The sequence below is a fragment of the Thaumasiovibrio clandestinus genome, from assembly GCF_047250365.1.
In the GTDB taxonomy this organism is placed as follows: domain Bacteria; phylum Pseudomonadota; class Gammaproteobacteria; order Enterobacterales; family Vibrionaceae; genus Thaumasiovibrio.
In genome coordinates, this window is the sequence record NZ_JBLBVL010000013.1 from 1 (window position 1) to 94,148 (window position 94,148).

Below are 94,148 nucleotides of genomic sequence, written 5' to 3' on the forward strand. Positions count from 1 at the left end.
GTCGTTATTTTTATTCGCCCGTTTCCTGCTTATGCAGCATGCTCTCTTTTGTGTCGACATCGACAGCTCTTCTATGTGAGGTTTAATTCCCTTGCTGTGCTGATAAATTGTCCATATACTGCATTTATCAACTTGTCGGAGTGCCAAATGGCTGAGACTGCGAAAGCAGGATCCGTTGAACCTGATCAGGCTAATACCTGCGAAGGGAACAAGAGCATGCTGTTTTCGTCGCACACTGTGTCGACGTACGCTCTAAAGCACCTATCCGATAAGCACTTTCCCATTAAGGATAAAAAGGAAATTGCTATGTCGACTCGTAAACAAGCCCGCTTAACTGCAAAAAATTATATTGATTCGCTAACGGCACAGGCCTATCCCAGCTCTAAAAAAGTCTATGTGACTGGCAGCCGTAATGACATACGTGTTCCGATGCGTGAGATTAGTGTTAGTGATAGCTTGGTTGGGGGGGCAACAAATAACCCTACCTATGAAGCTAACGATGCAATACGTGTCTATGACACCTCCGGATCTTATACCGATCCTGCAAAACAGATTGATATTTATTCAGGGTTACCAGCTATACGTGATGGTTGGATAGAGGAGCGTGAAGATACAATACTTCTTACAAAGCAGAGTTCTTCCTATAGCAAAACACGTTTAGAGGACGACTCTTTAGATGATTTGCGTTTCCAGCATCGCGCACGTATTCGACGCGCAAAGCCAGGTTGTTGTGTTACTCAATTGCATTATGCCCGTCAGGGAATTATCACCCCAGAAATGGAATTTATTGCAATTCGAGAGAACATGGGGCGGGTGCGATACAATGATAGTGTTTTAAATCAGCAACACGCTGGTGTCGGTTTTGGAGCTTGCTTGCCAAAAGAAATAACGCCAGAGTTCGTCAGACAAGAGGTTGCAGAAGGTCGTGCAATTATCCCTTCGAATATTAACCATCCAGAGTCTGAACCAATGATTATTGGGCGAAATTTTTTGGTTAAGGTGAATGCAAATATTGGTAACTCGGCTGTCAGCTCATCGATTGAGGAAGAGGTTGAAAAACTGGTCTGGTCTACTCGTTGGGGGGCCGATACCGTCATGGACTTATCAACAGGTCGTAATATCCATGAGACTCGCGAATGGATATTACGTAATAGCCCAGTTCCAATCGGCACTGTTCCTATGTATCAAGCGTTGGAAAAAGTTAATGGGATTGCTGAGAACCTCACTTGGGCGCTTTTTCGAGATACGTTGCTTGAGCAAGCAGAGCAAGGTGTCGACTATTTTACTCTCCATGCTGGGGTATTATTGCGTTATATCCCAATGACAGCGAATCGCGTGACCGGTATCGTATCTCGAGGCGGCTCAATCATGGCAAAATGGTGCTTAGCGCACCATCAAGAGAACTTTTTATATACCCATTTCGAAGAAATTTGTCAGATCTGCGCTCAGTATGACATTGCTTTGTCGTTAGGTGATGGGCTGCGTCCCGGCTCCGTCGCTGATGCGAATGATGACGCCCAGTTTAGTGAGTTGCGTACACTGGGTGAGCTGACAAAAATAGCATGGAAGTATGACGTACAAGTTATGGTGGAAGGCCCGGGACATGTGCCAATGCATATGATTCAAGAGAACATGACTGAGCAGTTGAAGCACTGCCATGAGGCTCCCTTCTATACCCTTGGTCCACTGACAACGGATATTGCTCCGGGGTATGATCATATTACGTCAGGCATAGGTGCCGCAATGATCGGCTGGTATGGTTGTGCCATGTTATGTTATGTCACGCCAAAAGAACATTTAGGGCTACCTAATAAGCAAGATGTAAAGACTGGCCTAATAACCTACAAGCTATGTGCCCATGCTGCAGATCTTGCTAAGGGACACCCAGGGGCACAAGTTCGAGATAACGCATTGTCTAAAGCACGTTTTGAATTTAGGTGGGAAGATCAGTTTAATTTGAGTCTTGACCCAGAGACAGCACGCCGATATCACGATGAGACGTTGCCACAACAGTCTGGCAAAGTGGCACATTTTTGTTCAATGTGTGGGCCGAAATTTTGTTCAATGAAAATATCACAAGAAGTGCGTGACTATGCCGCTGCGAAAGTTGAAGTACTCGACAACTCAACGCAAGGCATGCAAACGAAAGCACAGGAATTTCGTGATAGAGGAAGCGACCTCTATCACCAAGTGGAGAAATTATGATTGCATTTCCAACCATTGAGGGTGGCATAGGGCCACTCTACCCCGTAGTCGATCATGTTGATTGGATCGCTCGCCTTTTACCGTTAGGGGTGAAAACGGTACAACTGCGAATTAAAGACCCCCAGCAGTCAGATTTAGAAGATCAGATTATTGAGGCGATACGCCTTGGGCGTGAATATAACGCTCAAGTCTACATCAATGACTATTGGTCATTGGCGTTAAAGCATAAAGCCTACGGTGTTCACCTTGGGCAAGAAGATTTGGATAGCGCAGACCTTAATGCTCTTGCCGAGGCTGGATTACATCTCGGCGTATCAACACGAACCGCGCAAGAGCTGGAAAGAGGATTGAGCATAGTACCTAGCTATGTGGCGATAGGGCATATTTTTCCAACCCCAACCAAGCAGATGCCGACACCGCCGCAAGGTGTTGCTCAATTAGCAGAGCATTTAGCGACGGTTAAAAACGCTTATCCGACCGTTGCGATTGGTGGTATTGATTTAAGTAATGTGGAGCAAGTCTGGCAAACTGGTGTTAATGCCATTGCTGTTGTTCGGGCAATTACGCATGCTGATGCTCTCGAAGAGCAAGTCAACGCATTTAATCAGCTACTCGTACGTTAACAAGGAAATCAATCATGCTAACTGATGAGGCTTTTTTGCGCTATAACCGTCAAATTCGTTTGCCTGAGGTTGGTGAAAACGGTCAGGCAGCGCTAAAGAATGCACGTGTCCTTCTGGTTGGTGCCGGTGGTCTTGGATCTCCCGCTGCGCTTTATTTAGCAGCGGCAGGTGTTGGTTCGTTAGTGATCGCGGATGGTGATGTCGTTGACACCTCAAACCTGCAACGACAGGTGATATATCGAACTGAACATCAGGGCGAGAGTAAAGCGATGACTGCCGTAGCACAAATTCGCGCACTGAATCCTTTGGTTCATGCGAGAGCGGTGACCGCAGCATTGCATGGTGATAGGCTTGCTATCGAGGTGAGCATGGCAGACATTGTATTAGATTGCAGCGATAATTTTGTCACTCGTCATGCAATAAATAAGGTCTGTTTCGAACAGAAAAAAGTACTCATATCGGCAGCAGCTATTCGCTGGCAAGGGCAGTTGATGCCCTTTGATTTTCGTCACGAAAGTGGCCCTTGCTATCATTGCTTATTCCCTGCTGGTGTCGCCGAAGAGCCACAAAACTGCAGTGAGTCTGGTATTGCAGGCCCTGTTGTTGGTGTGCTTGGAACCATGCAGGCACTAGAAGCGCTTAAGGTAATTACCGCAGCGGGAGAGCCCGCTTTTGGCTATCTAAAACAGTTTGATGGGCTAAGTCTGGAGTGGCAGAGCTTTAAGTTGCCAGCTAATCCACAATGCCCAATTTGTAATAAGGAAAAGGTATGACTCAGTGCATGATTAAGGTAAATGATAAGCCTGTTTTAGTGACTGAACAGTCGACAATTGCCAATTTATTGGTGCAGTTACAGATGCCGAAAGGGGCGTCTGCCGTTGCCGTGAATCAAGAAATTATTGCCCGCGAACAGTGGGCCACGCATTTGCTCAATGATGGCGATGAGATTGCGTTGTTTCAAGCGATCGCCGGAGGCTAACATGTTAACAATTGCTGATAAAACATTTAGTTCGCGTCTATTTACCGGCACAGGTAAGTACGCTAACCGTGAAAGTATGGCGGAGTCTATCATCACCTCGGGATCAGAGTTGGTCACGATGGCACTTAAACGAGTCGATCTTGATAATCGTGATGATGATATTTTGGCCCCGCTACGTGCCGCAGGTGTCAACCTGTTGCCAAATACCTCTGGAGCAAAAAATGCCAAAGAAGCGGTTTTTGCCGCTCAACTCGCGCGAGAAGCCCTAGGTACAAACTGGCTAAAACTCGAAATACACCCTGATCCTAAGTACTTAATGCCTGATCCGATCGAAACGCTGGCAGCGGCAGAGTCGTTGGTTAAACTGGGTTTCATCGTGCTACCTTATTGTCATGCCGATCCCGTGTTGTGCAAACGCCTCGAAGAGGTGGGGTGCGCAGCTGTAATGCCATTAGGAGCGCCAATTGGTAGCAATAAGGGGCTTGCTTCAAGAGATTTCTTAGAAATCATTATTGATCAGGCTAATGTACCTGTGATCGTTGATGCGGGAATCGGTGCGCCATCACACGCAGCCGAGGCAATGGAGATGGGGGCTGATGCGGTGCTGGTTAACACAGCGATTGCTGCTGCGGCTGATCCTGTCGCGATGGGTAAGGCATTCAAACTGGCTGTTGAAGCCGGACGCATTGCGTATGAAGCCGGATTGGCTGGGACAGTGAATCATGCGGTCGCATCGAGTCCATTAACCGCATTTCTGGATTAAGCCATGAAGACGTTTTCTGATATTTTTAGCCAGATGAGTTGGGATGATATTCGGCTGTCAATATATAGTAAGACAGCTGAAGATGTTGAACGTGCATTGCATAAACCCAAGCGAGATTTGGAGGACTTTAAAGCACTGATCTCGCCAGCGGCAGAGCCGTACCTAGAGCAGATGGCCCAGCTGTCCTCAGCATTAACGCGAAAGCGTTTCGGCAATACGGTTGGTTTCTATGTTCCTCTTTATTTATCCAACTTATGTGCGAATGCTTGTACTTATTGCGGCTTTTCAATGGAAAATAGGCTTAAGCGCCGAATACTCGATGCGAACGAAGTTGAGCGTGAGTGCACTGCGATTAAAGCACTACAATTTGATAATATCTTGTTAGTGACTGGTGAACATGAGCGTAAAGTGGGCATGGCGTATTTTCGCGAGATTCTACCCATTGTGAAGTCACAATTCAGCTACCTCGCAATGGAGGTTCAGCCGCTAGAGCGTGAAGAGTATGCTGAGCTGAAAACATTAGGCTTAGATGCAGTGATGGTCTATCAGGAAACGTATAACTCATATACCTATGCTGAGCACCACTTACGTGGCAAGAAAAGAGATTTTCATTATCGTCTGCAAACCCCAGATCGCTTGGCGCAAGCTGGTATCGATAAGATTGGTATCGGAGCCTTAATTGGTCTGGATGAATGGCGTACAGATTGTTTCTATGTTGCCGCGCACTTAGATTATTTAGAGCGTACTTATTGGCAGACGCGTTATTCGATATCGTTTCCTCGTTTGCGCCCTTGTGAAGGCGGTGTGCAGCCCAAATCAGTGATGAACGATCGACAGCTCGTTCAGTTAATGTGTGCATATCGACTATTAAATCCTGAGGTCGAGTTATCGCTATCAACCCGCGAATCTGCATCGTTTAGAGATAATGTTTTACCGCTTGGTGTTACTACGATGTCTGCAGAATCGAAGACACAGCCGGGTGGGTATGCAGATAATGTTGCCGAGGAGCTGGAGCAGTTTGCGATAAGTGATGAACGTACGGCAGCTCAAGTCGCGTCTGCTGTTCAGCAGCGTGGCTTTCAAGTGGTATGGAAAGATTGGCACCACGCGTATTCTGGTTAAGCAGACCCTACAACGAAAGGGCTTATAAATAAAAAGCGGCGTAAAGCCGCTTTTTTGCTACTTACTGTCATCGAAGATGGAGATGCTGGCTACATTTGTTTAGCTTTGATGGCCAAGTCTCGAGCGAAGTCAGCGATATCTTGTTCTATGATAGACATCTTTGCATCGATATCCGCCATGTTTGCCGTTTGCAGCTCACGCGCTTTGACGATGACCCGACCATTCACAATGGTTGCATCGACATTAGAGGGGTTTGCCTGAAAGACAAGAGTTGCATAAGGGTCATAGTTCGGTTTCATATTGGTTGATTGCGTCTCAACAATAATGAGATCGGCTTTTTTACCCACCTCAAGCGAGCCAATTTCATCTTCCATATGCAGTGCTCGAGCACCTCCCATGGTGGCCATTTCAATCACCGTTTCTGGAACCATAATGGTACGGTCTTGATACTTGAGACGTTGCATACTGCTGGCGTAGCTTAACGTGCGCCATAGGTCGACTTGATTAGAACTCATCGGCCCATCCGTCCCCAAGCCGACACGCAGGTCGTGTTGTAGCATTTGCCATACTGGTGCAATACCTGTTGCGCCTTTCGCGTTGGCCATTGGGTTATACGCCACACTGGCATCAGCGGCTTGAATTAACGCCATATCTTGTTCTGAAATATGAATAGCGTGCGCTAATACCATGCGTTCATCCAGTACACCGATCTCGTTGAGCCATGCCACGGGGGAGAGATGCTCATCATTACCTTCAATACGTTCTGCTTCATTATCAAACTCATCGACATGGATTAGGACTGGTACGTCGTAATGCTTTGCTGAAGCAGAAATTTTCTGAAGCATGTCTTCGCTAACGGTATAGACCGCGTGGGGAGCAAAGGCGGGGGTAATTAGCTCATCGTCATGGTATTGTTCAATAAAATCAATCGCGTAGTGATAACCTGCAAGTGCGTCTGGGGCATCGACAACGGGAAATTTAATGACCGTTTGTCCGAGTACGCCACGGATGCCGACTTCTTTTGTTGCTCGAGCCATCTCATCCATGTGGTAGTACATGTCGGCGTAAGTGGTAACACCGCTTAAGGCTAAATCCGTCGCACCTAGTCGAGTGGCGTTATAAATCAATTCGCGACTCAGTTTCTCTCCTTCAAGTGGAAAGAAGTAAGCGAAGAGGCGGTTTTCGATTCCCTCTTCACCTAGGCCACGAAAGGCAATCATTGGTAAATGGTTATGAGTATTGATCATGCCTGGCATAACGATGCCTTGCTGGGCATCGATCATTTCTGGAGCACGGTATTGATTCAGTAGCTCTGATTGGCCGACTGCCACAATGCGATCGTCTTTAATCACCACAACTCCGTCATCGAATCGCGTATGTGCGGCATCAACGGTTAACACTTGACCATTGTGGATGATTAATGAGGCATTGTAGTCATGGTTGGCACAACCCGCGAGCATTAACAGTAGTGCAGTAAAGGCAAATTGTTTCATGGATCTCCCTATTAAATAGTGAATAAAGCGAAGTTCTGGCGCAGTTTAAGTGTGTTGCACTGCTTAAGCAATCGTTTGCCAGATTAAGCTACCACCTGTTGCGGTAAAAAGTACTCCACAAGACCCATCAATATACGGAACAAGACGTGTTAGCGCCTGCTGTATCTGCTTGCCTGTTAAAACCCAAGCTAAAAAGGCGAACCAAGTAAAGGAGAGCGCCCATAGGATGCAAATCGCTGCAATTTTAGTGGTCGTATTTAGATCTGTTGGAACTAAAGTAGAAAGTAAGCTAACAAAGAAAACCAAAGCCTTGGGGTTTAGCATGTTGGTGGAAAAACCTTTGAGGAAAGCGTGTTGACGACTGTGAATACGCTCGGTTTTATTCATGCTTGGCAGCGTTTGGCGTGGGCGACGCAAACCGTTTATTGCACCAATACCGAGCCACAGAAGATAGCAACCTCCTGCAGTTTGTAAAGCACGAAATAACACTTGGTGATTCGAGATCAGTAGACTGACGCCAGAAAGGGTCAGAGTGGCATGCGTTAAAATGCCGCACGACAACCCTAGTGCAACCATTAACCCCGTATTGCGTCCATAGCGGGTCGTATTTTGTACCACTAACGCAAAGTCAGGCCCTGGGCTCATAAGGGCAACAAAGTGAATCGTGAAGAGGGGAAATAGGGCAAATAAGTCAGCCATAATGATTTCCTTTCGTGGTGCTAGAGGTGTTGGATGAATGCAAAGAAAGCGTCTTCACTTAACGTTGCAACTGGCTCGGCGTAATGCCAAACGTCTGTTTGAATGCTTTTACAAAGTGGGCTTGATCATAAAAGCCTATCTTATGTGCGACATCCGTGCTTCTTTCCCCATGACGGATGAGTTGCATGGCGCGCTCAAGGCGTAAACGGGCTAGATAAGCATAAGGCGTCATCTGGGTCGTTTTTTTGAATTGTCGTAGTAGCTGGGTATGACTGAGTTGGCATAGATCCGCCAGCTGTTCGAGGGTGATTTTTTCGCTTAAATGCGCTTCGAGATATTCTCTAATTTGAGTTAGCCTTTTGTGTCCAAGCTGAAAGTCTTCACGAGGTCGTGCTTTGGCATAGCGGTGTAATAGTAACGCGAACGCCTCGCCGCTTAAGCAATCTTTACCAAGGGTAGAAAACTGCTGATTGTGCAGCGATTCATGTAGTGTATTCAATTGATGAAACAACATGGGATCATTGACATTGTGCGCTTGAAAAGCCAATTGATTACTTTGCACCTCTGCAAGCTGATGTAGCCAGTCGGGTTCAATATCAAAAATCTTAACCTGATAGCCTTGCTGGCAAGCTGCTTGCCCGTCATGGATCTCGTCAGGGGGAAGTAACACGATTGTTCCCGGTCCCGCATAATGTCGTTCACCGCGATAAAAATAGTGTTGCTGCCCACGCGTCACCAACCCAATATGGTAATCGAGGTGATAATGACGCTTGAATGCAAAATCAGAAAAATTTGCATCAATAAGGCTAATCGCACTCACTTCCGTGAGGTGATGGCTGATAGTATCCATGTTTATTGCACTACCTGAAGGCTCAACGTGTTTTTTGGCGTGTTAGCCGCTGACGACGCGTAAACCTCACGGCATCAACAGTAAAGATAACTAAGGCGCACCAAATAAAGGCGAAAGTGGAGATATCATCTAGTGCCAGTGTTTCGCCATACACACTAATCGCTAAGATGAACATTAGACTCGGCCCGATATACTGGAAAAAACCCAGTGTGGATAAGTTTAATTTGGTCGCTGCGCCTGTAAAGCAGAGTAATGGCAGGGTGGTGACAATGCCCGCCGCCATCAGTAAAACATTCAGAGACACGGTATTATTAAACAGATTAGAAGTCTCAGAAGGAGACAGCCATAAATAGGCTAGCGCTAATGGAACGATGACAGCTGTTTCAATGAAAAGCCCTTCCTCAGCACCGACATTGATCTTCTTGCGCAGTAAACCATAGCAACCAAAACTGCCTGCTAATACTAGCGAAACCCAAGGGACAGACCCAAAATTAATGACCTGAATGACCACCCCTGTTGCGGATAACGCAACGGCGATCCACTGCATTGGGCGCAATCGCTCTTTTAGGAATAGCATACCAAGAGTCACATTGAATATAGGGTTAATAAAGTACCCTAAACTGGCTTCTAGCATGCGATTATTGCCGATAGCCCAGATAAAAGTGAGCCAGTTGCCTCCCACTAATAATGCGGTGAGTAGTAGCAGTTTGCGTTGGGTAGGGCGACGCAATACCTGCTGAACACGCGGCCAACCGTTGGTAAAAGAGAGTAGTCCACCGAGAAGAAAGAATGACCAGATAATCCGATGGCTAAGGATCTCCATTGGGTTGACTTGAGAGACCGATTTAAAATAGATCGGTGCAACCCCCCACATGGTATAGGCGGCCAATGCCAGAATGACCCCACGTTGGGCTTGTGATTGTTGGTTCATACTTGTGTCTCTTAGGGCGAAATGATAGGGCTATCGGTAAACTCGTGCGCAGTATAAAGCCATGTTGGCTTTTACGACAATCATTTCCCCTTGGAATGTGTGAAGGGGTGGTTGCAATGCCAGCTTGCGGTTAGAATGACCAGCTATGCCAATCAGAGAGTGCCTACATGAGTGATGCTGCTTTAGCCATACCCCCGCCGAAAACGCCACAACAAATACTGGAAACTGTTTTTGGTTATGACGCGTTTCGTGAAGGGCAAGAGCGTGTTATTTCTGCGGTAATCAATAGACAAGATTGCTTGGTAATTATGCCAACCGGGGGAGGCAAGTCGTTATGTTACCAAGTGCCAGCTTTGATCTTACCGGGCTTAACATTGGTCATATCTCCCCTTATTTCGCTGATGAAAGATCAGGTCGATCAGCTTAGAGCGAATGGGGTCGCGGCGGCATGCATCAACTCAACGATGTCGCGTGATGAATTGGTAGGCACCTTCAATGCCATGTATAACGGAGAACTTAAGCTCGTTTATGTGTCACCAGAGCGCGTACTGATGCGCGACTTTATCGAGCACTTATCACGACTCCCTGTGTCGTTGATTGCTGTCGATGAGGCACATTGTATTTCTCAATGGGGGCATGATTTTCGCCCTGAATATGCGGCATTAGGTCAGCTAAGGCAGCATTTCACCACAGTACCGGTCATGGCGTTAACTGCCACAGCCGATGATGCAACAAGGCAAGATATTCAGACTCGACTGGCGATGCAGGCACCATGCGTGCACTTGGGCAGTTTCGATCGGCCCAATATCCGCTATAACCTGATTGAAAAGCACAAACCGTTAGCGCAGTTGGTACGTTATGTTACGACACAGCGCGGTCAGTGCGGCATCATCTATTGCAATTCTCGTAAGCGAGTTGAGCAGTTGGCAGAAAAATTGTGTGACAACCATATTCGGGCTGCAGCTTATCATGCGGGACTAGAGATGACGGAACGCCAACGTGTGCAAGATGCGTTTCAGCGAGATGATATACAAGTTGTGGTGGCAACTGTGGCTTTTGGCATGGGCATCAACAAGTCAAACGTTCGCTACGTTGTCCATTATGACATTCCACGTAACATCGAGTCTTATTATCAAGAGACAGGTCGGGCAGGACGAGATGGTGTGCCAGCCGAAGCAATGATGCTCTACGATCCTTCAGATATGGCATGGCTACGGCGTATTTTGGATGAAAAGGATGATGGGCCGCAAAAGCAAATTGAAGCCCACAAGTTGCATGCGATGGGAGCGTTTGCAGAAGCACAAACTTGTCGTCGGCAAGTGTTGCTGAATTATTTTGGTGAGTTTCGCGAAGAGCCGTGTGGCAACTGCGATATTTGCCTCGACCCACCGAAAAAGTTTAGTGGAGTCGAAGTTGCCCAAAAAGCCTTGTCTTGCGTTTATCGAGTTAAGCAAAGCTTTGGTATTGGTTATGTGGTTGACGTGCTGAGAGGCTTACATAACCAGCGTATACGCGATCATGGTCACGACAAGCTGTCGACATATGGTATTGGTCGAGAGCATAGCCATGAATACTGGGTTAGTATTTTGCGACAGTTAATCCACCGTGGTTTTTTGGTGCAGAATATTACGCGTAGCTCTACCCTGCAGTTAACGGAAGAGGCACGGCCAGTATTACGTGGTGAGTTGCCACTCGAATTAGCGGTACCGCGCCTAGATTTAACCTCACGCAGCAGCAAGCAGGACAAGCAGAGTACGCGTCTTTACGACAAAAAGCTGTTTGCTAAATTACGCCAGCTACGTAAAGCGATTGCTGATGAAGAGGATATTCCACCCTATGTGGTCTTTACTGATGCCAGTCTGATGGAGATGGCCGAAATGCTGCCCACATCTGCAGGGGAGTTTTTGGCGGTCAGTGGCGTCGGGCAGCGGAAGCTAGAGAAGTTTGGCGACCAATTTCTTGATGTCATAGAAGCGCACTTGCTCAGTCAGCGCCATTAGCCGCAAAAAAAACCGGACATAGTGTCCGGCAGTAATTCACACAAAGGGTGCGAACAAATAGCTTGCGTATGGGTAACTATTTACCCTGTGCCATTGATATGCCAATCAATAGTGGTGGCGATCACATCATGTTCGAGCACGTTTGAATAGGCATTGGACACCCATTGATACTCATAGCAACATAGCGTTACAAACTAGGGTGATTGATATGGTCGAGATTGACAGAATGTGTCTTATAACAGGTGTACTTAGTTTCCAGTTGCCCTTTTTTGATAGTGATTCGTTCCCTATATTTGCTTTGCAGCTTATCGCTCAACTTGAACTGACATTGATCGAGCAACAGCAGGATAGTGATTTGCACATTTGGCTGGTGGACTTTGAAGGTAGCCGTTTGTGGTTGAAAGGGGAGGATTACAGCCAATCGTGTTGGCTTGAAGTTCAGCGCCCTGAAGACAGCGAAGTCCTTGCATTTCTGGCGTCCATTCATGGCATGAAGTAAGAAAACGTTTGCGCTGAAAATAGCAACAAAATTGCTAGGTTTTTATTCTTAAGTCAGTATAATTCCGCCTCTTGGCATTAAGTGCCAAGGACAATCGGGATTTTTGGGTTCCCTCGCCCCCAATTAACAAAAAGGTCAATTATGACGCAGACGTTTACGCCCGCGCAGTTGCGCAAGGCTCTTATCTATTTGGTCAGCTTTCATTTGCTGATCATCGCATCAAGTAACTATTTAGTTCAGTTACCATTCACCGTTTTTGGTTTTCATACCACCTGGGGTGCCTTTACCTTTCCGTTTATCTTTTTAGCTACTGATCTTACGGTGCGCATTTTTGGTGCAGGTTTAGCACGTCGTATTATTGCGGTCGTGATGTTACCCGCATTACTGATTTCGTATGCATTATCGGTGATTTTCTTTCAAGGTGAATTTCAAGGCTTTGCACAGTTAGGGGCCTTTAATTTGTTTGTGGCGCGTATAGCAGCAGCAAGCTTCATGGCCTATTTACTGGGGCAAATTTTGGACGTGCAAATCTTTAACCGTTTGCGCACCACCAAGCAATGGTGGGTTGCACCAACTTGCTCTACCTTGCTAGGCAATGCCCTTGATACCATCGCGTTCTTTGCGATTGCTTTTTACAATAGCCCTGATGCATTTATGGCTGAACATTGGGTAGAGATTGCAATGGTAGATTACGTATTTAAAGTGATGATTAGTTTAGGGCTCTTTGTTCCCTTGTATGGCGTGGTGTTAAATTATCTGGTCAAGAAGCTGACCAGCGTTAACGCCTCTCCATCGACATCAGCTCAACATGCTTAAATGCTAACGTAATATGCCAAAGAAGCCGACATTTGATGTCGGCTTTTTTGTATCAATAGAAATGGGAGGGACTGGATTAAGCCAACTCGATCAGTTTTCCAACCAAGCGCTGGATCCCCCGTTGCGCTTCGCTAATTGATTCTGCCAGCATATAAGCTGGGGTTGTTAACAAACGTCGATTTTGATCCAGTACGTAATCGTCAACTGGGCAGGCCACATGTTCGCCACCAAGTGCAGAAAAGGCAGTGACGGCATCATCATCATTACGACCGAGTGTCGCTTTGACACCGGGGCCATAAATTAGTGGCGTGAGTGCTGGTGCAATACAAAGGTAGCCTGCGGGCTTTTCATTGGTGGCAAAGTCTTTCGCGGCCTTTTTAAAATCAGGGTCTAGCTCACAGGCACTGCCTTTGAAAGCAAAATCAGACAAATTCTTAGCAACGCCAAATCCACCTGGGACGAGAAGCGCATCATAGTCATCAGCGAGCAATTGACTCAACGGAAGGATATCCCCGCGCACGATGCGTCCCGCTTCGCGCAAAACGTTACGCTGCTCTTGTTGTTCATTGCCGCTATGGTGCTCAATGACATGAAACTGAGGCTTATCGGGTGCGAATGCTTGCCATGTTGCCCCTTGTTGCTCGATTGCGAGTAAGCTGAGAATTACCTCGTTGACTTCAGCACCGTCAAAGACCCCACATCCAGATAAAATAACTGCAATTTTCTTCATGATCGACTCCTTGTCCAATTCAATGACTTTAGTGCAAATTGCACACAATGTATTGAGTTGTTAACTTTTTCCACATCAATTGATCATATTCGGATCCTTGATTGCTTTCTATTGATTTGTGTAAGTTTATGATTGATATGTGCTTTAGTGGCGTTTGAGCTATGGGTGACCAAAAGGATCATCGAGGCAAAAATAAATACACACATACTTATCCACAAGAGCATTAAGGTGAGTGCGTTGTATTTCAGTGATCGATCGCTTAACACGCTTAGCAACTCGTGGCATTCTATTGCCCATTCAAATTTAGCAAGGACCTTGCCTTATCATGGCTTCTATTCCATCCAATCCACTTATCTTGATCGATGGTTCATCATATCTCTATCGTGCTTATCATGCTGCACCTAACTTTACCAATGCAGACGGCGAGCCAACGGGCGCAGTGTATGGTGTTGTTAATATGATCAAAAGCCTACTTAAGCAAGTAGACACTGATCGTATTGCCGTGATTTTTGATGCCAAAGGAAAGACATTTCGTGATGATATCTATCCTGAGTACAAAGCGCATCGTCCACCGATGCCTGATGATCTGCGTAGTCAGATCGAACCGCTTCATCAACTTATTCGCGCAATGGGCTTGCCGCTAATTGCGATCGAAGGGGTTGAGGCTGACGACGTGATCGGCACATTGGCGACACAGGCGTCGGAAAAGGGCATGCCTGTTTTGATCTCCACAGGTGATAAAGATATGGCGCAGCTGGTGGATGAGAATATCACCTTGATCAATACCATGACCGGTGTCGTGATGGATCCACAAGGTGTTGTTGATAAATTTGAAATTGGACCTGAGTTGATCATCGACTACTTGGCGCTAATGGGCGACAAGGTGGATAACATTCCTGGCGTGCCTGGGGTGGGAGAAAAAACCGCCAAAGCGTTATTGCAGGGAATTGGCGGTTTAGATCAGATCTTTGCCAACTTAGAGGCTATTCCCGCGCTGGGCTTCCGTGGTTCGAAAACCATGCCTAAAAAGCTGGCAGAGAATAAAGAAAACGCATATCTATCTTATCAACTGGCCACCATCAAGTTAGATGTAGAACTTGAGCTGTCTCCTGAGCAACTGGTTAAAGGGGAGATGGATACTGATCTCCTAATGAACTTATTTACTAAGTTGGCCTTTAAGCGATGGATTGACGAATTAAAGCGTGGCCAAGACAACGTTGCAGAGGTGGCAGAGCCTGCAGAAGCCGCAGCGGTCGAGATCGATCGTAGCGGTTACGAAACGGTACAGACTGAAGCTGACTTTTCTCGCTGGCTGCAAGCGCTAGAGTCTGCGCCTGTGATTGCATTTGATACCGAAACGGACGGCCTAGACTACATGACAGCGAACTTAGTTGGCCTTTCATTTGCGGTTGAAGAGGGTAAAGCCGCTTATGTTCCTGTCGCGCATGACTACCTTGATGCGCCAGCACAACTGGATCGTGATTGGGTTTTAGCCCAGTTAAAGCCTCTGCTTGAAGATCCACAACAGCCAAAGGTGGGGCAAAATCTTAAGTTTGATGCCAGCATTTTGGCGCGTTACGGCATTCAGATGCAAGGCATTCGCTTTGATACCATGCTAGCGTCGTATGTCTATAACAGTGTTGGCGGGCGTCATGATATGGATAGCCTTGCACAGCGTTACCTTAGTCATTCAACAATCAGCTTTGAAGAGATTGCAGGTAAGGGTAAAAAGCAGCTGACGTTTAATCAGATTGAGTTAGATAAAGCGAGCCCTTATGCCGCGGAAGACGCTGACATCACGTTGCGCTTACACAACGTACTTAACAGCAAGTTGGATAGTGAACCGGAACTACGCCGTGTTTATGATGAGCTAGAAGTGCCTCTAGTACCCGTTTTATCGCAAATGGAGCGTACCGGGGTACTTATTGATAGCCAGTTATTACATATTCAATCCGCAGAGCTCGATGTTCGATTAAAAGCCTTGGAAAAAGAGGCGTTTGAGCTTGCAGGAGAAGAATTTAACTTAAGTTCACCTAAGCAACTGCAAGCCATTTTGTTTGAAAAGATGGGTATGCCGATTGTGAAGAAAACGCCGTCTGGTGCTCCTTCAACCAATGAAGAAGTATTACAAGAATTAGCGTTAGATTACCCGTTGCCGAAGTGCATTCTTGAGTATCGTGGTTTAGCAAAGCTGAAATCGACCTATACCGATAAGCTGCCTAAGATGGTTAATCCTGCCACTGGCCGAGTGCATACCTCTTATCATCAAGCGGTAACCGCAACAGGGCGCTTGTCGTCAACCGATCCAAACCTGCAAAATATCCCGATCCGTAATGATGAAGGGCGCCGCATTCGTCAGGCATTTATTGCACCGAAGGGATATAAAGTGCTCGCGGTCGATTACTCTCAAATTGAACTGCGGATCATGGCGCACCTTTCTGGCGATAAAGCCTTATTAGATGCGTTTACCCACGGTCGAGATATTCATGCAGCGACAGCGGCAGAAGTGATGGGTGTATCGATTGAAGATGTGACTAGCGAACAGCGTCGCCGCGCGAAGGCCATCAACTTCGGCTTAATTTATGGTATGAGCGCATTTGGCTTGGCCAAACAACTGGGAATTTCGCGTGGTGAAGCTCAAGATTATATGAATATCTATTTTGAGCGTTATCCTGGCGTAAAAGCCTATATGGATAGTACGCGCGAGTTAGCGACCGAGAAAGGCTATGTTGAAACCCTGTTTGGTCGCCGCTTATATTTGCCAGAAATTAAATCTCGCAATGGCATGCGCCGTAAGGCGGCAGAACGTGCTGCGATCAATGCACCAATGCAAGGAACCGCTGCGGATATCATCAAGAAAGCCATGGTCTTGGTGGCTGACTGGGTGGCAACGCAAGGTGATAATGTGCGTTTGCTAATGCAGGTACACGATGAATTGGTACTGGAAGTTCGAGAAGATGTGCTGGCAGATACTGAACGGCAAGTGAGTTCGCTGATGGAGGCCGCGGCCACCTTAGATGTCCCGCTGATTGCTGAGGCCGGTAGTGGAAATAATTGGGATGAGGCCCATTAATTGATAAAAAAGCCGCGTTAAGCGGCTTTTTTTCGCTCTGAGCGTAATGAAGGTAAGTATTTATTTTAAGGCTGGAAATATTTATACCTTGTGATGTGAATGTTGAAATTGGCACGATTATGGGAGTGGAATGAAAAAAAACTACATAAACACCTTTCAATTTCTGAGCAGTTGTTATACATTATTTGGCGTAGGGTACAGAGGTAAGATGTTCTATCTTTCAGACCTTTTGTTTCACGTTATTGGATTTGGCTGATTTAGCCGCCCCAGCTCTTTGAGCTGGGGCGTTTTTTATTGCAGCAAAGAAAATTCTAATCAAATCACACTTTATTGATAATCCTCTTTAAAAAAGCGACAGCCATCACTTTTCTGAATGGCGCAATTAGAGTAAATACTTTAATTTTGTGTGCAAATGCGTATACTTGTCTTTGCTTCTTGTTCATACCGAGCTGTAATTATCTAAGTTGCTCGTGTGATCTTGAATTGTGGACATTTATTTTGCCGGGTGGTGTTAGCCATCCGGTTTTTTTTGTTTTTAAGTACTGAAATGTAATTTTATTCCACTTTTATGACGTGCTGGACTAGCAATAGTGGGAAAAGAAGGAAAAGAGCAGGACGCCATCTCACGATGTCGTTGGGCAAATTATTTGCCTTAGCCTAATAAATTGTTGATTACTTAACAATAAGACACATGCAATGTCTCTCCCATTACCCCACTGGTTAGTGGGGTTTTTATTGGAGCGAAGGGGCCGTTATTCCACTCGGGAATTAACTCTCTTCGTTGTCTTCCAATGCATCTTCATCAACAAACTCAACATGGGTAAAGAACCACTCGTTAAGCTGGCGATGAACGGTATCGACACCGACCCCTTTTAATGAAGAGAACGCTTCGACTCGAATTTGTCCCTCTTTTTCAGCGAGTGCTTTGCGTACTTTAAGGACCGTCGACTGTCGAACGCCTTGTTTTAACTTATCCGCTTTGGTCAGTAGCACCAATACAGGCAGCCCACTATCCAGTGCCCAGTCGATCATTTGTAGGTCGAGATCTTTTAGCGGATGGCGAATATCCATCAACACCACGAGCCCAATGAGGTTTTCTCGCTTTTGCAGGTACTCGCCCAGTGCGCGTTGCCACTTTTTCTTCATCTCTAGTGGCACCTGTGCATAGCCATAGCCAGGTAAATCGATCAGGTTACAGCCTTCTTCTACCTCAAACATATTAATAAGCTGGGTACGGCCAGGGGTTTTACTGGTGCGTGCTAGCCCCTTTTGATCCGTCAGGCGGTTTAGAGCACTTGATTTACCGGCGTTGGAGCGGCCCGCAAATGCAATCTCAACCCCTGAATCAACTGGCAGGTGACGGATATCCGGAGCACTGATAATAAATTTGGTCTTTCTGTAGTTGAGAGTTTGATTCACTGTTAACTCCGTCATGTCTTTGTGTGGTGAAGTGGTTACTTTTATGTAAAACTGTGTAAAATAAATGTGCTCAGCAATGGATCTGCCATTATAGCATGTTGCGGGGCAATGGATGCGGTACTGGAAGCAATGATAATTATAAACGGAATATCATGAATAAATTAGTGCTGATAATGACCCTTGTTATATCACTTCCGTTAGCTGCGGAAGGAGATATCGAAGCAGGCAAAGTGCTTGCGACCGAAAAAACATGCGTGGCATGCCATGGAGCTAATGGCGTAAGTCTCATCCCAGAGAACCCTAATCTAGCCGGGCAACATCAAAACTACCTTGCCAAGCAGCTTCGCGAATTTAAGTTAGCGATGGGCAGCGGTGGTGAGGAAGGTCGTGTTAACCCTGTCATGGGTGGAATGGCGATGGGCCTTAGCGAGCGAGAAATAACCGATTTGGCCGCATTTTATGCCAGCTTAACCCCGCCAGATGGAACATCCCCTGAGTTCTCTCTGGCTGTGGGCAAGCAATTGTATTTTGCAGGTGATGCTGAGCGAGGCTTAACCGCATGCACGGCATGCCATGGTCCGCGAGGGAATGGTACCCCTTCTTCTGGCTTTCCACGTATCTCCGGGCAACACGCCGACTATATCAAGACACAACTGATGCAGTTCAGAGCTGGAACGCGAGCCAATGATGCAAATGAGATGATGCGTGCGGTCGCAATGAAGCTAACAGATGCCGAAATAGAAACACTGGCAGCCTATTTGGGTGGACTGCACTAATCTTTCCCCCTTTAGTGTTTAAGAAGCGGTGGCTGTTTTCGGCAGCACCGCTTTTTTATTGTGCAGATATCTGTTACATTCCCGCCACTGCACCAGATGAGGTATTACGATGCGATTATGCCCCCTATGTGAGGCGTCACACATTGAACACTTCCATCAGGATAAGCGTCGAGACTATTTTCAATGCCAGCGTTGTCAGCTTATTTATGCTGACCCCGACTGCCTACTGGATCCCGAGCAAGAGAAAGGGGTCTATGATCAACATCAGAATGACAGCGATGACCTAGGTTATCGCCGCTTTCTTTCCCGCGTTGCTGAGCCACTTTTAGCGCGACTGCCTAATGGGCGGTGGCAGGGGCTTGATTTTGGCAGCGGCCCGGGGCCGACCTTATCTGTGATGCTGGAAGAAGCTGGGCATCAGATGGCGATCTATGATCCCTACTTTGCACCAGAGCGTTCAGTATTGGCCCGACAATATGACTTTATTACTTGTACAGAAGCGATAGAGCACTTTTATACCCCAGGGAAAGAGTGGCAGCAGTTATTGTCTATGCTAAAGCCAGGAGGCTGGCTTGGCCTGATGACAAAGCTAGCTCTAGATATTGAAGCGTTTGCCCGGTGGCACTATAAAAACGACCCAACACACGTGAGCTTTTTTAGCCAGGCGACATTTCGCTATTTAGCGAAGCGCGATGGACTGGAAGTAGAGTTTGTTGGTAATGATGTAATTTTGCTGAGGAAACCCAGCCATGACTCGTAAAAAGAAAGGCCGTAAAGTCGGCTCTGAAGGTCCTGCAGTATATCAGGACAAATCGGTCTCAAAACTAGACCAAGAAGCATTAGCGCGTAAAAAAGCCCGTAAACGTAAAGGGCTGAAGTCGGGTAGCCGACATTCTGATGAGGGCAATAAAAAAGGCCAGCATCAGGCTCAGCAGCGTGACCCGCGACTCGGTAGCAAGAAGCCGATCCCGTTGATTATTGAGGCGAAGCCACATCCAAAATCGGCAGCAGGCAAGAAAGCGCGTAAATTGAGTGCAGAGCAAGAACTGGCACAATTAGAAAATGACGCGCAATTAAATGTCATGCTTGATCGTTTAGAGAATGGTGAAAAACTGGGTGCAGGCATGCAGCAATATGTCGACCAAAAACTCGATCGTATTGAAGCATTGATGGCTCAGCTTGGTCTTATGGACGAAGAGCAGGATGTGGCAGAGGCTCAACCACAAAGTGATGAAGAGCGTTTAGCACTCTTTGACGAATTCGAGCAATTTGATTCATTTGATAGTAGCGACTTCGAGCAGGAGTAACGTAGATGCCGGTTTGGTTGTTAGTGCTTGGTGGTAGTGTTGTCACTGTGTTAGCGGTCTATGCAGGCATGTTACTCACACAGCTTTGGCAGCAAAAACAACGTCAGCAACAAGCAATGGTGACAGCCATTGCTAAACGAAATCATCGTATCTTTGACAGTATTTTTGTGATTGCCCATGCTGGTCAAGAGGGCCAATGCGACTTGTCTGAAGCTGCGATTCGTCTTGGGGTCTTATTTGATTTGATCCAAGGCGAGTTGCGAGTAGACTTTGCGCAGCGCTATCCCAACCTTGATCGTCTTTATCACGCAGTAAAAGCGTTGCCGCGTGGCGATGAGCGTAAAGCACTGAATAAGCAAGTGCGTATGCGTCAAGATGTGGAGAGAATGAAGCTAGAAGCAGAGCTGCAAGAAGCGATAATGACGGAGTTTGCGCAGCTACTATCGCAACGTGAAACGACCATGAGTCAACTGCGTCCCTTTGCGTGATCGATAAGGTCTACAGCGTAGCCAGATTATGGCACACTGTAGGCCTTATTCATTGGAGCAAAGTCGCGTATGGAAATGACCACCATTGAGTGGGACCAGGCCCTCATTGAAAAATATAACTATTCAGGCCCCCGCTATACCTCATACCCCACTGCATTAGAGTTTTCTGAGCAGTATTCACATTCACAGTTTATTGCTGACTGTCAGCACTATCCCGAACGTCCCCTATCGCTCTATATCCATATCCCGTTTTGTCACCAGCTCTGCTACTACTGTGGCTGTAATAAAGTGGTGACACGACATCAGGAGAAGGCGGATGAATACTTAGATGTTCTTAGCCGTGAGATTGCCACCCGAGCCGTGTTGCTTGGGTCGCGAACAGTGACTCAACTTCACTTGGGTGGTGGAACTCCTACCTTCCTCAATCAGGCGCAGTTATCTCGCCTAATGGGGCTATTGCATCAAGCGTTTAACGTGGCTGACTCAGCCGAAATCAGCATTGAAGTAGACCCTAGACAGCTTGAGTTGACCTTGTTAGATCATCTGTATGACTTGGGATTCAATCGCATAAGCATCGGGGTACAAGACTTTAATAAGCAGGTACAGCAGCGTGTTAATCGCGAACAAGATGAAGCGTTTATTGCCTCTTTGGTGCAACGGGCAAAGCAGCTTGGTTTCCGTTCCACTAACCTTGATCTTATCTATGGCTTACCAACACAAACGGCAGCCAGTTTTGCCCAGACGCTGCAGCAAGTGCTAAGACTGGAGCCAGGACGTTTATCGATTTTTAACTATGCACACATGCCAAAAATGTTTGCAGCGCAACGCAAAATCAATGAACAGGAGCTGCCTACAGCGGCTGAGAAGTTACGGATATTGCAAGAGACGATTCGGACGCTTACTCAGGCTGGGTATCAATTTATTGGTATGGATCACTTCGCTCGACCAGACGATGAATTGGCGATAGCACAGCGAAAAGGCACGCTACATCGTAATTTCCAAGGTTATACCACACAGGGTGAGTGCGACTTGCTTGGTCTTGGGGTATCGGCCATCTCTATGATCGGTGATGGTTATGCTCAGAATAAGAAAGTACTAAAAGACTATTATGCCGCCGTTAATGAGTTAGGTCAGGCGACGTGGCGAGGAGTTGGTCTTGATCAGGATGATCGCTTACGCCGTGATGTGATTAAGGCGTTAATTTGTAATTTTGTACTGGATATTCCAGCAATTGAAGCGCAGTACGATATCGTATTTAGCGACTACTTTGCGGAAGACCTTATACTACTGCAAGGATTCATTGACGATGGTATGGTGACCGTGTCGACAGACAAAGTTACGGTCTTGCCTAAGGGGCGATTACTGATTCGTAATATCTGCATGTCTTTTGATAAGTACTTACGGCAACGCGCGAGACAGCAACAGTTTTCTCGGGTGATATAATGGAAAGAAAAAACGCCGAGTAATCCGGCGTTTTTTCTTTCTTAGCTTACCAGCTTGTCATACCAATGGCGGCAACCATGGCAATGGCACCCGCCATTAATTGGTTTGGGCTATTTAAGGCCGCTTCAGACGCGATAGGAACGACAGCAGTAAGAGAAAAAAGGGTGTTAATCATGAGAGCTCTCCGGTTAGACGCACTTATTGTGCCACAATGTTTGCGTCTAACCCTGCGCCCGGTCAATTTTTCAACAAAAGAGTTAATAATCATACCGCTTTGGTATGACTAATACGCGTTGCCGATGGAAATCCGTTAGCGTTGCGCGGCACGTTGACGTAATTGCTGCTTCTCACTGTTAGATAAAAAGGCCATTTTTAGTCCATTTTCAAGGCATTGTTCAATGTCTGCCGGACTCAATCCCGCTTTTGGCGCCATGATAGAGAGTTCATGGCCAAGCTCAATTCCCTCGACAGCGGGATCGTCAGTATTCAAGCTAACACAAATGCCGTGCGCTAAAAATTGGCGGATTGGATGCGAAGCGAGATCGGTGACGGTGCTGGTTTGTAGATTCGAGGTAAGGCATGACTCGATACCAATCTGCTGATCTGCTAAATAGTCCATAAGTGCAGCATCCTGAATCGCTTTCACACCATGACCGATACGTTCAGCCCCTAGCTCTTTAATGGCTTGCCACATGCTTTCTGGCCCAGCGGCTTCGCCTGCATGGACAGTAACGTGCAGCCCTGCATCGCGTACTTGTTTAAAATGAGAAACAAATTGATGGCCGGGTTGACCAAGCTCATCACCGGCTAAATCGATGGCCACCAAATGTTGCTTTTGCGTTAGCAGCGCATTGAGCTCTTGCTGGCAAGCATCAACGCCAAATGTACGGCTCATAATACCAATGAGATTGGCATCAACACCAAAATCGCGACAACCGGACTGAACCCCATCAACGACCGCTTCAACGACGCCAGCAACGGGAAGTTGGTGCTTCATTGCCATGTAGTAAGGAGAAAAGCGTAATTCAGCGTAGTCGATGCCTGCGCGTAATATATCTTCTACATTTTCGTAGGCAACACGTCGACAAGCCTCTAAATCCCCGAGTACAGCGACACCCCAATCGAGTTTGCTAAGAAATGCGACCAGACTTGGCGCGGTTTCTACCACTTGTACGTGTGGAACCAGATCGGTGAGATTATCGGCAGGTAAGGCCATGCCAAACTGTTGTCCCAGATCCAAAATCGTCTGGCTGCGAATATTGCCATCAAGATGGCGGTGAAGATCAGTAACAGGCAGAGTGTAAGGATTCATCGAGAGGCTCCAATTGATAGTACTTTGGGGCAGAGTATAGATAAAAAGTGGTGATAAATCTGGTGTATATCGCCGAGGAATGGGGGAATTTTGCATTGTATCGCTCAGTGTTTACCTGAACTGTTGTTATTGTCGCCTTGCGACGTTGGCGACAATAACCTTGTTTAACATCGTATTGGGGACTAATCGATAGCAAGATCTTTGAGTTTTCTGGTTAGGGTGTTGCGCCCCCAGCCTAACAACTTGGCAGCTTCTTGTTTATGTCCGTGAGTATGTTCGAGCGCCGTTTCTAGTAGAATCTTTTCGAATTCAGGTAAGGCATCGTCGAGCAGATTGGTTTGACCTTGTGCCAAAGCGTGCTTGGCCCACTGTGCGAGTTGTTGTTGCCAACCTTGTGTTGAATGGTCGCTTTCATGCGCGGTGGGTTGGACTAACTCTGGCGGAAGGTCACCTGGCAATATTTCATTGCCGCTCGCCATCACCGTCAGCCAACGGCACGTATTTTCAAGCTGACGAACATTGCCCGGCCAGTTTAACTGACACAGTTGTTCTACAGTATCAGGGTGTAGGCTTTTTACTTCGACACCAAGCTCAGCCGATGCGCACTTCAAAAAGTGTCGAGTCAATTGTGGGATATCTTGGCGACGATCTTTTAGTGCAGGAAGGTGAACCCGAATGACATTAAGGCGGTGGAAAAGGTCTTCACGAAAATCTCCTTTGGCGACGAGGTTTTCGAGGTTTTGGTGGGTCGCAGCAATAATGCGCACATCGACGTCTCTTGCGGCATGCCCGCCAACACGATAGAACTGCCCGTCGGCCAAAACACGCAGTAGGCGGGTTTGAATATCGAGTGGCATATCACCGATTTCATCGAGAAACAGGGTACCGCCATTGGCCTGCTCAAAGCGTCCTTGACGCACCGTATTGGCCCCCGTAAAGGCCCCCTTTTCGTGGCCAAATAGCTCTGACTCAATCAAATCCTTGGGAATTGCCGCCATATTGAGGGCGATAAAGGCATTCTTAGCCCGTGGACTGTGGCGGTGCAAGGCGTGAGCGACCAGCTCTTTACCGGTACCGGACTCACCATTAATCAGCACGGAGATGGATGAACGAGAAAGACGGCCAATGGCACGAAAGACCTCTTGCATCGCTGGTGCTTCGCCAATAATTTCAGGAACGGGCTTTTCGTTGTGCTGTGGCTGCTGATGGCGCTTCTGCTCTTGACTGTGAGTGAGCGCTCGCTCGACGAGGGCTTGCGCTTCATCAATATCAAACGGTTTGGGTAGATACTCAAAGGCGCCACGCTGATAGGCGTTAACCGCTGCATCGAGATCTGAGTGAGCGGTCATAATAATCACGGGCAGTGTTGGGTAGTCGGCTTGAAGTGCTTTTAATAGCGTTAGCCCATCTGTTCCAGGCATGCGAATATCTGAAACCAGCACATCTGGCACACTGCGCTCTAGTGCCAATAATACACTGTCGGCATCTGCAAATGTTTCACAGTGCATACCGGCGGCTAAGAGGGTTTTCTCTAGTACCCAACGGATGGAGTTGTCGTCATCAACGACCCAGATCATGCCTTTACTCATCGCCTTTCCTCTTTAAGTGAAGATGTTCGTAATAATTATTTTATGGGTAGAAACAGGGTGAAGCGGGTCTGGCCAGGCCAGCTTTCGACCTCTATTTTTCCTTTGTGTTGATCAATGAGGGTTTGAGCAATAGAGAGCCCTAAGCCCGTCCCGCCTTGGCGTCCGGTTACCATGGGGTAGAACAACGTATCTTGGATATCTGCAGGAACGCCTGGGCCGTTATCAATGATCTCAATTTTGGCAGCGATGCGATAACGTATTCCGTGAATCGTCGTTTGGTGATCGGTGCGGGTTTTTAAGGTGATGGTGCCACCTTGTTCAGCGAGAGCCAATGCCGCGTTGCTCACTATATTTAATAAGGCTTGCTCAATTTGATCACTGTCCATTTCAAAATCAGGCAAACTCGGGTCATAGTCGCGCTCAAACTGGATGCTCTGGCCAGCTTCAAGCGCGACCAGTTGGCGCACTTTCTCAAGTACTTGATGGATATTGTGGTGTGAACGAACGCCTGGGCGCTGGGGGCCGAGCAGGCGGTCGACCAATGAACGCAGTCGGTCGGCCTGTTCAACAATAATTTGGGTGTATTCTTTTAACTCAGGCTCGGGCAGCATTTTTTCCAGTAACTGCGCGGCCCCACGGAGGCCGCCAAGAGGATTTTTTATTTCATGTGCTAGTCCGCGAACCAGCTCTTTGGCAGCTTGTTGTTGAGCTTGTTGGGTTAACTCTTGGCTCAGCTTGCGTTGTTTAATTACGGGTCTCAGCTCCAGCAATATCATGAGTTTCTTTTGCCATGAAATAGGGGATGCGTGCAGCTCTGCCGTGGTGTGCACCCCCTCAATAACAAAGGTGACATCGCTATCAGAGAGGCTTTTACCCGATGAGAGCGTCTCTTCTATAAGGCTGATATCCAGCGACGAGTGTTGTAGTAGGTGGCGAAAATTATGCCCTTGCATGCGACGCTGACTCAACGAAAACAGTTGTTCACATGCCGCGTTTACAAAGTAGATATCAAGCTTATCATCCAGCAATATGATTGCCGTGGCTTGATTATTCAAAATAGTCTGTGTCAGTTCCATTGTCACCCAGTCGCTCCTCTAACAATGCACCAATATGGTGCATTTAGTGTAGCGTGGATGTGACCGACAGGGGAGCGTTATTTCAGCTGTTTGGCTGGTGGGTCGCCTAGTTTAGGGACTGCTGGCGTTTGTAGCTTCGCTGTGCGGTGCAGATACACGGTTACAGAAGGAGAGGATGCAATTATCTTGCCGTCTTTCAGTAGTTTGACATGCGCTTGGTATGCGCCGCGATCTATGTTGGTCACGAGCCATTGCAGTTGGTTCGATGGCGCACCAAATGGGCGATCATCAAGGTACAATTGTAGCTGGTAAGGTGGCACCAATGGAGCGTCCGTGGCTGCATTGATCATGATATCACCGAGGGCATTGCGCACCGTTTGCTCGTTGACGGGATTAATCAGTAAAACAGACGATGGTGGTGGCTGCTTTAGGACGGGCTCGGATTTTATTGTATCGACAATATCGTGGTCCTTGCTGACCTGCAGTGATGCTGGTGGTGTTTCGCTAATACGAGGAGCGATATAGTTGCGTTGCTTAAATTCACCGTTTTCCGGGGGGGTGTCTGAAAAGACAATCTGCCCATTACTATCAAGCCAGCTATACACCGTTGTGGCTGATACAAGCGCGCTATAAGTGGTGAAAACCAAGCACAGAACAGTGAACATCGAGCGTAACGTCAACCGCATATTCATAACCAATAGAGCGAAAAATGGACAATAAACGGTCATAGTACTGATTGAAAAATGAAATGGAAAAAAAAACGGCTCACCTGCGAGGTGAGCCGTAAACAATTTTTTCTGTTTCAGGCTGTTACTTAAACTGAGTAGTACAGTTCAAATTCCAGAGGGTGCGTCGTTGAATTCACTTTCGCGACATCTTCAGACTTAAGCTCGATGTAAGAGTTGATGAAGTCGTCAGAGAATACGCCGCCAGTGGTTAGGAACTCACGATCTTCGTCTAGCGCTTGTAGTGCACCTTGTAGAGACTCTGCAACGGTTGGGATCTCTGCTGCTTCTTCTGCAGGCAGGTCATATAGGTCTTTGTCCATCGCTTCGCCTGGGTGGATCTTGTTCTTAATTCCGTCAAGACCAGCCATTAGCATGGCAGCGAATGCCAAGTATGGGTTCGCGGCTGGATCGCCGAAACGTACTTCGATGCGACGTGCTTTCGGGCTAGGAACAACCGGAATACGGATAGACGCTGAGCGGTTACGTGCCGAGTAAGCCAACATAACTGGTGCTTCAAAACCAGGAACCAAACGCTTGTATGAGTTAGTTGCTGGGTTAGCAAAGGCATTAATGGCGCGTGCGTGCTTGATGATACCACCAATGTAGTACAGCGCCATTTCAGACAGGCCACCATACTTGTCACCGGCAAAGAGGTTTTGACCATCTTTAGCCAGTGACATGTGAACGTGCATACCACTACCATTATCACCAACCAGTGGCTTAGGCATAAAGGTGGCTGTTTTACCAAAGGCATGAGCAACGTTGTGAACAACGTACTTATAAATTTGGATTTCATCCGCTTTGGTGGTTAGCGTGTTAAAGCGCGTAGCGATTTCGTTCTGACCCGCTGTTGCTACTTCATGGTGGTGCGCTTCAACCACTAAGCCCATCTCTTCCATGATTAAACACATTGCAGAACGGATGTCTTGTGATGAATCAACTGGTGCGACTGGGAAATAACCGCCTTTCACACCAGGACGGTGGCCTTTGTTACCGCCTTCGAAATCACTGCCAGTATTCCATGCTGCTTCAACGTCATCAATTTTGAAGAATGAACCCGACATGTCGGTCGCAAACTTTACGTCATCAAAGAGGAAGAACTCAGGCTCAGGACCGACAAGAACAGTATCAGCCAGGCCGCTGGCACGCATGTAGTCTTCTGCGCGGTGAGCAATCGAGCGAGGATCGCGGTCGTAGCCTTGCATGGTTGCAGGCTCAAGAATGTCACAACGTATATTTAGTGTTGATTCTTCTGTGAATGGGTCAAGTACGGCAGACGATGCATCTGGCATCATGACCATGTCAGATTCATTGATGCCTTTCCAACCAGCTACCGAAGAGCCGTCAAACATTTTGCCATCTTCAAAGAAGTCAGCATCAATTTGGTGCGCAGGAATTGAGATGTGTTGCTCTTTACCCTTAGTATCGGTAAAGCGTAGGTCAACGAACTTAACTTCGTTTTCCTGAATCATAGCGAGTACGTTTTCGACTGACATGGTGAATAACCTCCGGTGTTAGTTTGGCAAACAAGGCGCAAAACAAAGCGTAATTTTACTTACTAGCTACAATGCTATTATCGTGCCAAGTTTATCTTCCTTGAAATATACCGAATTAGTGCATTAAGTGGTCATTAATTGTCGTTCGCAGCACCAATGTGGTGCAACAGTGGATCTTAATGGTGCAGATGCCTTATTCGGGTGCGTCTATATTCAGGACCCTAAGCGTGGATTTGTCAATTAGTGATAGCGAAAAAGTGCCTAAATAATTGGTTTATAGTGCTCGGATACCTTCAATACAGCCCTAATTCGTAAAAAAAGTGCATTTGCGGTGACATAAATCACATCTTTGATTGGTTTTGGCGTAAAATCTGTTAGATTATGAGCCGTTTTTTTAACCACAGTAGTTGTGTTGCCGACATCGGTGGCCGCTGCATGTTCTGAGTGAATGTGAAATCCATGTCTAATCAACAGATCGATAAATTAAGAAATATCGCAATTATTGCGCACGTTGACCACGGTAAAACCACCCTGGTCGATAAACTGCTTCAGCAGTCTGGCACGTTAGAATCTCGCGGCGAGACCGAAGAGCGCGTGATGGACTCGAATGATATCGAGAAAGAGCGTGGTATTACCATTCTTGCGAAGAACACAGCGATTAATTGGAATGATTACCGTATCAATATCGTAGATACCCCAGGACACGCCGATTTTGGTGGTGAAGTTGAGCGTATCATGTCGATGGTTGATTCTGTATTGCTAATCGTTGATGCCGTTGATGGCCCAATGCCACAAACGCGCTTCGTTACGCAAAAAGCGTTTGCCTATGGCCTTAAGCCGATTGTTGTTATCAACAAAATTGACCGTCCAGGCGCGCGTCCTGAGTGGGTAATGGATCAAGTCTTTGACCTATTCGACAACTTAGGTGCCACGGATGAGCAGCTAGACTTCACCGTCGTTTACGCATCAGCGCTAAACGGCTGGGCGACAATGGAAGAAGGCGAAGTTGGCGAGAACATGGAACCATTGTTCCAAGCGGTTGTAGATACTGTTGACGCGCCTGACGTTGATGTTGACGGTGCCTTGCAGATGCAAGTCTCTCAACTTGACTACAGCTCTTACGTTGGCGTTATCGGCGTTGCACGTATTACGCGTGGTACGGTTAAGCCAAACCAACAAGTGACTATCGTTGGTGCTGACGGTAAGAAGCGTAACGGTAAAGTGGGTACGGTTCTTGGCTACCTAGGTCTTGAGCGTCATGAAGTCGAAGAAGCGAAAGCGGGCGACATCATTGCTATCACTGGTCTTGGCGAGCTTAAAATCTCTGACACTATCTGTGATGTTAACGAAGTTGAAGTGATGCCAGCCCTATCTGTTGATGAACCAACAGTCACCATGACGTTCCAAGTAAACACCTCTCCGTTTGCAGGTAAAGAAGGTAAATTCGTTACTTCACGTAACATCCTTGAGCGTCTACAAAAAGAGCTAGTACATAACGTTGCACTGCGCGTAGAAGAGACGGATAACCCAGATCGTTTCCGTGTTTCAGGTCGTGGTGAACTTCACCTTTCTATCCTGATTGAAAACATGCGTCGTGAAGGTTTCGAGCTAGCAGTATCGCGCCCAGAAGTTATCATCAAAGAAGAAGATGGTCAGCTAATGGAACCGTACGAAACGGTTACCATCGATGTGCTAGAAGAGCACCAAGGTGGCATCATGGAGAACATCGGCCTCCGTAAAGGTGAGCTGACAGATATGTCTCCAGATGGTAAAGGCCGCGTACGTATGGACTTTATGATGCCTTCTCGTGGTCTCATCGGTTTCCAAACTGAATTCCTAACATTGACGTCTGGTTCTGGTCTTATGTACCACACGTTTGATCACTACGGTCCACACAAAGGTGGCGTAATTGGTCAACGTAACAACGGCGTTCTTATTTCAAATGCTACCGGTAAAGCACTGACATACGCACTGTTCAACTTACAAGAGCGTGGTCGCCTGTTTGCTGAGCACGCAGATGAAGTTTATGAAGGTCAAATCATCGGTATTCATAACCGTGCCAATGACCTAACAGTTAACTGTCTGAAAGGTAAGCAGCTAACTAACGTTCGTGCATCGGGTACCGATGAAGCACAGGTACTGTCGCCACCAATTAAGCACACGCTTGAGCAAGCGCTAGAATTTATCGATGAAGATGAACTAGTTGAAGTAACGCCAGAGAGCATCCGTATTCGTAAGAAACTTCTTACTGAAACGGATCGTAAGCGTGCAGGTCGTGCAGCGAAGTAATTCAGTCGCATGCTATTAGCGATGATGAATAAAAAACCGCCATTTGGCGGTTTTTTTATGCTACTTCAAACCATCAATAAAGGCATTCGATTCATCTATTGCTGTGCGCATCTTCATAATGGCTAACTCGATATCGCGTTCTAGCGCAGAAAACTCACTTTCGAGCGCCCCAACAGCTTGCGCATTGAGGTTATGTTTTAAATAGAGTGTGTTATCTAACAATGTGACTAAAATTGGGCTCATACTCTGCTCTGCTTGTCGCATGGCATTAAGCATCTTCGTGTAGTTGCGCTCGGTCTGTTTAAGCTTGTGCTCGCTCTCTTGGCGTAGCGTGCTGTTACTGTAGAGTGACAGCTCTTCACTCCACTCATTGAAGAGTGCGTCAGCCACATCTTCAATCGCATCGATACGCTTACTGACCTCATCCGCAGCCTCAACGCTTTCCTCATACTGGTTATTGATGCGCTTATACATCGTTTCAAGATCTCCACCATCAGAGTCAGTAAACGCCTGCAGGGCTTCGAGTGCACTGTTAAACTGCTGCTGTGCATCCGTTTGGGCCTCGTTTGCGGCTTCGACGCGGTCGACCATAATTTCGCGTTTATGGATACCGACTTGCTCCATGGCGGAGTAATACGTTGACTCACAACCAGTGAGTAAAATAAGTGGTAAGAGAATCCCTGTCAGTAATCGCATATCGACATCCTGTTTGTTAACATAATGGTGACAATATAGTTGGAAGGAATGGGTTCCGCAATATGGCTATTTATCTGTTTATGAAACAGTTGTGTGCTTCATTTATGCAATTTGTACGTTATTTGCTTACTCGAATAGTGCATGATCGCTTAACCGTCACCGCAGGATCGTTAGCTTATGTCACGTTATTGTCCCTGGTACCTTGCTTAACGGTCATACTCACGGTCTTTTCTTCATTTCCAGCTTTTTCTGATTTCTCTATTTTGATTCAAGATTTTGTTATTGAACATTTCGTGCCAGCTGCTGGCCAAGTTGTTAAAGAGTATCTTAATCAGTTTACCGCCAATGCAGGCCGAATGACGGCGGTGGGGCTGTTAGCCTTACTGGTGGTCGCTATGCTCTTGATCTCGGCCATTGATCGGGCGTTGAATTACATTTTTCGTGTCGAGAGTAAACGGCGCCGTGCGATCTCCTTTTCTATCTACTGGATGATTTTGACGCTGGGGCCTATTTTGGTGGGGAGTAGCTTAACTATTAGCACTTACCTCGGCTCTCTCACGCTTATCGGCAGTGAACTGGCGACAGGTGCATTGCAGCGTACATTACGCTTACTGCCAGCTTTGATGTCGATGGCGGCTTTTGTCGGGCTATACTTGTTGGTACCGAATCGCAAAGTGATATTTATGCATGCCTTGAGCGGTGGTGTGGTAGCAACACTGCTGTTTGAGATTAGCAAAAAGGGCTTTGCGCTTTATCTGAGTTACTTTCCTACTTATCAGGTCATTTATGGGGCATTGGCGGCAGTGCCTATTTTGTTTGTCTGGGTTTACCTTAGCTGGTGTGTGGTACTGCTCGGAGCCGAGTTAACGGCGGCGCTGGGTGAGCCGTGGCGAGGATTGCAAGACGAGAAACAACCTGCGATGATCACCACTGATGAAGTAAAGGAAAAACAAAATGATAGCGTTGATTCAGCGGGTAAGTGAAGCCAGTGTAACAGTGGACGGGCAAGTGATTGGTGAAATTGGTTATGGCCTGTTAGTTCTGCTTGGCGTTGAACAAGGGGATGATGACGCCAAAGCGAAACGCTTGCGTGATCGGGTATTGGGTTACCGCATTTTTGAAGATGATGCCGGGAAGATGAACTTGAATGTGCAGCAAGCCGGAGGTGAGGTGTTAGTTGTCTCTCAATTTACGTTGGCGGCAGACACCAAAAAAGGGATGCGACCGGGCTTTTCTTATGGTGCCGATCCAATGGAGGCACAACGCCTGTATGACGTGTTTAGTCAGTATTGCCGCGATAGCGGTATCGGCGTGGCAACGGGACAATTTGCCGCAGATATGAAAGTGGGTCTTGTTAATGATGGCCCCGTGACATTTTGGCTACAAGTGTAAGGCTCCAACCTTGCCACACTTAGCTGACATGGAATAATGATTTGCATTGAGGGATACGATGTTTCGATTAGTGGCGCCAGAATCAGAACAGCAGTTAGCGAGCTATTACGCGTTTCGCTGGAAAATGTTGCGTGAGCCATGGAATATGCCGCAAGGATCTGAGCGCGATGCTTACGACCTCGGCAGCTACCATCGGATGATTATCGATGGCGACAATAATGTCGTCGCCATTGGGCGTCTCTATCTCACGCCGGATAATGATGGGCAGATCCGCTATATGGCGGTGCATCCCGATTACCGCCAGAAGGGGATGGGAACCTTGGTATTAATGGCATTGGAGTCGCTTGCTTGCCAAGAGGGAGCCAAGCGCTTGGTGTGTAATGCCCGAGAGGATGCCATCCCGTTCTATGTACGCAATGGCTTTGCCAATCAGGGAGAGCTGAGTGATGAGCGCGGGCCAGTGCGCCATCAACAGATGCTCAAAGCACTGCAAGAGCACCATGAAGTTGCTAGGCATCCAGAGTGGTGTGCCGAATTGCAGCAGCACTGGAATCAACAGATTCCGATCAGTGAGAAGATGGGCTTGAAGATCAACCAGTATACCGGGTACCGTTTTGAAGTCGGTGCGCTGCTGAATGCCAATTTGAATCCGCAGGGCATGATGTTCGCAGGGAGCATCTTCAGTATGGCAACACTAGCGGGTTGGGGCTTTATGTGGATGCTGATGAAAGAACGAGGCCTGAGTGGCGAGATCATGCTGGTGGATAGCCATATTCGTTATCATCAATCTGTCTCTGAGCGTCCTCGTGCAGTGGTTAGTCTCGATAATATGAGTGGCGATCTTGATCGTTTAGAGCGCGGACGCAAAGTAAGGGTTAACCTCAACGTGACTGTTTTTAGTGCCGATGAGATTGTTACCCGTTTTAGCGGTGATTATTTGATTGTGCCAAATACAGCCGAGGTTGATCGCTAATCAGATAGGGCCTTTTCCAAGGTGTCTTGTTTGAATGCTGCCTGTAAAGTGAGCGTACTGTTTTGTGGTTTGGGAATATCCCACTTACCTTGCATCTGGGCGCTAAACTGCTCACTGCTAATTCGCCATGGTGAAACGGTAAAAATACCACGCTGGCCGACGATGTTTAGATCGTTTGCATTGGCGGGATACCATGTTTGCTGACTAACTGCCGCTGTTTCAGGCTGTGCTAAAAGAGCAAACTGTTGGGCTGGGTCGAGTCTGAGTTGTCGAAAGTGAGCATTGAGCTCACCAGTGAGAGAATACTGCGCCAATGTTGCCTCTTTAGCTAGTCCAGACAGTTGCAAGGTAAAGTCACTGGCGCCTTCTATCGTGATAGGCAGAGCCAGCCAGCGCGATAATATAGTGGTTGGTACGCTGTCTGCGTTTAGATGCCCTTGCCAAGGGCGTGTTGGTAAAGAGAGGTTTACTTCTCCCCCCCCTTCGAGTAAGCCATGCTCAAACGGCAGGAGCAGCTCACTAATTTGCCACTGCCCACCAATGCTGTGCATTTTTACTGAGGGCTGAACGGTGAGCACATGGTTCAAATTTGCCCGAGCTGCTGTCAAAGTTAGCGAGCCCTGCCACAAGCCACTTACCCCTTGATGTCGCAGAACCAAGTCTTGTCCTTTGATGTTCAGGCCAAGGATCTGCACAGGCCAGTCAGGCGTGAGCTGGGTGAGCTGGGTTTGCCCAATCTGCAATTCAGCAACCGTAAAGTATTTTTTTTGCTCTAACCATGGAATAAACGGTCCTACAGAGAATGCTGTTTGCTGCCATTCGACGCCAGACAGACGTAATTGGTCGAGCAGGACGCTGTCTGGTGTCATTGCACCTTTTACAAGCGCGCGGCCCTCTAACAGCTGCATTGAAGCGATGGGTAGCCTGATTTGTTGTGGTGTAAAGTGCAGCTCTAACAGTGGCTCTTCAATGAGCAGTGCTTTGTGTTGGATAGTATCGGCAGTGACAGATAGATAAGCATCGTCTTGCTCATATTGATTGTTTGGCCATTGCCACCGCTGCAGCGACATATTGAAGTTTTGTACTTGCCAGTGTGGTAATGCCAGATGACTATTATTGATATCGAATTGTTGTACATCAATAGACGGGATATCAAGTTGTTGTGGCAAAGTGATGAGTTGCTGGAATGCTGCGGCATCAAACACTTTCATATTATTAAGATGTAGCAATTCGATATAAGCGCCAGTTCCTGACTGCAGATCGCCTTGCAGTGTCAGTTGACCGTCGAATAAGTGAGTGGTTAATGCGTGCACTCGCCATAGCGAAGCGTGATAGGTACTGTCGATATAGAGGTCATCGCCTTGCCATTGCTCGAATTGCCACTGCTTGGCACTTAATTTCACTTCACCATCAATATGATGTTGCTCTGTATCGAAAGACCAATTTTCTACTTCAATGGCGACACGGTTTAATGTGACACCTTTTATGTTGAGGGTTGGGGCCTCAATAGCCAATTTCCTCACCTTAAGTGGCGTGAATGAGGAAGGGGCGGCTGAAACGACCGGATTGTCAATTTTTAATCCATCGAGAATCAGCTGTTTTTTCCATAATGACGCCGGTGCAACCCAAAGCTCCAGTTGATCGGCGCTAAACTGCGCAGTAGAGACTGAAGTGAGTAATAGTTGCCACGGAGAGGTAATTGAGTATTCGATCTGGCCGATTTCGATATCACCTTGGCCTGCCCATAATGCCAGTCTATTGACGCCACGAGCAGCGTAAGGCGTATGAAGGCCGATAACCATGAGCGTGAACAGGGCAGCAACGATGATGCCAATTGTGGTAAATCCTTTTAATAACCAACGCATTACGTTGCCTCCTTGTTATGGGGACCTAGCATCACCGAGTGTGTTCGTCGTTATTCTAGTTATACCTTAATAAAGAGGTGGTATAAATAAAAACGGCGCCGAACTGGGCGCCGTTTTTTATATTAATTGCAATCGTTTAGTCGAGTTGAGGCCCTGCTGCAACAAGCGCGGCACCCTCAGCGTTATCCGTGTACTTCTCAAAGTTATTAACGAAGCGCTCGGCCAGATCTTTCGCCTTGCTTTCCCACTGCAATGGGTCAACGTAGGTCTCACGTGGGTCCAGTATCTCAGGGTCAACACCTGGCAGTGCATTAGGCACTTCTAAGTTGAAGATTGGGATCTGTTTGGTCTCGGCAGTATCAATAGAACCATCTAGAATCGCGTCAATAATGCCACGCGTATCTTGAATTGAGATACGTTTACCAGTGCCATTCCAGCCCGTGTTTACTAGATAGGCTTCAGCGCCTGCTGCTTCCATACGCTTCACTAACACTTCTGCATATTTTGTTGGGTGCAATGTCAAGAAGGCATTACCAAAACATGCTGAGAAGGTTGGTGTTGGCTCAGTGATACCACGTTCAGTACCGGCTAGTTTGGCGGTAAAGCCAGAGAGGAAGTGGTACTTGGTTTGCTCAGGTGTTAGTTTTGAAACCGGTGGTAGTACACCAAAGGCGTCAGCCGAAAGGAAGATCACTTTATTTGCGTGACCACCTTTAGAGACGGGCTTAACGATGTTATCAATGTGATTAATTGGGTAAGAAACACGGGTATTTTCTGTTTTCGAACCATCATCAAAATCGATCGAACCGTCGTTACGTACAGTGACATTTTCCAACAGCGCATCGCGGCGGATGGCATTGTAAATGTCTGGCTCTGCTTCTTTAGACAGGTTGATAGTTTTCGCATAACAACCGCCTTCATAGTTAAATACGCCATCATCATCCCAGCCGTGCTCATCATCACCAATCAAGGCGCGTTTAGGGTCGGTAGACAGTGTTGTTTTGCCAGTGCCTGAGAGGCCAAAGAATACCGCGACATCACCGTCACTACCCATGTTAGCAGAACAGTGCATGGATGCGATATCTCGAAGAGGAAGGAAATAGTTCATCATGGCGAACATGCCTTTCTTCATTTCACCACCGTACCAAGTACCACCAATTAGCTGCATTTTCTCGGTTAAATTAAAGACGGTGAAGTTCTCTGAGTTCATGCCATGCTCTTCCCATTTCTGGTTTGTACACTTGGCACCATTCATGACCACAAAGTCAGGCTCAAAGGTTTTGAGTTCTTCTTCTGTTGGGCGGATAAACATATTTTTCACGAAGTGAGCTTGCCATGCGACCTCTGTGATAATACGAATGCAGAGACGCGTATCTGGGTTAGTACCGCAGAAGCCATCAATAACAAAGAGACGTTTATTGGAGAGTTGCTTGGTTACTAAAGCTTTTAGATCATTCCAGGCTGCCGTTGTTAATGGTTTGTTGTCGTTCGCGCCTTGGTCTGACCACCACATAGTGTTTTCGGTCGTTTCATCTCGAACAATAAATTTGTCTTTAGGCGAACGACCAGTAAAGATCCCTGTATCCACGGCGACGGCACCAAGTTCGGTGATAACACCGCGCTCATAGCCTTCTAAGTCACTACGGGTCTCTTCTTCAAACAACATGTCATAAGAAGGGTTTCTTACAATTTCTGTTGTTTTTTCAATGCCATAGCAACTAAGGTCGATTGTGTTTGCTACCTTGTTGTCAACATTTACTGTAGTCATAGGTGCTCCTTAGGGTAAATTGGGTAAGATGTTGTAATTTCAAAATCTGTTAACCATGCTAGCAACCAAAATGAGTAATTTCAGAGATGGCAGTCAAAAAATAACCAGAAATTTGTTAACGGGAAGTAATATTTGATGGTGTTTTTTGTGTATTTTGTCTTGAGCGGTAATAAGGTAGGTATTATTGTTGCTTGTTCACGCTTTGTACAATCTTGGGTTTAAAAATAAGCAGTTGTTGCGAAGGGGGGCGTGTTACAAGGTGAAAGCAGACGCACAAAACGAGTTAGAACAATGTTAAAAGGCGACTTAATAACGTACTTAAAAAAAAGCTGGCACATTTGCCAGCTTTATTAACATACTACTCTTTTTGGGGGTTAGTGCACTTGATTGTCATCACCAGAGGCGGTTGAGCCATCAAACAATCCTGCTACATCAATGCTATCAAATTGGTAGCTAGAGCCGCAGTAGTCACAATGTAGTGCGATATTTCCTTGCTCGGCAACGATTTGCTCTACTTCGCTGCGCTCGATTGAGCAGATAGCTGCGGCACTGCGTTCACGGCTGCATGTGCAAGAAAAAGTCACAGGCTGTGGGTCGAAAAGCTGCACTTGCTCTTGGTGGTATAAGCGATAAAGCACATCTTCAGCCGCCAATCCAAACAGCTCTTCATTTTTTACCGTACTGGTTAACTGGTGTAGATGATCGAAGTCATCGGTATTTTCTTTATCATCAGGCAGGGCCTGTAATAGCATACCTGCAGCATGAGCTTGGCCTTCATGCTCGCCTGTTCGTAAGAACAATTTGGTTTTTAACTGCTCAGAGTTTGCAAAATAACTCTCTAAACACTCTGCAAGTGTTTCGCCCTCGAGGCCGACGACGCCTTGATAGCGTTCACCTTTGGTGGGTGTAATGGTAATCACCAGGTGGCCATTGCCGATCAGTTCGCGAATATTACCAGGCTTAACCTCGCCATCAAATCGCGCAACACCACGTAGATGTTGATTATGATCGCCATTGATAACAGCTAGGCGCACAGGACCATCACCTTGTAGTTGCACGGTGATTGAACCTTCAAATTTTAAGGTCGCTGTTAGTAAGCTGGTTGCCACTAAGAGTTCGCCCAGCAACGATTTGATCGGTTGTGGGTAGTCGTTCGTCGCCAGAATCTCTTGGTAAGGCTTATCAAGCTGAACCAGCTCGCCACGAACAGAAATATCGTTAAATAAGTAACGATGCAGGCTGTTATTTGTCATGAATATCTCTCCAGCTTACTTGCTGCTTTTAAAGCGAATAATGTCTCGTCGCTGCTTTTTGTCTGGGCGCTTGTCAGGACTTGGACTTCCCAGCGCGTGCATTTTGCGTAATTGTGACTCTTTCTCACGACGCGCGATGCTGGCAGCGGTTTCGGTGTACAGAGTTTGTGCTTCCGGTGCACCGCGACGGACGTCAGAGAGTTTCTCGACAACCACCGTTTTCTCTTCGTTACCTTGACGAAGTTTAACCTCAGCGCCCACATCCACCATTTTACTGGGTTTGCTGCGCTGATTGTTGTACTGCACTTTTCCACCATCAATCATGGTGCGGGCAATGGAGCGTGTTTTGTAAAAACGCGCCGCCCATAGCCATTTGTCTAACCTGACGTTGAGCGGGTTATTGTCAGTCATAGCGGCCTCTTGAGTCACGCACGCTGATCGTTGAAACAGGATAAGCTGTGCGTTCGGTCACAAAAATACCATATTTTAACGCAAAATACTGCGTCTGCTTGAAGCATTGAAATAGTGTTGAATGCAGTGCTTTTCAATGCATGAGAAAAAAAACAATTTATTTTTTTGCTAAAGCATTGAAGTGAAATCAAACTTTAATTGTTTGAGAATGTAAAATACTTCGTATTATTGCGTTCGATTGTCACAATTGTCATTAAATCCAGCTAGTCTGCTTGTTATGTCGTGTAAACTTAAGCATTTACGTAAATTTAGTTGTCTTAGTTTAGTGAATCGGACTTAGCCGTTAATTTTGAGAGCATTATGCAGGTAGCACAGTGGCGCAATGCGCTGAAAAATCCGTCATTAATCCCTTGGTCACTCTTGGCTCGCGTTGTGACTTGGTTGTTAGTGATGTCACTGGCATGGCTTTTAGGGCGCATGTTCTGGTCTGTTGTTCAGCCAGTGGCGCCGATTACACCATGGGCAGCAAGTTCTGTCAGTTCCTCCTCTTCTTCTGCATCGCAAGGACCTAACTATAATTTGAGGCAGTTGCAGCAAATGCAACTGTTTGGTCGCTATTCGGCAGACGCGCCTTCAGCACCTGTCGAGCGAACGGTGATTCAGGATGCGCCAGAGACCAAATTAAACTTAAGCTTGGTGGGGGTCGTGGCCAGCAATAGCCCACAAACCAGCCTTGCTGTGATTGCCAATCGAAATCAGCAAAGTACCTACGGTATTGATGAACTCATTGAAGGTACGCGAGCGACCCTAGTCGCTGTTTATGTTGATAGAGTGATTATTCGCAATGCGGGGCGCGATGAAACGCTGATGCTAGATGGGACTAAATTTGCTGCTAAGACCGCGGCAAACAATAGTACTCGCAGCCTAGCGCAAGCGGCGCCGGCCCTTTCAGAGCCTAACGAAGAGCTTAGCGAGCAACTGTCTGTGATCAAACAAGAGGTCATGGAGAACCCACAAAATATTTTTAATTACATTCGTCTCTCTCAAGTAAAAGAGGATGGAGAGTTAAAAGGGTATCGAGTGAATCCGGGTAAAGATCGAACGTTATTTGATGCTGTCGGTCTGAAAGCGAACGATTTAGCGTTGACGTTGAATGGCAATGATTTAACCGATCCAAGCGTGATGGCAACGCTATTTCAAGAATTGCAGCAAACAACGAGCTTGTCCCTTAGCGTAGATCGTGATGGACAGCTTCATGATATTTATATCGACTTACAGTAAGTGCGCCATATTAGAGGCGTAAGCAGGAGAAACAAGTGAAGAATTGGAAGAGCACCGCAGCACTATTACTAATAGGACTGACGGCGATTCCGGGATGGGCTCAGGAACAGTTTAGCGCCAGTTTTAAAGGGACTGATATTCAAGAGTTCATCACCATCGTGGGTCGAAACTTAGAAAAGACCATTATCGTTGATCCCGCGGTACGTGGTCGAGTGGATGTGCGCAGCTATGATGTGCTTAATGAGGCCCAGTATTATGATTTTTTCCTCAATGTTTTAGAGGTTTACGGGTTTGCTGTTGTTGAAATGAATAACGGCGTATTGAAAGTCATCCGTGATAAAGATGCCAAGACATCGGCAATCCCGGTGTTGGGTGAGGGTGAGACGGCATCAGGTGATGCGGTGATCACTCGGGTCATTCCGGTTCGTAATGTCTCTGTTCGTGAGCTATCGCCGCTATTACGCCAGCTTAACGATAATGCGGGTGCTGGTAATGTGGTGCACTATGAGCCTTCTAACGTCATCATGATCACGGGAAGAACCCAAGTCGTTGAGCGTTTGGCTGATATCATTGAGCGTGTAGATAAAGCGGGAGACCACGAAGTTGAGCTGGTCGAGTTGAGCAATGCCTCTGCTGCAGAAATGGTGCGTATTGTCGAAGCCCTTTCAAAAACAAATAATGCCAATGAGCCGAGCTTTTTGCAGCCGAAGTTGGTCGCAGACGAACGCACTAACAGTATTTTATTGTCTGGCGAGCCGAGTGTCCGTCAGCGTCTTCGCCAGCTAATTTTGCAACTAGACAAAGAGATGCAAACCACGGGCAATAACCGGGTTATTTACTTGAAGTATGCCAAAGCTGATGAACTCGTTAGCGTACTCCAAGGGGTCTCTGATAATTTACAAGCTGAGAAGAGTGCCGGTAATTCATCGCCACAAAGCTCGAATGGGCAGGTGTTGATTGCCGCACATACCGAAACCAATGCGCTTATCGTGACTGCGCCGCCTGATATTATGCGTTCACTTGAGTCGATCATTGGCCAGTTAGACATTCGTCGTGCCCAAGTATTGATTGAAGCGATGATTGTTGAGTTGGCAGAGGGGGATGGTGTTAACTTTGGTGTGCAGTTGGGTTCTACGAATGGCGGTGGAATCATGCAGTTTGGTAACTCGGGCGTGCCTATTTCTCAATATATGATTGGTCTTGAAGAGGCGCAGGATACGACGCGGACAGAGACGCGGTTTGACTCTAATGGTAATCCTTATACGGTAGAAATCTCTGAAAGCGGTGATTTTTCTACGTTAGCGTCAGCGTTAAGTGGTGCTAACGGGGCGTTCTTAGGTTTAGTGTCTGGTGATTGGACAGTATTGGTTAACGCGGTACAGACAGACAGCAATTCGAACATTCTATCTTCGCCGAGCATTACTGTGCTCGATAACGGTGAAGCGTCGTTCATTGTCGGTGAAGAGGTACCAGTTGTTACTGGTTCAACCGCTTCCTCCAGTAACTCTAATCCGTTCCAGACGGTGGAGCGAAAAGAGGTCGGGGTTAAGCTTAACGTTGTGCCACAAATCAACGAAGGTAATTCGGTACAACTGAAGATAGAGCAAGAAGTCTCTAGTGTACTCGGGGCCAGCGGGGCGGTAGATGTACGTTTTGCCAAGCGTCAGTTAACGACGAATGTGCTGATAGAAGATGGCCAAATGCTTGCGCTAGGCGGCTTGATTCAAGAATCTACACGTGAAAGTGAATCTAAAATCCCATTGCTGGGGGATATCCCTATTTTGGGCCACCTGTTTAAATCGACCAATACCACAGCAGAAAAGACCAATCTGATGGTGTTTATTAAGCCAACGATTATCCGTGATGGTTTGGCCGCAGACGGATTGACACAGCGAAAGTATAACTACATGCGAGCTGAACAGTTGTATAAGCGTGATGAAGGACTGCGTTTATTGCCAAATGTAGAAACACCAGTGCTGCCTAAATATGGCCATGACATTGCGTTGCCTGCTGAAGTGCAAGCCTTTATGGACCAACTCAAGGAGCAGTAATGAGTACCACTTCGGTGTTTGTTGACCAGCGTATTGTGCGCTTACCGTTTACATTTGCTAAGCGGCATAAAGTGGTGCTTGAGAGAGGAGACAATGGCTGGGTGCTGTTATGCCAAGGTAGCCCATCTGCTGCTGTACTGAGTGAAGTGCGACGCTTTTTGGGTGAGAGTTTCTTGCCCCAGTCATTAGATGACGAGCAATTTGATGCCCGGTTGACGGAGGCGTATCAGCGTGACTCCTCAGAAGCGCGTCAGTTAATGGAAGATATCGGTTCAGACAGCGACGATTTTTTTGCGTTAGCGGAAGAGCTACCAGAAAATGAAGATCTGTTAGAGTCGGAAGATGATGCACCAATTATTAAGCTGATCAATGCCATGCTGGCAGAAGCGATCAAAGAAGGCGCCTCGGATATTCATATTGAAACCTTTGAAAAAGTGCTATCTATCCGTTTCCGTATTGATGGCGTCTTGCGTGAGGTGTTAACGCCAAGCCGCAAACTTGCCCCTTTGCTGGTGTCGCGAATCAAAGTCATGGCTCGTCTCGATATTGCTGAGAAGCGCGTGCCGCAAGATGGACGCATTTCGTTGCGTATTGGTGGTCGAGCGGTGGATGTGCGGGTTTCAACCATGCCATCATCGCACGGTGAGCGTGTGGTTTTACGTCTATTGGATAAAAACGCGACCCGTTTGGATCTGCTTAGCCTTGGTATGACGCCACGTATTCATAATGACTTTCAGCGTATTATTCAGCGTCCGCATGGCATCATTTTGGTGACTGGCCCAACGGGTTCGGGTAAATCGACCACGTTATATGCCGGCCTGCAAGAGCTAAATAGTGCCGAGCGCAATATTCTGACAGTGGAAGACCCGATTGAGTTTGATATTGACGGGATCGGTCAGACCCAGGTTAACAGTAAAGTAGAGATGACCTTTGCACGCGGCTTACGCGCGATTTTGCGTCAGGATCCTGATGTCGTCATGGTCGGCGAAATTCGAGATCTAGAGACCGCTCAAATCGCCGTGCAGGCTTCGTTGACGGGGCACTTGGTGATGTCGACATTGCACACCAATACCGCTGTCGGTGCAGTCACTCGTCTGCGTGATATGGGGATTGAACCCTTTATGGTTTCCTCTTCACTGCTCGGTGTCTTAGCACAACGTTTAATTCGGACGTTATGCCCAACGTGCCGCCAACCTTACGAAGCGGATAATACTCAGAAATCACTGTTTGATCTGGGTGAGGATGAGTCCTTAACGCTCTATCATGCGGTGGGCTGTGAAGCGTGCAACATGAAAGGTTACCGCGGTCGTACGGGAATTCATGAGTTACTGCTGGTGGATGACTCGGTACAAGAGTTAATTCATAACGATGCCGGTGAACTTGAAATTGAGCGTCGAATTCGAGCGACAACGCCGAGCATTCGTGACGATGGGCTTAAGAAAGTGCGTCAAGGTATCACTACATTGGAAGAAGTGATGCGTGTGACTAAGGAAAGTTAATGGCAGCGTTTGAATATAAGGCGCTGGACGCTCGAGGAAAAAATAAAAAAGGCATTATTGAAGCGGACAATGCTAGGCAAGCCAGACAACATTTGCGTGAAAAAGGGTTAGTGCCGATTGATATTGTTGAAGGGCGAGAAAAGGCAGTTCAGCAAGGGCGCACCTCCTCGCGCTCGGGTCATCGACGCAGCATTAGCACCGCCGATTTATCACTATTGACGCGTCAACTGGCCACGCTTGTTCAAGCGGGAATGCCGCTGGAAGAAAGTTTGCGTGCAGTCGCTGAGCAGAGTGAAAAGGCCCGTACCAGAAACATGGTATTGAGTATTCGTGCACGCGTGGTCGAAGGGTATACCTTGGCTGATAGTATGCGTGATTATCCGGTGGCATTTGATGAACTCTATTGCGCCATGGTGGCGGCCGGTGAAAAGTCGGGCCACCTTGATGCCATCTTAGAGCGTTTGGCAGACTATGTTGAAAACCGCCAAAAGAATCGCAGTAAAGTCATTCAGGCGATGGTCTACCCTGTTGTGCTGATTGTGGTGGCGATAGCGATTGTGTCAGCGTTGTTAGCATTTGTCGTGCCGCCAATTATTGAGCAGTTTTTACAGTCTGGTCAGTCGCTGCCGTTCATTACTCAGCTGTTGTTGTCGTTGAGTGAATTTGTTCAACACTGGGGCTTGATTGTACTGTTGCTGCTAGTGTCGAGTTATACCTTGTTTCGCCTCTGGTTGCGTACGCCATCCAATCGATTGCGTTGGGATCGCGCTATCTTATCGACCCCAGTGCTCGGAAAGGTGACTCGCGGACTAAATACGTCACGGTTTTCGCGTACATTAGCGATTTGTGCCTCGAGTGCGATTCCATTGCTGGATGGGATGAAAGTTGCGTGCGATGTGATGACCAATCGTTATGTCAAAAAGTGTATTGAAGAAGCGGCCGAGAAGGTGCGAGAAGGGTCAAGTTTACGCTTGGCTTTGGATCAATCTAAATTGTTCCCACCAATGATGCTACATATGATTGCCAGCGGTGAGCGCAGTGGTGAATTAGAGTCGATGCTGGTGCGTGCAGCGGACAATCAGGATCAGCAGTTTGATGCCACGGTAAATATGGCGATCAGTATTTTAACGCCAGCAATGATTTTAATTATGGCTGGCATGGTGTCTTTTATAGTATTTGCGACCTTAGCGCCCATTATTGAAATGAGCAACATGGTCGGTTTTTAGAAGTTATTGTGGAGAAAAACATGCAACGTCGTAAACAACGCGGCTTTACCCTGCTTGAAGTGATGGTCGTTATCGTGATTCTAGGTGTTTTGGCCAGCATGGTCGTGCCTAACTTGTTGGGTAACAAAGAAAAAGCAGATCAGCAAAAAGTGGTCACTGATATCAGTGCGCTAGAAAGTGCGTTGGACATGTACCGTTTGGATAACAGTGTTTACCCAACGACGGATCAAGGATTAGAAGCGTTGGTGTCTAAGCCTGCATCAAGCCCTGAGCCACGTAATTACCGTGATGGTGGCTATGTGCGTCGTCTACCGAACGATCCGTGGGGTAACCCATATCAGTACATTTCACCGGGTGAGCACGGCGCTGTTGACATCTTTAGCCTCGGCGCTGACGGCCAAGAAGGTGGTGAAGGCGTCAATACGGACATCGGTAACTGGAATATGCTGGACTTCTAATGCGTCGTTCTGTCGCTGGGTTCACCCTGATTGAGGTGATGTTGGTCATTATATTAATGGCCAGCTTAGCCATGATGGCAGTGGTGATGATTCCGTCCAGCAGTAAAGATAATGCAGAGCAAGAGGCGCAGCGACTATACCAGTTAACGCGCTTGCTTAGTGAGCAAGCGGTGTTAACCGGTGTTGATTATGGTATTTGGGTGGGAAGAGAGAGTTATGCGTTTCGTCAATTAGGCCGTGATGGTTGGGAAGAGATGAGTGATAGCCGCCATTTTTCTGACGTTGAATTTAAAGATGGTCAATTGACCTTGAAACTCGATCTTGTCGGCTTTTCTTGGGAAAACCGAGGTCGTTTATTCAAACCGGGCTCACTGTTTAATGACGATCTATTTCGTGATGAGGAAGAGAGCCGTAAAAATGATCCGCAAATTGTCGTGATGGCCAGTGGCGAACTGACCCCGTTCGCCATTGAGTTAGAGTGGTCATCCGTCGATCCACCTTGGCAAGTGCTCGGTAATGAAATTGGTGTGCTGACACTACTTGCACCGGGAGAAGAGTTAGATGATGCACGCTAATCGAGGCATGACATTACTAGAAGTGATGCTGGCGCTAGTGATATTTGCCACGGCGGCGCTAGGGATACAGTTTGCGGTGAGCCAGCACATGCGCAGCTTAAGCCAATTGGAAGACAAACTGTTTGCAACGCTGGTTGCGGATAATCAATTGGCACTGCTGACTCTTGCTCAGGCCGCCCCTTCATCGACCGTGCGTGGTAAAGCTGAGATGGCAGACCGTGAGTGGTATTACACCATTGAGAGTGTTCGTACAGCAGAAGGCCTATTGCGGGCGGTGGATGTGACCATCTATACCGACTCCGAGCGTCGCCAACGTATTCACTCTGTGCGTACATATTTAGGGGCCTAGCCATGGCACAGAGCGTGTATTTATCTCGCCATCGTCGCATGACTGGATTTACCTTAGTCGAAGTATTGGTGGCGGTAGCAATCATGGCGATGCTGAGTGTCTTGGTATTTCAGGCGCTTGATGGTGTTCAGCGCAGTAATCAGGTCTCACAAACCCACAGTGCACGCTTGGAAGCCTTGCAGCGTACATTAGTGATGATGGATGCTGATTTTCGCCAGATCATGGCCCGAAAAGTCCGCCTCTCAGGCGAAGACGCGCCGAGTGAACTGTTGTTGATCGCGGGAGAATATATGCTTGACTCTGCGTCTCAAGGGATCATGTTTACTCGTGCCGGATGGCAGAACCCCCAGCAAATGTTTCCTCGTGGTGAAAATGTTCGCGTGGGTTATCGGGTTATCGAAGAGGAGCTACAGCGTGTCTATTTTCGTTACCCCGATGTAGCCATTGGCGAAGAGTGGATTGTGACCCCCTTGCTGGATGGTGTCGAAGCATTAGAGTTTGAGTTTTATGTTGACGAGAGCTGGAGCCCAAGCTGGGCCGGCGAAGGTGATTTGCCCGCCGCCATTCGTCTCACACTGACATTAAAGGATTACCGTGAGATAGAGCGTGTATACGTGTTACCAGATGTGGTGGTGCAGCAGGAGGTCACGCAATGAGGCAGCAGCGTGGTGTTGCTCTTATCTTGGTGTTGGGCGTTCTTGCTTTGATGACTACATTGGCTTTGGCGATGAACCAACGCTTGCAGTTGGTGCTTTACCGTGCAGAGAATCAGGTCTTTAGTCAGCAAAGCTATTGGTATGCGTTGAGTGTTGAAGCGTTAGCCCAGGTTGCATTACGACAAAGTATTGATGATGACGATGTCGTGAGCCTTAATCAGGCGTGGGCGACGCCGGACCAGCGTTATCCTCTCGATGATGGCATGGCGGTTGGGCAGATATACGATTATCAAGCCTGTTTTAATTTAAATGGGCTGGCTGCCATACCACCACCCAATGATGGTAGTCAGCGTCCCTATTTAGTCACGGCATTGCAAGTATTGTTAGAAGAGAGTGATGTCGATAGTTATGAATCAGAAGTTATTGCAGACTCTGTTTGGGAGTATGTAAACCCGTCCACGGCGACCCAGTCAGCCTATGGGGCTGGCGATAGTACTTATGAAGGTTTGCAGCCACCTTATGTTATGCCTAATGGCTGGATGGGTGATAAAACAGAATTGCGTGCGGTGGCTGGTGTGAGTGCTGAAATATATAAAAAAGTATCAACCTTGGTGTGCGCGGTGCCGAGTGATGACATGGTGATCAATATTAACACCTTGCATGTCACTCAAGCCCCTATTTTGGTGGGGCTATTTGCACCAGACCTTCCTTTAGACAACGCGATACGTTTGATTGAGGGGCGCCCATATGATGGGTGGCAAAACATTGAAGATGTAATGGCACAGAGTGATTTCGGCGTGTTGAGCAATCAGACACGAGATAGAGGTAGAGAGCATTTGACCGTAAGTAGTCATTTCTTTCAGTTAGATGCAGAGATAGAAGTGGCACGTAACCGACTTAGAATAGCCGCGCTATTGCAGCGCGACAGTGCAGATAACGTCGTCGTGGTGCGTCGTCGATTTGGAGGATTTAGTGAGCGAATTACTGACGATAAGACTGAGTAATCGTAGCGATGCGGCGGTGCCTTGGCTTGTCTGGTCGCCACAGCAACAGGAGGTTATCGCCTCAGGCCGTTTGCCATCAATGGCAGCACTGAGTGAGTTAACCCAGTATGCGCCGCAAAGACAGATTGTGGTATTGGTAGACAGCGCTGCATTGTTACTCACTGAGATAACGTTGCCGCCAGGAAGCGGGCGTCAATTGGCGCAAGTGTTGCCCTACCTGCTTGAGGAGGAGTTAGCTCAAGATGTGGATGAGCTGCATGTTCACCTATTGAGCAAGCGAGGTGAGCAGGGCATGGTGTCGGTGGTCGAGCATCATTTGATGCAGCAATGGTTGGAAGCATTGCAAACTGCAGGTTTACATGCTCATCGCTTTATACCTGACTGCTTATGTTTACCGTTACACGATGCAGCAATGACAGCCGCGGAGTTGGAAGGACAATGGCTTTTGCGTCAGGGCGTTTATTCTGGTGCCGCGGTGGATGTTGCTTGGCTTAAGGCGTGGTTGCCTTCAGATGCACAAGTTCATCACTTTACGCCCGCACCGCCAGAGGCAATGCGTCATGGTGAATGGCAGGCACAAACCCCTGAGCTGATTATGCAATTGCTAACATTGGGAGCGATGCAATCGGGAGTTAACCTATTAAGTGGTGCTTATCGTCGTCAACCCGCCTGGCAGAAACACTTACAACCTTGGCGAAAAGTTGTGTTAGCGGCTGGGCTATTGCTGACGGTTATCTTGGCTGATTATGGTGTCACTATTTACCAAAATGAGCAGTTGGCACAGCAATACCAAACTCAAAGTGAAACGATATTTCGTCGCGTATTTAGCAATATTCAGCGTATACCGAATCAATCCTGGATGCGCCGGCAGATGGATAATGAATTGACGCGGTTGGGCGGAGATGGTCACCGAGGTGGTATCTTGCCGTGGCTAGCAGAGTTGGAACCCACCCTTAAACAGGTGCCACAAATTTCATTGACGTCGTTGCGCTTCGATAATAGTCGAAATGAGTTACGCCTTCAGGCTGAAGCCAGTGATTTTGCGCCATTTGAGCGTGTTAGGGTGTTGCTATCGGAGCAATATGAAGTCGAGCAAGGGCAGCTGAATCGTCGGGATGAAAAAGTTCAAGGTATGCTGACACTGCGGAGGAAATCATGAAACAGTGGTGGGCATCAATTACTGAACGCGAGCAGCGTTTGGTGTTAGGGTTACTGGTTGTCGCGGTGATTGGCAGCCTGTATTGGGGAGTGTGGCAACCGATCTCTCAGCGAGCTGAGCGGGCTGATATGGCGGTGATGAACCAGCGCAGCCAATTGAACTGGGTCGAACAGACAGCCAATCAAATTGTGTCGCTGCGTGGCCAAGGTGAAAGCAGCCAGATTAGTGAGAAAGGCTTAAGTCAGGTGGTCAACGAGACCGCTGGCGGGCACCGTATTAAAGTGATTCGTATGCAGCCGCGCAGTGACGCGTTACAAGTGTGGATTGAGCCGTTGCCATTTGATGACTTATTGACTTGGTTGGCACACCTGCGCGAAGTGCATGGTGTCGACACGCAATTTCTTGATATCGCGCGAGGCCAACAAAGTGGTGTTGTCGATGTAAACCGCCTGCAATTAGGAAGAGATTAAGGTGAAGTATAAGCTGTTAATTATTGTCAGTTTCGTTGCGGTGTTACTGAGTAGTATGATTGCTCATTTGCCTGTTAGTTGGCTCTATTCGCAGTTCCCGGTGGTGAGAGGGCTTAATGTTGACGGTCTTGAAGGTACTGTTTGGCAAGGTCGCGCATCGAATGTGCGTTTTCAGAAAAACAACTATGGCCACGTGCAGTGGCAACTGTCAGCGTGGAAATTGTTGCTTGGCGATGCGCAATTTCAAGTGCGCTTTGGGCGAGGCAGCGATTGGAATATATCCGGACGTGGTGTGGTGGGCTATGACGTATCAGGTCCCTATGCCGAGAACCTAATGGCATCCATGCCAGTGACGCAGTTGATGCGCTTTTCACCGATGCCACTGCCCATTGACTTGGACGGCAATCTAGAGCTGGCGCTACAACGCTACCGTTTTGCAACGCCGTATTGTGAGCAGCTTGATGGAAAGCTGTTTTGGCAAAGTGGGGGGATCAGTACGCCATTAGGTGACATAGAGCCTGGTAATGCATTTGCCGATTTGCGTTGTGATGGTGGCAATGTTATCGCTGTGGCAGAGCAAGCATCGTCTAGCCTGAACAGTCAATGGAATCTCAGTGTAAATACTCGCCAGCAGTATCAGTTGGAAGGAAGCTTTTTCCCCGGTGAAGCGTTTCCGGATGGGCTACGTAGCCAGCTACGCTTTGTCGGGCAACCCGATAATAATGGGCGTTATCCGATCAAATTCACGGGTCGCTTCTGATCTCTCTTTAATTCGACTGGCGGGACCTTCCCGCCAGTTTTCTCATTTCATCGCATTACTCACATCTAAATTTAAAAAAGAGCTTTATTTCAGTTCTGACTTACCATTAAATACTGAGAGAGCTGATTCGCCGCGGTATGAATAAGGATGTGGCATGACGGTACAAAAACCGAGAATATTAAGGAAGCAGATCGTTGCTCAGTCACGACTGTTTAAGATAGAAGCGCTAGATCTGCGTTTTTCTAATGGTGTTGAGCGCACATATGAACGGATGCAGCCATCCAAGCGCAATGCCGTCATGATTGTGCCAGTAACTTCAGGCGGTGATTTACTGCTAATTCGTGAATATGCCGCAGGCACAGAACACTACGAGCTTGGCTTCCCTAAAGGTTTAATTGATCCCGGTGAAAGTGCAGCAGACGCAGCGAATCGCGAATTAAAAGAAGAGATCGGCTATGGGGCTGGGCGTCTTCTTCCTCTTAAAGAAGTGGTCTTGGCACCGTCGTACTTTTCTAGTCGCATGACGATTTTAGTGGCAGAAAATCTATATCCAGAAAAACTGGAAGGGGACGAGCCAGAAGCATTACAAGTGGTGAAATGGCCGGTCGCACAGGCGGAAGAGTTACTGACTCATGCCGATTTTGCAGAAGCGCGTAGTATTGTTGGCCTCATGTTGGCTTTACGGTACTTGAAAGATAAGGAGAAACAATATGCCGAGTAAGTATCTCTCGTCAGCGATAGAGATCGCGCGCGAAGCGGGGCAATTGATATTATCTATTTATCAGCATGGCGACTTTGAGCGCAGCATTAAAGCCGATGATACACCAGTAACCAGTGCGGATCTGGCGGCTCATCAGCACATATGCCAGCGCTTGCAGGTACTGACACCAGACATTCCCGTTTTGTCTGAAGAGGCGGCAGCAATTCCGTTGCATGAACGGGCTCGATGGCCTCGTTATTGGTTGGTTGACCCATTAGATGGCACGCAGGAATTCATTGCTGGCAGTGGCGATTTTGCGACGATTATTGCGTTGATTGATAATCATCGTCCGGTAATGGGGGTGGTCTATGCGCCTGTGTCTGATGTTGTGTACTATGCCTGTCAGGGTGAAGGTGCGTTTAAAACCAACGGCGAAGGAACATTACCAATCTCAACCCATACCCATCGTCATAATAGCCGCAATATAGCCGTGGCGATCAGTCGTCGCCAAGATATTGATGCTATCACCAATCGCCTCGACCCGGCATGGAATTATCATTTAGTTCCGCTTGGGTCTGCAGCCCTAAAAGCGTGTTTAGTGGCTGAAGGGGCGGTGGACTGTTACTTGCGGCTTGGGCCAACGGGTGAATGGGATACAGCAGCAACGCAATGCATTGTTGAAGAGGCGGGGGGGCGAATACTAAATACGCACTTACAGCCGTTATCGTACAATCTGCGAGAAACGCTAGAAAACCCCAATTTCATTACCTTAGGTGATGAGACGCTGCCTTGGTCGGATATTCTTACCCCAGATAATCGCTTGCTGGAAAGCTAGTTGATACAGCTTTAGGGTTACCGGTGTCCTTGCGCTCAAAAAGCGGTACAGCGATTTGAGCTTTGGGATCACTGGAGGTCAAAAGCATGCTGTGCAGCGATATGAGCACTAGGGTCGCCATAGCTCAATCGCTTACGTTATAGTAATGACAATGAACAAAAAGACAAAAAAAACGCATCATCATGATGCGTTTTTTGTTGAAGGAACAAGGCGTAGAACTAAGCGTTGTCTTTATTCATTACCGCTTGGATGGTCAGTTTTACTTCTGATGAGACCAGTCCACTCAAAATCGAGGCTAGGTTCTCGACAGGTTTTGCCATCGCTTGCCCATCACTGTTGAGGTAGCCTTCTTGACGCAAGGTGCGAACCAGTATCGCAAAGACACCCTTATCAAAGAACTCTGGTGCATTAATACCATGCAAACGACTAAGGCGCTGTGCCATCATTTGACTTTGTTGTTCTAAGTCGCTGCGTAGCATTTCTGGCGACGCATTAAGCAGTGTCAGTGTAATGGCGTAACGTTGCAATGTCTCACTGATGGTTCGGGCCAGTAACTGCAGTGGTCCAATACGAGCTTGATTGAGGCTAATATGCAGCCCATCAGCATTGAGTAAGCGTTGACGAACCAGCTCTTGTACTGTCTTATCTACCACCGCCGTCAGTTCATCGGTTTCAAAACGTAAGAACAGCTCGGCCTTGAGGAAAGGGTAAAGGAGTTCTATCTGCTCGTGTAATTCATCTTGGGTTAAGCTATGGTGCTGAACCACGACATGAGCAATCAGCGACGGAATCGCAAACAGGTGAATGATATTGTTACGGTAGTAGGTCATCAGCACCGATTGCTCTCTGTCGAGAGAGACAATATCACCAAGTGCATCATTGGTGATGATAAACTTATCCATTGCTTCTGCGTGAGCAAGTAGTGCCGCCGCATCGCTGTCTGGTACCGTTACCTCTGGCGAGTACGGTGTTTTTTCGAGCAACTGCAAGTAACAGTCTATCTGCTCGATCAAAGCTTCGCGGCTTAAGGCGCGCTGGCGTGATGATGATAACGCCAGTGCACATAATGTCATGGCATTGGCTGCGGCAGCGTCGTTGATGTGGGTCATCATTTTGACGGCCAGCTTATTCACCGTAGGAGTCATCCATTGTGGCTTGACCGGCTCCATTGGATTGATGTCTTGACGCCACTCAGGGGCTTCTTGATTCAGGAACTGGTTGACGGAGATTGGCTCGCCAAAGTTGACATATCCTTCGCCGAGATTACGCAGTTTTCGCAACATACGTAGCACTAAGCCGAAGTTCTCTTTCTCTTTACGCTGGCCTTGTAACTCTTTGGCATACGTGCCCACTTCCATCACGTGCTCGTAGCCAATATAGACTGGCACCAGAGTAACGGGGCGGTTCAATCCACGTAGCATTGCTTGAATGGTCATGGCGAGCATGCCCGTTTTCGCAGGGAGCAGGCGTCCAGTGCGAGATCGTCCCCCTTCACTGAAATACTCAACGGCATAGCCTTTCGTAAACAGCTCAGCCAAGTATTCGCGGAAAACCGTTGAGTAGAGCTTATTGCCCTTAAAGCTGCGGCGAATAAAGAATGCCCCGCCGCGGCGGAAAATGGGGCCCGCAGGGAAAAAGTTCAGATTAATACCTGCCGCGATATGAGGCGGTACTAATCCTTGTTTGTAGAGAACATAGGAGAGCAACATGTAGTCCATATGACTACGATGACACGGCACATAGACAATTTCTTGTCCATCTTGTGCTAGCTGACGAACGCGTTCAGCGTTATTGATATTGATCCCTTTATATAGACGATTCCACAGCCAACTAAGAACACGGTCGCCATGTTTTATCAAGGAATAGGAGAAATCAGCGGCGATCTCTTCCATCATCTCATGTGCTTCTTTACGCACTTTCTCTTCATTAACGTTACGGCTGCGCGCCTCGTCTTGAATTACTTTCTCAATCGCTTGCGATTGTAATAAGCGCTTAAACAGCACTTGACGATCGGGCAATTTAGGCCCCGATGCTGCCAGTTTTTGTCGTGAGAAGTGGATCTTGGCAACACGAGCCAGTTTGAGGGCGATCGATTCGTCCGTGCCATGGTGATCTGCCATGTAACGTAAGGAGACAGGGGTGCTGACACGCACGAGACAATCACGCCCTTGGGTCAGGATGTTGTAGAACTTTTCTGGTCCGTTAAGTGGGCGCAGTTGCGGGTTATGATCATGCTCACGTCCAGGCTTTCGTCCCCAAAGTACAGATGCAGGAATCAACTGTACATCAAGCTCGCTGTCTTGGTGATGAAGCTTTAGTAGCGTTTGGAAGCGCTGCTGTGATGTTTCAGGTAGTGCATTGTCACTACCAAAGATACTTGGTCCTCGGCCCGCAAAAACATAGCGCGGGATCGAGTTTCCATTAAGCTCTATTGGAGTGAGAGGATCTGGTAGTCCTAACTCTTTACAGCTTTTGCTTAGCGTCAATAGATCAGTGGATGACTGAAACGGTAGTACATAGGCGATAGGCTTAGAGAGATCTAACCCTAAATCTGACACCGGATCAGTGGGAATTGAGTTCGTTTTTACCAACAAAGAGAGTGGCAGTTTCAGCAACGAATGATACAGGGGTAGCCCGCGTGACATGTGGTTATTTGCCTCAGTTACTTTATGCGCCGCAAGAATAGCAGAAATGGGGTTAACATTCAGTCATTGCGTAACAATTTGCAAATTTCATGGCAACTGTTTGTACAGCGCTATATTAAACATAGGCAATCAATGTAATAACAGGAAGATGGAATGCAAAAAGCAACTGGGATCAAGCGGCTTATTTTAGCTGCACGCTACTCAGTGCAAGGTTTGCGTAGTACGTTTGTGCATGAAGTGGCCTTTCGTCAGGAGTTGATTCTGGCGCTATTTATGATTCCGCTGGCATTTTGGTTAGAAGTGAACACGATACAACGCATACTCTTGGTAGGAACGGTGGTGCTGGTGCTGATAGTCGAGCTATTAAACAGCGCCATAGAAGCGATTGTGGATCGGATCGGGATAGAGCAGCATCCGCTCTCTGGCCGAGCGAAAGATGCAGGCTCGGCGGCGGTATTGATGGCTTTGATATTGTGTGGATATGTGTGGCTTGAAGTACTGCTGGTATAGTAAAACAAGAAAATAATTTAACTGTTGCCGAATTAAGCGCTTTTCAATTTCCTTAACACTGGATATACTCACAGTTAACTGTATAAAAAGACAGGGTGAGTTATGAAACCTTTAACGCCGCGACAACAAGAAGTCTATGATCTTATCAAAGACCATATCGATTCATCGGGGATGCCTCCGACGCGAGCGGAGATCGCTCGCCAATTGGGGTTCCGTTCTGCTAATGCCGCAGAAGAACACTTAAAAGCCCTTGCTAAAAAAGGGGCGATTGAAATTATACCCGGCGCATCGCGTGGGATTCGTTTGCTCTTGAATGCGAGCAACGAAGAGATGGAAGAAGGTCTGCCATTGATTGGTCGCGTGGCGGCAGGTGAGCCGATTTTGGCGCAAGAGCATGTGGAAAGCCATTACAAGGTCGACCCTGCTATGTTTAAACCATCGGCAGACTTCTTGCTTAGAGTTAACGGTATGAGCATGAAAGATATCGGCATCCTTGATGGTGACTTACTGGCTGTGCACAAGACACAAGATGTGCGTAATGGTCAGGTAGTGGTTGCTCGGGTTGAAGATGATGTCACGGTGAAGCGCCTCGAACACAAAGGGGCACAAGTGCTGCTGCATGCTGAAAATGAAGAGTTTTCTCCGATTGTGGTTGATCTAGAGCATCAGCAATTTAGCATTGAAGGTATTGCTGTTGGTGTGATCCGCAATACACATTGGATGTAACTCTGGTATTGACTCCGTTGCTGTAGCTGGCGGCAAGTATTTTGCGGCTGGCTACACATCCTCTGTTTTATTTTGTCTCTTTTTCCTGTCATTTTGCGATTTTTCTCTCACTCTATTTGTCTGTTTCGATATTCCTGAACTAACTTAGATGTAAACAAAGTGTTAAAAAGCAGGCTTTTCTGTGTTTTTACACTATTTGCGGCATGCTGCGTGGCTTTTAGCTCGTTGGCGAAGCGCTTTTTTACAGTTTGATCGGGAAGATCGGGAGGTATTGGTGATTGCACGCCATCTTATCGTGTTGGCTTTGGTATTGTTTGCGTCTCAGCTACATGCCGAAGAGATGCAACTTAATATGACACCCGGGGTCACGCAAGTGAGCCAACAGGTGTACGACCTTCACATGACGATATTTCTTATCTGTTGTGCTATTGGGATCGTGGTATTTGGTGCCATGTTCTGGGCTATTTTCCACCATCGCAAATCTAAAGGGGCTGTCGCGGCGAGCTTCCATGAAAGCACCAAAGTGGAGGTGCTGTGGACAGTGATTCCATTCATTATTTTGATCGGTATGGCCATCCCTGCAACAAAAACCCTGTTGGCAATGGAAGACACTTCCGAGCCCGATTTAACCATTCAGATCACCGGTTCACAATGGAAATGGCACTACCGCTATTTTGACGATGAGGTCGCGTTCTACTCGTTGTTGGCGACCCGTCCCGCCGAAATCGATAACCGTACAGAAAAGCGTGAAAATTACCTGCTTGAGGTCGACCGCCCGCTGGTGGTGCCAACCGGCAAAAAAATCCGTTTTCTTATTACGTCGCAAGACGTGATTCACTCGTGGTGGGTGCCCGACTTTGCCGTGAAAAAAGATGCCAACCCAGGATTTATTAATGAAGCGTGGACGCGTATCGATAAGCCTGGCATCTATCGTGGCCAGTGTGCCGAATTGTGCGGGAAAGATCATGGGTTCATGCCAATCGTTGTGATAGCCAAAGCGCCAGCCGAGTACGAACAGTGGTTACAACGAACCCAATTAGCTCAACAGCAAGCGCAAGAAGAAGAACAACGCTTACTGGCGATGAATATGGAAATGGATGAGTTAATGGCTCTGGGTGAGAAGACATATAACGCGCGCTGTGCTGTTTGTCACCAAGCCAATGGACAAGGTATCCCCGGTGCTTTCCCTGCCTTGGCAGGAGAAGGGGTCTCGATTGATCCCAAAGGCAAGCTACAGCATTTAAGTGTTGTTGTTCACGGCCAAGCTGGAACGGCGATGCAGGCGTTTGGTCCGCAACTCAGTTTAAAAGAGCTGGCGGCAGTGGTGACGTACGAGCGTAATGCGTGGGGCAATAACACTGGCGATACGGTACAGGCTGCAGAAGTTCAGGCAGTACTCAACGGCGAGTCATTATAGGGAGTGGAAAAATGAGCGATACCTTGCCTGAAAAAGAACAAAGCAGTGTGTTAGTTGATGAACAAGCTCCCCATCACCATGGCCCGACGGGAATCATGCGCTGGTTGTTGACCACCAACCATAAAGAGATCGGTTCATTGTATCTGATTTTCAGCTTCAGCATGTTTTTGCTGGGCGGGGCGATGGCAATGGTAATTCGAGCTGAATTATTTCAGCCGGGGCTGCAGTTAATCGAGCCTAACTTCTTTAACCAAATGACCACAGTGCACGGCCTGATTATGGTTTTTGGCGCGGTGATGCCAGCATTTACCGGTTTAGCGAATTGGATGATACCGATGATGATCGGTGCACCCGATATGGCACTACCACGTATGAATAACTGGAGCTTTTGGATTCTGCCTTTTGCGTTTCTAATGCTGATCATGTCGCTATTTATGGAGGGCGGCGGGCCAAACTTTGGTTGGACGTTCTACGCGCCCCTGTCGACAACCTATAGCCCAGAGAGCACTGGTCTATTTGTGTTTGCGGTGCACATTATGGGGATCAGCTCCATCATGGGGGCGATCAATGTCATCGTTACCATTATGAACTTGCGTGCCCCCGGTATGACCTACATGAAAATGCCACTGTTTGTGTGGACGTGGCTGATTACGGCTTTCTTATTGATTGCGGTAATGCCCGTATTAGCAGGGGCAGTGACCATGGTGTTAACGGACAAATACTTTGGCACCAGCTTCTTTGACGCGGCTGGTGGGGGGGATCCTGTCATGTTCCAGCATATCTTCTGGTTTTTTGGTCACCCTGAAGTCTACATCATGATTTTACCGAGCTTTGGTATCATTTCCGCTATTGTTCCCGCTTTCTCTCGTAAAAGGCTCTTTGGTTACAGCTCTATGGTGTATGCCACGGCATCGATTGCAGGGTTGAGTTTTTTGGTCTGGGCGCACCATATGTTTACCACTGGCATGCCCGTGGCTGCGGAACTGTTCTTTATGTATTGCACCATGCTGATCTCAGTGCCGACCGGAGTGAAAGTCTTTAACTGGGTAGCAACGATGTGGCGGGGGTCGCTATCATTTGAAATGCCGATGATGTTTGCCATTGCGTTTATCGTGCTATTTACCATCGGCGGCTTTTCCGGCTTGATGCTTGCCATTACCCCGGCAGATTTTCAGTACCATGATACCTACTTTGTCGTTGCCCACTTCCATTACGTCCTCGTCTCGGGCGCCATCTTCTCCATTATGGCTGCTGCTTACTATTGGCTGCCGAAGTGGACAGGGCACATGTATAACTTGCGTCTTGCGAAGTGGCATTTTTGGTGTTCGATTATCTCGGTCAATATCTTGTTTTTCCCTATGCACTTCCTTGGCCTTGCCGGCATGCCGCGACGCATTCCCGATTATGCGTTGCAGTTTGCCGATATTAATGCGGTGGTGAGTATTGGCGGCTTTGCGTTTGGCTTGTCGCAATTGATCTTTCTTGCCTTGGTGGTGAAGTGCGTACGCGGGGGCGAAAAAGCCAGTGCCAAGCCTTGGGAAGGAGCTGAAGGACTAGAGTGGACAGTACCATCTCCAGCGCCTCTGCATACCTTCGAAACACCCCCGAAGGTGGACTAGAGTATGGCATCGACACGACGAACAACCGCTAAATTGGTGGTCGCTGCGCTGGCGATGTTCGGCTTTGCTTTTGCGTTGGTGCCCCTGTATGACGTCTTTTGCGACATTACTGGCATCAATGGCAAAACGGCGTCGACACCCAGTGCACACAGTGAGCGGCGTGATAGCAGCCGAACCGTGACGATTGAATTTGTTGCATATACTAAAGACGGCTTGCCGTGGCGATTTGGCCCTGAAGTAAAAGAGATGCAGGTTCACCCTGGGGATACCCACGAGATGGCTTATTTGGCCACCAATTTGGGTGCACAGGATGTGGTAGGGCAAGCTGTGCCTTCTGTGACCCCTGGGATAGCTGCGAAGTACCTAAATAAAATTGAGTGTTTTTGCTTTAATCGTCAGCCGCTTGCGTCTGGCGAAGAGGCGGCGCTACCGCTGATTTTCTATATTGATCCTGCGCTGCCGGAAGATATTCATACGTTGACGTTGGCTTATACCTTGTTTGAGGTTCCGCCAGCGCCATAACGCACACAACCAGAAATAGATGGAAATGAGGTTCGCTATGTCAAGCCAGCATCAACACTACTATGTGCCAGCCCAGAGCATCTGGCCCATTATCGGCGCAATTGCGCTGTTTATGATTGCGATGGGCGCGGGCGCCACAGTGGGTGGCTTATTTGGGGGTAACGGCCCATGGCTATTGTTGTCGGGTATTGGCGTCTTGTTGATTATGCTATTTGGCTGGTTCAAAGATGTTATTCGTGAGTCGATGGCGGGGTTATACAGTGCGCAAATGGATCGCTCTTTTCGCCAAGGAATGAGCTGGTTTATCTTTTCTGAAGTGATGTTTTTCGCTGCCTTTTTTGGTGCGTTGTTCTATGCGCGTATGATTGCGGTGCCTTGGCTTGGCGGGGCTGCCAATAATGCCATGACGCATGCCGTGCTATGGCCGGAATTTATCCCCACCTGGCCTCTTACCACCACGCCCGATGGTACCCAGACCAATGCGATGGGCGCGATGGGCTTGCCACTAATTAATACACTGATTTTACTGACATCTTCCATTACGGTGCACATTGCTCATGTCGCGATGGAGAAAGGCAATCGTCAACGCTTGGTGCTGTTTCTACTACTGACGGTGCTATTGGGAAGTTTGTTTGTCTTCTTCCAAGGAGAAGAGTATTTGCATGCCTATCAAGAAATGGATCTTAAGCTCGACTCCGGTGTTTACGGTAACACCTTTTATTTATTAACCGGCTTTCATGGTGTGCATGTCACCTTGGGGACCTTGATATTGTTTATTGTCTGGCTACGCGTACTGCGCGGGCATTTCTCCCCGGAAAAGCATTTCGCGTTTCAGGCTGGGGTGTGGTACTGGCACTTTGTTGATGTGGTTTGGCTAATGTTATTCATTTTCGTCTACATACTGTAGTGAGCTTAAAATGCTTCAACCTTAGTAGGGTCTAGGATTGGGCGTGATGATGCCGCCAGCGATAGCGAGTAACAATAAAGAGAAGATGATAACGGACCATAGCAGACGCCGCCCAAGAAAGTGAGATAGCGGCTTACTCTGTTCACCTTTTAGCAAGGCAGGAAGTGCCCGAAATAAATTGAAAAGGACAAAGATCAATAAGATGACTATCAGCGCTTTAATCCACACAAGGCAACCTCTTCGGCGGTTAGGGTTTTGTCTATTTACTGTGGTTGTGGTTGCGCTGCTCGTCAAGTTAGGGCTGTGGCAGCTATCGCGTGCAGAAGAAAAAACACTGCTGACCTCACAATATACCCAGCGTCAGCAGCAGTCGTTTACGTCGCTGCAGTCGATACCGGCCCCTTTTTATCGCGTCATGCTCTCTGGTGAGTTACTCCTTGAGCATTTGGTCTGGTTAGATAACCAAACTTATCGAGGCAGGGTTGGGTATCAGCTTCATATCCCATTGAGAACAGAATCGGGAACCGTGCTGGTTAACTTTGGCTGGGCGAAGGCGCCACAACAAAGAAGTCAATTGCCCGAGATAGCAGCACAGTTTAAGAGTATTTCACCGGCAGTGCAGTATGGCGGCATTGTCACTTTGCCAAGTCAAACGCTGCTTCTTAGTGGCGGTGCGGAAGCGGATTTGCTTGGACGCGTACAGCAGATTGATATGACAACATTGAGTCAAGCGTCAGGAATTGCATTGAGCGAGTACATTGTACAACTTGATGCGACACACCCCTTGGCTCTGCAGTCGATTTGGGTGCCAACAGTGATGTCGGCACAAAAACATTATGGCTATGCGCTGCAATGGTTTTTGTTGGCTGGAGCGGTGTTCGTCTTGGCAGGATTTTGGTTACGGAGGACGTGATGAAACGCAGTTTAAATTTGTGGTTACTTTTGTTGGCGTTCATCGTGCCAGTGATTCTGGCATGGGTAATGTTATCAAATCAGTGGTATCAAGGGGGCGTGACCAATCGAGGCAAGTTACTGGATGAGCCAGTACAGCTAGCATGGCTAAGCCCAGAGCAGCCTCAATGGCAGCTCTGGTACTTCCCTCCTACGCCTTGCGATCAATCATGCGCGGGGGCGTTGTTTAATTTGCGTCAGGTACCGCAAGTGATTGGTGAGCCTTCACAGCGACTCGCAAGCAAATTATTGGTGCAGCCAGCCGTGCAACGGGCAGAAGCCGAAAATGCATTGCTGTCGGGAATGGAAACGAAACCTATCACGGTAGCAGAGCAACAAGCGTGGCAGCATTTGCCGTATGGTGGCGCAGCAATATACGTGATGGACCCGCACGGTACCATTATGCTGGCTTATCCGATTGAGCAAGAGAAACCAGCCATAATGGCGCAAGGTAAGGCGATGGTGCGCGACATTAAACGTCTACTGAAACTGTCCAGGATTGGGTAACAGGGAGTGACCATGAAAATCTATCCGCGTTTGTTGTTGCTCTCTTTGCTGCTTGGGGTCGTGGTGGTGGGAATGGGGGCGTACACCCGGTTGACGGAAGCGGGATTAGGTTGCCCAGACTGGCCCGGCTGTTATGGCTCATTGACCGTACCGAGTACTGACGCGCAAGTCAGCAAAGCGACGCGCCTTTATCCTGATATGCCGTTGGAAGTCGATAAGGCATGGAATGAGATGATACACCGCTACCTTGCAGCCAGTTTGGGTGTGATGATTTTGGTGGTGTTTATTGCGGCTTGGCGCTTAAAGCTGCCACTCACAGGGCCAGCGTCCTTATTACTGCTGGTGATATTTCAGGCCATGCTAGGGATGTGGACGGTCACCATGAATTTGAATCCTTTGATTGTCATGGGGCACCTCTTGGGTGGGTTTGCGCTCGTCTCTCTGCTTTGGTGGCAGTGGCTGTGCTATCGAAAGGCGTGGTACGGCGCCATGCCGAACCTTGGTCGGCATTTGAAATATCTCGGTGTGATAGCAACCGCTTGTGTTGTGGGACAGATCGCATTGGGAGGATGGACCTCTGCTAACTACGCTGCGGTCGTTTGTACCAGCTTGCCGTTTTGTCAGGTAGATTGGATTGATATGTATGATGCGACGGCGTTTTATCTGCTGCAACCTGAACATGAGACATATCAGTTTGGTGTACTCGATTACGCTCAGCGCGTCACTATTCATGTGACTCACCGGCTAGGCGCTATCGTTACAACAATTGTGGTATTGAGTTACTTGATTCGTTTAGCGAGAAGCGGCGTTGCCAAGCAATACTGGTCGATACCCGCCTTAATGCTTTGTTTGCAGATTCTCTTAGGGATTAATAACGTGGTGTCGATGCTGCCGTTAGCGAATGCCGTTGCGCACAATGTGGTGGGGCTAGGGTTGTTATTGAGCATGTTATACAGCGTACAAGCCGTCACATTGGCGCAACGCGCATTTCATTCACACGGAGGCCAATATGGCAAAATCTGATGCACTTCTTTTATCGGTCTCTTTTGGTTGGCGTGATTACCTCACCATGACCAAGCCCAAAGTGGTGGCAATGCTGTTGCTGACGGCACTTGTCGGCATGTGTTTAGCCACGCCAACATTGCCGCCGTGGCATGTTTTACTGGTTGGGTTATTAGGGATAGGCTGTCAGTCGGCTGCTGCTGCCGTGTTTAATCATGTCTTGGACCGCAGAATTGATGCACAGATGGCACGCACCTACCATCGCCCATTGGCGAAAGGCCGTGTGGCAACCCCGCATGCGGTGTTGTTTGGTGTCGTATTGATGGTGGTGGGGTTTGTGTTGTTGTATGCCTTGAATGCGCTGACGGCATGGCTAACGTTGGCAAGTTTGGTCGGTTATGCCTTGGTCTATACAGTATGGCTGAAGCATGCCACACCGCAAAATATTGTTATTGGTGGTTTAGCGGGGGCTGCGCCGCCATTGCTGGGTTGGACGGCCGTGACGGGAGAGGTTCATAGTTATGCGTTGCTATTGGTGATGCTGATCTTTGCGTGGACGCCCCCTCATTTTTGGGCATTGGCGATTCACCGTCGTGACGACTACGCCAAAGCCGGTGTCCCGATGTTACCGGTGACGCATGGCATCGCATTTACCAAAACCATGGTGCTATTTTATACCTTTCTGCTGTTTGTTGTTGGGTTGCTACCTTGGTTAACAGGGATGAGCAGTTGGCTATATTTGCTGGTGGCAGGAAGCGCCAATTTAATCTTTATCTATTACGCGTTGGTATTGAAATTTACCGATAAACCCGGGCAGGCTTGGGGAACATTTAAATTTTCGATTTGGCATCTATTGGTGCTGTTTGTTGCCTTGCTGGCCGATCACTATTTGCTGTGATGCGCAGAAGACTAAATAACAACGGCACCAATAGGGAATTGGTGCCGTTGTTGTTTTTACTTAAAAGTCATCGCTGTAGAGAGGCTTAGTAGTATGAGTGCTCACCGTGGGCATGCTCAGTCACATCTTTCACGCCGGTTAGTTCGCCTTCAAACTGGACCAGCAGCTGCTTTTCGATGCCTTCTTTTAGCGTTACATCGACCATCGAACACCCATTACACCCACCGCCAAACTGCAGGATAGCAATACCTTCATCGGTAATTTCCACCACGCTAACATTACCACCGTGCCCAGCAAGTTGAGGATTAACCTCGGTTTGAATGACGTAATCAACACGTTCGATCAGTGGTGCATCATCAGCGACTTGACGTACCTTGGCATTCGGTGCTTTTAAGGTGAGCTGAGAGCCCATTTTGTCGGTGACAAAATCGATTTCAGCATCTTCAAGAAAAGGCAGGCTGGTTTCATCGATATAAGCAGCAAAGCCGTCGAAATCGACTTTGGTATCACTGCCTTCTACTGCTTCTGGTGGACAGTAAGAAACGCCACACTCGGCATTTTGTGTACCAGGATTAACAACAAAAACACGAATATTGGTGCCTTCGGCTTGTTGCTCAAGCAGTTTGGCGAAATGAGATTGAGCATTTTCAGTAATGATAATTTGTGACACGGCAAATACCTGACTTGTTCAGTATGTTTTATCTCCATTCTACTCCTTCATTGCTCAACGATCATCCTTATTTTCAATGTGGTTTATTGTGGGGGAGTGGTGCGTGATAAACAGTAGATGTCGACCCGTTTGACGCCATGGTCGAGTAAGAGTTGCGTTAAACTGTTGGCGGTGGCGCCAGTCGTAACGACATCATCCACTAGAGCGACATGCTGGGGAAGTGATGCCGTCGTCGAGAGTGCAAATGCGTCTTTAAGGTTGTGCAAACGTTGCTGCCGATCAAGGGCTTGCTGCGGTTGGGTATGGCGCTGGCGTTTTAAGTGATGGTAACTGACGGGAATGTTTAAATGTTGGCTGAGAGCCTGACTGAGTAAAGCACTTTGGTTGTACCCCCGTAATAGACGGCGACGCCAGTGCATTGGTACGGGCAATAACAGTGAGGCGGGGTGGTGTATTTGTGTGCTAAGCCATGCGGCGAGTGGCTTGGCTAACCAAGGTTGGCGCTGGTACTTAAAGCGGCGGATTAACATGTCCAACGGAAATTGGTGGGGGCCAATAGCGGTCAATGTTTGCCACAAAGGCGGCAAGCGCAGGCACGTACCGCACTGACTTGGGCTACCCGTGGCCGGCAATCCGCAGCGTTGGCAGTGAGCTGGCGCACGACACCAATGGCGACAGTCATCGCAACAAAAGTGTTCATTGGCACGTAACGGCAACGTACACAGATGACACTTTTCTGTTTGTTTGAGAAAGATTGTTTTGATCCTGACTCTCACTTACCATTTAACCTTCACGATAAAGGACAGTGTAGATGACAGCGGAATATCAATGGCGTATAGAAGGTGAAGGTTACGATCTGGTTCTCATTCATGGCTGGGGAATGAACGCTGCAGTATGGCATCATTTGCTGCCGCTGTTGACGCCCTACTTTAGGGTGCATTTGATTGATTTACCGGGCTATGGCTATAACAGTCAGTATGTGAGTGAACATATTGACGAAGTGGCGCAACTTTTGCTTAACAAATTACCAGCAAGTGCAATCTGGCTAGGATGGTCGTTAGGTGGCCTCGTGGCTAAAAAGGCGACCTTAATGGCGCCCGAACGGGTCAAGGCGTTGGTGACCGTCGCAAGCAGTCCATGCTTTACCGCACAGCCGCGCTGGCGCGGCATTAAACCTAGTGTATTGGCGGAATTTGAAACGCAGTTAGCTGAGGATTACCAAGCCTTGATTGAGCGGTTCATGGCGCTGCAGGCAATGGGAAGCAAAACGGCGAGGCAAGATATTAAGCAACTGAAAAGCGCCGTGTTGGACTACCCAAGCCCGGACCCGGTGGCGCTAAAGCAAGGGCTTGATTGGTTGGCGAAGCTTGATTTGCGTGAGGAGCTGGGGGCGATAGCTTCACCGTGGTTACGCATGTATGGCCGATTAGATGGGCTTGTGCCAATCAAGGTTGCCACAGAGCTAGACAGTCAGGTAACTAACTCTACCTCGGTGGTGTTTCAAGCGGCATCGCATGCGCCATTTATTTCCCACCCCGAGGAGTTTGTGGCAGCACTGCGCACCTTTGTTACCTCACTTGAATAGCTGCACCATGATTGCGCGACAGACTTGCTGATGATTGTTTGCACGATTATTGCTCAACTTTAATGCGAGGTTGCCGATAATCTAATAGGAAGGACAGGGAAAGGAGTCAAGCAAGATGGCGATACAACCCACCGGTGGCAGGTCGATATATGTGGTGTCACCAACCGTGAAGTCGATAAGGGATGAGAGTCTAACCCGGGCACCGTTTGCTCCGCAGACGAGCCAGTCGTCACTAGATTCAACGGCCTTGCGGCGACAAGTTGCGGCATTGGAAGCTGCCGCGCAGCACGATGCAGAGCAACAGCTTGAAAATGGGTCAGAAAAGTTGAAATCATTTACGTATGGCGCGGTTGGCATGGATCACCCAGAGTCTGTGAAGTTGCAAGAAGATGAAGCCTACAAAGCCGGGCAAGTGCTTAAGGCGATTGGGACGGTAGGCGGAATCATTGCGTTACTTGTTTAAAGGCATAATGCGTTAGTCAGCGTAGTTAGCACTGCTGTCAGTGATGCGCTTATTGGTTTATGCTACTGTTGTTAGATGACGAGCTTGGTTCTGGTTAGATTGGCACAAAGTGGCATAGTGGGCGGGGGGATAAATCAATGCTAACGTTACCCACGGTGACAGGGGCGCCCGTTATCGCACCAACGGTGAATATCCCAACAGAGCAGACGGCGCGCGATAATCGGGTGCGAGAAAAAGTACGCCCGACGGCTCAAGCCACAGCCAGTGCCAAAGAGCGTGCATTGCGCTCCGATGATAAGCAGCATCAGCGTCCGAGCTGGGACCCTAGCGAACATGTCGATTATCAGCCTGCCAATCATCAGCCTGCGGATCTATTGTCATTGGCTTATGCTGAAGGTAGTGACTTGGCACACTTGGCGCAATTGTTGTCTCCTAACACGTACTTGGGCGATCAGTCGCAAGGCTATACCTTGAGGATTAAGCTCCCCCGAGAAGTATTAGAAAAGCTCGAGCAGTTTAGCTTTGCCATGCGTGTTAAAGGGGTCGTGAGTCGGCGTTATGCGACGACAACATTGCCGAACCCGACCGTGAAGTATTTAGTGGTTATTTAAATCGCGAGGGTAGCCCTCGCGATTATTACGGCCAATTAGGTTATTTGCGCGCTTTTTTAAACGCATCAGCCATGGCGCCACCAAAGGCATTCCCCATCGTTGAACCACCACGAGGCTCATTGCGTGGTTGACGCGGCTTGTTCGGAGTCGTTGAATGCGTTTCGCGCGCCGGGCGTGTTTGGCCAGGCTCATCGCTAAGGCGCATTGACATGCCAATTCGCTTACGCGCAATATCAACTTCCATCACTTTAACTTTGACCACGTCGCCAGCCTTAACGACGTCACGCGGGTCGGAGATAAACTTATCCGACAGGGCAGAAATATGCACCAACCCATCTTGATGGACGCCGACATCAACAAACGCACCAAAGTTGGTTACATTGGTGATCACCCCCTCTAATATCATGCCCGGAATAAGATCTTTCACCTGATGAATGCCTTCGGCAAAGGTGGCAGTTTTGAACTCAGGTCGCGGATCGCGTCCCGGTTTATCTAACTCAGCGATGATATCGTTGATGGTGGGTAGTCCCACTTGCTCTGTCACAAATTGTGCCGGCGTAATGGTGCGCAAAAACTCTTTGTTGCCAATGATCGCGTCCAGCGCCTTATTCGCCTGCTCTGCCATCGCTTTTACAATCGCATAAGATTCTGGGTGGACTGCCGATGAATCGAGCGGGTTTTTCCCTTGCATAATACGTAGGAAGCCAGCGCATTGCTCAAAGGCTTTAGGCCCTAAACGTGCGACTTTCTTTAATGTGCTGCGACTAGTAAAGCGCCCATGTTCGTCTCGATATGCGACGATATTTTTCGCGATGGTGGAATTTAATCCTGCCACCCGAGTCAGCAGTGGAACCGATGCCGTATTCACGTCGACGCCAACGGCGTTCACACAGTCTTCAACCACCGTATCAAGGCGCTTAGCTAGCAAGCTTTGACTGACATCGTGTTGATACTGACCAACACCAATCGACTTAGGATCAATTTTCACCAGCTCAGCAAGCGGGTCTTGTAAGCGGCGTCCAATCGACACGGCGCCTCGCAATGAGACGTCAAGGTTCGGGAATTCGTTGGCAGCCAATTCTGATGCTGAGTAAACGGATGCCCCAGCCTCACTGACCATCACACTTTGCACTTTTAGTTCATGCTCTTTAAGGAGCTGAGTAACAAAGGCATCGGTCTCTCGAGAGGCGGTACCGTTACCAATCGCGATCAGATCGACGTGATGCTTGTTAATCAGCGCTGCGACTGCCGCTGCTGCTTGGGCGTATTGTTTTTGTGGCAGGTGCGGGTAGATGGTCGTCGTATCGAGCAGTTTTCCGGTTGCATCCACCACGGCGACTTTACAGCCAGTGCGCAGACCAGGATCGAGTGCCAATGTGCAACGAGGTCCAGCCGGTGCTGCCATTAACAAATCTTTGAGATTATCAGCAAAGACTTGCATTGCTCCCTCTTCGGCTTTATCGCGTAGCACGCCCATCAGTTCAGTTTCCATATGCAGAGCGATTTTCACACGCCATGCCCAACTGATCACCTGTTTGCGCCAACTGTCTGCTGGCGCATCTGCCAACGTGACACGATAGTGGTCAGCAATGATCACTTCGCAATAGGAGCCTTTTACCCCCTCATCTTGAGTTGGGTCTGCATTTAAGTTGAGCTGTAACACTCCCTCATTTCGGCCACGGAACATGGCGAGAGCGCGGTGGGAAGGGACTTTGCTTAGGCGTTCGTTGTGCGTAAAGTAGTCTTTGAACTTAGCGCCAGCTTGTTCTTGTCCGCTGACGACTCGGGCTTGAATCTCTGCCTGACTATTGAGGTGGCGACGGATTTTCTCTAGTAGCGTGGCGTCTTCGGCGAAGCGTTCCATTAGAATAGCTCGTGCGCCATCTAATGCCGCTTTGCTATCTGCAATTCCTTTTTCAGGGTCAACATAGCGGGTGGCAGCCTGCTCCGGAGATTGAGACGGATCTAGCCATAACCCTTCGGCTAAGGGAGCTAAGCCTGCTTCAATGGCAATTTGCCCTTTGGTGCGACGCTTAGGTTTGTAGGGGAGGTAGAGGTCTTCTAAGCTGGTTTTACTGTCTGCGTTTTGAATGGCCGCTTCTAATTGTGGGGTGAGCTTTTCTTGCTCTCGGATCGATTTTAGGATGACTTGGCGTCGAGCATCGAGCTCACGCAGATAACCGAGTCGTGATTCCAGTGTACGTAATTGCGTGTCATCCAGTCCACCAGTGACCTCTTTCCGATAGCGGGCAACAAAAGGTACGGTATTGCCATCATCAAGCAGATTGACTGCGGCGTCTACTTGTTGCTGACGAACATTCAGCTCAGTAGCGATCAGTTGAGAAATCGTTTTGCTCATCCATTGAATCTCATTAGGGGTTGATGCCTCCATTCTACGGTGCATCGACGAGCAGGCAAGAGGAAGGGAGGCACGCACTGTTAAAATGAGGAAAAATCAATTAGGGCTGGGCTGATTATTTGTGCTCCATTATACTCTGTGGCCTTGTTATTCCTGTGTGTAATGATATGAAAAAGAGATGGTATGCAGCGTTACTGCTATTAAGTGGCTGCGCTAAAGTTGACTATGATATGTCGCGGGTTAACTTTGGAGATGAGCGACAGGTGGTGATTGAACAACTGGGTGAGCCAGGAGATCGTCAGCTACATGGGCGTTATGAAGTGTTGCAATATTGCACCGTAGGTGGCGGGATCGGTACCACTCGCTTTGATATGATCTGGTTTCATGATGGCAATGTCGTGGGAATTGAAGATTATGAGCTGACCAATGCGCGAATGTGCGAGCGGCATTATCGCGCGGTGGATTGGGAGCAAGCACCGGGCATGGCGCAAAAAGCGGATAAAATCTTTGAGATTCGCGATGGGCGTGAAGAGTCAGATACTGAGCTAAAGATCAATGTGGACTAAAGCCGCATATTCTTTAGCTTAATAAAACCACAAGAGGGCGAGCGACGCATAGCCGTTGTATTTATCGCTGGAAGGGCGAAAGGTACTATGCCCATATCGCATGCTGATGTCGGTCGCCCATTGTTGATACTGAATATAGAGCCCAGATAATAGCAGTGTCTGGTGCGGGGTGAGATCGACGCGGCTAGCGTAGTTTACACTTCCTGTTACTGTTTTATCTTCAAGTACATAGCGTTGTCGTAAAGCGGCATAGAGAAAGTACCGATTTGTCGCATAGCGAAAACGCGGCTCTAGACCGTAGACAGACGATAAGATGCCGGGCTCGATACCTTTCCCCCACATCGCGCTCGTTCCCACTTGCAGGTATTGCGATGTGGTGCCCCATTCTGCGGCTGCCTGCACGCTGAGCAGGTGATTAGGCTGACGCCAAAGTGGGAAATCGCCCTCCATCCCAACATTGAGTAATAAGGTGTCTTGTACTTGATGTGACCAGCCGAGTGGTTCGCTGGAATCCGTCCACATGTGAACATGTCTCTGCGCGCGCTCCCCTTGAGCGCTTGGGCCAAGGATTCCCGCTTCAATCCAGTTGGTATAATGGTTGTTGTTGTGTTGACTGCTGAGCATCGAACGTATGCTCAGCGTTGCGGCATAGGGGCGGTCGTCGGGTTGCGGGGTGGAGATTGCGATCTCGTTTGGAGTCCACATTTTGTGCTCTAATGCCCACTGCTGGATGCGTTGCTCAGAGCCGGGCAATAATTGCCCTTGTGAGCGAATGGCGCTGGGCTGGGCATGTAATGAGGAGTGAGAAGCACGACGCAAGCTTAAGCCGTTGGAGTAATCGCCATCATCTCGCAACAGAATATCGTTATCCATGCGCAGCTGCCAGTTGGCCGCGACGGTGGAAGTGCTAAAAATCAGTAGACCGATAAGTAATCGCATAGCGCAACACTCTGAAGTAGAAGTCTTTTTATTGTGGTCAATAAAGTGTTGTCTATCTAGGATGGTGATCTCATTTTTAATGGAAATATCAATATTGTGCCGTTTATCGACATTATGTTACTGTTTTAACGCTATTAATTTCAGCAGGAAGCGGGTGGAATTAGATTCGAATATATCCTATTGCACACACTTATTGTTTATAGTCAAAATATTTAATTGACTTTATTGCAGCCGTGTGGGCTTTTAATTGGCATAAGTCAGTGATAGGATCCCCTCGCTTAAAATAATGCACGTCAATTATATTGATGTGTATATTTAATAAAGCTCGTTAGAAAGCGTCTATTTAATATTAGGTATTATTAGCAACGTTTGTTAGCTTATTATGGATGTGATAAGTTGCTTTCCACTAAAAGGATATATCCACTGTCAGACTCTTATTAGAGACGAGATGATGGTGAGTTTTATTACAAGCGTAAATGGATTTATTTATGTCAAGGACGAATGCTTACACTAACTTGATGATATTAAAATGCAGAAAAAACTATTGCTTGTACCTTTTTTACTTGCTTCGCCATTGGGCGCATATGCAGAAGAATATGTCGACCCAGCTAACGTTACAAAGCTCTATTCTCAAGCGGCCATATTAGCCAGTGGTAATGCAAATGTACAGTTACAAGCCCAGGTGTCTGGTGCGATAACGGAAACACAATCCTTTGCCCTGTTGGGTGAGGTTGATTTGGTTTCTGATGGTGACAATGCGAATAATAGCTTTGGTGCTAATTATGCTCAATCACGCTTTCAGTATTTTCATATTATAGACACAACATCAGAGTCGTTACCAAGTGTTGGCTTTTCTGTTGACTATATTAATGTCGATACTGAAATTAAAAATGATATATTGTCAATTGGTGCAATCGCATCGATCAACCCTAAGTATACTGCAGGTATCCTAATTTTTCCTCGAGTAGGCTACACCACAGGTAATATAGTACTATCTGGTGTTGATGAAGATGTTAATGGCTATAATGCAGGTATTTTTGCAGTTAAACGTATTGGTAATAAAGGTGCGCATTTAGCATTTATTCCTGAGTATCAAGACATGTCAGGTGATAGTGTGGATATGAATAATTTTGCATTTAAGGCTGCATTTAATCTTCCTATTAATGAAGACCGGACGGTATGGCTAAATACACGTCTTGATTACGGGAAAACAACCATGAAAATCAACAATCACAAGCTAGAGAGTGATTGGGAATCTGATGTTTGGGTTGGCCTTCGTTATTACTTCTAAGTCCAAGCGATAAGAGGTGACGGTTTGAAGGTGATCGCTTTCAAACCGTTACGTGGTTTAGCTTGTTTCATACTCAATACTGTTGATAAACCACTCTTTGTCACCCTCAGGGGTTTTGACCACGAACTCATCATCGACCTCGCGTTTTAATAGGGCGCGTGCCATTGGAGAGTCAATCGATATACAATCTTTTCGCTCATAGATCTCTTCCGGTCCGACGATTTGAAAGCGTTTTAGCTCACCATCTTCGTTCTCAATTTCCACCCAAGCACCAAAAAAGACTTTTCCGGCTTGTTGTGGCGAATAATCAATGATTTGTAACTCTTTTAGGCACTTTCTTAAGTGTCTAACCCGCCTGTCTATTTGCCGTAACACCCTCTTATTAAAGGTGTAATCTGCATTCTCTGAGCGGTCTCCCAGGCTTGCTGCCCAAGTGACAATTTTGGTAATTTCTGGGCGTTTTACATCCCACAGGTAATCGTGCTCTTCTTTAAGCTTATTGTAACCCTTGCGGGTGACTAATTTGGTTTTCACTTTTCTATCCTACTCACTCAGGGTAAGCATTGCAGTATTGCCACTTGATGATGACCATCCGAGGACGGGCACGGTGCTATTGGCCTTTACTATACTGTGCTTTGTTATGTACGCCAATTTCGTCAGTTAAAATGCATGGCATGGTTATTAATATGCTCAACAGTAAAGGGCTGTTTCAGGGGAAGGTGATATGTGAGAGCATAGATAATAAAACCGTGAAATATGTCTCGTTTTTGGCTTTTAGCACGTTAGTGGTGTGCAGATACGCAGCGGTTCCAGACCTTATATCAGGATTCGAGTATCAGTTGCGGTATACTCGACACAGCCCGTAACATTAATTTGTCTACCCTGAGTTTTTTTTTAGGTAAACTCAGCTTAGATGCAGAATGCAAGTCAAGTGCAGGTAAGAAAAATGCAGGAAAATTTCAAAGTACTGGTTGTCGATGATGATATGCGTTTGCGCGCGTTGTTAGAGCGTTATTTGTCTGAGCAAGGCTTCCAGGTACGTAGTGTCTCTAATGCCGAGCAGATGGATCGATTGCTTTCACGTGAAACATTTCACCTAATGGTGCTTGATCTCATGCTACCGGGCGAGGATGGCTTGTCTATTTGTCGCCGCCTTCGTAATGCCAACAATAACCTTCCGATTGTTATGCTGACGGCAAAAGGCGATGAAGTTGATCGTATTGTAGGGCTAGAGGTAGGCGCAGATGACTATCTACCAAAGCCGTTTAATCCACGGGAACTTCTTGCGCGTATTCGTGCGGTGTTGCGTCGTCAGAATGTTGAAGCGCCGGGCGCACCAAGTGTTGATTCTAAAGTGGTTGAGTTTGGTGAGTTCCGCTTAAATCTTGGTACGCGAGAGATGTTCCGCAACGAAGAGCCAATGCCGCTAACATCGGGTGAATTTGCGGTGCTAAAAGCGCTAGTGAGCAATGCGCGTGAGCCGATGTCACGTGATAAGTTGATGAACATGGCGCGAGGACGTGAATATTCAGCCATGGAACGCTCTATTGATGTGCAAATTTCACGTTTGCGTCGCATGATTGAAGAAGACCCAAGTCGCCCGCGTTATATTCAGACGGTGTGGGGTTTAGGCTATGTCTTCGTGCCTGATGGTGCCGATGCTTAAACGCTGAAACCATGTTTTGATGCCCGGCCATAATAGCCGGGCATTTGCTATTTAGGTGAGCCTAATTGGAGCTGAAGATGATGCGATTTTTGCCTCATAGTACTTTTACTCGAAGTTTGATTTTGTTGGCTGGGTTATTGATAACAAGCCAAATTTTCTCTTATCTCACTGTATTAAATTACGCGCTATTGCCAAGCTTGCACCAATTTAACCGTATATTGGCGTACGAAGTACGTCTAATGTTAAATGAGGACGTTAAGCTCGATTCAGGCCAAACGATTCATCTCGATACCCCATTGCGCCGAGAGTTATTGGAGCAACTGGGGGTGAGCGCGCATATCGACAGCGATCCTCTCTTTGTCGAGTATCGCAGTGCCACGCCGGTAGAGTACCTTAGTCAGGAGATGAGTGACGAACTTGGGGTTGAGACGGAAGTGCGCTTGGTGCTGGGGGCGGATAGTTACGTTCTATGGTTGAATGTGAGCGCAATGCCGGGCCAGTATTTGCGCGTGCCTTTGTCCGAACTGCAAGAAGATGATATCTCACCACTGTTCTACTACAGCCTAATCATTACCTTAGTAGTGATAGCGGGTGGATGGTTATTTATTCGTTTGCAGAATCGGCCGTTAAAGGATTTGGAGCATGCTGCGCTTCAGGTTGCTAGGGGTCATTATCCATCACCACTTCCTGAGCGGGGCGCTTCAGAAATTCGCTCTGTCACACGGGCTTTCAATCAGATGTCGCACAGTATTAAGCAACTGGAAGATGACCGAGCGTTATTATTGGCTGGGGTCAGTCATGATATCCGCACGCCACTAACGCGGATCCGTCTAGCGACGGAGATGATGTCAGAGCAAGAAAGCTATTTGGCTGATAGCATGATAAAAGATACTGAAGAGTGTAATGAGATCATTAGCCAGTTTATGGCCTACTTGAAATCAACAACAGAGCATAAAGCTGAAAATGTCGATATGAATGCGGTGTTAGACGAAGTGGCTGAGTTGGAGATGCATAGTAGTTATGACCATCATTATGATCTCGACTTGTCGCTTTTGCCTGCCGGGGTAAAAGGCGATACCGTTGCCATTAAGCGTTGTATTACGAATTTAGTGGTCAATGCCAAACGCTATGGCAATGGTTGGGTAAAATTAAGCTGTGGGTTGAGCGCTGATCGCCGCTGGTTGTGGGTCTGTATTGAGGATAATGGTCCAGGAATTCCTACCGACCAAGTGGATAAGATGTTTCAGCCGTTAACTCGAGGGGACGATGCACGCGGAAAGGCAAGCGAAGGCACAGGACTTGGCTTGGCCATCGTAAAGCGGATAATGGATCAGCACGAAGGGACGATTGATGTTCGAAACCGAAGTGATGGTGGGTTGCAGGTTCAACTCCGTTTGCCATTGAAAAAAAAGGCGAAGGTATAGTACGACCCTTTAAGGGAGTGGTGCCATCGCTGTGAAGTGTATCTTTGTAGAGAGTGTATTGTGTTGTTAGAAGTGTTATCCCGATTTGTCGCTGGTGGCAGTATGATTGTGACTGTGTCGTATTTAGGGCGTGTACTGCCAGCTTCCTTAGCGGGTATTGTGGTGTTATTTCCAGCGGTGACTGCATTGGGCTACTACTTTTTGTTTCCCCAACTGGATGTTAAGCAAGCTGAGCAGATTGCGTTATACACCTGTTTTGGGATTCCAACCGTGTTTGCGTTTGCTTTAACGGTGTATTTTTCTCTGCGCTATGTCGGTACTAACTATGCCATTATGCTTGGAATACTGGCATGGCTCATAGTGGGAGGCTTAGTTCTGTGGATTAAGCAACGGCTCGGGTTAGGCTGATATCAATAATTGGTGTCTTGTGCGCAAGGTCTTTACTTGCGCGTTGTCACTGTTCACATTGGCCATTCATCTCTAATTTAAGCATTTGAGTAGTTTTCTCGTTGCCCTAGCCAGCGTTCAATGATCGCGTTGGCATTGGGGCGATGCTGTTGCCAGATGTGCTGAGCGATTTTTTGTACCTGAGGAATGAGGTGTTGATCTCTGACCAAGTCAGCGACCTTAAAATCGGCCAGTCCGGTTTGTTTTGTACCAAGCAACTCGCCGGGGCCGCGTATCTCTAAATCTCGTTGCGCGATCACAAAGCCATCATTGCTATCGCGTAAAACGCCAAGGCGTTGCTGGGCTGTTTTTGATAACGGCGCTTTATATAGCAAGACGCAATGGCTTGCCACGGTTCCTCGTCCTACTCGCCCCCTGAGCTGATGTAACTGAGCTAACCCAAGGCGCTCGGGGTTTTCGATGATCATTAAGCTCGCGTTGGGAACATCAACCCCAACTTCAATCACGGTTGTTGCAACCAGTAGATGTAATTCGCCAGCCTTAAACTGGCTCATGATGGCTTGTTTTTCTGATGCCTTCATTCTGCCGTGCACCAAACCGATGTTTAGTTCTGGCAATAAAGCGGCGAGCTCTTCAGCGGTATCAGAAGCGGCTTGGGCTTCCAATACTTCGGATTCATCAATTAGGGTGCAGACCCAGTACGCCTGTTTGCCTTCGTCTAAGCAGGCGTGACGTACGCGATCGATAATGGCGTTGCGGCGGCTATCAGGCAATGCAACGGTCTGTATTGGGGTACGTCCAGGTGGGAGTTCATCAATGACAGAGGTGTCGAGATCAGCGTACGCCGTCATAGAGAGCGTTCGAGGTATCGGCGTTGCGGTCATAATGAGTTGGTGTGGGTACTGCTGGTATTTTGCCCCTTTTTGCCGCAGTTCAAGGCGTTGGCTAACACCAAAGCGGTGCTGTTCATCAATAATGATTAATGCTAGGTGTTCAAATTCGACCTGTTCTTGAAATAGGGCATGCGTGCCTATCACCATTTTTACTTGCCCAGAGCGGATCTTTTCTAACTCCTTTTCACGCGCCTTGCCCTTCAGTTTGCCCGCCATCCAGCCCACTTCAATATCCAGCGGGTTTAACCAAGCGGCAAAGTTGATGGCATGTTGTTCGGCTAACAGTTCCGTTGGGGCCATTAGTGCGACTTGATAGCCTTGCTCAATGGCCGTCAGCGCTGCAAGAGCGGCAACCAAGGTTTTGCCTGAGCCCACATCGCCTTGAACTAAGCGCATCATGGGATGAGGTTGTGTTAAATCGTGCTCGATATCATTAACGACGCGCGTCTGCGCTCCTGTTGGGCTGAAGGGAAGGGCTGCCAGCAGCTTCGGCTTCAATTGAGTCGACATTGCTAGCGTAACAGCGCGATCTTGTTGCCCTTTGCTACGTACCGCGAGCATCGACAAGTTTTGTGCTAACAGCTCTTCAAGGATTAAGCGCTGCTGTGCTGGGTGTTGACCGCTGTCGAGCTGCTGCAAGGCAATGTCAGGCGTTGGACGATGCAGAATATGCAGGGCTTGATTCATACTGAGTTGGTGATGATAGAGCCCAGCAGGAAGCAATTCAGGGACGGCGGCTTTGTCGAGTAGGGCGAGGGCTTGGTCAGTTAAATTGCGCAAGGTCTGTTGGCGCAGGCCGTCTGTGGTTGGATAAACGGGGGTTAACGTTTCTTCCAGTTGCAGTTCCGTTGGCGCGGAGAAGGTGCGGTATTCTGGATGGGCCATTTCAAGCCCAAACTTACCACGCTTGATTTCACCATAGGCTTTTATCTGTAGGCCCGGCGTAAAACCATTCTTCATTGCTGCGGTAAAATTGAAGAAGCGCAAGGTGATGCTGGCACTGCCATCGTTTAGTCGCACTGTGAGCATACGCCGACGCCCCATGCTGATTTGGCTATCGATAATTTCGCCACTGACGGTGAGGTATTGCCCTGGCATGGCTGAAATGATCGGGTAAACACGCGTGCGGTCTTCGTAGCGCAATGGGAGGTGAAAGAGTAGATCTTGCACAGAAAAGATGCCAATGCGATGTAATTTCTCTGCGACTTTTGCGCCCACGCCTGTAAGGCTGGTTAATTCAACTGCATCCAACATTCCTGCTGCCATAGGCCCCCCATTGAGTCTGGTATAGGGCTAAATATACTGGATAACCGTACAGTTGGCAAAGTCGTTGCTTGTTGCGTGCTTTATTTATAGAGGGGCCAGCCAAGAGGCCCCACAGGAAGGGTTATTTGCCTGCTTGCATCGCGGCCCACCATGCGTCGTCTGCGACAACTTGGCCTTGGTCATCAATGTGAGGGTATGCGAGGCCTTTGCGTTTAGCGACTTTCGCTAATACAGGATGACCGCGTTCAAATAAAATGCGGTTAATCTCTTCTGCTGGAATGGCACTATGAGTACGGTTGTACATGCCTGCCAGTGAGCGTTGACGCTGCGCTTCGTAGAGCACAAGGGCGCTAGCAACGGAAACATTGAGTGACTGCACCATGCCAACCATCGGGATGATGATGTCTTGATCGGCTGCGGCTAATGCTTCTTTTGAGATGCCGGTCTTTTCGTTACCCAAGACAACGGCTGTCGGTTTAGTGAAGTCTATTTCACGAAAATCAACCGCACTATCAGAGAGGTTTGTTACCAGAACTTGCATCCCTTGCGCTTTTAAGTGGGTAAAGGCATCGGTGACGGTTGGGTGGGTTTGAACTTCAACCCAATTCCTTGCACCAGCAGAGGTATGGCTTAAGGTACGCATCTCTTGTGTTGGCCAGACAGCGTGAACGCGGTGTAGGCCAGCGGCATCGGCTGTGCGGATGATGGCTGAGACATTGTTGGGTTTGTGTACTTCTTCAAGACACAGGGTTAAATCGGTCTGACGGGCTTTTAGCACATCTTGGATTCGTGCAAATCGTTCTGGGCTCATAGTCTTCTCAAACAAAACGCCCCGACGAGAACTCATCTGGGGCGTATTTAATATTATTACATTTTTATCAGTAGATTAGTTTCGTTGCCGTGAAACTTTCACCACGTTTGGCATCACACGTATGCGGCGCATGATATTGGCCAGATGGACGCGATCCGTGGTGGTGAGACGCACCGTGACAGTATAGAGACGGCCATCTTTCTCTTCTGTGGATAGGCCTTGAATATTGGACCCCGTCGCGGCGATGGTGTTGGTCAGATCCGCTAATGCGCCTTGATGATTGTGCACATCAATACGCAGGTCGGAGATAAACTCCTGCTGAACATCATCGCTCCACTCTACCGCCATGTATTTATCGGGCTCGTGTCGGTAGCCGCGGATATTGGCGCACTCTTCACGGTGAATAACCAGCCCTCGTCCAGGACTAATATGACCAATGATAGGGTCCCCTTTGATGGGATGACAGCAGTTTGCATAATTGAGCAAAATGCCATCGGCACCACGAATAGGGAGGCGGTTCTCTTCAGTATTGGTAAGCTCTTCAGCATTGCCCAGCAGACGTCGGGCGATAACGATACTCATCGATTCACCCAGCCCAATTGAGGCAAGTAAATCATCCATGCTATCGAGTTTTAATTCAGCCAAAATCGTCGCAAGATTGCCTTGATTGATATCATCAATTTTAAGCTCGCCAAGTGCATGATTGAGTAGGCGTCGGCCAAGATTGACGGACTCCTCGCGTTTCATGGTTTTTAATACTTGACGGATCTTGGTGCGTGCACGTGCAGTGACCACATAGTTGAGCCAAGCTGCGTTCGGGCGTGCGCCTGGGGCGATGATCACGTCAATGGTTTGTCCGTTCTTTAGTGGCTTACTAAGCGGGTAAGGTTGGCGATCCACTTTACAGCCAACGCAGGCATTACCAATGTCAGTATGTACCGCATAGGCGAAGTCAACGGCAGTTGCACCAACAGGAAGTTCGACAATACGTCCTTTCGGGGTAAAGACAAACAGCTCATCGGGGCAGAGGTCGGATTTGACGTTTTCAATAAACTCAAATGAGTTACCGGCACTTTGCTGTAGCTCGAGCAGGCTTTGCATCCAGCGTTGTGCTTTAACATGGGCCGTATTGCCGCTGTTGCGCTCGCCATCTTTGTAAGCCCAGTGCGCTGCGACACCACGGTCGGCCATCTGATCCATCTCTTCGGTGCGAATCTGCACTTCAACTGGCACGCCATGTGGGCCTACCATGGAGGTGTGTAATGACTGATAGCCGTTGGTTTTCGGTACCGCGATGTAGTCTTTCATTCGTCCTGGGCGCGGCTTATACAGGTTATGCGCTAGGCCTAAAACGCGATAACAGGTGTCGAGATCTTCAACGATGACGCGAAATGCATAGATATCCATAATGGAATGGAAACGCTGCTCTTTGCTTTTCATCTTGTTGTAGATGGAGAACAGGTTCTTTTCGCGCCCAAAAACACGCCCGTTGATCCCAGCATCGACTAAACGGCCTTCGATCTCTGAGTGGATTTTTGAAATCATCTCTTTACGGTTGCCACGCGCTATTTTGACCACTTCTTTTAAGATGCGATAGCGATTGGGGTAAAGGGCTTCAAATCCTAGCTCTTCGAGCTCAACTTTGATGTTATGGATGCCTAAGCGGTGTGCAAGGGGGGAGAAGATTTCTAGCGTTTCTTTAGCGATGCGACGTTTTTTATCGGGACGCAGGGCACCAAGGGTACGCATGTTGTGGGTACGATCAGAGAGCTTAATGAGGATAACGCGAATATCCTGCACCATTGCCATGATCATTTTGCGAAAGTTTTCAGCTTGTGCTTCTTTGCGATCGCGAAATTTCAGCTTATCAAGCTTTGAGACACCATCGACCAATTCAGCCACTGTCGCACCAAAACGGTCCGTCAGATCTTCCTTGGTGACTTCAGTATCTTCAATAACATCGTGAAGTAGGGCCGCCATGAGGGTCTCATGGTCTAAGCGCATTTCAGCCAGAATTTGCGCCACGGCGATAGGGTGAACAATATAGGGTTCACCGCTAGTACGGAATTGACCTTCGTGGGCGTCTCGCGCAACGAGATACGCCTGCCGAAGAGCCTCAAGATGAGGCTCTGGCAGGTATTGTGCTGCGGAGCTTCTCAGGTTTTCAAACAGATACAAACTGTCTGCTTCCTGAATCAGCGGTCGCCAGCGATAGAGCTCACAGCAGCCAGTTCAGCGGCTTCCTGCTCTTGTTGCTCCTGGCGCTCACGTGCATCTAGCACATCTTTGTTGATAAGACCTTCTTCGATTTCACGAAGACTGATTACAGTGGTCTTGTCATTTTCTTCTGGTACCAGTGGATCCTTGCCACCAGTCTGCATTTGACGTGCGCGACGCGCTGCGACCAATACAAGGTCGAAACGGTTACCAATTTTTTCAACAGCATCTTGAACAGTTACGCGTGCCATCGAGGACTCCAGTGGTTAATTAATAAAAATAAGAGAAAATTGTACAAAATTGTTTAATCTTCTGCCAGTAGGCCTTTCAACATCGCAGTATGCTTTTCGCTCTGCTTGTCTTGTTTTAGGCGTTCGGCGCGAAGAATTGCCTTCATATCCATGACGGCAACATCAAAATCGTCATTAACAATGACATAATCATATTCATTGTAATGGGAAATCTCAGAACATGCCTCAGACATTCGGCGGGCAATCACTTCATCACTGTCTTGACCACGGGTGGTCAAACGGCGTTCAAGCTCAGGACGAGACGGCGGCAGAATGAAAATACTGCGTGCTTGTGGCATTTTTTCACGGATTTGACGGGCGCCTTGCCAATCAATATCGAGAAAAACATCAATGCCTTTATTTAAGTTGTCTTCAATCCAAGGGCGTGAAGTGCCATAGTAATTACCAAACACTTCAGCCCACTCCAGAAAAGACTCTTTCTGAATGAGTGCTTTAAAATCATCCGCAGAGACGAAATTGTAGTGAATGCCATCTTTTTCACCTGGGCGCATCCCACGTGTGGTGTGTGATACCGACACTTTTAACGTATAAGTAGGATTTTTTTCGATCAGCGCTGAAATCAGGCTGGATTTCCCTGCGCCGCTCGGTGCAGAGACGATATATAGCGTACCTTTGCCCATGTTGATGCTCACCAAGTGTAAGAAGGTCGCGCAGGGTATCATGAACAGCGGCAAATTTGAATCCGCAAACTGATGAAATTTTCAGCTTATTTCTGATGTTGAGGCGATAACACGCAGTGTACTTTAGGATGTTTGCGTTTTTAAATACATAAACCAAGAGTAAGAATAGGGCGTGCTGCTAAATTGTAGCGCATTTCCTATGTGCGAATAGGTGCAGCATGAAATTTTTTTGCGTCTTTATGTCGGCTGTTGCGTCATAATCTGAATGCATCAATATATCATATTGTTTGAGGTACCTATGTTATCTGATTGGCAAAATCATAAAGTGCAACTGCGGAGCTACATTAGTAAGCGTGTTAAAGACGCCGATGCTGTCGACGATATTTTGCAAGACGTCTACATCAAAGCCAGCACCAACTTACACCAGTTAAAATCACGCGGCAGTTTGACTGGATGGCTATACCGCATTGCTTATAACGCCATCATGGACTATTACCGACGCCATCAATCTTATGATGAACTGCCAGAGAGTTTAGTAGCAGAAGAGCTCGACTCTGGAGAAAAAGCCCATCGCGAGCTGGCGCAATGCCTCGGTCCGCTTATTGAGGAGTTGCCAGACAAGTACCGCCTTCCTCTTCAATTGGCTGAACTCGATGGGGTTACGCAGCAAGCCGTGGCAGATCAATTAGGCCTTTCTCTATCTGGTGCCAAAAGCCGCATCCAGCGAGGCCGAGTGAAGCTACGAGAGCGTTTAACAGCGTGTTGTGATATTGAGGTTGGGCGCGGTGGCGTAATGGAGTTTCAGCGCAAAGACCCTAATGGCGGTCATTGCAATAACGAGTGAAGAGAAAGGCAGAGCGTCTCTGCTTTTTTGCGAGATTACCAAGCCCCTAAGAACAGGGGCTTGGTAAGATTAAGTTATCTCAAGGAGATTCAAAAACCTTTATTCAATATTCTGGATCTGTTCGCGCATTTGCTCAATTAGCACTTTTAGCTCCACCCCTGATGCGGTGATGTCTGTGCTGATTGATTTTGAGGCCAGTGTATTTGATTCACGGTTAAACTCTTGCATCATAAAGTCTAAACGACGACCACAAGCGCCGCCTTTCTTGAGAATGTTGCTTGCTTCTTTAACGTGAGAATCTAGACGGTCAAGCTCTTCAGCAACATCCGATTTTTGTGCCAGCAAGATCAGCTCTTGCTCCATACGCGATGGGTCGAGTTCGATATTGCTGTCTTCAAATTTAGCGATAAGGCGCTCGCGTTGCCATTCAATAATTTCAGGCATGCGGGCACGCACTTTCACCACTTCATCGGTAATGGCACTGAGGCGCTGGGCAATCAGTGCTTTCATGTTTTCGCCTTCGCGGCCACGCGCGTCGATGAATTCGCCAACTGCGTCGTCAAAGGCAGCGAGGAGATCTTTGTTTACCGTATCCATATCTTGCTCAGGTGTTTCCATAACGCCGGGCCATTGCATGATCTGAAACGGATTTAAGCGACTCTCTTCGCCGGTTAAGTTCATTACTTGATTTGCTGCGGCAATTACCTGCTTAGCAAGGGTCTCATTAATGGTGAGCTCACCTTTTGCAGCAGGGTTGGCTTCAAAACGCAATGCGCACTCTACCTTTCCGCGAGCAAGGCGCTTGCGGAAGCGTTCGCGCAGCACAGGTTCTAATCCACGGAATTGCTCAGGTAGGCGGAAGTAGGTCTCTAAGTAACGTTGGTTAACGCTACGAATTTCCCAAATGGCAGTGCCCCAATCCCCTTTTACCTCTTTGCGAGCATAAGCGGTCATACTATAAATCATCGAATTTTCCTATTTACTATCTATTGAAAATAACGCGCCGCAATAGTAGCACAAAGCGGGCGGCCTCGCTGCGGATGGCGCATCAAGGGTGGGGCAGGGTAATGATAGCGAGAATAACGTGCAAAGGTGGTGAATGTTGTACATAGCTTTACGGCGTCAATTCCTTTATAATTCTGCTCCAATCAAATACGTCCCCCCTTCTATATAAGGTAGATGCCCATGCGTCCAAATGATCGCAAGGCGGATCAAATTCGCCCAATCAAAATTACCCGTAATTATACGGCCTATGCAGAAGGTTCTGTGCTTGTTGAGTTCGGCAATACGAAAGTGTTGTGTAATGCATCAATCGAAGAAAATGTCCCTCGTTGGCTAAAAGGTCAGGGTAAAGGTTGGGTAACGGCAGAATATGGCATGCTACCGCGCGCCACGCACTCACGTACTCGTCGTGAAGCGGCCAGTGGTAAGCAGGGTGGGCGTACCATGGAAATTCAGCGCCTGATCGCGCGTAGCCTTCGTGCCGTTGTTGATCTTAAAGCGATGGGTGAGATTATGATCACTGTTGATTGTGATGTAATTCAAGCCGATGGCGGTACACGTACGGCGTCTATCTCGGGTGCGAGTGTGGCAATGGCTGATGCATTCCAAACGTTAGTAGATAGTGGCAAACTAAAAGCGAACCCAATGACGGGACACGTCGCAGCGGTGTCTGTGGGCATTGTGGCGGAAGAGGTTTTGTGTGATTTGGAATATGTGGAAGACTCAGCTGCTGATACTGATATGAATGTGGTGATGACTGAAGATGGCCGCATGATCGAAGTGCAGGGCACAGCAGAGGGCGTACCTTTTACACACGAAGAGTTGTTGGAGCTGTTGGCGGTGGCCAAGAAAGGCGTTGCCGACATTGTTGAAGCGCAGAAGCTAGCGCTAGCCAACTGATTTATTAATGGCTCCCAATTGGGGGCTATTTTTTTGCCTCGGTTTCTTAAGCGCTAGCGCTAAGGAGGGTAGTGCGCGACTTATAAAGCGCTCTATTTTAGAGGCAGCTTGATACACATTGATGAACCGTTTAGACGATTAGACTTTTTATTTAGAGAGAGAAAAATGAAAGCATACCAGCGTGAGTTTATTGAATTTGCCTTAGAAAAAGAAGTATTGAAGTTTGGTGAGTTTACTTTGAAGTCTGGCCGTAAGAGCCCTTATTTCTTTAACGCTGGTCTTTTCAACACCGGCCGTGATTTGGCCCGCCTTGGTCGCTTTTATGCTGCTGCATTGGCAGAGTCTGGCATCGAGTTTGATGTTCTATTTGGCCCTGCTTATAAAGGGATTCCGATTGCGACCACCACGGCGGTGGCGTTGGCCGATCATCATGATGTAGATACACCTTACTGTTTTAATCGCAAAGAGGCCAAAGATCACGGTGAAGGGGGCAACTTGGTCGGTAGCCCGTTGGAAGGGCGCATTATGTTGGTGGATGACGTCATCACCGCGGGGACTGCAATTCGTGAGTCAATGGAAATCATTCAAGCCAATGGCGCAGATTTAGCGGGCGTATTGGTCGCGATTGATCGTCAAGAAAAAGGCAAAGGCGAGCTGTCAGCGATTCAAGAAGTGGAGCGCGACTTTGGCTGTGCGGTTATCTCGATTGTCTCGTTAGGCGATTTAGTGACCTACCTAGAAGAGAAAGGCAATGCGACAGAGCATTTAGAGGCGGTAAAAGCGTACCGTGCTGAGTACGGCATTTAATCCGGCATCAAATCAATAATAAAAACGCCAGTCTTCGGACTGGCGTTTTTTATGGCTGTATAGTGAAGCGGTTCTGCGCAAAGTGCGAGACGGTCACTTAATCTGTGCCGTTAGCAGTTCCCAGTAGGCTTCAAAATCTTCTGTTGGTTGATATTTAAAGTTGGATCGCACAAAGCGGTTAAAGCTGCCTTCAACTTGGCCTAATAGTTGCGCTGCTAAAATACGTTCATCAACCGGGAAGCCTTTGCCTTCGCGAAGCTGGCGTTCACGGAGCACTTGGCGCAGCATTAATTCGATGCGTTCAAACATTTGATTAATACGCGCTTGAAGTTTGTCTTGTTCAAACATCAGTGCATGGCCAGTCATGATACGAGTTAATCCTGGGTTTCGCTCTGCAAATGCCAGTAAAAGCCGAAGAATAAGGTAAATACGGCGTAGGGTATCTTTCTCATCTTCGGTTATGCGATTAATGCGCTCGAACAGTGACTCTTCGATAAAGGCGATCAGCCCTTCAAACATCTTCGCCTTACTCGGGAAGTGGCGGTATAACGCGGCTTCAGACACCCCCACTTCGGCAGCCAGTTTGGCGGTGGTGATGCGTTGACTACCCTGATTTGATTCCAGCATGCTTGCAAGAGATTGCAGGATTTGCTCACGGCGGTTTATTTTTTTTGTGCCTGCCATGGTTAACGTGTCCTTTTTAAATAACAAAATAGTTGAGTGACAAAGGCCTAATTCACAATAAGGGAGCGAAAATCCCTCGGCCGACTATTTTCTGCCAGAGTGGCCAAATCCGCCTTCACCACGACATGAAGCGTCGAAATCTTCGACAAGATTAAACTCTGCCTGAATAACTGGAACAAAGACCATTTGTGCTATGCGTTCACCCGGTTCTACAACAAACATCTCTTGGCCACGGTTCCATACTGATACCATCAACTGTCCTTGGTAATCCGAATCGATCAATCCAACAAGGTTACCTAAAACGATACCATGCTTATGGCCAAGCCCGGAACGAGGTAAAATGGTCGCAGCGATGGTCGGATCACCAATATGAATCGCAAGCCCTGTTGGGATCAAGTGCGTTTGACCCGGTTCAACCGTGAGTGCATCATCTAAACATGCACGCAGATCGAGGCCCGCAGAGCCTTCTGTCGCATAAGCCGGTAATGGGTACTCATTACCAATACGTGAGTCGAGGATTTTTAAATCAATCTTTTTCATGCTAGTTCTCGTGCGTGAATATTACGGGTGTGTTGTGGTTTGAAAGAGCGCAACAATTTCTTCAATCAGTTGTTCTCCCAGTTGAGCTTTGCTGGCTAAAGGCAAGGCTTTGTCACCTTGCGGCCAGTAGAGGTGCAGGGCGTTACTATCACTATTAAAGCCTTGCCCCTGAATGGAGACATCATTGGCACAGATTAAATCAAGGTTTTTGCGTTTCAGTTTACTCTGTGCGTAATCCGCCACTTTTTGTGTTTCTGCAGCAAAACCGACGGTGAATGGGCGCGAAGAGCTTAAGGCTGCAATACTGGCAATAATGTCAGGATTTTTTACCAAGGTTAAGGTGAGCTGATCGTTATCCGCTCGCTTCTTCATCTTTTCCGGACTAACCGTTGCCGCACGGTAGTCCGCTACGGCCGCACAGCCAATAAAAATGTCATGCGATGTCGCATGCTGCATAGCAGCAGCATACATCTCTTGGGCGCTATTAACGTCGATCCGAGCCACGCCAGCGGGTGTGGCTTGACTTACTGGGCCAGCGATAAGGGTGACCTCTGCGCCGTATTTGGCTGCGGCCGCTGCAATGGCAAAGCCCATTTTTCCTGAGCTGTGGTTGCTGATATAACGTACTGGATCGAGAGCTTCGCGCGTCGGGCCTGCGGTGAGTAGCAACTTAATGCCGGAAAAGTCATGGCGTGGTCGAAAGAAGTGTTCAACTTCTGCCACGATTTGCATTGGCTCAAGCATACGTCCCGGCCCGGTATCACCACATGCTTGCTCGCCACTGGCAGGGCCCCAAATAGGGTGTCCTCGCTGAGCGAGAGTTTGAATGTTTGCTTGTGTGGCTGGGTGGCGATACATCTGTTGGTTCATGGCAGGCACGATGGCGACGGGAGCCTCAGTCGCCAGCACTAGGGTGGTGAGTAGATCATTGCCCATTCCTGCAGCACAGCGAGCAATCAGATCGGCGGTAGCGGGTGCTAATACGACCAAGTCAGCCCATTTTGCTAGTTCGATATGCCCCATAGAGGCTTCCGCTGCGGGATCAAATAGACTATCGGATACCGGGTGGCCAGATACAGCTTGCAGTGTTAATGGGGTAATGAACTCTTGTGCGGCCTTTGTCATCACGATACGTACGCTCGCACCGCGTTCGCTGAGGCGACGAGTCAATTCGGCACATTTATAAGCAGCAATGCCACCACTAATGCCAAGTAAGATGTTTTTTCCTGCCAGTGTTTGCATGGGGTCTCTCTGATTAGCTGGACGATGGATGCCAATGGCAACGTCTGGCGACAAGATAACATGAATTGACGCTGGCATTAAGTGGCGCTATCTCAAGGAATTCATGAATGAGTGGCATATCAATTTCTGCTGCAAGATAGCGTGCTCGGCTTTGTAGCACAGCTTTGTTGAGGTAGACGCGTTGCTTTGATATTAGGTGTACCTTTATAAGAGGAGCAGGGATGAATATTCTAGCGCTGCCAGAAACCTCGCGCCCCCGCGAGAAATTGTTAGATAGAGGCGCAGAAGCATTAAGTGATGCCGAGCTTCTGGCGATTTTCTTACGCACGGGCATTAAAGGAATGAATGCCATTGAACTGGCCGATTATCTCCTGCAAGAGTTTGGTTCGCTGCGGGGGCTATTGTTGGCGGACAAAAAAGCCTTTTGTCAGCATAAAGGCTTGGGACCGGCAAAATATGCGTTATTGCAAGCCATGTTGGAGATGCAGCAGCGTTATTTGATGGAAGTTATTCAAAAGGAAGATGCATTAACCAGCCCTGCTCATACTCGACGTTATCTGGCGAGTGTGTTGCGTGATAAATCTCGGGAAAATTTTTTAGTACTCTTTCTTGATAATCAACATCGCGTTATATCGAGTGAAATATTGTTTGAAGGTTAATACCCCATAGGTAGATCTACTATAAGTCAGGTATTAGAACACTTACATATTGATTTAGAGAATCTTAGAGAAAAATTATTGCTCAACCTGCTGAATATTACCTCATACTATCTAATATATAGTATATAAAGAGATATCATGCCTAATGCATTCAAGTACAGCCTTAAAAGCACGAATTACTCTCGACAACACGGGAACCCAAGTTGAGACTCCGGTCATAGTTACCAGTGAAGGGGTGTTGAAGAGTTACCTTAATTACCTGCTTGCGTTCAGGCATAAAAGTGAAAGCTGGAAGAATCGATCTGTGTTCGCGGTCAGGCTATTGCTTGATTACATGAATGCGAACAAGGGGGTCTTCGAAAAGCCTAAGGATATGTTTCGGGAATTCAGCAATGCTTTGTTTACTGGAACAGTGGGCAATGATGGCTCAGATCCATCAGGACTTCGCTGGCAGCCAAGAAAAGAGCCAGACGCTAACTTCCTTATCAATTTGATAACTCACTACACCGATTACCTCTCCGAAGTAAATGAGGATGAAGGTTACACACTGAATCCATTCAGGGATGCCTCCCCTTTCGAGCAGCGATTGAACTGGGCTGCCTATTACCAAAAACGTGATAGAGCATTCCTGTCTCACCTCTGGAAACGACAGGATGCGACGTTAAAGAACAGTAAGGTGCGTCAGGTTAAGGCTCGAAACAAGACATTGTCAGTGGGTATCTATGACATCGCAAAAGCATTCCCAGATGGACGTATTAACGATCTTCTTTATCAAGGATTCGTCTATCCAGGCAAGGAGCACTGCAAGGTCATTCACGAACGGTTGAACCTTAGGGATGTGCTTATAACCATCCTTATGCACTACGGAGGACTGAGAATCAGCGAGGTTTGTCACATTTACGTTCAGGATATTGTAGAGCTTCAATTGGGCGGCAAAACTCAAAGAGCTGTCAAGGTATATCACCCATCGCTAGGCTTGGCCCCAATAGATGATCGGATGACTCGTCGAGAGTATTTACAAAAGCATTTCGGATTGAAGCCACGCAATGAATACCCAGCTTCGCAAAAGCGATTTGCTGGCTGGAAAAACTCTATGCTAACGAACGTTAAAGGTAAGTTCTTTACAGTCGAGTTCTTTCCCGAAAAAGCGAAGGAGCAATTTTTCTTGCTATGGAAAATGTACTTAATGTATCAGCGGTTTCCTCCAAAAAAGGGGCAGGAACACCCGTATGCTTTCACATCCCGCGAAGGTACACCCTATACGATTAAAAGCTACTTTGAATCGCGTAAACGAGCCGTTGAACGAATAGGTTTGGAGTACAGCAAAGAAGCCTGTACGACACCTCACGCTGATCGTCACCGTTACGGCCAGAATTTGGCTGAATCAGGTGTACCTTCGATTGTTATTAAAACGGCCATGCATCATTCGTCCATCCAGAGCCAGCAGGTTTATACACAACCAACCGAAAAGGAAGTCAGGCGTCAATTAAAAAATGCGGAACAAACCGCTTTGACCAACTCCAGTATCAATCTGCAGTTTTTATCGGAGTTAAAATGAAATCTAACAAAAATAAATACACATATTATGAAGCACAAAAAAAAGCTCAAGAAATGGGAATTAAAACATCTAAGGAGTATAAAGAGAGGTATAAAGAAGATCCTCGGTTGATATTAAATGTGAGTAGAGCCTATTCGAGCGAATGGACTGGATGGAAAGAGTTTTTAATGACTGGAGTTAAGCCATACCTTTCTTTTGCAGAGGCATCTAAATCAGCTATTAATATTGGCATTTTAAATAGGGCTGATTACAAGAGGAAAAAACATAAAGATCCTAGACTCCCATTAAAGCCAGATCAAAAGTATAAAAACGAATGGAAAGGTTGGGCTAATTTTTTAGGAAATGACCCTGTCGAATACTATAAATCTTTAAGTGAGGCTTCTAAATCTGTTTTTAATTTAGGGATTCGCAGTCAAATACAATACTTCAAAAGATACAAAGAAGATCCAAAGCTTCCATCACACCCGTCTAAATTTTATAAAAATGAATGGGTTAATTGGTACAGCTTTTTATGCAAAGAAAAGTTTGTGTACTACGAATCCATAGAAGAGGCATCAAAAGCTGCAATATTATTAGGTATAAAAACTGGAAGAGATTACCATAAACTCCGCAAACTAGATCCGCTTCTACATTGCTCGCCTCACGTGTACTACGGCGATTCTTGGCTCTCATGGCAGTCCTTCTTAAAGACTGAAATTGAAAGATATGAGACATTAAGACAAGCATCTAAGGCGGCTTTAAAACTAGGTATTAAGACTGCAAAAGAATACCAAAAACGATATAAGTTAGACAAACTTCTACCTTCAGATCCTGCTTTGATTTATAGATGTGAATGGACTGGATTTTCGGACTTTCTTAATTCTTATCAGAAGTATCCTACCATTCAAGAAGCATCTAATGCGGCTTCAAAACTAGGAATAAAAAATCGAGCTGAATACAGAAAGAGGTACAAAGAAGACTCCATGTTATGTATGAGCCCTGAAAACAAATACAAAAGAGATTGGATTGATTGGTATTCCTTTTTAAAAATAGAAAAACCTATGTCGATGAATGAAGGTTGGTTAAGTGCAAAAAAAGCTTTCTCAAAAAATGTCAGTCAAATGAGCACCTTAGATTACTCGTTGAATAAGTTTTATATTGACTATTTTAAATCAGAAAAACCACCTGAAGTACCATCACAAGTGCTACATAAAGATTATGATTTTAATGTGATTAGATACAGGTCTTTTATATATGGTTTGTTGAACTATCAACAACAAAGATATCATAATATGATATCTAGTTTTTTTGACTTCATACTGGAAGAATATTGCACTGATCAAACGGACGATGGCGACTCATTTATTTTGCCGGGGTTTAGGAATCCTTTAAAGACAATTCTAAAAGAATTTGGTGGTGGTCTAACTAGATATAGACCTGATGAGTCTGTAAAACCTGCCTTGCCATTTGTATATATAGAAAAAGCAAAATCATTTATGTTTCCTGACATGAACAGTAATTTCTCAGACTTTAAACATTTGCATGATATGTTTACAGCTGATTGGTTTGATGTGAGCTTGAATTGCATAGATAAGCTTGATCCAGATTGCGTTTGGAGAGTTAAAATACATAAGGGAAAAGAGGTATATCAAATGTGGTGTCCTGCTAGGGCGATCGCATTATTCACATTGCTTTCAGTCCCGTTGAGAGGCCAGCAAATATTGTGGCTTGATTCGGGGGAAGCTGATAAGTCGATTCCAGTGTTCGATAATACTGGTAATATAACATGGGTTGAAAATGCAAATACTATTGCAGGGCAAAAAAAGAAGAGTTTCGGTTTTATTAAAAGATACCCTGATGGCTTAGGTATGTTTGTTACAACAAACAAAACATCACTAGAAAAACCAACATATTCTATACCCTACATACCTCATGATCTTGCAGTGATTATAATTAAACTCAGGATCTGGCAATCCAAGTATAACCCTCTTAAGAGCCTAACTGGCTGGGATGAAATAAAGCTCCCAAGAAAACAAAACATTAAGATGCTCAAAGCAAGAGAAAAGCAAGCCTTTCTATTTAGAGACCCATGCTCTGACAAGGTTTCTCCATATCGCACAGCAAACGCTTTTTACCATTATTTACCAAAAGTTTTGTATGAAATCCAAAATAACGACTTTCCGCTTGTAAATCGTCATGGGAAAAACAAACTTAAAACCGAATATACACCTCATTCAATGCGTGTCAGCCTCATTACTGCGTATGTGGTTGATGGTGGAGTTCCGTTGCAAGTGGTTTCAAAGCTCGTTGGTCATGCATCCATTGTGATGACCATTTACTACACCAAGGTAAGTTCAGGAGAAATACGCCGCGAACTGGGCGAAGCTGAAAAACGAGCTTTAGCCAAAAGTGCTCAACAGTTAGAAGATACAATTCTGGATCGTAACATTGAACAGGCTCGCAGCGAACTGATCGGCAGAGATCAAGTTTTCTTCCAGCGGGTTGATGACTCTTGGCCGATAACGGCGTATCAATTCTCTGACAAAGGTATTTGCCCAATGGGTGGTGGAGCGTGCGATAGTGGAGGAGTAGGCGAGGATGGCAAACCGGATAATTCTCCTACTCCCGCCGGTTATTTGGGTAGACGTAACTGTATCAAGTGCCGTTATTTCGTCACAGGCCCCGCTTTTGTTGGTGGCTTGCAGGCTTTAGCTAATGAAATATCACTCGAAATCCAAGTGGTTAATGATGAACATATCGTTTGCCAAGAGCGTATGCAGCAATTAGAAGATGAGCAGTATGACTGTGAAATATCAGGCGAACCCTTCACCAAAAAATCAGAGTTATCAAAAGCACATTCAGATCATGAAGAACGAGCAACCAAGCTCGACGTATTATTGTGCGATATGTCATCCCTGGTGACTCTGATCAAACAATGTATGGCATTACTCAATGAGTATGATATTGGTAATGGCAAGCAACTGATCGTATCCGAGTCATTCGCAAAAGTTGATTTTGAGCTTCAAGAGTCAAAAACTAATTTCAGGCTTCTGAGCCACATTTGTGAAAATGCCTCCATCTACAGTGGTGCAAGTGCCTCAAGAGCCTTACCACTGAGATCTCAGATGCTCGACCAACTTGTTGATAAAAATGGACTGTCCCCTGCAATGTTCCGTTTAAACAAGGAGCAACAATTAAGTATTGGCAACCAGCTTACTAAATTACTGATGGATAGAGTTGAAAGTTGGTCTGATATTGACCGTCTGATGACAGGTGAAATACAGCTTAACGATTTATCAGGGGCAGAGACTCTTGAGCCTCTATCGCAATCCATTAAATGTCTACTCGATCAATCTAGGCAGAGTGCATTACTAGGAGATACCTAATGAATATTAACGAGTTATTTGAAAAGCTTTGCTCAGAAGCCAAGAACGACCGCGCAAGAGCGACTTTGAACGCAATCAATACCATTTGTCAGGAACAGCATGGTCGAGGCTCGAAAGATTTCTCCGTAGCTACGATTTCACGACTTGGGGAAGGAAGAGGCGTTCCAAAAGCTCAGTCTATCCACAACAAGACTGGAGAAATTTATCGGGCACTCATAAGCGCTTGGCAAAATGCTAATCCGTTAGCTAAAAAGCCTAAAACTCCAGCTACGCTGGATTGGGTTGAAAATATCGAAGACCTAGCCTTGAAATGGCTGGTATACGATCTTGTATCTGCTAATAAAGGACTATCCTCTGAACTACAGCTATGTAAATCCGTCAAGAATTTGAATATTGACCTTAGAGAGGGGCAATCATCTTCGACAGAAAAGCGAGAGCTTTTGGATGTTGAGAGAAAAGCTTTGACTGGAGCCATCGATAATAAGTTTCTTGATCGTAGAGGTTGGCAGAGAACTGAGAGGGGGGCTATTATTGACACTGCGACTGGAGAGGTGATTTTCAAAAACGGCTTTGCCTCTGGAATTGAAAAGCTCACCTCAATTAGTGCCGGCGAATATTAGGGTTTGTTAGTTTGCTCTAAAGAACGTAACTCAGAA

Annotated in this window: 91 protein-coding genes, 1 pseudogene and 1 riboswitch; of the genes and pseudogenes, 59 read left to right on the forward strand and 33 right to left on the reverse strand. The window is 47.4% G+C overall.

Annotated elements, in window-relative coordinates:
• Positions 1 to 126 precede the first annotated feature (126 nt).
• A riboswitch (TPP riboswitch) is annotated at positions 127 to 225 on the forward strand.
• An 81-nt stretch (positions 226 to 306) separates the two neighbouring features.
• The 6 genes from thiC to thiH are packed head-to-tail and all read left to right on the forward strand — an operon-like array spanning position 307 to position 5,692.
• Entirely contained in the window at positions 307 to 2,205 is a 1,899-nt protein-coding gene (gene thiC, locus ACKLNH_RS15180; protein ID WP_413113107.1) for a phosphomethylpyrimidine synthase ThiC, read from the forward strand.
• Entirely contained in the window at positions 2,202 to 2,828 is a 627-nt protein-coding gene (gene thiE / locus ACKLNH_RS15185) for a thiamine phosphate synthase (protein ID WP_413113108.1), read from the forward strand. The genes thiC and thiE overlap by 4 nt, the downstream gene beginning before the upstream one ends.
• 14 nt (positions 2,829 to 2,842) lie before the next feature.
• On the forward strand, positions 2,843 to 3,601 hold the full coding sequence (locus ACKLNH_RS15190; protein ID WP_413113109.1) for a HesA/MoeB/ThiF family protein: 759 nt from the start codon (positions 2,843 to 2,845) through the stop codon (positions 3,599 to 3,601).
• Positions 3,598 to 3,807, forward strand: coding sequence for a sulfur carrier protein ThiS (gene thiS, locus ACKLNH_RS15195; protein WP_413113110.1), 210 nt, complete (start codon positions 3,598 to 3,600; stop codon positions 3,805 to 3,807). Before ACKLNH_RS15190 ends, thiS begins: the two co-directional genes overlap by 4 nt.
• 1 nt (position 3,808) lies before the next feature.
• Positions 3,809 to 4,570, forward strand: coding sequence for a thiazole synthase (locus tag ACKLNH_RS15200; RefSeq protein ID WP_413113111.1), 762 nt, complete (start codon positions 3,809 to 3,811; stop codon positions 4,568 to 4,570).
• Between the two features lie 3 nt (positions 4,571 to 4,573).
• Complete coding sequence (gene thiH / locus ACKLNH_RS15205) at positions 4,574 to 5,692, forward strand: 2-iminoacetate synthase ThiH (protein ID WP_413113112.1); 1,119 nt, start codon at positions 4,574 to 4,576, stop codon at positions 5,690 to 5,692.
• Positions 5,693 to 5,781: 89 nt separating this feature from the next.
• On the opposite strand, the gene ACKLNH_RS15210 is transcribed toward thiH, so the two are convergent.
• The 4 genes from ACKLNH_RS15210 to rarD all read right to left on the reverse strand — a co-directional run bounded on the left by ACKLNH_RS15210 (position 5,782) and on the right by rarD (position 9,665).
• Positions 5,782 to 7,185: an amidohydrolase family protein gene (locus ACKLNH_RS15210; RefSeq protein WP_413113113.1), complete on the reverse strand. Its 1,404-nt coding sequence runs from the start codon at positions 7,183 to 7,185 to the stop codon at positions 5,782 to 5,784.
• 63 nt (positions 7,186 to 7,248) lie between these two features.
• Positions 7,249 to 7,884 carry a LysE family translocator gene (locus ACKLNH_RS15215; RefSeq protein ID WP_413113114.1) on the reverse strand — a complete coding sequence of 212 codons (636 nt, stop codon included), beginning with the start codon at positions 7,882 to 7,884 and terminating at the stop codon, positions 7,249 to 7,251.
• Between the two features lie 58 nt (positions 7,885 to 7,942).
• Entirely contained in the window at positions 7,943 to 8,734 is a 792-nt protein-coding gene (locus tag ACKLNH_RS15220) for an AraC family transcriptional regulator (protein ID WP_413113115.1), read from the reverse strand.
• Between the two features lie 22 nt (positions 8,735 to 8,756).
• Positions 8,757 to 9,665 carry an EamA family transporter RarD gene (rarD, locus tag ACKLNH_RS15225; protein ID WP_413113116.1) on the reverse strand — a complete coding sequence of 303 codons (909 nt, stop codon included), beginning with the start codon at positions 9,663 to 9,665 and terminating at the stop codon, positions 8,757 to 8,759.
• 167 nt (positions 9,666 to 9,832) lie between these two features.
• On the opposite strand from rarD, the gene recQ reads away from it, so the two are divergent.
• From recQ to ACKLNH_RS15240, 3 genes are all read left to right on the forward strand, one after another.
• Positions 9,833 to 11,665: an ATP-dependent DNA helicase RecQ gene (gene recQ, locus ACKLNH_RS15230; RefSeq protein WP_413113117.1), complete on the forward strand. Its 1,833-nt coding sequence runs from the start codon at positions 9,833 to 9,835 to the stop codon at positions 11,663 to 11,665.
• Positions 11,666 to 11,873: 208 nt separating this feature from the next.
• Positions 11,874 to 12,164, forward strand: a complete 291-nt coding sequence (locus ACKLNH_RS15235) for a DUF3630 family protein (RefSeq protein ID WP_413113118.1) — start codon at positions 11,874 to 11,876, stop codon at positions 12,162 to 12,164.
• Between the two features lie 141 nt (positions 12,165 to 12,305).
• The gene (locus tag ACKLNH_RS15240) at positions 12,306 to 12,980 is read left to right on the forward strand and encodes a 7-cyano-7-deazaguanine/7-aminomethyl-7-deazaguanine transporter (RefSeq protein WP_413113119.1); all 675 of its coding nucleotides are present in this window, start codon (positions 12,306 to 12,308) and stop codon (positions 12,978 to 12,980) included.
• 76 nt (positions 12,981 to 13,056) lie between these two features.
• On the opposite strand, the gene elbB is transcribed toward ACKLNH_RS15240, so the two are convergent.
• Positions 13,057 to 13,710 carry an isoprenoid biosynthesis glyoxalase ElbB gene (gene elbB / locus ACKLNH_RS15245; RefSeq protein ID WP_413113120.1) on the reverse strand — a complete coding sequence of 218 codons (654 nt, stop codon included), beginning with the start codon at positions 13,708 to 13,710 and terminating at the stop codon, positions 13,057 to 13,059.
• 325 nt (positions 13,711 to 14,035) lie between these two features.
• Between elbB and polA the strand changes: the two genes are divergently transcribed.
• Both polA and spfP read left to right on the forward strand, forming a co-directional pair.
• A complete protein-coding gene (gene polA, locus ACKLNH_RS15250) occupies positions 14,036 to 16,783 on the forward strand; it encodes a DNA polymerase I (RefSeq protein ID WP_413113121.1) in 2,748 nt (915 codons plus the stop codon).
• A gap of 208 nt (positions 16,784 to 16,991) precedes the next feature.
• The gene (gene spfP / locus ACKLNH_RS20660; protein WP_438616993.1) at positions 16,992 to 17,039 is read left to right on the forward strand and encodes a small protein SpfP; all 48 of its coding nucleotides are present in this window, start codon (positions 16,992 to 16,994) and stop codon (positions 17,037 to 17,039) included.
• Between the two features lie 512 nt (positions 17,040 to 17,551).
• On the opposite strand, the gene yihA is transcribed toward spfP, so the two are convergent.
• Positions 17,552 to 18,202 carry a ribosome biogenesis GTP-binding protein YihA/YsxC gene (gene yihA, locus ACKLNH_RS15255; RefSeq protein ID WP_413113122.1) on the reverse strand — a complete coding sequence of 217 codons (651 nt, stop codon included), beginning with the start codon at positions 18,200 to 18,202 and terminating at the stop codon, positions 17,552 to 17,554.
• A 152-nt stretch (positions 18,203 to 18,354) separates the two neighbouring features.
• Here yihA and ACKLNH_RS15260 point away from each other — a divergent pair, with 152 nt between their 5' ends.
• From ACKLNH_RS15260 to hemN, 5 genes are all read left to right on the forward strand, one after another.
• Positions 18,355 to 18,978: a c-type cytochrome gene (locus tag ACKLNH_RS15260; protein ID WP_413113123.1), complete on the forward strand. Its 624-nt coding sequence runs from the start codon at positions 18,355 to 18,357 to the stop codon at positions 18,976 to 18,978.
• A gap of 109 nt (positions 18,979 to 19,087) precedes the next feature.
• Positions 19,088 to 19,738, forward strand: coding sequence for a class I SAM-dependent methyltransferase (locus tag ACKLNH_RS15265; RefSeq protein WP_413113124.1), 651 nt, complete (start codon positions 19,088 to 19,090; stop codon positions 19,736 to 19,738).
• Entirely contained in the window at positions 19,728 to 20,285 is a 558-nt protein-coding gene (gene yihI, locus ACKLNH_RS15270; RefSeq protein ID WP_413113125.1) for a Der GTPase-activating protein YihI, read from the forward strand. Before ACKLNH_RS15265 ends, yihI begins: the two co-directional genes overlap by 11 nt.
• A gap of 5 nt (positions 20,286 to 20,290) precedes the next feature.
• Positions 20,291 to 20,773, forward strand: a complete 483-nt coding sequence (locus ACKLNH_RS15275) for a DUF2489 domain-containing protein (protein ID WP_413113126.1) — start codon at positions 20,291 to 20,293, stop codon at positions 20,771 to 20,773.
• A gap of 69 nt (positions 20,774 to 20,842) precedes the next feature.
• The gene (gene hemN, locus ACKLNH_RS15280; protein ID WP_413113127.1) at positions 20,843 to 22,216 is read left to right on the forward strand and encodes an oxygen-independent coproporphyrinogen III oxidase; all 1,374 of its coding nucleotides are present in this window, start codon (positions 20,843 to 20,845) and stop codon (positions 22,214 to 22,216) included.
• Positions 22,217 to 22,262: 46 nt separating this feature from the next.
• Here hemN and ACKLNH_RS15285 read toward each other — a convergent pair whose 3' ends face one another.
• The 6 genes from ACKLNH_RS15285 to glnA all read right to left on the reverse strand — a co-directional run bounded on the left by ACKLNH_RS15285 (position 22,263) and on the right by glnA (position 28,417).
• Positions 22,263 to 22,391, reverse strand: a complete 129-nt coding sequence (locus tag ACKLNH_RS15285; RefSeq protein WP_413113128.1) for a hypothetical protein — start codon at positions 22,389 to 22,391, stop codon at positions 22,263 to 22,265.
• A gap of 135 nt (positions 22,392 to 22,526) precedes the next feature.
• Positions 22,527 to 23,528 (reverse strand): adenosine deaminase, encoded by a 1,002-nt coding sequence (gene add, locus ACKLNH_RS15290; protein WP_413113129.1) that lies wholly within the window; start codon positions 23,526 to 23,528, stop codon positions 22,527 to 22,529.
• A 182-nt stretch (positions 23,529 to 23,710) separates the two neighbouring features.
• Complete coding sequence (glnG, locus tag ACKLNH_RS15295; protein WP_413113130.1) at positions 23,711 to 25,117, reverse strand: nitrogen regulation protein NR(I); 1,407 nt, start codon at positions 25,115 to 25,117, stop codon at positions 23,711 to 23,713.
• 35 nt (positions 25,118 to 25,152) lie between these two features.
• Positions 25,153 to 26,199, reverse strand: a complete 1,047-nt coding sequence (gene glnL / locus ACKLNH_RS15300; protein WP_413113131.1) for a nitrogen regulation protein NR(II) — start codon at positions 26,197 to 26,199, stop codon at positions 25,153 to 25,155.
• A 71-nt stretch (positions 26,200 to 26,270) separates the two neighbouring features.
• The gene (locus tag ACKLNH_RS15305) at positions 26,271 to 26,879 is read right to left on the reverse strand and encodes a DUF4124 domain-containing protein (protein WP_413113132.1); all 609 of its coding nucleotides are present in this window, start codon (positions 26,877 to 26,879) and stop codon (positions 26,271 to 26,273) included.
• 128 nt (positions 26,880 to 27,007) lie between these two features.
• Positions 27,008 to 28,417, reverse strand: coding sequence for a glutamate--ammonia ligase (gene glnA, locus ACKLNH_RS15310; protein ID WP_413113133.1), 1,410 nt, complete (start codon positions 28,415 to 28,417; stop codon positions 27,008 to 27,010).
• A gap of 459 nt (positions 28,418 to 28,876) precedes the next feature.
• Between glnA and typA the strand changes: the two genes are divergently transcribed.
• Positions 28,877 to 30,706, forward strand: coding sequence for a translational GTPase TypA (typA, locus tag ACKLNH_RS15315; RefSeq protein ID WP_413113134.1), 1,830 nt, complete (start codon positions 28,877 to 28,879; stop codon positions 30,704 to 30,706).
• 60 nt (positions 30,707 to 30,766) lie between these two features.
• On the opposite strand, the gene ACKLNH_RS15320 is transcribed toward typA, so the two are convergent.
• Complete coding sequence (locus ACKLNH_RS15320; RefSeq protein ID WP_413113135.1) at positions 30,767 to 31,402, reverse strand: DUF2959 domain-containing protein; 636 nt, start codon at positions 31,400 to 31,402, stop codon at positions 30,767 to 30,769.
• 62 nt (positions 31,403 to 31,464) lie between these two features.
• On the opposite strand from ACKLNH_RS15320, the gene ACKLNH_RS15325 reads away from it, so the two are divergent.
• Genes ACKLNH_RS15325 through ACKLNH_RS15335 form a run of 3 tightly spaced genes read left to right on the forward strand, consistent with a single transcriptional unit; the run spans position 31,465 to position 33,767 of the window.
• Positions 31,465 to 32,385 (forward strand): virulence factor BrkB family protein, encoded by a 921-nt coding sequence (locus tag ACKLNH_RS15325; protein ID WP_413113136.1) that lies wholly within the window; start codon positions 31,465 to 31,467, stop codon positions 32,383 to 32,385.
• The gene (gene dtd / locus ACKLNH_RS15330; protein WP_413113137.1) at positions 32,357 to 32,794 is read left to right on the forward strand and encodes a D-aminoacyl-tRNA deacylase; all 438 of its coding nucleotides are present in this window, start codon (positions 32,357 to 32,359) and stop codon (positions 32,792 to 32,794) included. Before ACKLNH_RS15325 ends, dtd begins: the two co-directional genes overlap by 29 nt.
• A 58-nt stretch (positions 32,795 to 32,852) precedes the next feature.
• Complete coding sequence (locus ACKLNH_RS15335) at positions 32,853 to 33,767, forward strand: bifunctional GNAT family N-acetyltransferase/hotdog fold thioesterase (RefSeq protein ID WP_413113138.1); 915 nt, start codon at positions 32,853 to 32,855, stop codon at positions 33,765 to 33,767.
• Here the strand turns inward: ACKLNH_RS15335 and ACKLNH_RS15340 are convergent.
• The 4 genes from ACKLNH_RS15340 to hslR form a co-directional block, all read right to left on the reverse strand.
• Complete coding sequence (locus ACKLNH_RS15340; RefSeq protein ID WP_413113139.1) at positions 33,764 to 35,632, reverse strand: AsmA family protein; 1,869 nt, start codon at positions 35,630 to 35,632, stop codon at positions 33,764 to 33,766. The genes ACKLNH_RS15335 and ACKLNH_RS15340 overlap by 4 nt on opposite strands.
• A gap of 136 nt (positions 35,633 to 35,768) precedes the next feature.
• Entirely contained in the window at positions 35,769 to 37,400 is a 1,632-nt protein-coding gene (gene pckA, locus ACKLNH_RS15345; RefSeq protein WP_413113140.1) for a phosphoenolpyruvate carboxykinase (ATP), read from the reverse strand.
• A gap of 374 nt (positions 37,401 to 37,774) precedes the next feature.
• Complete coding sequence (gene hslO / locus ACKLNH_RS15350; protein WP_413113141.1) at positions 37,775 to 38,653, reverse strand: Hsp33 family molecular chaperone HslO; 879 nt, start codon at positions 38,651 to 38,653, stop codon at positions 37,775 to 37,777.
• Positions 38,654 to 38,668: 15 nt separating this feature from the next.
• Complete coding sequence (hslR, locus tag ACKLNH_RS15355; protein WP_413113142.1) at positions 38,669 to 39,064, reverse strand: ribosome-associated heat shock protein Hsp15; 396 nt, start codon at positions 39,062 to 39,064, stop codon at positions 38,669 to 38,671.
• 360 nt (positions 39,065 to 39,424) lie between these two features.
• On the opposite strand from hslR, the gene gspC reads away from it, so the two are divergent.
• From gspC to cysQ, 14 genes are all read left to right on the forward strand, one after another.
• Positions 39,425 to 40,345 (forward strand): type II secretion system protein GspC, encoded by a 921-nt coding sequence (gene gspC, locus ACKLNH_RS15360; RefSeq protein ID WP_413113143.1) that lies wholly within the window; start codon positions 39,425 to 39,427, stop codon positions 40,343 to 40,345.
• Between the two features lie 35 nt (positions 40,346 to 40,380).
• Positions 40,381 to 42,396, forward strand: coding sequence for a type II secretion system secretin GspD (gene gspD / locus ACKLNH_RS15365; protein ID WP_413113144.1), 2,016 nt, complete (start codon positions 40,381 to 40,383; stop codon positions 42,394 to 42,396).
• A complete protein-coding gene (gene gspE, locus ACKLNH_RS15370) occupies positions 42,396 to 43,895 on the forward strand; it encodes a type II secretion system ATPase GspE (RefSeq protein WP_413113145.1) in 1,500 nt (499 codons plus the stop codon). The genes gspD and gspE overlap by 1 nt, the downstream gene beginning before the upstream one ends.
• Entirely contained in the window at positions 43,895 to 45,121 is a 1,227-nt protein-coding gene (gene gspF, locus ACKLNH_RS15375) for a type II secretion system inner membrane protein GspF (RefSeq protein WP_413113146.1), read from the forward strand. The genes gspE and gspF overlap by 1 nt, the downstream gene beginning before the upstream one ends.
• Positions 45,122 to 45,141: 20 nt before the next feature.
• Entirely contained in the window at positions 45,142 to 45,579 is a 438-nt protein-coding gene (gene gspG / locus ACKLNH_RS15380) for a type II secretion system major pseudopilin GspG (protein WP_413113147.1), read from the forward strand.
• Positions 45,579 to 46,154: a type II secretion system minor pseudopilin GspH gene (gene gspH / locus ACKLNH_RS15385; protein WP_413113148.1), complete on the forward strand. Its 576-nt coding sequence runs from the start codon at positions 45,579 to 45,581 to the stop codon at positions 46,152 to 46,154. The genes gspG and gspH overlap by 1 nt, the downstream gene beginning before the upstream one ends.
• On the forward strand, positions 46,141 to 46,503 hold the full coding sequence (gene gspI, locus ACKLNH_RS15390; RefSeq protein ID WP_413113149.1) for a type II secretion system minor pseudopilin GspI: 363 nt from the start codon (positions 46,141 to 46,143) through the stop codon (positions 46,501 to 46,503). Before gspH ends, gspI begins: the two co-directional genes overlap by 14 nt.
• A gap of 2 nt (positions 46,504 to 46,505) precedes the next feature.
• A complete protein-coding gene (gspJ, locus tag ACKLNH_RS15395) occupies positions 46,506 to 47,159 on the forward strand; it encodes a type II secretion system minor pseudopilin GspJ (RefSeq protein ID WP_413113150.1) in 654 nt (217 codons plus the stop codon).
• Positions 47,156 to 48,163: a type II secretion system minor pseudopilin GspK gene (gene gspK, locus ACKLNH_RS15400; RefSeq protein ID WP_413113151.1), complete on the forward strand. Its 1,008-nt coding sequence runs from the start codon at positions 47,156 to 47,158 to the stop codon at positions 48,161 to 48,163. The genes gspJ and gspK overlap by 4 nt, the downstream gene beginning before the upstream one ends.
• Entirely contained in the window at positions 48,132 to 49,322 is a 1,191-nt protein-coding gene (gspL, locus tag ACKLNH_RS15405) for a type II secretion system protein GspL (RefSeq protein WP_413113152.1), read from the forward strand. The genes gspK and gspL overlap by 32 nt, the downstream gene beginning before the upstream one ends.
• Positions 49,319 to 49,792 carry a type II secretion system protein M gene (locus tag ACKLNH_RS15410; protein ID WP_413113153.1) on the forward strand — a complete coding sequence of 158 codons (474 nt, stop codon included), beginning with the start codon at positions 49,319 to 49,321 and terminating at the stop codon, positions 49,790 to 49,792. The genes gspL and ACKLNH_RS15410 overlap by 4 nt, the downstream gene beginning before the upstream one ends.
• Before the next feature lies 1 nt (position 49,793).
• Positions 49,794 to 50,552: a type II secretion system protein N gene (locus tag ACKLNH_RS15415; protein WP_413113154.1), complete on the forward strand. Its 759-nt coding sequence runs from the start codon at positions 49,794 to 49,796 to the stop codon at positions 50,550 to 50,552.
• A gap of 154 nt (positions 50,553 to 50,706) precedes the next feature.
• A complete protein-coding gene (gene nudE / locus ACKLNH_RS15420) occupies positions 50,707 to 51,273 on the forward strand; it encodes an ADP compounds hydrolase NudE (RefSeq protein ID WP_413113155.1) in 567 nt (188 codons plus the stop codon).
• Positions 51,263 to 52,087, forward strand: a complete 825-nt coding sequence (gene cysQ / locus ACKLNH_RS15425; protein WP_413113156.1) for a 3'(2'),5'-bisphosphate nucleotidase CysQ — start codon at positions 51,263 to 51,265, stop codon at positions 52,085 to 52,087. The genes nudE and cysQ overlap by 11 nt, the downstream gene beginning before the upstream one ends.
• Positions 52,088 to 52,305: 218 nt before the next feature.
• Here cysQ and plsB read toward each other — a convergent pair whose 3' ends face one another.
• Positions 52,306 to 54,732, reverse strand: coding sequence for a glycerol-3-phosphate 1-O-acyltransferase PlsB (gene plsB, locus ACKLNH_RS15430; protein ID WP_413113157.1), 2,427 nt, complete (start codon positions 54,730 to 54,732; stop codon positions 52,306 to 52,308).
• A 153-nt stretch (positions 54,733 to 54,885) separates the two neighbouring features.
• Here plsB and ACKLNH_RS15435 point away from each other — a divergent pair, with 153 nt between their 5' ends.
• The 6 genes from ACKLNH_RS15435 (at position 54,886) to ACKLNH_RS15460 (ending at position 60,433) form a co-directional block, all read left to right on the forward strand.
• Positions 54,886 to 55,242 carry a diacylglycerol kinase gene (locus ACKLNH_RS15435; RefSeq protein ID WP_413113158.1) on the forward strand — a complete coding sequence of 119 codons (357 nt, stop codon included), beginning with the start codon at positions 54,886 to 54,888 and terminating at the stop codon, positions 55,240 to 55,242.
• A 102-nt stretch (positions 55,243 to 55,344) separates the two neighbouring features.
• Positions 55,345 to 55,968 carry a transcriptional repressor LexA gene (gene lexA / locus ACKLNH_RS15440; protein ID WP_413113159.1) on the forward strand — a complete coding sequence of 208 codons (624 nt, stop codon included), beginning with the start codon at positions 55,345 to 55,347 and terminating at the stop codon, positions 55,966 to 55,968.
• A 277-nt stretch (positions 55,969 to 56,245) separates the two neighbouring features.
• The gene (coxB, locus tag ACKLNH_RS15445) at positions 56,246 to 57,385 is read left to right on the forward strand and encodes a cytochrome c oxidase subunit II (protein ID WP_413113194.1); all 1,140 of its coding nucleotides are present in this window, start codon (positions 56,246 to 56,248) and stop codon (positions 57,383 to 57,385) included.
• Between the two features lie 11 nt (positions 57,386 to 57,396).
• On the forward strand, positions 57,397 to 59,004 hold the full coding sequence (gene ctaD, locus ACKLNH_RS15450; RefSeq protein WP_413113160.1) for a cytochrome c oxidase subunit I: 1,608 nt from the start codon (positions 57,397 to 57,399) through the stop codon (positions 59,002 to 59,004).
• Between the two features lie 3 nt (positions 59,005 to 59,007).
• A complete protein-coding gene (locus ACKLNH_RS15455) occupies positions 59,008 to 59,526 on the forward strand; it encodes a cytochrome c oxidase assembly protein (protein ID WP_413113161.1) in 519 nt (172 codons plus the stop codon).
• Between the two features lie 37 nt (positions 59,527 to 59,563).
• Positions 59,564 to 60,433, forward strand: coding sequence for a cytochrome c oxidase subunit 3 (locus ACKLNH_RS15460; RefSeq protein ID WP_413113162.1), 870 nt, complete (start codon positions 59,564 to 59,566; stop codon positions 60,431 to 60,433).
• Between the two features lie 21 nt (positions 60,434 to 60,454).
• On the opposite strand, the gene ACKLNH_RS15465 is transcribed toward ACKLNH_RS15460, so the two are convergent.
• Complete coding sequence (locus ACKLNH_RS15465) at positions 60,455 to 60,661, reverse strand: DUF2909 domain-containing protein (protein WP_413113163.1); 207 nt, start codon at positions 60,659 to 60,661, stop codon at positions 60,455 to 60,457.
• Here ACKLNH_RS15465 and ACKLNH_RS15470 point away from each other — a divergent pair.
• From ACKLNH_RS15470 to cyoE, 4 genes are read left to right on the forward strand one after another with little or no spacing between them, the layout of a single operon-like run.
• A complete protein-coding gene (locus tag ACKLNH_RS15470; protein WP_413113164.1) occupies positions 60,636 to 61,346 on the forward strand; it encodes an SURF1 family protein in 711 nt (236 codons plus the stop codon). The genes ACKLNH_RS15465 and ACKLNH_RS15470 overlap by 26 nt on opposite strands.
• Positions 61,346 to 61,891, forward strand: coding sequence for a cytochrome oxidase (locus ACKLNH_RS15475; RefSeq protein ID WP_413113165.1), 546 nt, complete (start codon positions 61,346 to 61,348; stop codon positions 61,889 to 61,891). The genes ACKLNH_RS15470 and ACKLNH_RS15475 overlap by 1 nt, the downstream gene beginning before the upstream one ends.
• A gap of 12 nt (positions 61,892 to 61,903) precedes the next feature.
• Positions 61,904 to 62,914 (forward strand): COX15/CtaA family protein, encoded by a 1,011-nt coding sequence (locus ACKLNH_RS15480; protein ID WP_413113166.1) that lies wholly within the window; start codon positions 61,904 to 61,906, stop codon positions 62,912 to 62,914.
• Entirely contained in the window at positions 62,901 to 63,791 is an 891-nt protein-coding gene (cyoE, locus tag ACKLNH_RS15485; protein WP_413113167.1) for a heme o synthase, read from the forward strand. The genes ACKLNH_RS15480 and cyoE overlap by 14 nt, the downstream gene beginning before the upstream one ends.
• Before the next feature lie 85 nt (positions 63,792 to 63,876).
• Here the strand turns inward: cyoE and nfuA are convergent, their stop codons facing one another.
• Together nfuA and ACKLNH_RS15495 are read right to left on the reverse strand one after the other, a co-directional pair.
• Positions 63,877 to 64,461 (reverse strand): Fe-S biogenesis protein NfuA, encoded by a 585-nt coding sequence (nfuA, locus tag ACKLNH_RS15490; protein ID WP_413113168.1) that lies wholly within the window; start codon positions 64,459 to 64,461, stop codon positions 63,877 to 63,879.
• Between the two features lie 83 nt (positions 64,462 to 64,544).
• Positions 64,545 to 65,237 (reverse strand): ComF family protein, encoded by a 693-nt coding sequence (locus tag ACKLNH_RS15495; protein ID WP_413113169.1) that lies wholly within the window; start codon positions 65,235 to 65,237, stop codon positions 64,545 to 64,547.
• A 35-nt stretch (positions 65,238 to 65,272) separates the two neighbouring features.
• Between ACKLNH_RS15495 and bioH the strand changes: the two genes are divergently transcribed.
• The 3 genes from bioH to ACKLNH_RS15510 all read left to right on the forward strand — a co-directional run bounded on the left by bioH (position 65,273) and on the right by ACKLNH_RS15510 (position 67,120).
• Positions 65,273 to 66,046: a pimeloyl-ACP methyl ester esterase BioH gene (gene bioH / locus ACKLNH_RS15500; protein ID WP_413113170.1), complete on the forward strand. Its 774-nt coding sequence runs from the start codon at positions 65,273 to 65,275 to the stop codon at positions 66,044 to 66,046.
• A 115-nt stretch (positions 66,047 to 66,161) separates the two neighbouring features.
• On the forward strand, positions 66,162 to 66,509 hold the full coding sequence (locus ACKLNH_RS15505) for a hypothetical protein (RefSeq protein ID WP_413113171.1): 348 nt from the start codon (positions 66,162 to 66,164) through the stop codon (positions 66,507 to 66,509).
• 137 nt (positions 66,510 to 66,646) lie between these two features.
• Complete coding sequence (locus tag ACKLNH_RS15510) at positions 66,647 to 67,120, forward strand: ATP-dependent Lon protease (protein WP_413113172.1); 474 nt, start codon at positions 66,647 to 66,649, stop codon at positions 67,118 to 67,120.
• Positions 67,121 to 67,160: 40 nt separating this feature from the next.
• On the opposite strand, the gene ACKLNH_RS15515 is transcribed toward ACKLNH_RS15510, so the two are convergent.
• Positions 67,161 to 69,479 carry a Tex family protein gene (locus ACKLNH_RS15515; protein WP_413113173.1) on the reverse strand — a complete coding sequence of 773 codons (2,319 nt, stop codon included), beginning with the start codon at positions 69,477 to 69,479 and terminating at the stop codon, positions 67,161 to 67,163.
• Positions 69,480 to 69,646: 167 nt separating this feature from the next.
• Between ACKLNH_RS15515 and ACKLNH_RS15520 the strand changes: the two genes are divergently transcribed.
• Entirely contained in the window at positions 69,647 to 70,045 is a 399-nt protein-coding gene (locus tag ACKLNH_RS15520) for a hypothetical protein (RefSeq protein WP_413113174.1), read from the forward strand.
• 18 nt (positions 70,046 to 70,063) lie between these two features.
• On the opposite strand, the gene ACKLNH_RS15525 is transcribed toward ACKLNH_RS15520, so the two are convergent.
• Positions 70,064 to 70,984 carry a lipid A-modifier LpxR family protein gene (locus ACKLNH_RS15525; RefSeq protein ID WP_413113175.1) on the reverse strand — a complete coding sequence of 307 codons (921 nt, stop codon included), beginning with the start codon at positions 70,982 to 70,984 and terminating at the stop codon, positions 70,064 to 70,066.
• 529 nt (positions 70,985 to 71,513) lie between these two features.
• Between ACKLNH_RS15525 and ACKLNH_RS15530 the strand changes: the two genes are divergently transcribed.
• On the forward strand, positions 71,514 to 72,275 hold the full coding sequence (locus tag ACKLNH_RS15530) for a hypothetical protein (protein WP_413113176.1): 762 nt from the start codon (positions 71,514 to 71,516) through the stop codon (positions 72,273 to 72,275).
• A gap of 57 nt (positions 72,276 to 72,332) precedes the next feature.
• Here the strand turns inward: ACKLNH_RS15530 and greB are convergent, their stop codons facing one another.
• On the reverse strand, positions 72,333 to 72,809 hold the full coding sequence (gene greB, locus ACKLNH_RS15535; RefSeq protein WP_413113177.1) for a transcription elongation factor GreB: 477 nt from the start codon (positions 72,807 to 72,809) through the stop codon (positions 72,333 to 72,335).
• Positions 72,810 to 73,221: 412 nt separating this feature from the next.
• Between greB and ompR the strand changes: the two genes are divergently transcribed.
• The 3 genes from ompR (at position 73,222) to ACKLNH_RS15550 (ending at position 75,773) form a co-directional block, all read left to right on the forward strand.
• A complete protein-coding gene (ompR, locus tag ACKLNH_RS15540) occupies positions 73,222 to 73,941 on the forward strand; it encodes an osmolarity response regulator transcription factor OmpR (RefSeq protein ID WP_413113178.1) in 720 nt (239 codons plus the stop codon).
• A gap of 80 nt (positions 73,942 to 74,021) precedes the next feature.
• Complete coding sequence (envZ, locus tag ACKLNH_RS15545; protein ID WP_413113195.1) at positions 74,022 to 75,365, forward strand: two-component system sensor histidine kinase EnvZ; 1,344 nt, start codon at positions 74,022 to 74,024, stop codon at positions 75,363 to 75,365.
• A gap of 60 nt (positions 75,366 to 75,425) precedes the next feature.
• Entirely contained in the window at positions 75,426 to 75,773 is a 348-nt protein-coding gene (locus ACKLNH_RS15550) for a GlpM family protein (protein ID WP_413113179.1), read from the forward strand.
• 77 nt (positions 75,774 to 75,850) lie between these two features.
• On the opposite strand, the gene recG is transcribed toward ACKLNH_RS15550, so the two are convergent.
• The 5 genes from recG to gmk all read right to left on the reverse strand — a co-directional run bounded on the left by recG (position 75,851) and on the right by gmk (position 81,891).
• Positions 75,851 to 77,932, reverse strand: coding sequence for an ATP-dependent DNA helicase RecG (gene recG / locus ACKLNH_RS15555; RefSeq protein ID WP_413113180.1), 2,082 nt, complete (start codon positions 77,930 to 77,932; stop codon positions 75,851 to 75,853).
• 121 nt (positions 77,933 to 78,053) lie between these two features.
• Complete coding sequence (trmH, locus tag ACKLNH_RS15560) at positions 78,054 to 78,743, reverse strand: tRNA (guanosine(18)-2'-O)-methyltransferase TrmH (protein WP_413113181.1); 690 nt, start codon at positions 78,741 to 78,743, stop codon at positions 78,054 to 78,056.
• Between the two features lie 75 nt (positions 78,744 to 78,818).
• Entirely contained in the window at positions 78,819 to 80,921 is a 2,103-nt protein-coding gene (gene spoT / locus ACKLNH_RS15565; RefSeq protein ID WP_413113182.1) for a bifunctional GTP diphosphokinase/guanosine-3',5'-bis pyrophosphate 3'-pyrophosphohydrolase, read from the reverse strand.
• Between the two features lie 17 nt (positions 80,922 to 80,938).
• Positions 80,939 to 81,211 carry a DNA-directed RNA polymerase subunit omega gene (gene rpoZ / locus ACKLNH_RS15570; protein ID WP_413113183.1) on the reverse strand — a complete coding sequence of 91 codons (273 nt, stop codon included), beginning with the start codon at positions 81,209 to 81,211 and terminating at the stop codon, positions 80,939 to 80,941.
• Positions 81,212 to 81,264: 53 nt separating this feature from the next.
• Positions 81,265 to 81,891, reverse strand: coding sequence for a guanylate kinase (gene gmk / locus ACKLNH_RS15575; RefSeq protein WP_413113184.1), 627 nt, complete (start codon positions 81,889 to 81,891; stop codon positions 81,265 to 81,267).
• A 298-nt stretch (positions 81,892 to 82,189) separates the two neighbouring features.
• On the opposite strand from gmk, the gene sigZ reads away from it, so the two are divergent.
• Positions 82,190 to 82,735: an RNA polymerase sigma factor SigZ gene (sigZ, locus tag ACKLNH_RS15580; RefSeq protein WP_413113185.1), complete on the forward strand. Its 546-nt coding sequence runs from the start codon at positions 82,190 to 82,192 to the stop codon at positions 82,733 to 82,735.
• 99 nt (positions 82,736 to 82,834) lie between these two features.
• Here the strand turns inward: sigZ and ACKLNH_RS15585 are convergent, their stop codons facing one another.
• Entirely contained in the window at positions 82,835 to 83,701 is an 867-nt protein-coding gene (locus ACKLNH_RS15585) for a YicC/YloC family endoribonuclease (RefSeq protein ID WP_413113186.1), read from the reverse strand.
• Between the two features lie 219 nt (positions 83,702 to 83,920).
• On the opposite strand from ACKLNH_RS15585, the gene rph reads away from it, so the two are divergent.
• Complete coding sequence (gene rph / locus ACKLNH_RS15590) at positions 83,921 to 84,637, forward strand: ribonuclease PH (protein WP_413113187.1); 717 nt, start codon at positions 83,921 to 83,923, stop codon at positions 84,635 to 84,637.
• 165 nt (positions 84,638 to 84,802) lie between these two features.
• A complete protein-coding gene (gene pyrE / locus ACKLNH_RS15595) occupies positions 84,803 to 85,444 on the forward strand; it encodes an orotate phosphoribosyltransferase (protein ID WP_413113188.1) in 642 nt (213 codons plus the stop codon).
• A gap of 93 nt (positions 85,445 to 85,537) precedes the next feature.
• On the opposite strand, the gene slmA is transcribed toward pyrE, so the two are convergent.
• The 3 genes from slmA to coaBC all read right to left on the reverse strand — a co-directional run bounded on the left by slmA (position 85,538) and on the right by coaBC (position 87,910).
• On the reverse strand, positions 85,538 to 86,128 hold the full coding sequence (slmA, locus tag ACKLNH_RS15600) for a nucleoid occlusion factor SlmA (RefSeq protein ID WP_413113189.1): 591 nt from the start codon (positions 86,126 to 86,128) through the stop codon (positions 85,538 to 85,540).
• Positions 86,129 to 86,212: 84 nt separating this feature from the next.
• A complete protein-coding gene (dut, locus tag ACKLNH_RS15605) occupies positions 86,213 to 86,668 on the reverse strand; it encodes a dUTP diphosphatase (protein ID WP_413113190.1) in 456 nt (151 codons plus the stop codon).
• 21 nt (positions 86,669 to 86,689) lie between these two features.
• Positions 86,690 to 87,910: a bifunctional phosphopantothenoylcysteine decarboxylase/phosphopantothenate--cysteine ligase CoaBC gene (gene coaBC, locus ACKLNH_RS15610; protein ID WP_413113196.1), complete on the reverse strand. Its 1,221-nt coding sequence runs from the start codon at positions 87,908 to 87,910 to the stop codon at positions 86,690 to 86,692.
• A gap of 221 nt (positions 87,911 to 88,131) precedes the next feature.
• Here coaBC and ACKLNH_RS15615 point away from each other — a divergent pair.
• The 4 genes and pseudogenes from ACKLNH_RS15615 to gmtX form a co-directional block, all read left to right on the forward strand.
• Positions 88,132 to 88,566: pseudogene (locus ACKLNH_RS15615) on the forward strand (UPF0758 domain-containing protein); the annotation flags it as partial.
• 148 nt (positions 88,567 to 88,714) lie between these two features.
• Complete coding sequence (gene gmtY, locus ACKLNH_RS15620; RefSeq protein ID WP_413113191.1) at positions 88,715 to 90,127, forward strand: gamma-mobile-trio recombinase GmtY; 1,413 nt, start codon at positions 88,715 to 88,717, stop codon at positions 90,125 to 90,127.
• The gene (gene gmtZ / locus ACKLNH_RS15625) at positions 90,124 to 93,492 is read left to right on the forward strand and encodes a gamma-mobile-trio integrase GmtZ (protein WP_413113192.1); all 3,369 of its coding nucleotides are present in this window, start codon (positions 90,124 to 90,126) and stop codon (positions 93,490 to 93,492) included. Before gmtY ends, gmtZ begins: the two co-directional genes overlap by 4 nt.
• Positions 93,492 to 94,112, forward strand: coding sequence for a gamma-mobile-trio protein GmtX (gene gmtX, locus ACKLNH_RS15630; RefSeq protein WP_413113193.1), 621 nt, complete (start codon positions 93,492 to 93,494; stop codon positions 94,110 to 94,112). Before gmtZ ends, gmtX begins: the two co-directional genes overlap by 1 nt.
• Positions 94,113 to 94,148: the final 36 nt, after the last annotated feature.

What these genes read in the sequence shown, in the direction of transcription:
- gspE (WP_413113145.1), top strand. Translation starts at nt 42,396, where the DNA reads ATGAGTACCACTTCGGTGTTTGTTGACCAGCGTATTGTGCGCTTACCG.
- gspF (WP_413113146.1), top strand. Translation starts at nt 43,895, where the DNA reads ATGGCAGCGTTTGAATATAAGGCGCTGGACGCTCGAGGAAAAAATAAA.
- hemN (WP_413113127.1), top strand. Translation starts at nt 20,843, where the DNA reads ATGGAAATGACCACCATTGAGTGGGACCAGGCCCTCATTGAAAAATAT.
- ctaD (WP_413113160.1), top strand. Translation starts at nt 57,397, where the DNA reads ATGAGCGATACCTTGCCTGAAAAAGAACAAAGCAGTGTGTTAGTTGAT.
- glnA (WP_413113133.1), bottom strand. Translation starts at nt 28,417, where the DNA reads ATGTCAGTCGAAAACGTACTCGCTATGATTCAGGAAAACGAAGTTAAG.
- thiE (WP_413113108.1), top strand. Translation starts at nt 2,202, where the DNA reads ATGATTGCATTTCCAACCATTGAGGGTGGCATAGGGCCACTCTACCCC.
- rph (WP_413113187.1), top strand. Translation starts at nt 83,921, where the DNA reads ATGCGTCCAAATGATCGCAAGGCGGATCAAATTCGCCCAATCAAAATT.
- rarD (WP_413113116.1), bottom strand. Translation starts at nt 9,665, where the DNA reads ATGAACCAACAATCACAAGCCCAACGTGGGGTCATTCTGGCATTGGCC.
- glnG (WP_413113130.1), bottom strand. Translation starts at nt 25,117, where the DNA reads ATGAGTAAAGGCATGATCTGGGTCGTTGATGACGACAACTCCATCCGT.
- thiS (WP_413113110.1), top strand. Translation starts at nt 3,598, where the DNA reads ATGACTCAGTGCATGATTAAGGTAAATGATAAGCCTGTTTTAGTGACT.
- gspK (WP_413113151.1), top strand. Translation starts at nt 47,156, where the DNA reads ATGAGGCAGCAGCGTGGTGTTGCTCTTATCTTGGTGTTGGGCGTTCTT.
- ACKLNH_RS15585 (WP_413113186.1), bottom strand. Translation starts at nt 83,701, where the DNA reads ATGATTTATAGTATGACCGCTTATGCTCGCAAAGAGGTAAAAGGGGAT.
- recG (WP_413113180.1), bottom strand. Translation starts at nt 77,932, where the DNA reads ATGGCAGCAGGAATGTTGGATGCAGTTGAATTAACCAGCCTTACAGGC.
- trmH (WP_413113181.1), bottom strand. Translation starts at nt 78,743, where the DNA reads ATGAGCCCAGAACGATTTGCACGAATCCAAGATGTGCTAAAAGCCCGT.
- cysQ (WP_413113156.1), top strand. Translation starts at nt 51,263, where the DNA reads ATGCCGAGTAAGTATCTCTCGTCAGCGATAGAGATCGCGCGCGAAGCG.
- nudE (WP_413113155.1), top strand. Translation starts at nt 50,707, where the DNA reads ATGACGGTACAAAAACCGAGAATATTAAGGAAGCAGATCGTTGCTCAG.
- rpoZ (WP_413113183.1), bottom strand. Translation starts at nt 81,211, where the DNA reads ATGGCACGCGTAACTGTTCAAGATGCTGTTGAAAAAATTGGTAACCGT.
- ACKLNH_RS15190 (WP_413113109.1), top strand. Translation starts at nt 2,843, where the DNA reads ATGCTAACTGATGAGGCTTTTTTGCGCTATAACCGTCAAATTCGTTTG.
- gspC (WP_413113143.1), top strand. Translation starts at nt 39,425, where the DNA reads ATGCAGGTAGCACAGTGGCGCAATGCGCTGAAAAATCCGTCATTAATC.
- pyrE (WP_413113188.1), top strand. Translation starts at nt 84,803, where the DNA reads ATGAAAGCATACCAGCGTGAGTTTATTGAATTTGCCTTAGAAAAAGAA.
- ACKLNH_RS15520 (WP_413113174.1), top strand. Translation starts at nt 69,647, where the DNA reads ATGAAAAAGAGATGGTATGCAGCGTTACTGCTATTAAGTGGCTGCGCT.
- sigZ (WP_413113185.1), top strand. Translation starts at nt 82,190, where the DNA reads ATGTTATCTGATTGGCAAAATCATAAAGTGCAACTGCGGAGCTACATT.
- bioH (WP_413113170.1), top strand. Translation starts at nt 65,273, where the DNA reads ATGACAGCGGAATATCAATGGCGTATAGAAGGTGAAGGTTACGATCTG.
- ACKLNH_RS15285 (WP_413113128.1), bottom strand. Translation starts at nt 22,391, where the DNA reads ATGATTAACACCCTTTTTTCTCTTACTGCTGTCGTTCCTATCGCGTCT.
- plsB (WP_413113157.1), bottom strand. Translation starts at nt 54,732, where the DNA reads ATGTCACGCGGGCTACCCCTGTATCATTCGTTGCTGAAACTGCCACTC.
- ACKLNH_RS15475 (WP_413113165.1), top strand. Translation starts at nt 61,346, where the DNA reads ATGAAACGCAGTTTAAATTTGTGGTTACTTTTGTTGGCGTTCATCGTG.
- gspJ (WP_413113150.1), top strand. Translation starts at nt 46,506, where the DNA reads ATGGCACAGAGCGTGTATTTATCTCGCCATCGTCGCATGACTGGATTT.
- lexA (WP_413113159.1), top strand. Translation starts at nt 55,345, where the DNA reads ATGAAACCTTTAACGCCGCGACAACAAGAAGTCTATGATCTTATCAAA.
- recQ (WP_413113117.1), top strand. Translation starts at nt 9,833, where the DNA reads ATGAGTGATGCTGCTTTAGCCATACCCCCGCCGAAAACGCCACAACAA.
- dut (WP_413113190.1), bottom strand. Translation starts at nt 86,668, where the DNA reads ATGAAAAAGATTGATTTAAAAATCCTCGACTCACGTATTGGTAATGAG.
- gspH (WP_413113148.1), top strand. Translation starts at nt 45,579, where the DNA reads ATGCGTCGTTCTGTCGCTGGGTTCACCCTGATTGAGGTGATGTTGGTC.
- ompR (WP_413113178.1), top strand. Translation starts at nt 73,222, where the DNA reads ATGCAGGAAAATTTCAAAGTACTGGTTGTCGATGATGATATGCGTTTG.
- ACKLNH_RS15410 (WP_413113153.1), top strand. Translation starts at nt 49,319, where the DNA reads ATGAAACAGTGGTGGGCATCAATTACTGAACGCGAGCAGCGTTTGGTG.
- ACKLNH_RS15340 (WP_413113139.1), bottom strand. Translation starts at nt 35,632, where the DNA reads ATGCGTTGGTTATTAAAAGGATTTACCACAATTGGCATCATCGTTGCT.
- ACKLNH_RS15515 (WP_413113173.1), bottom strand. Translation starts at nt 69,479, where the DNA reads ATGAGCAAAACGATTTCTCAACTGATCGCTACTGAGCTGAATGTTCGT.
- cyoE (WP_413113167.1), top strand. Translation starts at nt 62,901, where the DNA reads ATGGCAAAATCTGATGCACTTCTTTTATCGGTCTCTTTTGGTTGGCGT.
- hslO (WP_413113141.1), bottom strand. Translation starts at nt 38,653, where the DNA reads ATGACAAATAACAGCCTGCATCGTTACTTATTTAACGATATTTCTGTT.
- ACKLNH_RS15480 (WP_413113166.1), top strand. Translation starts at nt 61,904, where the DNA reads ATGAAAATCTATCCGCGTTTGTTGTTGCTCTCTTTGCTGCTTGGGGTC.
- coaBC (WP_413113196.1), bottom strand. Translation starts at nt 87,910, where the DNA reads ATGCAAACACTGGCAGGAAAAAACATCTTACTTGGCATTAGTGGTGGC.
- typA (WP_413113134.1), top strand. Translation starts at nt 28,877, where the DNA reads ATGTCTAATCAACAGATCGATAAATTAAGAAATATCGCAATTATTGCG.
- ACKLNH_RS15470 (WP_413113164.1), top strand. Translation starts at nt 60,636, where the DNA reads ATGACTATCAGCGCTTTAATCCACACAAGGCAACCTCTTCGGCGGTTA.
- ACKLNH_RS15220 (WP_413113115.1), bottom strand. Translation starts at nt 8,734, where the DNA reads ATGGATACTATCAGCCATCACCTCACGGAAGTGAGTGCGATTAGCCTT.
- ACKLNH_RS15260 (WP_413113123.1), top strand. Translation starts at nt 18,355, where the DNA reads ATGAATAAATTAGTGCTGATAATGACCCTTGTTATATCACTTCCGTTA.
- thiH (WP_413113112.1), top strand. Translation starts at nt 4,574, where the DNA reads ATGAAGACGTTTTCTGATATTTTTAGCCAGATGAGTTGGGATGATATT.
- gmtZ (WP_413113192.1), top strand. Translation starts at nt 90,124, where the DNA reads ATGAAATCTAACAAAAATAAATACACATATTATGAAGCACAAAAAAAA.
- gspI (WP_413113149.1), top strand. Translation starts at nt 46,141, where the DNA reads ATGATGCACGCTAATCGAGGCATGACATTACTAGAAGTGATGCTGGCG.
- envZ (WP_413113195.1), top strand. Translation starts at nt 74,022, where the DNA reads ATGCGATTTTTGCCTCATAGTACTTTTACTCGAAGTTTGATTTTGTTG.
- ACKLNH_RS15525 (WP_413113175.1), bottom strand. Translation starts at nt 70,984, where the DNA reads ATGCGATTACTTATCGGTCTACTGATTTTTAGCACTTCCACCGTCGCG.
- ACKLNH_RS15275 (WP_413113126.1), top strand. Translation starts at nt 20,291, where the DNA reads ATGCCGGTTTGGTTGTTAGTGCTTGGTGGTAGTGTTGTCACTGTGTTA.
- gmtY (WP_413113191.1), top strand. Translation starts at nt 88,715, where the DNA reads ATGCATTCAAGTACAGCCTTAAAAGCACGAATTACTCTCGACAACACG.
- ACKLNH_RS15210 (WP_413113113.1), bottom strand. Translation starts at nt 7,185, where the DNA reads ATGAAACAATTTGCCTTTACTGCACTACTGTTAATGCTCGCGGGTTGT.
- add (WP_413113129.1), bottom strand. Translation starts at nt 23,528, where the DNA reads ATGAATCCTTACACTCTGCCTGTTACTGATCTTCACCGCCATCTTGAT.
- ACKLNH_RS15505 (WP_413113171.1), top strand. Translation starts at nt 66,162, where the DNA reads ATGGCGATACAACCCACCGGTGGCAGGTCGATATATGTGGTGTCACCA.
- ACKLNH_RS15530 (WP_413113176.1), top strand. Translation starts at nt 71,514, where the DNA reads ATGCAGAAAAAACTATTGCTTGTACCTTTTTTACTTGCTTCGCCATTG.
- ACKLNH_RS15265 (WP_413113124.1), top strand. Translation starts at nt 19,088, where the DNA reads ATGCGATTATGCCCCCTATGTGAGGCGTCACACATTGAACACTTCCAT.
- ACKLNH_RS15215 (WP_413113114.1), bottom strand. Translation starts at nt 7,884, where the DNA reads ATGGCTGACTTATTTGCCCTATTTCCCCTCTTCACGATTCACTTTGTT.
- ACKLNH_RS15510 (WP_413113172.1), top strand. Translation starts at nt 66,647, where the DNA reads ATGCTAACGTTACCCACGGTGACAGGGGCGCCCGTTATCGCACCAACG.
- ACKLNH_RS15320 (WP_413113135.1), bottom strand. Translation starts at nt 31,402, where the DNA reads ATGCGATTACTGACAGGGATTCTCTTACCACTTATTTTACTCACTGGT.
- ACKLNH_RS15235 (WP_413113118.1), top strand. Translation starts at nt 11,874, where the DNA reads ATGGTCGAGATTGACAGAATGTGTCTTATAACAGGTGTACTTAGTTTC.
- yihI (WP_413113125.1), top strand. Translation starts at nt 19,728, where the DNA reads ATGACTCGTAAAAAGAAAGGCCGTAAAGTCGGCTCTGAAGGTCCTGCA.
- ACKLNH_RS15435 (WP_413113158.1), top strand. Translation starts at nt 54,886, where the DNA reads ATGCAAAAAGCAACTGGGATCAAGCGGCTTATTTTAGCTGCACGCTAC.
- ACKLNH_RS15305 (WP_413113132.1), bottom strand. Translation starts at nt 26,879, where the DNA reads ATGCGGTTGACGTTACGCTCGATGTTCACTGTTCTGTGCTTGGTTTTC.
- gspG (WP_413113147.1), top strand. Translation starts at nt 45,142, where the DNA reads ATGCAACGTCGTAAACAACGCGGCTTTACCCTGCTTGAAGTGATGGTC.
- pckA (WP_413113140.1), bottom strand. Translation starts at nt 37,400, where the DNA reads ATGACTACAGTAAATGTTGACAACAAGGTAGCAAACACAATCGACCTT.
- gmtX (WP_413113193.1), top strand. Translation starts at nt 93,492, where the DNA reads ATGAATATTAACGAGTTATTTGAAAAGCTTTGCTCAGAAGCCAAGAAC.
- elbB (WP_413113120.1), bottom strand. Translation starts at nt 13,710, where the DNA reads ATGAAGAAAATTGCAGTTATTTTATCTGGATGTGGGGTCTTTGACGGT.
- dtd (WP_413113137.1), top strand. Translation starts at nt 32,357, where the DNA reads ATGATAGCGTTGATTCAGCGGGTAAGTGAAGCCAGTGTAACAGTGGAC.
- ACKLNH_RS15240 (WP_413113119.1), top strand. Translation starts at nt 12,306, where the DNA reads ATGACGCAGACGTTTACGCCCGCGCAGTTGCGCAAGGCTCTTATCTAT.
- polA (WP_413113121.1), top strand. Translation starts at nt 14,036, where the DNA reads ATGGCTTCTATTCCATCCAATCCACTTATCTTGATCGATGGTTCATCA.
- ACKLNH_RS15460 (WP_413113162.1), top strand. Translation starts at nt 59,564, where the DNA reads ATGTCAAGCCAGCATCAACACTACTATGTGCCAGCCCAGAGCATCTGG.
- ACKLNH_RS15455 (WP_413113161.1), top strand. Translation starts at nt 59,008, where the DNA reads ATGGCATCGACACGACGAACAACCGCTAAATTGGTGGTCGCTGCGCTG.
- gmk (WP_413113184.1), bottom strand. Translation starts at nt 81,891, where the DNA reads ATGGGCAAAGGTACGCTATATATCGTCTCTGCACCGAGCGGCGCAGGG.
- thiC (WP_413113107.1), top strand. Translation starts at nt 307, where the DNA reads ATGTCGACTCGTAAACAAGCCCGCTTAACTGCAAAAAATTATATTGAT.
- ACKLNH_RS15325 (WP_413113136.1), top strand. Translation starts at nt 31,465, where the DNA reads ATGGCTATTTATCTGTTTATGAAACAGTTGTGTGCTTCATTTATGCAA.
- ACKLNH_RS15335 (WP_413113138.1), top strand. Translation starts at nt 32,853, where the DNA reads ATGTTTCGATTAGTGGCGCCAGAATCAGAACAGCAGTTAGCGAGCTAT.
- hslR (WP_413113142.1), bottom strand. Translation starts at nt 39,064, where the DNA reads ATGACTGACAATAACCCGCTCAACGTCAGGTTAGACAAATGGCTATGG.
- ACKLNH_RS15200 (WP_413113111.1), top strand. Translation starts at nt 3,809, where the DNA reads ATGTTAACAATTGCTGATAAAACATTTAGTTCGCGTCTATTTACCGGC.
- slmA (WP_413113189.1), bottom strand. Translation starts at nt 86,128, where the DNA reads ATGGCAGGCACAAAAAAAATAAACCGCCGTGAGCAAATCCTGCAATCT.